Annotated in this window: 99 protein-coding genes, 1 tRNA gene and 1 pseudogene (2 of these 101 running past the window's edge); 50 read left to right on the top strand and 51 right to left on the bottom strand. The window is 60.2% G+C overall.

Features of this window, described 5'->3' with window-relative positions:
* The 3 genes in view from trpC to BMY98_RS07935 are tightly spaced (at most 18 nt apart) and all read right to left on the bottom strand, a layout consistent with a single transcriptional unit that may run on beyond the window.
* On the bottom strand, window positions 1–132 hold the 5' end (the start) of the coding sequence (gene trpC, locus BMY98_RS07945; protein WP_074887045.1) for an indole-3-glycerol phosphate synthase TrpC. It extends 705 nt beyond the left edge of the window; the window shows 132 of its 837 coding nt (coding positions 1–132); it begins with the start codon at window positions 130–132; the stop codon falls past the left edge of the window.
* Entirely contained in the window at window positions 129–1178 is a 1050-nt protein-coding gene (trpD, locus tag BMY98_RS07940) for an anthranilate phosphoribosyltransferase (RefSeq protein WP_074887101.1), read from the bottom strand. The genes trpC and trpD overlap by 4 nt, the downstream gene beginning before the upstream one ends.
* An 18-nt stretch (window positions 1179–1196) precedes the next feature.
* A complete protein-coding gene (locus tag BMY98_RS07935; RefSeq protein WP_074887043.1) occupies window positions 1197–1796 on the bottom strand; it encodes an aminodeoxychorismate/anthranilate synthase component II in 600 nt (199 codons plus the stop codon).
* A 471-nt stretch (window positions 1797–2267) separates the two neighbouring features.
* Here BMY98_RS07935 and estP point away from each other — a divergent pair, with 471 nt between their 5' ends.
* Window positions 2268–4208, top strand: a complete 1941-nt coding sequence (gene estP, locus BMY98_RS07930; RefSeq protein WP_074887041.1) for an esterase EstP — start codon at window positions 2268–2270, stop codon at window positions 4206–4208.
* Between the two features lie 180 nt (window positions 4209–4388).
* Here estP and trpE read toward each other — a convergent pair whose 3' ends face one another.
* The 4 genes from trpE to BMY98_RS07910 all read right to left on the bottom strand — a co-directional run bounded on the left by trpE (window position 4389) and on the right by BMY98_RS07910 (window position 8636).
* Window positions 4389–5870 (bottom strand): anthranilate synthase component I, encoded by a 1482-nt coding sequence (trpE, locus tag BMY98_RS07925; RefSeq protein WP_074887039.1) that lies wholly within the window; start codon window positions 5868–5870, stop codon window positions 4389–4391.
* 68 nt (window positions 5871–5938) lie between these two features.
* Window positions 5939–6721 (bottom strand): phosphoglycolate phosphatase, encoded by a 783-nt coding sequence (locus BMY98_RS07920; RefSeq protein ID WP_074887099.1) that lies wholly within the window; start codon window positions 6719–6721, stop codon window positions 5939–5941.
* 47 nt (window positions 6722–6768) lie between these two features.
* Entirely contained in the window at window positions 6769–7440 is a 672-nt protein-coding gene (gene rpe / locus BMY98_RS07915; RefSeq protein WP_074887036.1) for a ribulose-phosphate 3-epimerase, read from the bottom strand.
* Window positions 7441–7643: 203 nt separating this feature from the next.
* The gene (locus BMY98_RS07910) at window positions 7644–8636 is read right to left on the bottom strand and encodes a hypothetical protein (protein WP_074887033.1); all 993 of its coding nucleotides are present in this window, start codon (window positions 8634–8636) and stop codon (window positions 7644–7646) included.
* 314 nt (window positions 8637–8950) lie between these two features.
* On the opposite strand from BMY98_RS07910, the gene BMY98_RS07905 reads away from it, so the two are divergent.
* Both BMY98_RS07905 and BMY98_RS07900 read left to right on the top strand, forming a co-directional pair.
* A complete protein-coding gene (locus BMY98_RS07905; protein ID WP_074887026.1) occupies window positions 8951–10450 on the top strand; it encodes a helix-turn-helix transcriptional regulator in 1500 nt (499 codons plus the stop codon).
* 137 nt (window positions 10451–10587) lie between these two features.
* A complete protein-coding gene (locus tag BMY98_RS07900; RefSeq protein ID WP_074887024.1) occupies window positions 10588–10845 on the top strand; it encodes a CsbD family protein in 258 nt (85 codons plus the stop codon).
* A gap of 181 nt (window positions 10846–11026) precedes the next feature.
* Here the strand turns inward: BMY98_RS07900 and BMY98_RS07895 are convergent, their stop codons facing one another.
* The 7 genes from BMY98_RS07895 to BMY98_RS07865 all read right to left on the bottom strand — a co-directional run bounded on the left by BMY98_RS07895 (window position 11027) and on the right by BMY98_RS07865 (window position 20037).
* Window positions 11027–12175, bottom strand: coding sequence for an iron-containing alcohol dehydrogenase (locus BMY98_RS07895; RefSeq protein WP_074887017.1), 1149 nt, complete (start codon window positions 12173–12175; stop codon window positions 11027–11029).
* A 511-nt stretch (window positions 12176–12686) separates the two neighbouring features.
* A complete protein-coding gene (locus BMY98_RS07890) occupies window positions 12687–13511 on the bottom strand; it encodes an ABC transporter permease (RefSeq protein WP_065991348.1) in 825 nt (274 codons plus the stop codon).
* An 11-nt stretch (window positions 13512–13522) separates the two neighbouring features.
* Window positions 13523–14770: an ABC transporter permease gene (locus tag BMY98_RS07885; protein WP_074887014.1), complete on the bottom strand. Its 1248-nt coding sequence runs from the start codon at window positions 14768–14770 to the stop codon at window positions 13523–13525.
* Between the two features lie 111 nt (window positions 14771–14881).
* Window positions 14882–15913 (bottom strand): polyamine ABC transporter substrate-binding protein, encoded by a 1032-nt coding sequence (locus BMY98_RS07880; RefSeq protein WP_074887011.1) that lies wholly within the window; start codon window positions 15911–15913, stop codon window positions 14882–14884.
* 90 nt (window positions 15914–16003) lie between these two features.
* On the bottom strand, window positions 16004–17128 hold the full coding sequence (locus tag BMY98_RS07875; protein WP_074887008.1) for an ABC transporter ATP-binding protein: 1125 nt from the start codon (window positions 17126–17128) through the stop codon (window positions 16004–16006).
* Between the two features lie 294 nt (window positions 17129–17422).
* Window positions 17423–18052 carry a response regulator gene (locus BMY98_RS07870; protein ID WP_074887006.1) on the bottom strand — a complete coding sequence of 210 codons (630 nt, stop codon included), beginning with the start codon at window positions 18050–18052 and terminating at the stop codon, window positions 17423–17425.
* A complete protein-coding gene (locus BMY98_RS07865) occupies window positions 18049–20037 on the bottom strand; it encodes a PAS domain-containing sensor histidine kinase (RefSeq protein ID WP_425438851.1) in 1989 nt (662 codons plus the stop codon). Before BMY98_RS07865 ends, BMY98_RS07870 begins: the two co-directional genes overlap by 4 nt.
* Before the next feature lie 222 nt (window positions 20038–20259).
* Between BMY98_RS07865 and BMY98_RS07860 the strand changes: the two genes are divergently transcribed.
* Window positions 20260–21243, top strand: coding sequence for an alpha/beta hydrolase family protein (locus BMY98_RS07860; protein ID WP_074887003.1), 984 nt, complete (start codon window positions 20260–20262; stop codon window positions 21241–21243).
* A 54-nt stretch (window positions 21244–21297) separates the two neighbouring features.
* On the opposite strand, the gene BMY98_RS07855 is transcribed toward BMY98_RS07860, so the two are convergent.
* From BMY98_RS07855 to BMY98_RS07845, 3 genes are read right to left on the bottom strand one after another with little or no spacing between them, the layout of a single operon-like run.
* A complete protein-coding gene (locus BMY98_RS07855) occupies window positions 21298–22071 on the bottom strand; it encodes a DnaJ domain-containing protein (RefSeq protein WP_074886999.1) in 774 nt (257 codons plus the stop codon).
* Entirely contained in the window at window positions 22072–22740 is a 669-nt protein-coding gene (gene murU / locus BMY98_RS07850) for an N-acetylmuramate alpha-1-phosphate uridylyltransferase MurU (RefSeq protein ID WP_074886996.1), read from the bottom strand. It abuts the gene before it with no gap.
* A gap of 58 nt (window positions 22741–22798) precedes the next feature.
* The gene (locus BMY98_RS07845; RefSeq protein ID WP_074886994.1) at window positions 22799–23842 is read right to left on the bottom strand and encodes an aminoglycoside phosphotransferase family protein; all 1044 of its coding nucleotides are present in this window, start codon (window positions 23840–23842) and stop codon (window positions 22799–22801) included.
* 129 nt (window positions 23843–23971) lie between these two features.
* On the opposite strand from BMY98_RS07845, the gene BMY98_RS07840 reads away from it, so the two are divergent.
* The 11 genes from BMY98_RS07840 (at window position 23972) to BMY98_RS07790 (ending at window position 38060) form a co-directional block, all read left to right on the top strand.
* Window positions 23972–26755: an LPS-assembly protein LptD gene (locus BMY98_RS07840; protein WP_074886987.1), complete on the top strand. Its 2784-nt coding sequence runs from the start codon at window positions 23972–23974 to the stop codon at window positions 26753–26755.
* Complete coding sequence (locus tag BMY98_RS07835; protein ID WP_074887093.1) at window positions 26736–28058, top strand: peptidylprolyl isomerase; 1323 nt, start codon at window positions 26736–26738, stop codon at window positions 28056–28058. The genes BMY98_RS07840 and BMY98_RS07835 overlap by 20 nt, the downstream gene beginning before the upstream one ends.
* Window positions 28055–29044 carry a 4-hydroxythreonine-4-phosphate dehydrogenase PdxA gene (gene pdxA / locus BMY98_RS07830; protein ID WP_074886984.1) on the top strand — a complete coding sequence of 330 codons (990 nt, stop codon included), beginning with the start codon at window positions 28055–28057 and terminating at the stop codon, window positions 29042–29044. The genes BMY98_RS07835 and pdxA overlap by 4 nt, the downstream gene beginning before the upstream one ends.
* Entirely contained in the window at window positions 29041–29847 is an 807-nt protein-coding gene (gene rsmA, locus BMY98_RS07825; protein WP_074886981.1) for a 16S rRNA (adenine(1518)-N(6)/adenine(1519)-N(6))-dimethyltransferase RsmA, read from the top strand. Before pdxA ends, rsmA begins: the two co-directional genes overlap by 4 nt.
* Window positions 29848–29965: 118 nt before the next feature.
* A complete protein-coding gene (apaG, locus tag BMY98_RS07820) occupies window positions 29966–30346 on the top strand; it encodes a Co2+/Mg2+ efflux protein ApaG (RefSeq protein WP_065991335.1) in 381 nt (126 codons plus the stop codon).
* Entirely contained in the window at window positions 30346–31221 is an 876-nt protein-coding gene (locus BMY98_RS07815; protein ID WP_074886978.1) for a symmetrical bis(5'-nucleosyl)-tetraphosphatase, read from the top strand. The genes apaG and BMY98_RS07815 overlap by 1 nt, the downstream gene beginning before the upstream one ends.
* A gap of 60 nt (window positions 31222–31281) precedes the next feature.
* On the top strand, window positions 31282–31602 hold the full coding sequence (gene glpE / locus BMY98_RS07810; RefSeq protein ID WP_074886975.1) for a thiosulfate sulfurtransferase GlpE: 321 nt from the start codon (window positions 31282–31284) through the stop codon (window positions 31600–31602).
* Between the two features lie 287 nt (window positions 31603–31889).
* Complete coding sequence (locus BMY98_RS07805; RefSeq protein WP_074886971.1) at window positions 31890–33812, top strand: PrkA family serine protein kinase; 1923 nt, start codon at window positions 31890–31892, stop codon at window positions 33810–33812.
* Between the two features lie 117 nt (window positions 33813–33929).
* Entirely contained in the window at window positions 33930–35201 is a 1272-nt protein-coding gene (locus BMY98_RS07800) for a YeaH/YhbH family protein (RefSeq protein WP_074886967.1), read from the top strand.
* The gene (locus BMY98_RS07795) at window positions 35198–36760 is read left to right on the top strand and encodes a SpoVR family protein (RefSeq protein WP_074886964.1); all 1563 of its coding nucleotides are present in this window, start codon (window positions 35198–35200) and stop codon (window positions 36758–36760) included. Before BMY98_RS07800 ends, BMY98_RS07795 begins: the two co-directional genes overlap by 4 nt.
* A gap of 70 nt (window positions 36761–36830) precedes the next feature.
* A complete protein-coding gene (locus BMY98_RS07790; protein WP_074886962.1) occupies window positions 36831–38060 on the top strand; it encodes a multifunctional CCA addition/repair protein in 1230 nt (409 codons plus the stop codon).
* Window positions 38061–38106: 46 nt separating this feature from the next.
* Here the strand turns inward: BMY98_RS07790 and folK are convergent, their stop codons facing one another.
* Both folK and folB read right to left on the bottom strand, forming a co-directional pair.
* Window positions 38107–38634 carry a 2-amino-4-hydroxy-6-hydroxymethyldihydropteridine diphosphokinase gene (folK, locus tag BMY98_RS07785; protein WP_074886959.1) on the bottom strand — a complete coding sequence of 176 codons (528 nt, stop codon included), beginning with the start codon at window positions 38632–38634 and terminating at the stop codon, window positions 38107–38109.
* Window positions 38625–38978, bottom strand: a complete 354-nt coding sequence (gene folB / locus BMY98_RS07780; protein WP_074886956.1) for a dihydroneopterin aldolase — start codon at window positions 38976–38978, stop codon at window positions 38625–38627. Before folB ends, folK begins: the two co-directional genes overlap by 10 nt.
* Before the next feature lie 74 nt (window positions 38979–39052).
* Here folB and plsY point away from each other — a divergent pair, with 74 nt between their 5' ends.
* Window positions 39053–39622 (top strand): glycerol-3-phosphate 1-O-acyltransferase PlsY, encoded by a 570-nt coding sequence (gene plsY, locus BMY98_RS07775; protein ID WP_074886952.1) that lies wholly within the window; start codon window positions 39053–39055, stop codon window positions 39620–39622.
* A 48-nt stretch (window positions 39623–39670) separates the two neighbouring features.
* Here plsY and tsaD read toward each other — a convergent pair whose 3' ends face one another.
* Window positions 39671–40696 carry a tRNA (adenosine(37)-N6)-threonylcarbamoyltransferase complex transferase subunit TsaD gene (gene tsaD / locus BMY98_RS07770; RefSeq protein ID WP_074887092.1) on the bottom strand — a complete coding sequence of 342 codons (1026 nt, stop codon included), beginning with the start codon at window positions 40694–40696 and terminating at the stop codon, window positions 39671–39673.
* Between the two features lie 196 nt (window positions 40697–40892).
* Between tsaD and rpsU the strand changes: the two genes are divergently transcribed.
* The 5 genes and pseudogenes from rpsU to BMY98_RS07745 all read left to right on the top strand — a co-directional run bounded on the left by rpsU (window position 40893) and on the right by BMY98_RS07745 (window position 48725).
* Window positions 40893–41108 (top strand): 30S ribosomal protein S21, encoded by a 216-nt coding sequence (rpsU, locus tag BMY98_RS07765; RefSeq protein ID WP_002551877.1) that lies wholly within the window; start codon window positions 40893–40895, stop codon window positions 41106–41108.
* Window positions 41109–41370: 262 nt separating this feature from the next.
* Window positions 41371–43338: a DNA primase gene (gene dnaG / locus BMY98_RS07760; RefSeq protein ID WP_074886949.1), complete on the top strand. Its 1968-nt coding sequence runs from the start codon at window positions 41371–41373 to the stop codon at window positions 43336–43338.
* 67 nt (window positions 43339–43405) lie between these two features.
* Window positions 43406–45250, top strand: coding sequence for an RNA polymerase sigma factor RpoD (gene rpoD / locus BMY98_RS07755; protein ID WP_074886946.1), 1845 nt, complete (start codon window positions 43406–43408; stop codon window positions 45248–45250).
* A gap of 440 nt (window positions 45251–45690) precedes the next feature.
* Window positions 45691–48633 (top strand): annotated as a pseudogene (locus BMY98_RS07750) (sensor domain-containing protein); the annotation flags it as partial.
* Window positions 48634–48648: 15 nt separating this feature from the next.
* Window positions 48649–48725 (top strand) — tRNA-Ile (locus BMY98_RS07745).
* A gap of 166 nt (window positions 48726–48891) precedes the next feature.
* On the opposite strand, the gene BMY98_RS07740 is transcribed toward BMY98_RS07745, so the two are convergent.
* The 8 genes from BMY98_RS07740 to BMY98_RS07705 all read right to left on the bottom strand — a co-directional run bounded on the left by BMY98_RS07740 (window position 48892) and on the right by BMY98_RS07705 (window position 54709).
* Window positions 48892–49371 carry a WYL domain-containing protein gene (locus BMY98_RS07740; RefSeq protein WP_074886942.1) on the bottom strand — a complete coding sequence of 160 codons (480 nt, stop codon included), beginning with the start codon at window positions 49369–49371 and terminating at the stop codon, window positions 48892–48894.
* A 272-nt stretch (window positions 49372–49643) separates the two neighbouring features.
* Window positions 49644–50801: a glutathionylspermidine synthase family protein gene (locus tag BMY98_RS07735; RefSeq protein ID WP_074886940.1), complete on the bottom strand. Its 1158-nt coding sequence runs from the start codon at window positions 50799–50801 to the stop codon at window positions 49644–49646.
* A 14-nt stretch (window positions 50802–50815) separates the two neighbouring features.
* Window positions 50816–51541, bottom strand: a complete 726-nt coding sequence (locus tag BMY98_RS07730; protein ID WP_074886936.1) for a DUF1190 domain-containing protein — start codon at window positions 51539–51541, stop codon at window positions 50816–50818.
* A gap of 26 nt (window positions 51542–51567) precedes the next feature.
* A complete protein-coding gene (locus BMY98_RS07725) occupies window positions 51568–51993 on the bottom strand; it encodes a DUF350 domain-containing protein (RefSeq protein ID WP_074886933.1) in 426 nt (141 codons plus the stop codon).
* Window positions 51994–52006: 13 nt separating this feature from the next.
* The gene (locus tag BMY98_RS07720; protein WP_074886930.1) at window positions 52007–52675 is read right to left on the bottom strand and encodes a DUF2491 family protein; all 669 of its coding nucleotides are present in this window, start codon (window positions 52673–52675) and stop codon (window positions 52007–52009) included.
* A 49-nt stretch (window positions 52676–52724) separates the two neighbouring features.
* A complete protein-coding gene (locus tag BMY98_RS07715) occupies window positions 52725–53288 on the bottom strand; it encodes a rhomboid family intramembrane serine protease (protein WP_074886928.1) in 564 nt (187 codons plus the stop codon).
* 77 nt (window positions 53289–53365) lie between these two features.
* A complete protein-coding gene (locus tag BMY98_RS07710; RefSeq protein WP_074886925.1) occupies window positions 53366–54073 on the bottom strand; it encodes a PspA/IM30 family protein in 708 nt (235 codons plus the stop codon).
* Window positions 54074–54088: 15 nt separating this feature from the next.
* Window positions 54089–54709, bottom strand: coding sequence for a YjfI family protein (locus tag BMY98_RS07705; RefSeq protein ID WP_074886922.1), 621 nt, complete (start codon window positions 54707–54709; stop codon window positions 54089–54091).
* Between the two features lie 168 nt (window positions 54710–54877).
* Here BMY98_RS07705 and BMY98_RS07700 point away from each other — a divergent pair, with 168 nt between their 5' ends.
* Entirely contained in the window at window positions 54878–55924 is a 1047-nt protein-coding gene (locus BMY98_RS07700; protein ID WP_074886919.1) for an FUSC family protein, read from the top strand.
* A 36-nt stretch (window positions 55925–55960) separates the two neighbouring features.
* Here BMY98_RS07700 and ppk2 read toward each other — a convergent pair whose 3' ends face one another.
* Window positions 55961–56872 carry a polyphosphate kinase 2 gene (gene ppk2, locus BMY98_RS07695; protein WP_074886916.1) on the bottom strand — a complete coding sequence of 304 codons (912 nt, stop codon included), beginning with the start codon at window positions 56870–56872 and terminating at the stop codon, window positions 55961–55963.
* A 248-nt stretch (window positions 56873–57120) separates the two neighbouring features.
* Here ppk2 and BMY98_RS07690 point away from each other — a divergent pair, with 248 nt between their 5' ends.
* The 10 genes from BMY98_RS07690 (at window position 57121) to BMY98_RS07645 (ending at window position 67985) form a co-directional block, all read left to right on the top strand.
* The gene (locus BMY98_RS07690; protein WP_074886913.1) at window positions 57121–57582 is read left to right on the top strand and encodes an Lrp/AsnC family transcriptional regulator; all 462 of its coding nucleotides are present in this window, start codon (window positions 57121–57123) and stop codon (window positions 57580–57582) included.
* A gap of 143 nt (window positions 57583–57725) precedes the next feature.
* A complete protein-coding gene (locus tag BMY98_RS07685) occupies window positions 57726–59420 on the top strand; it encodes a flavin monoamine oxidase family protein (RefSeq protein ID WP_074886910.1) in 1695 nt (564 codons plus the stop codon).
* Window positions 59421–59431: 11 nt separating this feature from the next.
* Window positions 59432–60232, top strand: a complete 801-nt coding sequence (locus BMY98_RS07680; RefSeq protein ID WP_074886907.1) for a carbon-nitrogen hydrolase family protein — start codon at window positions 59432–59434, stop codon at window positions 60230–60232.
* 93 nt (window positions 60233–60325) lie between these two features.
* On the top strand, window positions 60326–62710 hold the full coding sequence (pqqF, locus tag BMY98_RS07675; RefSeq protein WP_074886904.1) for a pyrroloquinoline quinone biosynthesis protein PqqF: 2385 nt from the start codon (window positions 60326–60328) through the stop codon (window positions 62708–62710).
* A 167-nt stretch (window positions 62711–62877) separates the two neighbouring features.
* Complete coding sequence (gene pqqA, locus BMY98_RS07670) at window positions 62878–62949, top strand: pyrroloquinoline quinone precursor peptide PqqA (protein ID WP_008365141.1); 72 nt, start codon at window positions 62878–62880, stop codon at window positions 62947–62949.
* A gap of 94 nt (window positions 62950–63043) precedes the next feature.
* Window positions 63044–63955, top strand: a complete 912-nt coding sequence (gene pqqB / locus BMY98_RS07665) for a pyrroloquinoline quinone biosynthesis protein PqqB (RefSeq protein ID WP_065991311.1) — start codon at window positions 63044–63046, stop codon at window positions 63953–63955.
* A gap of 51 nt (window positions 63956–64006) precedes the next feature.
* Window positions 64007–64762 carry a pyrroloquinoline-quinone synthase PqqC gene (pqqC, locus tag BMY98_RS07660; protein ID WP_074886902.1) on the top strand — a complete coding sequence of 252 codons (756 nt, stop codon included), beginning with the start codon at window positions 64007–64009 and terminating at the stop codon, window positions 64760–64762.
* Window positions 64759–65034 (top strand): pyrroloquinoline quinone biosynthesis peptide chaperone PqqD, encoded by a 276-nt coding sequence (gene pqqD / locus BMY98_RS07655; RefSeq protein ID WP_074886899.1) that lies wholly within the window; start codon window positions 64759–64761, stop codon window positions 65032–65034. The genes pqqC and pqqD overlap by 4 nt, the downstream gene beginning before the upstream one ends.
* Window positions 64979–66193, top strand: a complete 1215-nt coding sequence (pqqE, locus tag BMY98_RS07650) for a pyrroloquinoline quinone biosynthesis protein PqqE (protein WP_175514150.1) — start codon at window positions 64979–64981, stop codon at window positions 66191–66193. Before pqqD ends, pqqE begins: the two co-directional genes overlap by 56 nt.
* A complete protein-coding gene (locus tag BMY98_RS07645; RefSeq protein ID WP_074886894.1) occupies window positions 66159–67985 on the top strand; it encodes a S9 family peptidase in 1827 nt (608 codons plus the stop codon). The genes pqqE and BMY98_RS07645 overlap by 35 nt, the downstream gene beginning before the upstream one ends.
* 492 nt (window positions 67986–68477) lie before the next feature.
* Here the strand turns inward: BMY98_RS07645 and BMY98_RS07640 are convergent, their stop codons facing one another.
* The 10 genes from BMY98_RS07640 to bioB all read right to left on the bottom strand — a co-directional run bounded on the left by BMY98_RS07640 (window position 68478) and on the right by bioB (window position 79673).
* Window positions 68478–68639, bottom strand: a complete 162-nt coding sequence (locus BMY98_RS07640) for a YqaE/Pmp3 family membrane protein (RefSeq protein ID WP_037019089.1) — start codon at window positions 68637–68639, stop codon at window positions 68478–68480.
* 372 nt (window positions 68640–69011) lie between these two features.
* Window positions 69012–70790: an acyl-CoA dehydrogenase C-terminal domain-containing protein gene (locus BMY98_RS07635; RefSeq protein ID WP_074886891.1), complete on the bottom strand. Its 1779-nt coding sequence runs from the start codon at window positions 70788–70790 to the stop codon at window positions 69012–69014.
* Between the two features lie 223 nt (window positions 70791–71013).
* On the bottom strand, window positions 71014–72309 hold the full coding sequence (locus tag BMY98_RS07630) for a GGDEF domain-containing protein (protein ID WP_074886888.1): 1296 nt from the start codon (window positions 72307–72309) through the stop codon (window positions 71014–71016).
* A gap of 178 nt (window positions 72310–72487) precedes the next feature.
* Window positions 72488–74293, bottom strand: coding sequence for a phenylacyl-CoA dehydrogenase (locus BMY98_RS07625; RefSeq protein ID WP_074886885.1), 1806 nt, complete (start codon window positions 74291–74293; stop codon window positions 72488–72490).
* 349 nt (window positions 74294–74642) lie between these two features.
* Window positions 74643–74939, bottom strand: coding sequence for a pyrroloquinoline quinone biosynthesis protein PqqE (locus BMY98_RS07620; RefSeq protein WP_074886881.1), 297 nt, complete (start codon window positions 74937–74939; stop codon window positions 74643–74645).
* Window positions 74940–75063: 124 nt separating this feature from the next.
* Window positions 75064–75744 (bottom strand): dethiobiotin synthase, encoded by a 681-nt coding sequence (gene bioD, locus BMY98_RS07615; RefSeq protein ID WP_074886878.1) that lies wholly within the window; start codon window positions 75742–75744, stop codon window positions 75064–75066.
* 87 nt (window positions 75745–75831) lie between these two features.
* The gene (gene bioC, locus BMY98_RS07610; RefSeq protein WP_083398742.1) at window positions 75832–76680 is read right to left on the bottom strand and encodes a malonyl-ACP O-methyltransferase BioC; all 849 of its coding nucleotides are present in this window, start codon (window positions 76678–76680) and stop codon (window positions 75832–75834) included.
* Entirely contained in the window at window positions 76673–77404 is a 732-nt protein-coding gene (locus BMY98_RS07605; RefSeq protein WP_074886875.1) for an alpha/beta fold hydrolase, read from the bottom strand. Before BMY98_RS07605 ends, bioC begins: the two co-directional genes overlap by 8 nt.
* A complete protein-coding gene (gene bioF, locus BMY98_RS07600) occupies window positions 77397–78587 on the bottom strand; it encodes an 8-amino-7-oxononanoate synthase (RefSeq protein ID WP_074886870.1) in 1191 nt (396 codons plus the stop codon). Before bioF ends, BMY98_RS07605 begins: the two co-directional genes overlap by 8 nt.
* Before the next feature lie 30 nt (window positions 78588–78617).
* Window positions 78618–79673, bottom strand: coding sequence for a biotin synthase BioB (gene bioB, locus BMY98_RS07595; protein WP_074886867.1), 1056 nt, complete (start codon window positions 79671–79673; stop codon window positions 78618–78620).
* A gap of 110 nt (window positions 79674–79783) precedes the next feature.
* On the opposite strand from bioB, the gene BMY98_RS07590 reads away from it, so the two are divergent.
* The 5 genes from BMY98_RS07590 (at window position 79784) to rarD (ending at window position 85798) form a co-directional block, all read left to right on the top strand.
* Window positions 79784–80518 carry a ComF family protein gene (locus tag BMY98_RS07590; RefSeq protein WP_074886864.1) on the top strand — a complete coding sequence of 245 codons (735 nt, stop codon included), beginning with the start codon at window positions 79784–79786 and terminating at the stop codon, window positions 80516–80518.
* Window positions 80519–80609: 91 nt separating this feature from the next.
* Window positions 80610–81374: a TOBE domain-containing protein gene (locus BMY98_RS07585; RefSeq protein ID WP_074886862.1), complete on the top strand. Its 765-nt coding sequence runs from the start codon at window positions 80610–80612 to the stop codon at window positions 81372–81374.
* A 103-nt stretch (window positions 81375–81477) separates the two neighbouring features.
* Window positions 81478–83391: a PhoX family protein gene (locus BMY98_RS07580; RefSeq protein WP_074886859.1), complete on the top strand. Its 1914-nt coding sequence runs from the start codon at window positions 81478–81480 to the stop codon at window positions 83389–83391.
* Window positions 83392–83692: 301 nt separating this feature from the next.
* Window positions 83693–84667 (top strand): serine/threonine protein kinase, encoded by a 975-nt coding sequence (locus BMY98_RS07575; RefSeq protein ID WP_074886856.1) that lies wholly within the window; start codon window positions 83693–83695, stop codon window positions 84665–84667.
* A gap of 237 nt (window positions 84668–84904) precedes the next feature.
* Entirely contained in the window at window positions 84905–85798 is an 894-nt protein-coding gene (rarD, locus tag BMY98_RS07570; protein ID WP_074886854.1) for an EamA family transporter RarD, read from the top strand.
* A 61-nt stretch (window positions 85799–85859) separates the two neighbouring features.
* Here the strand turns inward: rarD and BMY98_RS07565 are convergent, their stop codons facing one another.
* Complete coding sequence (locus BMY98_RS07565) at window positions 85860–86378, bottom strand: glycine cleavage system transcriptional repressor (RefSeq protein WP_074886851.1); 519 nt, start codon at window positions 86376–86378, stop codon at window positions 85860–85862.
* Between the two features lie 323 nt (window positions 86379–86701).
* On the opposite strand from BMY98_RS07565, the gene BMY98_RS07560 reads away from it, so the two are divergent.
* Window positions 86702–88879, top strand: a complete 2178-nt coding sequence (locus tag BMY98_RS07560; protein WP_074886848.1) for a malate synthase G — start codon at window positions 86702–86704, stop codon at window positions 88877–88879.
* Window positions 88880–89104: 225 nt separating this feature from the next.
* On the opposite strand, the gene BMY98_RS07555 is transcribed toward BMY98_RS07560, so the two are convergent.
* Complete coding sequence (locus BMY98_RS07555) at window positions 89105–89551, bottom strand: response regulator (protein ID WP_065991292.1); 447 nt, start codon at window positions 89549–89551, stop codon at window positions 89105–89107.
* Between the two features lie 233 nt (window positions 89552–89784).
* Here BMY98_RS07555 and BMY98_RS07550 point away from each other — a divergent pair, with 233 nt between their 5' ends.
* The 11 genes from BMY98_RS07550 (at window position 89785) to BMY98_RS07495 (ending at window position 102258) form a co-directional block, all read left to right on the top strand.
* The gene (locus BMY98_RS07550; protein ID WP_074886846.1) at window positions 89785–91719 is read left to right on the top strand and encodes a putative nucleotidyltransferase substrate binding domain-containing protein; all 1935 of its coding nucleotides are present in this window, start codon (window positions 89785–89787) and stop codon (window positions 91717–91719) included.
* A 10-nt stretch (window positions 91720–91729) separates the two neighbouring features.
* On the top strand, window positions 91730–92449 hold the full coding sequence (locus BMY98_RS07545; RefSeq protein ID WP_074886843.1) for a 3'-5' exonuclease: 720 nt from the start codon (window positions 91730–91732) through the stop codon (window positions 92447–92449).
* Window positions 92450–92621: 172 nt separating this feature from the next.
* The gene (locus BMY98_RS07540; RefSeq protein ID WP_074886840.1) at window positions 92622–93140 is read left to right on the top strand and encodes an RNA polymerase sigma factor; all 519 of its coding nucleotides are present in this window, start codon (window positions 92622–92624) and stop codon (window positions 93138–93140) included.
* Window positions 93137–94129 carry a FecR family protein gene (locus tag BMY98_RS07535; protein WP_074886837.1) on the top strand — a complete coding sequence of 331 codons (993 nt, stop codon included), beginning with the start codon at window positions 93137–93139 and terminating at the stop codon, window positions 94127–94129. Before BMY98_RS07540 ends, BMY98_RS07535 begins: the two co-directional genes overlap by 4 nt.
* A gap of 367 nt (window positions 94130–94496) precedes the next feature.
* Window positions 94497–96932, top strand: coding sequence for a TonB-dependent siderophore receptor (locus BMY98_RS07530; protein WP_074886835.1), 2436 nt, complete (start codon window positions 94497–94499; stop codon window positions 96930–96932).
* Between the two features lie 81 nt (window positions 96933–97013).
* On the top strand, window positions 97014–98153 hold the full coding sequence (locus tag BMY98_RS07525; RefSeq protein ID WP_074886832.1) for a PepSY-associated TM helix domain-containing protein: 1140 nt from the start codon (window positions 97014–97016) through the stop codon (window positions 98151–98153).
* Window positions 98150–98341: a hypothetical protein gene (locus tag BMY98_RS07520; RefSeq protein ID WP_074886829.1), complete on the top strand. Its 192-nt coding sequence runs from the start codon at window positions 98150–98152 to the stop codon at window positions 98339–98341. The genes BMY98_RS07525 and BMY98_RS07520 overlap by 4 nt, the downstream gene beginning before the upstream one ends.
* Before the next feature lie 281 nt (window positions 98342–98622).
* Entirely contained in the window at window positions 98623–99111 is a 489-nt protein-coding gene (locus BMY98_RS07515; RefSeq protein WP_074886826.1) for an Hcp family type VI secretion system effector, read from the top strand.
* Between the two features lie 14 nt (window positions 99112–99125).
* Window positions 99126–99611: a hypothetical protein gene (locus BMY98_RS07510; RefSeq protein WP_074886823.1), complete on the top strand. Its 486-nt coding sequence runs from the start codon at window positions 99126–99128 to the stop codon at window positions 99609–99611.
* A gap of 597 nt (window positions 99612–100208) precedes the next feature.
* Complete coding sequence (locus tag BMY98_RS07500) at window positions 100209–101522, top strand: MFS transporter (RefSeq protein WP_074886818.1); 1314 nt, start codon at window positions 100209–100211, stop codon at window positions 101520–101522.
* Between the two features lie 106 nt (window positions 101523–101628).
* Window positions 101629–102258 carry a glutathione S-transferase family protein gene (locus tag BMY98_RS07495; RefSeq protein WP_074886815.1) on the top strand — a complete coding sequence of 210 codons (630 nt, stop codon included), beginning with the start codon at window positions 101629–101631 and terminating at the stop codon, window positions 102256–102258.
* Window positions 102259–102440: 182 nt separating this feature from the next.
* Here BMY98_RS07495 and creD read toward each other — a convergent pair whose 3' ends face one another.
* The 4 genes from creD to rloA2 form a co-directional block, all read right to left on the bottom strand.
* The gene (gene creD / locus BMY98_RS07490) at window positions 102441–103817 is read right to left on the bottom strand and encodes a cell envelope integrity protein CreD (RefSeq protein WP_074886813.1); all 1377 of its coding nucleotides are present in this window, start codon (window positions 103815–103817) and stop codon (window positions 102441–102443) included.
* Window positions 103818–103958: 141 nt separating this feature from the next.
* A complete protein-coding gene (creC, locus tag BMY98_RS07485) occupies window positions 103959–105389 on the bottom strand; it encodes a two-component system sensor histidine kinase CreC (protein WP_074886809.1) in 1431 nt (476 codons plus the stop codon).
* Window positions 105389–106069: a two-component system response regulator CreB gene (gene creB, locus BMY98_RS07480; RefSeq protein WP_074886806.1), complete on the bottom strand. Its 681-nt coding sequence runs from the start codon at window positions 106067–106069 to the stop codon at window positions 105389–105391. Before creB ends, creC begins: the two co-directional genes overlap by 1 nt.
* Window positions 106070–106128: 59 nt before the next feature.
* Window positions 106129–106629: a retropepsin-like aspartic peptidase RloA2 gene (gene rloA2 / locus BMY98_RS07475; protein WP_065991278.1), complete on the bottom strand. Its 501-nt coding sequence runs from the start codon at window positions 106627–106629 to the stop codon at window positions 106129–106131.
* 218 nt (window positions 106630–106847) lie between these two features.
* Between rloA2 and BMY98_RS07470 the strand changes: the two genes are divergently transcribed.
* Window positions 106848–107750, top strand: coding sequence for an acyltransferase (locus tag BMY98_RS07470; protein ID WP_074886803.1), 903 nt, complete (start codon window positions 106848–106850; stop codon window positions 107748–107750).
* A 122-nt stretch (window positions 107751–107872) separates the two neighbouring features.
* Here the strand turns inward: BMY98_RS07470 and BMY98_RS07465 are convergent, their stop codons facing one another.
* From BMY98_RS07465 to BMY98_RS07440, 6 genes are all read right to left on the bottom strand, one after another.
* A complete protein-coding gene (locus tag BMY98_RS07465) occupies window positions 107873–108436 on the bottom strand; it encodes a DUF2780 domain-containing protein (protein WP_108121085.1) in 564 nt (187 codons plus the stop codon).
* Between the two features lie 86 nt (window positions 108437–108522).
* Window positions 108523–108990 (bottom strand): DUF1190 domain-containing protein, encoded by a 468-nt coding sequence (locus tag BMY98_RS07460; RefSeq protein WP_175514149.1) that lies wholly within the window; start codon window positions 108988–108990, stop codon window positions 108523–108525.
* A 309-nt stretch (window positions 108991–109299) separates the two neighbouring features.
* Window positions 109300–110499 (bottom strand): formaldehyde dehydrogenase, glutathione-independent, encoded by a 1200-nt coding sequence (gene fdhA, locus BMY98_RS07455; protein WP_074886796.1) that lies wholly within the window; start codon window positions 110497–110499, stop codon window positions 109300–109302.
* 128 nt (window positions 110500–110627) lie between these two features.
* Complete coding sequence (gene purU, locus BMY98_RS07450; RefSeq protein WP_074886793.1) at window positions 110628–111485, bottom strand: formyltetrahydrofolate deformylase; 858 nt, start codon at window positions 111483–111485, stop codon at window positions 110628–110630.
* 129 nt (window positions 111486–111614) lie between these two features.
* A complete protein-coding gene (locus tag BMY98_RS07445) occupies window positions 111615–112247 on the bottom strand; it encodes a sarcosine oxidase subunit gamma (RefSeq protein ID WP_074886791.1) in 633 nt (210 codons plus the stop codon).
* A 161-nt stretch (window positions 112248–112408) separates the two neighbouring features.
* On the bottom strand, window positions 112409–115343 hold the 3' portion of the coding sequence (locus tag BMY98_RS07440) for a sarcosine oxidase subunit alpha (RefSeq protein ID WP_074886788.1). Its footprint extends 86 nt past the window's final position; the window shows 2935 of its 3021 coding nt (coding positions 87–3021); the start codon falls outside the window, past its right edge; it ends in the stop codon at window positions 112409–112411.

Below are 115343 nucleotides of genomic sequence, written 5' to 3'. Positions count from 1 at the left end.
GGCGAACCCACGCGGCGCATCGGCTGCGGCGGCCAGCGCTTCCAATTCGGCCAAGCTGACACTGGCACGACGCGCAGCGACTTCCTCGACCTTTCGGGCCAGAATCTTTTGCAATACCGTCGGTACGCTCATGCTTCATTCTCCTGCTTGAATACCGCCGTAAAGGCACCGAGTTCTTCCAGCTTTTCGCGGGCCAGACCCGTGTGCAATGCGTCGTGGGCCAAAGCCACGCCTTCTTTCAATGATGACGCATGGTCAGCCGCGTAAAGCGCGGCGCCGGCATTGAGCACGATCATTTCAGCCGCTTTCTGCCCGTGCTCCGATTTACGCCGCCCCAGCGCGTCGCGAATCAATTCCAGCGACTGCGCCGGGCTCTCGACCACCAGACCGAACAGGCTCTGGCTTTTCATGCCGAGGTCTTCCGGCTGCACCCAGTATTCGTTTACTTCGCCGTTCTTGAGTTCCGCGACAAACGTCGGCGCGGCGATGCTGAATTCGTCCAGGCCATCCTGGGAGTGCACCACCAGCACATGTTTGCTGCCCATGCGCAGCAGCACTTCGGCCAAAGGCCGGCACAGCGCCTGACTGAACACGCCGACCACCTGATGCTTGACGCCGGCCGGGTTGGTCAGTGGACCGAGCATATTGAACAGGGTCCGCAGGCCCAGTTCCTTGCGTGGTCCGGCGGCGTGTTTCATTGCGCCGTGATGGGTTTGCGCGAACATGAAGCCGATGCCGACGCTGTCGATGCAGCGCGCCACTTGCACCGGAGTCAAGTTCAGGTAAACGCCTGCGGCCTCCAGTAAATCGGCGCTGCCGCTCTTGCCGGAGACCGCGCGATTACCGTGCTTGGCGACTGTGCAACCGGCCGCCGCGATCACGAAGGAGGCCGCGGTCGATACGTTGAAAATGTTCGCGCCATCGCCACCGGTACCGACGATGTCGACTACGCCGTCGAGGGTTTTGAGCTGAACCTGATCCGCCAACTCGCGCATCACAGACACCGCACCGACGATCTCGTCGATGCTTTCGCTCTTCATGCGCATGCCCATCAGGAATGCGCCGATCTGTGCCTGGGTGCACTGACCGGTCATGATTTCGCGCATGACGTCGCGCATTTCATCGGTGCTCAGGTCCAGTTGATTCACAACCCGGCCCAGCGCCGTTTTGATATCCATTGCCATGTCGAAGTGCCCTTAACCCTGACGGGTGCCGCCGGTCTGCTTGAGGAAGTTGGCGAACAGCTCGTGGCCCTGCTCGGAAAGAATCGATTCAGGGTGAAACTGTACGCCCTCGACGTTAAGGGTTTTGTGACGCAGGCCCATGATTTCATCAACGGAGCCGTCTTCGCGCTGGGTCCAGGCGGTCAATTCGAGACATTCAGGAAGGGTCTCGCGCTTGACCACCAGCGAGTGATAGCGGGTCACGGTCAGCGGATGCTTCAGGCCTTCGAACACGCCTTTGTCTTCGTGGATCAGCTCGCTGGTCTTGCCGTGCATGACCTGGCGCGCACGCACCACGTCGCCGCCAAACGCCTGGCCAATCGACTGATGACCCAGGCAGACGCCGAGCACAGGCAGCTTGCCGGCAAAGTGCTTGATCACGTCAATGGACACGCCCGCCTCGTTCGGCGTGCACGGGCCGGGGGAAACGACGATGCGCTCAGGGTTCAGGGCTTCGATTTCGGCGACGGTCATTTCGTCGTTGCGAATCACCTTGACGTCGGCACCCAGTTCGCCCAGGTACTGCACGACGTTGTAGGTGAAGGAGTCGTAGTTATCGATCATCAGCAGCATGGTGCTTAACCTTTTGAATTACTGACTTCTAACGTGGCCTTCTGTTTTCGGACCGCAGTTGCCCGCAGAGGTGTCGCAGGAAGGGTTCCGGCGAGGCACTGCAAAACCGAGGCATCAGAAGGCATATCAATACAGATCCGGCGGGGCCGGCGGGGGACATAGTCAGGCGCGCCAACGCCAGCGGGCGTGGCCCTTGATAACGCGCATCAAGAAGCTGCTGACAATCGACACAGGAAAGGTCTCGTTCATACGTTGCCGCACAGTAGCGTACCGCCGCAGGGCGTGCAATATCGCAGTGCCCGGATGGCGCGACCCAGAGGCCGACTGGCAGGAACTGGGCGCCTGCAAGATGCAGATCGCAGCTTGAAGGCCAGTACAGAATATTTGCCGTGAATGCCACGGCATCGTGGGCGATTTGTGTCGCTGCTGCTACCTTCTCGTACAGCACTGAAAACAATAAGGGATGCCCCCATGCTCAAAGCCACACTGCGCTGGCCGTTCGCGGCTTGCCTGCTCTCGCTCGCCTGCTCCTCGGCCCTGGCCGCCTCTTCCCCCTATTCAACGATGATCGTGTTTGGCGACAGCCTGGCCGACGCCGGGCAATTCCCCGATGCGGGCGGACCACCCGGCGCCACCTTGCGCTTCACCAACCGCACCGGCCCGACGTACCTGAACGGGAGCGGTGAGGCATTCGGTCTGAACTCATCGACGTTGCTGGGCGGAATGCTTGGCGTGGCGCCCGGAGACTTGCAGGCATCCACCTCCCCCGTTCGCGCGGCGCAAGGGTTGGCGGATGGTAATAATTGGGCCGTGGGCGGCGACCGGACGGATCAGATCCTCGCGGCGATCACCACCCAATCCCGGATTGCCAACACCGATGCCACCACTGGCGTCACGACAGTGTTCCGGACGCGACCCGGCTATCTGGTTGAAAACAGCTCGCGGGCTGACCCCAACGCCCTTTACTACCTGACCGGGGGCGGCAATGACTTCCTTCAGGGCCGGGTGCTGAGCGCGGGACAGGCCGTCAACGCGGCGAACAACCTGGCCAACGGCGCGCAAATCCTGTCCCAGGCCGGGGCGCGTTACATCATGGTCTGGCTGCTGCCTGACATCGGCCGCACGCCTGCTGTATTCGGCACGCCATTGCAGGTGCCGTCGACGTTGCTGAGCGGGGTGTTCAACCAGCAGTTGGTCAATCGGCTGGGGCAAATCGATGCCGAGATCATTCCGCTCAATGTGCCGGGGCTCATACGCGATGTACTGACCGAGCCGGCGCGCTACGGGTTGGCGGCCGATCAGAACCTGGTCGGCACCTGTTTCAACGGCAACAACTGCACCGCCAATAGCGTTTACGGGATTGGCGGCCTGACGCCTGATCCGACCAAACTGCTGTTCAATGACGGCGTGCACCCGACCGTCGCGGGTCAGCGCCTGATCGCCGACTACGGGTATTCGATTTTGTCCGCACCGTGGGAAATTACCCTGCTGCCGGAAATGGCCAACGGTACGTTGCGCGCGCAGCAGGATGAACTGCGCAGTCAGTGGCTGGCGGACTGGGGCAACTGGCAGAACGTTGGTGAATGGCGGGCCATCGTCGCCGGTGGCGGTCAGAAAATGGATTTCGACGCGCAAGGCAATTCCGCCAGCGGCGACGGTCATGGCTACAACCTCACGGTGGGCGGCAGCTATCGCTTCGCTGAAGACTGGAGAGCGGGCCTGGTTGCGGGCGCATACCGGCAAACCCTCGAAGCCGGGGCCAAGGATTCGGACTACAAACTCAATAGCTACATCGCGACCGCGTTCGTGCAGTATCAGGCACAACACTGGTGGGCAGACCTGGCGGCCTCGGGCGGAAAACTCGACTACGACAACCTCAAGCGCAAGTTCGCGCTGGGCAGCAGCGAAGGCGCGGAGAAAGGCGACACCAAAGGCGATCTGTGGGCAGTGAGTGGGCGCGTGGGCTTCGATCTGGCCGAGCAGAGCAGTCGCTGGCATTTCTCGCCGTTCATCAGCGCCGACTATTCCCATGTCGACGTCGATGGCTATTCGGAGAACAGTGCTCGCGCGACCGCACTCAACTACGACGACCAGACGCGCAAGTCGAAGCGGCTCGGCGCGGGGCTGCAAGGCAAGTTCGACGTCACGCCGCAGACTCAACTGTTTGGCGAAGTGGCCCATGAGCGTGAGTTCGAGACTGATCAGCAGGACGTGACCATCGCGCTGAATAGCGTGCCGGGCGTGGACTTTGACCTGAAAGGCTATGACCCCCAGCGCAGCTTGAATCGCGCCAGTGTGGGCCTGAGCCAGAAGCTGGCGCCCGACCTGACGCTGCGTGCGGGCTACAACTGGCGCAAGAATGATGACGTGACGCAGCAAGGGTTGAACCTGGCGGTGAGTCTGGATTTCTGACGCCATGGTCCTGTAGGAGCGCCGGGGTGGCGCTCCACCTTGCTCGCGATTACGTCCGTGTAGACGCTGCAAGTGTTGTCGGGTAAATGGTGATCGCGAGCAAGCTCACTCCTACAAGTGGTTTGTATCGGCCACAAAAAAACGGCGCCCCTGGCGCCGTTTTCATGTGCAGACCAACCATCAAGCTTCGGGCGTCTGCTGCGCCAGGGCCACGGCGCGGAACATCGCGCGGCGCTTGTTGAGGGTTTCTTCCCACTCCAGCGCTGGCACAGAATCCGCAACGATGCCGCCACCGGCCTGCACGTGCAGCTCACCGTTTTTGATCACGGCGGTGCGGATGGCAATCGCGGTATCCATGTTGCCGTTCCAGGCAAAGTAGCCCACTGCGCCGCCGTACACACCACGCTTGACCGGCTCCAGCTCGTCGATGATTTCCATCGCACGAATCTTCGGCGCGCCCGACAACGTGCCCGCCGGCAAGATAGCCCGCAGCGCATCCATCGCCGTCAGGCCGTTCTTCAGCTGACCAGTGACGTTCGACACGATGTGCATGACGTTCGAATAACGCTCGATGACCATCTTCTCGGTGAGCTTCACCGAGCCGACTTCCGAAACGCGCCCCGTGTCGTTGCGCCCCAGATCGATGAGCATCAGGTGCTCGGCGATCTCTTTGTCGTCGGACAGCAAGTCGACTTCCAGCGCGTAATCCTCTTCCTCGGTAGCGCCGCGAGGACGCGTCCCGGCAATCGGCCGTACGGTGATCAGATTGTCTTCGACCCGCACCAGCACTTCCGGGGAACTGCCGACGACGTGGAAGTCGCCGAAGTTGAAGAAGTACATGTAGGGCGTCGGATTGAAACACCGCAGCGCGCGATACAGATCGATCGGCGCGGCCTTGAAGTCGATGGACATGCGCTGCGACGGCACGACCTGCATGCAGTCGCCGGCGAGGATGTATTCCTTGATCGTGTCGACGGCTTTTTCATAATCCGACTGGGTGAAGCTGGAACGGAACACGGGGTCGGCCGCCTGCGGACGGGTCAGGTCCAGACCACGACGGGGCGTGATCGGCTGACGCAGTTTTTCCATCAGCACTTCGAGTCGGGCCAGGCCACCTTCATAGGCTTCAGACTGAGCCGGATCAACCAGCACAATCGCGTGCATCTTGCCGGCCAGGTTATCGAACACCACGACGGCATCGGACACCATCAGCAAAATATCCGGCACGCCCAGCGGATCGGGATTCGGGCATGCGCCCAGACGCGGCTCTACATAACGCACGCAGTCATAACCGAAATAGCCCACCAGACCGCCGTTGAAGCGTGGCAGACCGGCGATGGTCGGAACGTTGTAGCGGGCCTTGAAAGTCTCGACGAAGTCCAGCGGGTCTTCGGCTTCGAGGCGCTCGATCTCGACGCCGTCGTGGGTCACGCTGACGGTGTGGTCATGCACGCGCATGACCGTGCGGCACGGCAGGCCGATGATCGAATACCGCCCCCACTTCTCCCCGCCCTGCACCGACTCAAGCAGGTAAGAGTTGGGCTCGTCAGCGAGCTTCAGATAGATCGACAGCGGGGTATCGAAGTCGGCCAGGGTTTCGTAGGCAAGGGGGATGCGGTTGTAGCCTTCAGCGGCCAAACGCAGGAATTCTTCGCGGGTCATATCAGCCTCGTGGTCTGAGGGAAAACGGTCAGGGATGCAAACGCGCCGGGGCTCCGGCCAGATTCAAGTCAGGCGCGCCAACGCCAGCGGGCCAGGGCCTTGATGACTTTCATCCAGAGTTTGCGAGTGACCACCACGATGGATTCTCTAAAGGAGGGAGACTTGATGTCGGGCAACGTTATCTCAGCGCCCTGCGCTAAGCAACCGGCAGAACTGCCCGGAATCAGCATGCGCAAATCGTCGATGACCAGTGCCGGCGACTCTTCCGCGATCGGGCGGCCGTGGTTATAGCCGTAACTCAATGCCACACAGGCGACACCCGCCGCTTTCGCCGCCAGCACGTCGTTGCGCGAGTCACCCACGAACAGTGACTGCGAGCCCGGTACGCCGGCCATTTTCATGACGAAGAACAGCGCCGCCGGATCGGGCTTCTGCTGCGGCAGCGTGTCGCCACCCACGATCCAGCGAAAGAACCGGCCGAGCTTGAGGTCATCCAGCAAGGGCGCGACAAAGCGTTCCGGCTTGTTGGTGATCAGCGCCATCTCGATGCCCATCTTCTGCAGCCACTTCAGGGTTTCGCGCACGCCGGGGTAGACCTTGGTCAGGGCGTGGCTGCCGCTGTAGGCCTCCATGAAAATCGCCAGCGCAGCCTCGGTGGACTCTTCATCGACGGCGGTGTGATCCATGCCGTTCGCCAACGCGCGGCGTACCAGCACGCGCACCCCGTTGCCGATCCAGTCACGGACCCGCTCGATACCCGCCGGCGGCCGGCCGAACTGGATCAGGGTCTTGTCCACCGCTGCTGCCAGATCCGGCACCGAGTCGATCAGTGTGCCGTCGAGGTCGAACATGATCAGCCTGGGCAGACGGCCCGGAAACAGCTGCTCGAAGCCGCTGTTCAACGGGCCAACGCCAGTTCTGCGTGCATCTTCGCAATGACTTCGCGGTAATCAGGCGCATTGAAAATGGCCGAGCCTGCGACGAAGGTGTCGGCACCGGCTGCGGCGATCTCGCGGATGTTGTTGACGTTGACACCGCCGTCGATCTCCAGACGGATGTCGCGACCGGATGCGTCAATGAGTGCGCGGGCTTCACGCAGCTTGTTGATCGTACCGGGGATGAATTTCTGACCGCCGAAGCCCGGGTTGACGCTCATGAGCAGGATCATGTCGACCTTGTCCATGACGTATTCGAGCAGGTTCAGCGGAGTCGCCGGGTTGAACACCAGACCCGCCTTGCAGCCCCCTTCTCGGATCAGTTGCAGGGAACGGTCGATGTGCTGGGTCGCTTCCGGGTGGAAGGTGATGTAGGTGGCCCCGGCTTCGATGAAGTCGCCGATGATGCGATCCACCGGGCTGACCATCAGATGAACATCGATGGGCGCGGTGATGCCGTATTTGCGCAATGCCGCGCAGACCATCGGTCCGATCGTCAGATTGGGGACGTAGTGGTTGTCCATAACGTCGAAGTGGACAATGTCGGCGCCAGCGGCCAGGACGTTGTCGACTTCCTCTCCCAGACGGGCGAAATCGGCGGACAGAATCGAAGGAGCAATAGCGAAGGGCTGCATGACGCACCTTTTATGAGCGAAATCACGGTGGCGCGCATTGTACTCCAAGAGTTTGAAACGTGCGTTGGGTCGCGTGCGAGTGCGCCGAGAGGCTTGATTAAGGGGGGCAAACAGCGCAAGGCCCGGTGCGACCGCATTGCGCACCGGGCCTTGGCTTGATTCAGCGATTCAGAATCGGCAACGCCATCTGATTGCTGAAACCCTTAAACAGTCTCGGCCAGCAGGCGAGGACGCGAGCTCAGGGCATAACGGGCCAGACCGAAGCTCAACGCAGCGCCGATGATCAGCATGAAGAACGTGCCCCATGCTGCTTTGGAGACTTGCTTGGCCGCGACATCCGCCGCCTCACGGGCCTGTTGCTCGGCCTGCGCCTTCAGCTCTGCGACTTTCGCCGCTGCTTGCTGATAGGCCTGGGCATAGTTGTCGACGATCTGCTGCGCTTCCGCTTTGCTCTTGCCTGTGCGAGCGGCCACGATGTTAACCAGCGCGTCTTTGTCGGCGGCATTCAAGGCCGGTTCGCCCGCTTTCTGGACGCGATCGAACCATTGCTTCAACTGATCGCCGGCCTGGGCTGGATCGGTGGAGGCCTGCTCTGCAGTCTGCTTGGCATCGGCGCCAGCCACGTCGGCTTTCTGATCCAGCTTTGAAGGATCCAGCTCTGGCTTGCCGGACTGCTTCAAGGTGGTGTCAAGCTGCGATTTCAGGCTGTCCCAATCCAGGCTGATGCCGTTTTTATCCAGCTGCTGCTTAATGCTCTGGCCTACACCCGGTGCGGCAGCAGCCACGCCATCGGCCGCCAGAGAAAGACCCTTGCCGGCGATGTTGCCGGCAGTGCCGACCAGCGATCCGGCCAGCGACGCGAGGAGCCAGGTGGTCAGCAACGTGCTGACCGTCCAGCTCAACAGACCATGCAGACCGCCACGGTCCGGCGCGGTACGGCCCGACACCCAGGCACCGGCGGCAATGGCCACCAACGTACTGATGAACAACCAGGCGCCGGCGCCCCTGCCGAAACCGCTCAGCGGGTTGCCTTGGGCCATCGGGTCCAGGGCGCCAGCACCGATTGCCGTGCCAAGTACGCTCAGCACCAGATACGTCACCAGCGTGATTGCTGCACCGGCAAACACCGATCCCCAAGACACACGGAATGGCGAAGCGCTGCCCAGGACAGCAGATGTTGCGTAGGTCGAAGCCATGAAAATTTCCTCTGGTGCAGGGGATGCAGATCAAGCGTGCAGCCGAGGTATCAGTGCAAATGCACCACCTGCGTTGATGAGGGCGAGCCCGCGTGGGGCAGGCGCACCGCGTCTTAGGCGACGTGGAACCAGTTTGATCAGCCCGTGGAGGTCTGTGATGGCGCATTTGCACCGCTTCGTCTGGTGCATTCGCACCGACCCTCGCGGACACGGCTGCACTAAGCTGCAGCACTAAGCTTTTGCCAGCCGGTCGGATAGCGTGGAGCGCCCGGCTGACCGAAGCCCGACCGCATTAAGACGTCAGGAGAGCAAGCATGTCAGAGGCCATCCTCGCCAGAGAAACCAACCGCCGCCAGTTGCAGCAGATCATCTCGGGGCTGTCGGACGGGGTAATTCTGGTGGAGGTCGATCAGACCATCATCTGGGCCAACGAAGCGGCGCTGCTGATGCACGGGGTCGAGGAGATCAGCGAACTGGGCGCCAACGGCGAGGCCTATCGGGAGAAGTTCTCCCTGCGTTATCGCAACAACCATCCGTTGGACGTTGATCAATATCCGATCAGCCGTGTGTCGGCAGGCGAGGTGTTCAGCGATGTGCTCATCGAGGTCAGCAAGATCGGTGAAGGTGAAGAAGACGAGCGCAGCTGGGTGCATCGCGTTCGCAGCATGGTGCTCGAAGACAGCACTGGCACACCTGAATCCCTGGTGCTGATTCTGGCCGACGCCACGGAATGGGCCGGCGCCGAGCAGCGTTTCGAAAAGACCTTCAACGCCAACCCTGCTCCCGCGGTGATCTGCCGCCTGAGCGACCTGCGCTTCATCAAGGTCAATCAGGGCTTTCTGGAAATGACCGGGCACTCGAGGGAGAACGTTATCGGCCGCTCTGTGTACGAGGTGGACGTGCTTGAGAACGCCGAGCGCAAGGACCTCGCCATCGAGCGCCTGAACCAGGGCGCGACCATTCCGCAGATGCAGGCCGAGCTGAAGCTACCGGAGGGCGGCACCAAACTGGTCATCGTCGCCGGGCAGCCGCTGGACATGAACGAAGAAGATTGCATGCTGTTTTCGTTCACCGACCTTGAGCCCAGACGCAAGGCCGAGACCGCCCTGCGCCAGAGCGAAGAGCGGTTTGCCAAGGCATTCAAGCTGACACCGGTGCCGACATTGGTGTGCACGGCGGACCGGCAGCAGATCGTCGAAGCCAACGAAGCGTTCTTCAACACCTTGGGTTACACGCCCCAGGAGCTGATCGGCCGGACCGTTGCCGAGCTGGGTTTCATCGAAGATGGCGCGGTGATGGACGAGCTGTTCAACGTTCTGGAAACCACCGGGCGTGTTGAAGGGCTGGATCTGAAGGTCCGCAAGAAAGGCAGCGAGTCGATGGATTGCGTGCTGGCCGCTGACACCGTGACGATTCAGGACAATGCCTGTTATCTGTTCGTGCTGATGGACATCACCGAGCGCAAGCGATCCGAGCTTGAGCTGGTCGAGGCCATCGAGACGGTGATGCAGGACGCCTCGTGGTTCAGCCAGACGCTGATCGAAAAGCTGGCCAATGCCAAGCGGGTCAACACCCGTCATCTGCCCAGCGCCTCATTCACAGACCTGACCGCTCGCGAGCGGGATGTCCTGGGGTTGATCTGTGAAGGGCTGGCGGACAAGGAGATTGCGGCGCGGTTGAACCTGGCGCTCAACACCATTCGCAACCACGTCGCGACGGTGTATTCCAAGCTCGACGTGCACAGCCGGGCGGAAGCCATCGTCTGGGCGAGGGAGCGGAACCTGTTCGCCAATCAGGGCAAAAGCAAACGCTGAGTGATGCAAATGCGCCAGTGCGTCTGGTGCATAGTCACCTTCAGCAGGTGACGCCAGGGCTCTACGCTATGGGTGTGGCTGACCCGTTTGGATCAGCGAGATATTCATCACCGATAATCACTTCCTGGAGTCAAGACATGAAAACCGAACAAGTGAAAGGCGTACTGGAGCAGGCAGCCGGCAAGGCCCAAGACGTCTTCGGCAACCTGACTGGTGACGAGCGTACGCAAATGGAAGGCAAAGCGCGGCAAGCGGCGGGTGAATTGCAGGAACGTTACGGCGATCTGCTGGACGAAGTGGCGACCTTCACCCAGCAACGGCCGCGCACCACATTGATGGTCCTCGCCGGCCTGACGCTGACCGTCGGCTGGTTGCTGGCTCGTCGTCGCGGTTGAAGCATGTCGTTGCGAATCTGGCAGAGATGATCAGCGCTTGAGCAAACGCCATCGCGGGCAAGCGCGCTCCTACACGTGATCACGGCAGCTCACCGATGGTTGGATCACCCCGAAACTGTAGGAGCGCGCTTGCCCGCGAAGAGGCACTTACCGGCAATACATCTGCGCGCCGACTGACCGATCAATATGCCGCGCGGTAGATTCTCTCGATTTCGGCAGCGGTCAGTTTCCGTGGATTGTTGCGCATCAGCCGCTCGATCTTGCTGGCCTCCTCGGCCATCGCGGGAATGGCGTCTTCAGGCACGTTGAAGCTGCGCAGGCCGGACGGGATTTCCACCGCGGCGCACAAGTCGGCCATGGCTTTCACCGCCAGGTCGGCGGCGTCCTTGTCGCTCAAGTGCGCGACGCGTACGCCCATTGCGTCGGCGATGTCGCGCATCCGCTCGACGCAAGCCAGCTTGTTCCACTCCATCACATACGGCAGCAACAGCGCGTTGCTGACGCCGTGGGCAATGTTGAAACGCCCGCCTAACGGATACGCCAGCGCATGCACCGCGCCAACCCCGGCATTACCGAATGCCATGCCGGCCATGAGGCTGGCGGTGGCCATGTCTTCTCGCGCTTGCAGGCTGGACGGATTGGCGTAGGCCTTGGGCAGCGCCTTGACGATCAGCTTGATGGCACCCAGGGCGATGGCGTCGGTGATCGGCGAAGCATTCACTGATAGATAGGCTTCGATGGCGTGCACCAGCGCGTCGACTCCGCTAGCCGCCGTGACGCTGCGCGGACAGGTCAGGGTCATCAAGGGGCTGACCAGCGCGACGTCGGGCAACAGGTAATCGCTGACAATGCCTTTTTTCAGTTGTGCCTGATTATCTGAAAAGATCGCCACGTTGGTGACCTCCGATCCCGTGCCAGCGGTGGTCGGGATGGCAATCAGCGGAGGGCCTTTGCGCTTGACCAGATCAACCCCGAACAACTCGGTCAGCGGCCCTTCGTGATTGGCGAACGCCGCGACGCCCTTGGCGATGTCGATGGCACTGCCGCCGCCGACAGCGATCAGGCCGTCGTGACCGCCCTCACGGTAAGCCCGGGTGCAGTCCTCGACGATAGAGATTTCCGGCTCGGGTTTGACCTGATCAAACAGGCCATAACGACGACCGCCCAATTGCGCCAGCGCGAGATCGACGGTCCCGGATTTGACCAGTATCGCGTCGGTAACGATCAGCGGGTTTTGCACGTTGAGCCGGGTCAGCTCGGTGGACAACTGCTCAATCGCGGCGGGGCCAGTGATCAGTTTGTTGGCGATCTTGAAAGCAGAAACACTCATCGGGCTCGTCCTTTACATTGTTGTTGGAGCCGTGGCTCTTTTACAAGGCAGGGTCAGCATGTGTTGAGTGAAACATAGACCGGATCGCGGAATGCGTCAGTTTTGTGAAGTAGGAAGATTCGAATGTGTGCGCTATCAATTTTTCGGCGTGGCACCTGACGCCTTCCCGGCTAAAGCCGGTCCCACAAAGAGACTGCGGTGTGTCAGCAACACTCACTGGATGAACGCGCTGCTTTCAGTGGGACCGGCTTCAGCCGGGAAGAGGCCCTTGGGTGCGCTATCAATTTTGCGGCGTGGCACCTGACGCCTTCCCGGCTAAAGCCGGTCCCACTAAAAGCAGGCGGTGTGCCGAAGAGATCCGCTGGATGAACGCAGTGCATGTGTAGGACCGGCTTCAGCCGGGAAGAGGCCTGCGTGGACACCGTCCATTTTGCAGTGTGACGCAGGCCGCCTTCCCGGCTATAGCCGGTCCTACCATTCACGTTACAGCCAGTGCCCCAATGGGTGTTGATCACTCCACCGCCGTGCGCAGTTTCTCGCTGCGGCCGCGCAGCCATTCGAGCACCAGCAACAGCACCACCGAGAAGCCGATAAGCAAGGTCGCTGCGGCGGCAATCGTCGGGCTGAGGTTTTCGCGGATGCCGCTGAACATCTGCCGCGGCAAGGTCGCCTGGCCCGGGCCTGCGAGGAACAGCGTGACCACTACTTCATCGAACGAGGTCGCGAACGCAAACAGCGCTCCGGAGATCACGCCCGGCGCAATCAGCGGCAGGGTCACACGTCGAAACGCCGTCGTCGGCGAAGCGCCCAGACTCGCCGCTGCGCGCACCAGGTTGTAATTGAAACCCTGCAACGTGGCCGACACGGTGATGATCACAAACGGCACACCCAATACGGCGTGCACCAGGATCAGCGAGATGTAGCTGTTGCCCAGACCCAGTGGCGCAAAAAACAGATAGCTCGCCACCCCGACAATCACCACCGGCACCACCATCGGCGAAATCACCAGCGCCATCACCAGCGCCTTGCCGGGGAAGTTGCTGCGGGTCAGACCGATTGCCGCCAACGTCCCGAAACCCATGGCGAGCACCGTGGCAGCCGGCGCGACGATCAGGCTGTTCTTCAGCGCGCGCATCCACTCCGCCGAGCCGAAAAAGTCCTGATACCAGTGCAGCGAAAAGCCCTGCAGCGGGTAGACCAGAAAACTCCCGGAGTTGAACGACAGCGGCACGATCACCAGCACCGGCAACACCAGGAACAGCAGAATCAACCCGCACAGCGTGCGCAGGGTGTAATGCCAGACCCGCTCGATGGGCGAGGAATAAGGGCTCAACATAGTCGTTCTCCTCAGCTCAGACGCAGGCGGCTGGCGCCGACCAGCCAGTTATAGATCAGGTACAGCACGACGGTCGCCAGCAGCAACAAACCGCCCAGCGCCGTCGCCATGCCCCAGTTGATGCTGGTGTTGGTGTAGAACGCCACGAAATAGCTGACCATCTGATCGTTAGGGCTGCCGAGCAGCGCCGGGGTGATGTAGTAGCCGATGGCGAGGATGAACACCAACAGACAGCCCGCGCCCACACCGGCGTAGGTCTGCGGAAAATACACGCGCCAGAAACTAGCGAAAGGGTTGCAGCCCAGGGAGATAGCGGCGCGCATGTAGGTCGGCGAGATGCCTTTCATCACGCTGTAGATAGGCAGGATCATGAACGGCAGCATGATGTGCACCATCGAGATGTAAACGCCCACCCGGTTGAACACCAATTCCAGCGGCTTATCGATAATGCCCATGGCCATCAGCGCGCCATTGATCAGGCCGCTCGATTGCAGCAACACGATCCAGGCGGCGACTCGCACCAGGATCGATGTCCAGAACGGCAGCAGGACCAGAATCATCAACAGGTTGCTCTGCCGTGCAGGCAGGTTGGCCAACAGATACGCCAGCGGATAGGCCAGCAGCAGGCAGATCACAGTGATCACCAGGCCCATCCAGAAGGTGCGGGCAAAGATGTCGATGTAAATCGCCTGATCGGGTGTCGCGGGCGCCACTTCACCGAGGTCATCGATGCGATGGTCGACAGCGGCCAGCAAATAATAGGGAGTGAAGCTTGAGGTGTTGCGGCGGATGGCCTGCCAATACGCGGGATCGCCCCAGCGTTCATCAATGGCTTCCAGCGCTTCCTTATAAGACGCCGGCTCTTCCTTGAATGGCATGGCGCGGGCGGTTTTCGCCAACAGGCTGCGGTAGCCCGCCAACTCCTGGTTCAAGCGTTTGGACAGATCGCCCAGCGTCTGATTCTTGCGCGCTTCGGCCAAATCCTGGCTCGCGGCTTTGTACACCGCGTCCGGCGGCAGCCCCTTGCCGTCCCATTTCGCCACTTCCACCACAGTGAGCGGCATGCCACCCACCACTTCCGGGTTACTGACGCTTTTGTAGAGCAACGCCGCAATCGGCACGAGAAACACCAGCAGCAGGAAGATCACCAATGGCGCGATCAACGCCTGAGCCTTCCAGCGATTGACGCGCTCGGCACGGGCCAGGCGTTGCTTCAGGGTCGGGCTGGCGCCTTCAGTCAGGGGCACGGCGGTGGCCATAGTGAACTCCGAAATCTCTCAACAAAGAGCGCGTCCCCTGCCCTGCTTTCAGCCAGTTCAGACGACGCACCCGGATCTAACTCACAACGAAGCGCTTACAGGGCTGCGATCTTATTTAGCCGCCCAGGAGTTAAAGCGCTGTTCCAGCGACTCACCGAAGTCGGCCCAGAATTTCACGTCGATCTGCACCTGATCCTTGATGTTCTCAGGAGTGGTCGGCATGTTTTTCAGGGTGTCAGCGCTCAACAACGGGACCGCGCCCGTGTTGGCCGGGCCGTAAGCGATGTTTTCGGAGTAGGTCTTCTGCTGCTCTGGCTTGAGGGAGTAAGCGATGAACTTCTTCGCTTCTTCAGCGTTTTTCGCCCCCTTCGGAATGGCCCATGCGTCGAAGTCATACACACCGCCGGTCCAGACCACTTTCAGGTTGCTCTCTTTCTGCACGGCTGCGATGCGACCGTTGTAGGCCGAGCTCATCACGACGTCGCCCGATTGCAGATACTGCGGAGGCTGTGCGCCCGCTTCCCACCACTGAATGCTAGGCTTGAGCTTGTCGAGCATCTTGAAGGCGCGGTCCTGGCCTTCCTTGGTCCCCAGCACTTTGTAGACGTCTTTCGGGGCAACGCCGTCGGCCATCAATGCGAATTCCAAGGTGTATTTGGCGCCCTTGCGCAGGCCACGCTTGCCCGGGAATTTCTCGGTGTCCCAGAAATCAGCCCAACCGGTCGGTGCGGATTTCAGCTTGTCGGCGTTGTAGGCCAGCACGGTGGACCAGACGAAAAAGCCCACGCCGCACTCAGAAATTGCGCCCTTTACGTAGTTGTCTTTGTTGCCGAGATCGACCGACGCCAGCGACTCGAACATGTCTTCGTCACAGCCTCGGGACAGCTCCGGCGATTCCACTTCCACCAGATCCCAGGTCACGCTTTTGGTGTCGACCATGGCTTTGACCTTGGCCATTTCACCGTTGTATTCGCCCGCGATGATCTTGCCGTTGCCTGCTTTTTCCCACGGCGCATAGAAGGCTTTTTCCTGGGCCGCCTTGTTCGCGCCGCCGAAGGAAATGACCGTCAGGTCCGCTGCCATGGCTTGCGCGGCGCACATCATGCCGACCGATAAGGCGGTGAGCTTCAATGTCTTGAGCATCAGTTTTTCTCTCCACGAACAATGTTGGTTAAGCGATGGGGCGATTTGGCTCGCCTCTGGGTTCTTCGGTTGACGCGTCACGCGGGTGTATCAATGTGCATCCAGCAACGGGTCCAGCGCGCGGGCGTGCTCGACCTGCCATCCAATGGGCACTACATCGCCAACGCTCAGCGCCGGATCCAGCTCGGCGATGGGCTGCTTGACGAAGAAATCGGTTTTCCCGGCCACTTCCAGACGCACCCGCACGTGGTCGCCCAAGTAGATGAATTCGGCAACGCGACCGGAGAAGCGATTGACGCAACTCTCGCTGCGGCCGTTGAGGTTCACGCGTTCGGGACGAATCGACAGCGTGACCGGGCTGCCGGTGGCACCGATATTGATCGCCAGCGCTTCGACTTTCTCGCCGCGCGCCAGGCCGACCACGCATCGATCGCCGCTCTGGCTGAGCAAGGTGCCGCTGATGCGGTTGTTCTCGCCGATGAAGTTGGCAACGAAGGTGTTTTTCGGCTCTTCATAAAGGGTGCGCGGTGGGGCGATCTGCTGGATCTCGCCCTGATGGAACACCGCGACGCGGTCCGACATGGTCAGCGCTTCGCCCTGATCGTGGGTGACGTAGACGACGGTCACGCCCAGGCGCTGATGCAGATGCTTGATTTCCATCTGCATGTGTTCGCGCAGTTGTTTGTCGAGCGCCCCGAGGGGTTCGTCCATCAGCACCAGCTGCGGTTCGAACACCAGCGCCCGGGCCAGCGCGACACGTTGTTGCTGACCACCCGACAACTGCGCGGGGTAACGATGGGCGAAGGTGCCGAGCTGCACCATGTCGAGGGCGCGTTTGACCTTTTCGGCGACGTCGGTCTTGCTCATGCCGCGCACCGACAGCGGGAACGCGAGGTTTTCAGCGACGGTCATGTGCGGGAACAGCGCGTAGTTCTGGAACACCATGCCGATGTCGCGCTTGTGCGGCGGCACGTTGTTGATCGAACGTCCGGCCAGCAGGATCTCCCCCGCAGTGGGCGTCTCGAAGCCGGCGAGCATCATCAGGCTGGTGGTCTTGCCGGAGCCGGACGGCCCGAGCAGGGTGAGGAATTCGCCTTTGCAAATATCCAGGTTGAGGTCTTTGACGATCAGGGCTTCGCCGTCATAGCTCTTTTGCACACCGCGAAAGCTGACCAGAACATCACTCGCCCCAGCGCTTGAATCGACGTTGCTCATTGCCCACACCTTTGTTTGATCCACCGTAGGGATCAAGCCTAGATGAGCCTGAAGGCCGCGCAAATCGGGGCGTGAGAGAGAATGGCCTAGGTGGGGTGGAAAGTTTAGGGTAGGAATTGCCCTACAGGGATGGCGGGGATAGGTATGACTTATCCGAGGGATTTTGTTGCCTTCACTGACGCTTTCGCGAGCAAGCTCACTCCTACAGGGGATTGCGGTCAGTCTGCAGGAGCGCGCTTGCCCGCGAAGGCGTCAGCGAAAGCGTTGGGAGAGGTCGTTTTCAGACCTCTGATATCAAACCAACTTGTGCTCCATCGCATACTTGACCAGCTCGGCCAGCGAATTGATTTTCAGCTTCTGCATCAGGCGCGCCTTGTGGGTACTGATGGTTTTGCTGCTCAGCGCCAGCTGCTGGGCGATGTCGTTGACGTTGGCGCCCTGGGCCAGGCGCTCGAACACTGAAAACTCGCGCTCTGACAACAATGAGTGCAAAGGCCGGCTGTCCGTCAGACCGACTTCAAACACCATGCGATCGGCCAGTTCCGGGTCGATATAACGCCCGCCCGCGGCCACTCGCCGGATCGCCGTCAGCAGCAACGCGGGGTCACTGTCTTTGGTCGCGTAACCGGCGGCGCCGATCTTCAACGCCCGTGCGGCCATTTGCGCCTCGTCGTGCATCGACAGCACCAGAATCGCAGGCGGATTGTTCAGCGCGCGGATTCGCGGGATCGCCTCCAGGCCGTTGACCCCCGGCATGGAAATATCCAGCAGCACGACCTCGCACGGGATGTGGCGCAACACCTCCAGCAACTGCTCGCCATTGCTGGCCTCCCCGACCACTTGCAGATCCTTCGCCAGGCCGATCAGCTGTTTGATGCCCTCGCGGACAATCGTGTGGTCTTCGGCAACCAATACGCGAATCAATGCACGTGCTCCTCAGCGACCGGGTCCAGCGGAATGTGGATGCGCAAGGTTGTGCCTTCTCCGGGCAAGGTGTCCAGATGCAATTGCCCGCCCATTATGAGAACCCGCTCGCGCATGCCCACCAGCCCGAACGACGCCGGACGTTCGGCGCGCAGATCGAAGCCCTTGCCGTCATCGGCGATGCGCATGCACAGCACGCCGTCGCTCAGCGTCAGGCTCAGCTCGACCGTGTGCGCCTCGGCGTGGCGCATGACGTTGGTCAGTGACTCCTGAAGGATGCGGAACAGTCCGATGGCCGTGGCGTCCGGCAGGCTGGGCAGGTTCTCTGGCACCTGCACCAGGCAAGGGATGTGCGTACGCGCTTCGAAGCGCCGGGCCTGCCATTCGATGGCCGAGGCGATGCCTGCATCGAGAATCGGTGGCCGCAACGCAGTCGCCACGTCCCGCACCAACTGGAACAACTGCGCGATCAGGCGCTTCATGCTGTTCAATCGATCACGCAGGCCAGGGTCGAGATCGGCGTAGGCCAGTTCGCACATGGAGGTTTCCAGCTTGAGCACGGTCAGCATCTGACCCAGCTCGTCGTGAACTTCCCGGGCGATTCGAGCCTTTTCTTCTTCGCGCACGGTTTCCAGGTGGGCCGAGAGCTCGCGCAACTGCTCGGCCAGCACCTGCAAGCGCGCCTCGCTCTCCTGCAGCGCGGCGAGGGATCGACGCCGCTCGGTCACGTCGTTGATGAACACCACCAGATACTCGGCATCACGAAAGCGCAGGAAGCTCAGCGACACATCGGCAGGGAGGTTGCTGCCATCGGCGCGCACGCAATTGCTTTCGTAGTTCTGCGGTCCTTCCTCGCTGGAGCGCGCGGTTTTCCACAGATTGAGCCAGCGATCCATGTTCAGCCCGGGCTCGAAATCAATCAGCGGCCGGTCCACCACTCCACCGGGCGCATAACCCAGCATGTCCTCGGCGGCCTGATTGGCGTAGCGCACATGGCTGTCCCAATTGACCCAGAGAATGCCGACGGTGCTCTGATCGATGGAGAACTGCGCCAACCTCAATGCCTCTTCGCCGGCCAGGCGCCTGGCAATATCGTCTCGCGCAGCGAGCAGCTGTTTCTCCAGTTGCTGCTGTTGTTTGCGCTGCCAGTAAACAATCGCCGCGCTGGCAAGGAGCAGGACCAACAGCAGCAGCGCGATGTTCTTCCACAGCCCCGGCGACTCACTCATCTGCGGGTATTTGGGCTGCAGCCACTGCGTATGCAACTGTTCGAGATCCCGGGCCGGAATGGCGGTTAATGCCTGGCTGATAATCTCGGCGAGCTGCGGCGTGTCCCGTCGGGAAGCCACGCGCAGCAACTGCGGGAAGCCGATGTCCCCGACTACGGCGAGCCCGGCAAACTCGGCCTCGCGGGACAAACGGCTGAGCTGCGCCTCATCGATGACGGCGTATCGCGCTTGTTGACTGAGCAACAGCTGCAAAGCCTGACGTTCCAGCGGCACGCCTTGCAGATTGAGGTGAGTGTAATTGCTGCGCAGGTAGTCAGCCGTGGTGCTGGGCATGCGCACTGCAACGCGCACCTGACTGTCGAGCTTTTCCAGATCCACCGCGCCGGCGCCGTCACGTTCGCCGACGATCAGTTGCGGCACGCGCATGTACGGATCGGAATACAGCCACAAACGCAAGCCGGCGGGCGTCTGGGTCAGGCCCGGCGCGAAGTCGATCTGGCCGTCGGCAAGGGCTTTTTCGAGTTCGGCCTGATCGGCATAACTGCGCCACAGCAGCTCCACCTGAAGGGTCTTTGCCATGAGATTGATGAGGTCGACGTTCGCGCCGGACAACTGCTGCGCCCGACGATCAAGCTGGGCGTAAGGCGTTTGAAGGACGAGCCCGACGCGCAACTGCCCGCGCTGGGTCAGCCAGTCCCGCTGCTCGCGGCTCAAGGGGTCCGCCTGCGTAGGCGAGGCGGAGGCATAGTGCGACATCGGCAACACGATCAGCATCAGGCCGATCAAGACCGCGCGGCTGTCGCCGATAACCCGAAGGCACAGCGCACGGATTCTCAAACTGTCGTCTCCATTTCCCTGAATCCCATGCCGATCATGCTCTGTGCCTGTCGCTCGCTGAGGCGCGGTGATTGCCTGGCCTGACAAACAGCCGTCAACCCATTAGTCTGCCGGAATTGTTTCCGGCCTTTGGAATATTCGATGTCCTACACCCTTCGCGCACTATTTCCTGCGCTGTGCCTGACGCTGATACTACCTTGCTCGCCGCTCGTCATGGCCGCGGACCCGGCGGCGGATAAAGACGCAAAGCCGGCTGAAGCGCCGGTCGAGCGGGCCGCACTGCCGTCGCGCACTGAAGAAGACACGCTGGCGCTGGAACGTCAGGTGCCGCAAGCGGAGCAACAGCAGTTGCAGGCGGGCGACGAGACGTTTCTGGCGTTGTGGAAACCGGCGAACGTCGACGCGCCCAAAGGCGCGGTGATCATCGTTCCGGGCGCCGATGAGTCAGCAGATTGGCCGACTGCGGTAGCGCCGCTGCGTCGCAAGTTGCCGGACGTCGGGTGGTCCAGCCTCAGCCTGAGCATGCCGGACGCCCACAATGACGGTGTTTTTGCCCGCGTGGTGGAGGCCCCGGCCGCCGCGAGTGCTGGCGACAAAGCCAAGGACGTAGCGGTAAAAGCGCCTGATCCTGCGGCCACCGCTGAAGCCGAAGCTGCGGCCGCCGCCGAACAGGCCGCAGCCCAGGCCGAGATGGCCAAGGCCAGCGCCGAAAAAATCTTCGCCCGGATCGACAGCGCCGTGGCGTTCGCCCAGCAGAACAAGGCCCGCAGCATCGTCCTCCTCGGCCACGGCAGCGGCGCTTATTGGGCGGCGCGTTACATGAGCGAGCGGCCCTCGCCGGCCGTTCAACGCCTGGTAATGGTTACGGCCGTGGACACCGGCAAGGAAACGCCGTCGCTGATGGAGCTGCTGCCCACGCTGAAAGTCCCGACGGCAGACTTCGTCAACAAGGACCGTTCGGTGCCGCGTCAGCAGGCACAAGATCGCATGGACGCCAGCAAACGAAATAAAAACGCTCGATTTACCCAAGTGGCGTTGAGTGCGATTCCGGGCAATCCGGCGATGGAGCAGGATCAACTGTTTCGTCGCGTTCGGGGTTGGTTGGAGGGGGACGCAGCGAAGTAACCGTTACCGCCTTTGACGCTGCCCGCACGCCGGGCAGCCTCCAAAACCAGGGCGTCAGCGAAACCCTCGCCGATCGCGAATCACACCATAGGCGTGGTGCAGCTCGCGGGTTTTCTCGGTGGCGGCACGAACCTGTATCTGATTGGCGCCACTGCCGGCGATTTTGTCCGGGTGGTGCCGACTCAGCAATCGACGGTAGGCGCGCTTGATCTGCGCAGGTTCCGCATCCGCTTTCACGCCCAGCAAACGCAGCGCGTCCTGATACTCGCCGCCACTGCTGGCGGGAGCGCCCCGCGAACGCTGCTCGTCTTCCGTCGATGACAACCCTTCGACTTTGCCCGCAGGCCAGCCCAGCCATTTGCCCCACAGCACAATCAATTCGCGCTCGGTGCGCGACGCTCTGCCATCCGCCCACGCCATGCGCCAACACGCACGCAACAAACCTTCTGCCGCATGGGGTTGGTTTTTCAGGCGCGTAAGGTGGACGCGCAAATTATCGCGCCCGTCCTTGCCCCGATTGAACGCCTGAATCGCCCGCCGTTGCGCCGACTCGCTGAGGTCCAGTCGGCGCATTTCAACGCGCGCCTGCTGGATATGCCCGTCGACCACCCGACCCTCGCTCTTCGCCAGACGGCCCAGCAGCATGAAGATAAGCTCGTCATCGCGCGGCACGGTGCGGCCATTGGCACGCTCGCGCATCTCGGCCCAGCTGCGGAAATGCAGCCGCCGATCAAGCGCCTGTCCCAGAAGCGCGCCGAGCATGGCACCTGGAATGCTGGCAATCAGATACCCGACGCCACCGCCGACTACCGTGAATGGCCACAACATCTAAGGCTTCACCGCAAGCATCTGCTCGACTTCTGCCAGGCGCTCATGGGTACCGACATCCACCCAGCGACCGGCAAAACGTTCGCCGGTCACCAGGCCTTTCGCCATGGAGTCACGTAATAGTGGGGCCAGCTTGAACGCGCCCCCGGTGCAGCCCGCGAAGAGTTGCGGGTGCAGCACCGCGATACCGCTGTAGGTCAGGCGCGGCTGAGCCGCGTCGTCATGCACCTGCCCGTCAACCAGCGCGAAATCGCCGCCGGGGTGATGCAGCGGATTGTCGACCAGCACCAGATGGGCAAGCCCCTTGAGCGGTTTCATCAATGAGCTGAAATCGAAGTCGACCCAAATATCACCGTTGACGACCAGAAAGGGCTCGTCACCCAGCAGTGACAGGGCACGAAAGATCCCGCCGCCCGTCTCCAGCGGCTCGCCCTCAGGCGAATAGCGGATATTCAGGCCCCACGGGCGACCGTCGCCCAGATGATCCTCGATCTGCTGACCCAACCACGCATGGTTGATCACAACGTCTTCAACGCCAGCCGATTTGATCGCGCGCAGGTGATATTCAATCAGTGGAACGCCGCCGGCACACACCAGCGGTTTGGGCGTGTGCAGGGTCAGCGGGCGCAGACGCTCGCCTTTGCCCGCTGCCAGAATCATCGCTTTCATGCGGCCCTCATCAAGACAATCTTCAAGTGCAGTCCCTCTTCAAGTGCAGTCCATTCCATTACACAACAGATGCCGGTTTTGCCTGTGTCGGTTTTGTATGGCCAAGGCTGGTCAACAGATTACTCAACTCAACCAGCTCCGGGCGTCGCGCCAACACCGCTTCTATATAGGAAAAGAAGCGCGGTACGTCGGCGAGGTAGCGTGGCTTGCCGTCACGGTGGCAGATGCGGGCGAAAATACCGATCACCTTCAAATGCCGCTGCACGCCCATCAAATCACTGGCGCGACGGAATTCTTCGAACTCGTCCTGAACCGGGATGCCCGCCGCAGCGGCCTTGTTCCAATACAGCTCGAGCCAGCCCGCTACGCGCTCCTCCGGCCAGCTCAGGAACGCATCCTTGAACAGGCAAGTGATGTCGTAGGTGACCGGGCCATATACAGCGTCCTGAAAATCCAGCACGCCAGGGTTCGGTTCGCTGAGCATCAGATTGCGCGGCATGTAATCGCGGTGCACCAGCACCTTCGGCTGGGCCAGCGCGCTCTCGATCAGCAGATCGCTGACCGCCTGCCAACTGGCCTGCTGCGCCTGATCGAACTCCACGCCCAGATGACGCTTCACGTACCACTCGGGAAACAGCTCCAGCTCGCGGCGCAGCAGCGCCACGTCGTAACTGGGCAACGGTGCGTCCATCGGCAGTTGCTGGTAGGCGAGCAATGCGTCGATTGCGTCACTGAACAGCTGATCGGCGTTACGCTCGTCGATGACATCCAGATAGGTCTGACGACCCAGGTCATTCAACAAAAGGAAGCCCTGATTCAGGTCTTCGGCATAAATTTTCGGAACATTAATGCCCGACCCGCTCAATAAATGAGCAATATCCACGAAGGGTTTGCAGTTTTCCTGGGGTGGCGGCGCGTCCATGACAATAAAAGTGCGGCCCCCCCCCTCCCAGCGAAAGTAGCGCCGGAAACTGGCGTCGCTACTGGCGGCAGTCAACGTGGCCGGGGGTATCGGGCCCCAGCCCTGGGCCTTAAATAAAAGCGGGAGCTGCTCATCGAGCCAAACTTTCAGGTGTTGCAGGCGTACATCTTGATCTGGCATTGCAAGGGTCTCCGACGGCGCTAGCCGTCAAGCGGGTCATGCTTTATTATCCGACATCTTTTTCAGCCCATCGAGAGGCGTGCGGCCCCCCCGCGGGCAGATGGCGCGCAGGAAGCCCGGACTAATAAGATGGCATTGAAATCCCCCGCGTTTCGTAAAAAATTTCCGTTGCTCGTAACCGGCAGTTTGCTGGCGATGCAACCCCTGGCCGTCCCCTATGTGGTTGCCGCCGAACAGTATGACTGCTCGGTGTCTGCAACAGGTGCATGGGATTGCTCTCCGAAAACCAACGCAGCCCAGTTGCCTCCGCGCCCCGTGCACGACGCCAACAGTGTTTCGTCCAACAGCAACACGGCAGATGGCGCTCAGACGACCACCACCTCCGATGGCGAAGTCGTGCCCAAAACGATGCTGGTCACCGAGGCCAAGGGCCGTGGCCTGAAGTCGCGAAGTGCCGATTACAGTCACCTGGACTGGGTTCCGCGCGAGAAGCTGACCGCAGCCCAACTGGCTGAGACCGGTCCGTACTGCTCGGGCGCCTACATCGAACCGATCCGTCCGGGCATGGACGACAAGACGCCGAAGAGCGACGCACCGACTTTCATCGGCGCCAAGGCTTCGCGTTATCAGCAGGAAGAACAGGTTGCGACCCTGGCCGGTGACGTCGTCCTGCGCCAGGGCAGCATGCAGGTCGAGGCTGACGAAGCCAGCCTGCATCAGGCCGAGAACCGTGGCGAGCTGAACGGCGATGTCCGTTTGCGCGACAACGGCGCCCTGATCGTCGGCGACCACGCTGAAGTCCAGCTCGATACCGGCGAAGCCAAAGTCGACAACGCCGAGTACGTGCTGCACAAAAACAACGTTCGCGGTAACGCGCTGTATGCGCGTCGCGCGGAGAACGCGATCATCCGTTTGAAGGACGGCACGTACACCACGTGCGAACCGAACAGCAACGCGTGGACCGTGAAGGGCAACAACATCACCCTGAACCCGGCCACCGGTTTCGGTACTGCCACCAACGCCACGCTGCGCGTTCATGACATTCCGATCCTGTACACGCCGTACATCTACTTCCCGATCGACGACCGTCGCCAGTCCGGTTTCCTGCCACCGACCATCGGCACGAACACCGACACGGGCTTCTCGTTGCTCACCCCGTACTACTTCAACCTGGCGCCAAACTACGACGCCACGTTGTACCCGACCTACATGGCCAAGCGTGGCATGTTGCTGGAAGGCGAGTTCCGTTACCTGACCAAGACCAGCGAAGGTCAGTTCGGTGCGGCTTACCTGAACGACGACAACGACGATCGCAAGCTGCAGTCGGACTACAAAGACACCCGCTGGTTGATCAACTGGCAAGATCGCAGCGGTCTGGATTCGCGTCTGACCAGCAAGATCGACTACACCAAGGTCAGTGATCCTTACTACTTTAAGGATCTGAAAAGCGGTCAGGAAGGCGTTACGAATCACGACTTCCTGAATCAGCAAGGTGCGCTCTACTACCGTGGCGACAGCTACACCGCCACGCTGAATGCCCAGCAGTATCAGCTGACCACCATTACACAAATCACGCCTTATGCCCGCCTGCCTCAGCTAACGCTGAACGGTACGCTGCCGTATCGTCCCGAAGGCTTCAAGTTCGATTACGAGACCGAGCTGGTTCGCTTTGATCGTGATCTGCGTAATGGCCAGTACAGCGACGAAGACGGCATCCTCAGCAATCGCCTCGACACAAACGTTTCCGGGCTGGCGCGTGCAAACGGCGATCGTCTGAACCTGGCGCCTTCGATCAGCCTGCCGCTGACCGCGAGCTACGGTTTTGTAACGCCTAAGCTTAAATACGTTTACACCCAGTACGATCTGGACCTGGACGCGCAGGGCAAACGTACGTTGCTGGCCGATGAGACATACCGCAGTAGCGAGAATCGCAGCGTTCCGATCTTCAGCGTCGACAGCGGCTTGTACTTTGATCGCAACACCAACTGGTTCGGTAAAAACTACCGTCAGACGCTGGAACCTCGTGCGTACTACCTCTACGTTCCAGAGAAAGATCAGACCGACATTCCGGTTTTCGACTCGGGTGAAACCACGTTCAACTACGCCTCGCTGTTCCGCGACAACCGTTTCGTCGGCTCCGACCGTATCGGTGACGAAAACAAACTGTCGCTGGGCGTGACCAACCGCTGGATCGAAGACAACGGTTTCGAACGTCAGCGCGTGAGCATTGGTCAGGCGGTGTACTTTGCGGATCGCAAGGTGCAACTCCCAGGTATTTCCTTCGAAGACCGCAAAGATGCTCAGTCCGACGTGTCACCTTATGCACTTGAGTACGAATACCGCTTCAACCGCGACTGGCGCCTGAACTCCGATTTCAATTGGGATCCAGACAGCCGCAGCACTCGTTCGGGCAGCGCGATGTTCCATTACCAGCCTGAAGACGAACCGGGCAAGATCATCAACGCCGGCTATCGCTATCGTAACGATCAGGTCCGTTACGACCAGACAACTGGTCGCTGGACAGTCGGCGGCGGCGACGCGGTACTTCCGGACGGCTCAGTCATCAAGGATTACTACAAAATCCAGCAGCATGACTTCTCTGTTATCTGGCCGGTTGCGCCGCAATGGAGTGCAATCGCGCGCTGGCAGTTCGATTACAACCGCGACCGTACCCTCGAAGCCTTTGGTGGTTTTGAATATGACAACTGCTGCTGGAAGTTGCGTCTGATCAACCGTTACTGGGTCGATTACGACGAAACGACCCAAGAGGTTGCGCAAAACGAAAAAGGCGACCGCGGCGTCTTCCTACAAATCGTGTTGAAGGGACTTGGCGGCGTTGTTGGCCAAAAAGTTGAAAGCTTCCTCGACAAAGGCATCCAAGGTTATCGTGAACGTGAAGACCAAGCTTTCTGATTGTCTGCGCCCGCTGATGCTGGGCGCGCTGCTTATCGGTACTGTTGCGCACGCTGAAGTGCGCACCATCGACAAGGTAGTTGCCATCGTCGACAACGACGTGGTCATGCAAAGCCAGCTCGACCAGCGCACCCGTGAGGTTCAGCAAACCATCGCCAAGCGCGGGCAAGGCGTTCCGCCGGCCAGCGCACTGGAGCCTCAGGTTCTGGATCGTCTGATCCTGGAAAACCTGCAGATTCAGATCGGCGAACGCTCCGGCATTCGCATCAGCGATGAAGAACTGAACCAGGCGGTTGCCACCATCGCTCAGCGCAACAACATGAGTGTTGATCAGTTCAAGGCTGCATTGACCCACGACGGGCTGTCCTACACCAGCGCACGTGAGCAGATCCGCCGGGAAATGATCATCAGCCGTGTGCGTCAGCGCCGGGTTGCCGAGCGCATTCAGGTCTCGGAGCAGGAAGTGAAAAACTTCCTCGCTTCCGACATGGGCAAAGCTCAGTTTTCCGAAGAATTCCACCTGGCCAACATTTTGATCCCGACGCCGGACAGTGCATCGTCGGATCAGATCCAGGCCGCTGCAGCCAAAGCCAAGGACCTTTATGGCAAGCTGCAACAGGGTGCGAACTTCGAGCAGATGGCGATTGCGTCGTCCGCCAGCGAAAGCGCACTGGACGGTGGCGACATGGGCTGGCGTAAAGCCGCTCAACTGCCGCCTCCGTTCGGCGACATGCTGTCGTCGATGCGTCCAGGTGAGGTCACCCCTCCTGCACGCACACCGGGCGGCTTCATCATCCTGAAACTGCTGGAGAAACGCGGCGGCGAGACTCAGACCCAGATGCGCGACGAGGTTCACGTCCGTCATATCCTGATCAAGCCAAGCGAAATCCGCAGTCCAGCCGAGACCAAGCTGCTGGCGCAACGTATATACGACCGCATCCAGAATGGCGAAGACTTTAGCGAACTGGCGAAGAGCTTCTCGGAAGACCCGGGATCGGCGCTCAACGGTGGCGACATGAACTGGGTTGACCCGCGCTCGCTGGTTCCAGAGTTCCGCGACGTCATGAACGAGACGCCTCAGGGTGTCGTGTCCAAGCCGTTCGAGACCCAATTCGGCTGGCACGTTCTGGAAGTCCTCGGCCGTCGCTCGACTGACAGCACCAGTCAGGCCCGTGAGCAACAGGCGATGACCGTGCTGCGTAACCGCAAGTACGACGAAGAACTGCAAACCTGGCTGCGTCAGATCCGTGATGAAGCCTACGTCGAGATCAAGCTCCCCGGAGCTGATCAGGCGGCCAAGTGAAACCCCAGCGTTTCGCCCTGACACCCGGCGAGCCGGCCGGCATTGGTCCTGACCTTTGCCTGCTGCTCGCCGCGCAGTCCCAGCCCCATCCCCTGATTGCCATTACCAGCTGCGACCTGCTCACCGAGCGGGCCGTCCAGTTGGGCGTGGCTGTCAGTCTGATTCCCGTCACCCCCGCCGCCTGGCCCGATTCGCCCGCCCCCGCTGGCAGTCTGTATGTGTGGGACACCCCGGTTCAGGCGCCAGTGATTGCCGGCCAGCTCGACAAAGCCAACGGCAGTTTCGTGCTCGACACCCTGACCCGCGCCGGCCAGGGCTGCCTGGACGGGCACTTCGCGGGCATGATCACGGCACCCGTGCACAAGGGCGTGATCAACGACAGCGGCATCGCGTTCTCCGGACACACTGAATTCCTTGCCGAGCTGACCCACACCGAACAAGTGGTGATGATGCTGGCAACCGGTGATCTGCGCGTGGCGCTGGTGACCACTCACCTGCCCCTGCGTGACGTTGCCGACGCAATAACCGTTGAACGGCTGGAGCGCGTGACGCGCATCCTGCACGCGGATCTGGTCAACAAGTTCGGCATCGCCCGCCCGCGAATTCTGGTCTGCGGACTGAACCCGCACGCTGGTGAGAGCGGCCACCTGGGCCGCGAAGAAATCGACATCATCGAACCTACTCTGGCGCGTCTGCGCAGCGAGGGCCTGGATTTACATGGCCCGCTGCCTGCCGACACGCTCTTCACCCCCAAATATCTGGAGCACTGCGACGCAGTGCTGGCGATGTACCACGACCAGGGCCTGCCCGTGCTGAAGTACAAAGGCTTCGGCGCCGCGGTCAACATCACGCTGGGCCTGCCGATCATTCGCACCTCCGTGGATCACGGCACGGCGCTGGATCTGGCGGGCACCGGCAAGATCGACACCGGCAGCCTCAGGGTCGCTCTGGAAACCGCCTATCAGATGGCCGAGACCCATTCATGAACGAGCAATACCAACACAAGGCGCGCAAGCGTTTTGGCCAGAACTTCCTGCATGACGGTGGCGTGATCGACAAGATCCTGCGCTCCATTCGTGCCAAGGCCGAAGACCGCATGCTGGAAATCGGCCCGGGGCAAGGTGCACTGACCGCAGGCCTGCTGAGCAGCGGCGCGCAACTGGACGTCGTCGAGCTCGACAAAGACCTCGTGCCGATCCTCATGCATCAGTTCGGCAGCAAACCGAACTTCAGCCTGCATCAGGGTGACGCGCTGAAGTTCGACTTCACCAGCCTGAATGCTGCACCGAACAGCCTGCGTGTCGTCGGTAACCTGCCGTACAACATCTCGACGCCGCTGATTTTCCATCTGCTGCAGAACGCCCACCTGATCCGCGACATGCACTTCATGCTGCAGAAAGAAGTGGTGGAGCGTCTCGCGGCAGGTCCGGGCGGCGGTGATTGGGGTCGCCTGTCGATCATGGTTCAGTATCACTGCCGCGTAGAACATCTGTTCAACGTCGGCCCCGGTGCATTCAATCCGCCGCCAAAAGTGGATTCCGCCATCGTTCGTCTGGTGCCCCACGAAACCTTGCCGCACCCGGCCAAGGATCACCGCGTGCTTGAGCGCGTCGTCCGTGAAGCGTTCAACCAGCGCCGCAAGACACTGCGCAATACATTGAAAGCCCTGCTGACCAGCGAAGAGATCACCGAAGCCGGTGTCGATGGCAGCCTGCGTCCGGAGCAGCTGGACCTCGCGGCGTTTGTGCGCCTGGCCGACAAGCTCACCGAAAAGCCTGCCGTCGCCTGACCTTCTCGGGACATGTCCGGTCAAAGCCTCAGTGCTTGCTTATCCGTGACATGTCCTAGACTGACTTTCAACCTGGCCACTTCCGGCTTTCCCCGCTTTCGCTTTTAAGGCCTCTTGCATGTCTGATTCTCGTTACCAGGTCGACGTCAGCGTCGAGACCCGTTTCCTAGCAGAACAATCGCAGCCTGAGCACAATCGCTTCGCCTTCGCCTACACCATCACCGTACACAACAACGGCGAACTGCCCGCAAAGTTGCTGTCACGCCATTGGGTGATCACCGACGGCGACGGTCAGGTTGAAGAGGTTCGCGGCGACGGCGTCGTAGGCCAGCAGCCGCTGATACAGCCTGGACAAAGCCACACCTACACCAGCGGTACCGTGATGACCACCAAGGTGGGCAACATGCAGGGTACTTATCAAATGCTCGGAGAAGACGGCAAGCGCTTCGACGCTGTCATCGCCCCGTTCCGTCTGGCCGTCCCGGGGGCGCTTCACTGATGGCGGTCTACGCAGTCGGTGACCTGCAAGGCTGCCTTGAACCGCTGAAGTGCCTGCTCGAGCGCGTTGCATTCGAGCCCGGCAAAGACACGCTCTGGCTGGTCGGCGACCTCGTCAACCGAGGACCGCAATCACTGGAAACCCTGCGTTACCTCTACGCCATGCGCGACTCGATCGTCTGCGTGCTGGGCAATCATGACCTGCACCTGCTGGCGGCCGGCCGCAATATCGAGCGCCTGAAGAAAGGCGACACGCTGCGGGAGATTCTGGAAGCCCCGGACGCCGTCGAGCTGCTCGACTGGCTGCGCCAGCAGAAGCTGATGCATTACGATGCCGAGCGCGACGTCGCACTGGTGCATGCCGGGATCCCGCCGCAATGGACACTGAAAAAGGCGCTGCGCTGCGCCGAGGAAGTGGAACAGGCGTTGCGCGATGACAATCGGTTCGAACCCTTTCTCGACGGCATGTACGGCAACGAGCCTGCGAAGTGGGACAAGGATCTGCAGGGCGTCACCCGACTGCGCGTCATCACCAATTACTTCACGCGCATGCGTTTTTGCACCAGCGACGGCAAGCTCGACCTCAAGAGCAAGGAAGGCCTCGATAGCGCGCCGGCCGGTTACGCGCCATGGTTCAAGCACAAAGAGCGCAAGACCAAAGGTGTAAGTATCATTTTCGGGCACTGGGCCGCGCTTGAAGGCCGATGTGACGAACCCGGTGTGTATGCGCTGGACACGGGCTGTGTCTGGGGCGGCGCGATGACGCTGCTTAATGTCGACACTCGCGCGCTGATTCGCTGCGAATGCGACGAGCATGGCAACGCGAAGGCACCCGCCCCTGCGGCATTCCCCGTCAGCGAGCCCGTTCCACTGTAGCAGTAAGATCTCACTACGTTCTCGACCGTTCGAGGACCCGACGGCCCAGGAGCCCGAGCCATGACTGACTTCAAACGCATTTCACCCGAACAAGTCCATGCCCTGCGCGAACAAGGCGCCGTGCTGGTGGACGTGCGTGACGCGCAGACCTACGCGACCCAGCACATCCCGGATTCCCATCACCTCGACAACCATTCCATCGCCGACTTCATTCGCCAGGCCGATCTGGATAAACCCCTGGTCGTCCTCTGCTATCACGGCAACTCCAGCCAGAGTGCAGCAGCCTATCTTGTAGGTCAGGGCTTCTCCGAGGTCTACAGCATGGATGGCGGTTTCGAGTTGTGGAAAAGCAAATTTCCTGAAGAAACCGCGCAAGGCTGATCGAAAAATATTTTTGCTGACCGCTATCCCGCGTCCTACGCGGGCTCGCGCCCTCATCTGACGAACGGGTATGCCCTCTTCATCCCCATTGCTTCTTTCTGTGCCCGAATCCGAACTACTCTTAGCCTCAGGCCATCCGAATCAGGGGAGAGCCGGTACACCGGCGCGTGGGTCATCGGTAGCTACTTTTATGGTGTTTGGGGGGTAATGGCAGCCGCGTGATCGGCTTCCATCCAGCATCGACTGACGATCCGTCGCCGGCTCCACGTATCGAGCGAGGTGACGTCATGAGTATTTTTAGCCACTTCCAACAACGCTTTGAATCGACACGGCAGGAAGAGCTCTCGCTACAGGAGTATCTGGAGCTCTGCAAAACCGACCGCAGCGCATACGCTTCCGCCGCAGAACGTTTGCTGATGGCCATCGGTGAGCCTGAGTTGTTCGACACTTCGACCAATTCCAGGCTGTCCAGAATCTTCTCCAACAAGGTCATTCGGCGCTATCCGGCGTTCGAGGATTTCCACGGCATGGAGGACTGCATCGAGCAAATCGTCTCGTACTTCCGCCACGCCGCGCAGGGCCTGGAAGAGAAGAAACAGATCCTTTACCTGCTCGGCCCGGTAGGTGGCGGCAAGTCGTCCCTGGCTGAAAAACTCAAAACGCTGGTCGAAAAAGTACCGTTCTACGCCATCAAAGGGTCGCCGGTTTTCGAATCTCCTTTGGGCCTCTTCAAACCCACCGAAGACGGGACGATCCTCGAAGAGGACTACGGCATCCCGCGCCGGTACCTGAACACCATCATGTCGCCCTGGGCGACCAAACGACTGGCCGAGTTCGGCGGCGACATCAGTCAATTCAAGGTGGTGAAGCTCTACCCCTCCATTCTTAACCAGATCGCCGTCGCCAAAACCGAGCCCGGGGACGAGAACAACCAGGACATTTCGGCGCTGGTGGGCAAGGTCGATATCCGCAAGCTCGAGGAATACCCACAGAACGACGCCGACGCTTACAGCTATTCGGGCGCGCTGTGCCGGGCCAACCAGGGCCTGATGGAATTCGTGGAAATGTTCAAGGCGCCAATCAAGGTGCTCCACCCGCTGCTGACCGCCACCCAAGAAGGTAACTACAACAGTACCGAAGGCCTGGGCGCGATTCCGTTCACCGGTATTCTGCTGGCCCACTCCAACGAGTCGGAATGGCACAGCTTCCGCAACAACAAGAACAACGAAGCCTTCATCGACCGGATCTACATCGTCAAGGTGCCGTACTGCCTGCGGACCAGTGACGAGATCAAGATTTACGACAAGTTGCTTTTCAACAGCTCACTGGCCAAAGCCCATTGCGCGCCCGACACCCTGAAAATGCTCGCGCAGTTCACCGTCCTGTCGCGGCTTAAAGAGCCGGACAACTCCAACATCTATTCGAAGATGAGGGTCTACGACGGCGAGAACCTCAAGGACACCGACCCCAAAGCCAAGTCGATTCAGGAGTACCGCGACAGCGCCGGTGTCGACGAAGGCATGAACGGCCTCTCAACACGGTTTGCGTTCAAGATCCTGTCGAAGGTCTTCAACTTCGATCCTCACGAAATCGCCGCCAACCCGGTTCACTTGCTTTACGTGCTGGAGCAGCAGATTGAGCAGGAGCAGTTCCAGGCTGAAACCCGCGAGCGGTATCTGCGCTTCATCAAGGAATATCTGGCGCCGCGCTACATCGAGTTCATTGGCAAGGAAATCCAGACCGCGTACCTAGAGTCTTACAGCGAGTACGGTCAGAACATTTTTGACCGCTACGTGCTGTATGCGGACTTCTGGATTCAGGACCAGGAATATCGCGACCCGGAAACCGGCGAGATCCTCAATCGCGTTGCGCTGAACGAAGAACTGGAGAAGATCGAAAAACCGGCGGGGATCAGCAACCCGAAAGACTTCCGCAACGAGATCGTCAACTTCGTGCTGCGTGCCCGCGCCAACAACAACGGCAAGAACCCGACATGGCTGAGCTACGAGAAGCTGCGGGTCGTGATCGAGAAGAAAATGTTCTCGAATACCGAAGATCTGCTGCCAGTCATCAGCTTCAACGCCAAGGCCAGTAAAGAGGATCAGCAGAAGCACAACGACTTCGTCACACGAATGGTCGAGCGGGGCTACACCGATAAACAGGTAAGGCTTCTTTCCGAATGGTACCTACGGGTCCGGAAATCGCAGTAAGGCAGCTGCAAGCGTCAAGCTACGAGCTGCAAGGACAAGCACATCAAATCTGATTTCCGGATGACTGCTTCGACTTGCAGCTTGGGGCTCACAACTTGAAGCTCCCCGGAGGGGCCTATGAGCTATGTGATCGACCGACGTCTCAATGGCAAGAACAAGAGCACGGTAAATCGGCAGCGCTTTCTTCGCCGGTACCGTGACCACATCAAGAAGGCAGTTGAAGAAGCCGTCAGTCGGCGCTCTATCACCGACATGGAGCACGGCGAACAGATCAGCATTCCGGGGCGGGATATCGACGAGCCGGTGTTGCACCATGGTCGCGGCGGCAAACAAACGGTTGTTCATCCGGGCAACAAAGAGTTCACCACCGGTGAGCACATCGCACGTCCTCAGGGTGGTGGCGGTGGCAAAGGGCCTGGCAAGGCGGGCAATTCCGGCGAAGGCATGGATGAGTTCGTGTTCCAGATCACTCAGGAAGAATTTCTCGAATTCATGTTCGAGGACCTGGAGCTGCCCAATCTGGTCAAGCGCAACCTGAGCGGCACTGACACCTTCAAGACCGTTCGCGCGGGCATCAGTAACGAAGGCAACCCTTCACGGATCAACATCATCCGCACATTGCGCTCGGCACATGCGCGGCGTATCGCGCTGTCTGGCAGCAGCCGGGCCAAACTCCGCCAGGTTCAGGCTGAACTTGAACGGCTGAGGATCGAGGAGCCCGACAACTTCGGTGACATTCAGGAACTGGAAATCGAAGCGGCGAAGCTTCAAGCGCGCATTCGTCGCGTCCCGTATCTGGACACCTTTGACCTCAAATACAACCTGCTTGTCAAACAGCCGAACCCCAGCTCCAAAGCCGTGATGTTCTGTCTGATGGATGTTTCCGGCTCGATGACCCAGGCGACCAAGGACATTGCAAAGCGCTTCTTCATCCTGCTGTACCTGTTCCTCAAGCGTAACTACGACAAGATCGAGGTCGTCTTCATCCGCCACCACACCAGTGCGCGGGAAGTCGACGAAGAGGAGTTTTTCTATTCACGGGAAACCGGCGGCACCATCGTCTCCAGCGCATTGAAGCTGATGCAGGAAATCATGGCCGAGCGATACCCAACCAACGAATGGAATATCTACGCAGCCCAAGCCTCGGATGGCGACAACTGGAACGATGACTCACCCATTTGCCGCGACATCCTGATCAAACAGATCATGCCGTTCGTGCAGTACTACACCTACGTCGAAATCACCCCGCGCGAACATCAGGCGCTGTGGTTCGAATACGAGCGCATCGGCGAAGCCTTCGCCGACACGTTCGCCCAGCAGCAGCTGGTCTCTGCCGGTGATATCTATCCGGTGTTCCGTGAACTCTTCCAGCGCAGGTTAGTGACATGACCGCTAGAGAGCAGAAGCGCCAACCCCTCTCCACGGGTTCAGAGTGGACGTTCGAACTGATCCAGGCGTACGACCGGGAGATCAGCCGCATCGCCGAACGTTATGCGCTGGACACTTACCCCAACCAAATCGAAGTGATCACCGCCGAGCAGATGATGGACGCCTATGCGTCCGTCGGCATGCCGTTGGGTTATCACCACTGGTCCTACGGCAAGCACTTCCTTAGTACCGAAAAATCCTACTCGCGCGGGCAGATGGGGCTGGCCTACGAGATCGTCATCAACTCCGACCCGTGCATCGCCTATCTGATGGAAGAGAACACTATCTGCATGCAGGCGCTGGTTGTGGCCCATGCCTGCTACGGGCACAACAGCTTCTTCAAGGGCAACTACCTGTTCCGTACCTGGACCGACGCCAGTTCGATCATCGATTACCTCGTGTTCGCCAAGCAGTACATCATGCAGTGCGAAGAGCGTCACGGGATCGATGCGGTCGAGGATCTGCTGGATTCCTGCCACGCGCTGATGAATTACGGCGTCGATCGCTACAAGCGGCCCTACCCGATTTCGGCGGAGGAAGAACGCCGCCGCATGAAGGACCGGGAGGAGCATCTGCAGAAGCAGATCAACGACCTGTGGCGCACGATTCCGAAAAGCGCGAGCAAGAACGACAAAGAGGATTTCTCACGCTTCCCCGCCGAGCCTCAGGAAAACATCCTCTACTTCATCGAAAAACACGCACCGTTGCTGGAGCCCTGGCAGCGTGAAGTCGTGCGCATCGTGCGCAAGATCGCCCAGTATTTTTACCCGCAGCGTCAGACTCAGGTGATGAACGAGGGCTGGGCCACGTTCTGGCATTACACGCTTATGAATGATCTGTACGACGAGGGGCTGGTGACTGACGGCTTCATGCTGGAATTCCTGACCTCTCACACCAGCGTTGTCTACCAGCCTGGGTTCGACAGTCCCTACTACAGCGGTATCAATCCCTACACGCTGGGGTTTGCGATGTATCAGGACATCCGGCGGATGTGCGAGCACCCGACTGAGGAAGACCGTCAATGGTTTCCTGATCTGGCCGGCACCGACTGGCTGACGGCGGTGAAGTTTGCCATGAGCAGTTTCAAGGACGAGAGCTTCATCCTGCAGTACCTGTCGCCCAAGGTGATTCGTGACCTGAAGTTGTTCAGCATCCTCGACGATGATCAGAAAGACGATCTCCTCGTGCCTGCCATTCACGATGAAACCGGCTACAAGGTGATTCGTGAAACCCTCGCCGCGCAATACAACCTCGGCAACCGCGAACCTAACGTGCAGATCTACAGCATTGACCGCCGCGGCGACCGCTCGCTGACCCTGCGTCATCAGCAGCACGACCGCAAACCCCTCGGTGACTCCACGGACGAAGTGCTCAAGCACCTGCATCGGCTGTGGGGTTTTGATATCCATCTGGAAACGCTGCAAGGCGACCAGGTGATGAAAGTCCACCATGTGCCGCCGAGAAGCGAACACGCTGACAGTGAATATCCCCGGCTGGACCTGGCGGTCGTCCACTTATAAACCCTGAGTGTTTCCAGCCTCCGCGATCGCGACTTAAGGTTTATCCTGTCGCCCTCACGGAGGCTTTTTTATGCAGATTTATAAAGTTGGCGGCGCAGTACGCGATCGCCTGCTTGGCAAACCGGTCACTGATATCGACTGGGTAGTAGTGGGTGCGTCGACCGAAGAGATGCTGGTCAAGGGCTACCGCCCGGTGGGAACGGATTTCCCGGTCTTCCTGCATCCGCTGACCGGTGAGGAATACGCGCTGGCCCGCACCGAACGCAAGACCGGCAAAGGCTACGGCGGCTTTGTTTTTCACGCCCATCCGGACGTCACGCTGGAGCAGGATCTGATCCGCCGCGACCTGACCATCAATGCTATTGCCGAAGACAAAAACGGCCAACTGACTGATCCTTATCACGGCCAGCAGGACTTGGAAGCCCGAGTATTGCGTCACGTTTCCCCCGCGTTCGCCGAAGATCCACTGCGTGTCCTGCGCGTGGCTCGCTTCGCTGCGCGCTATGCCCCTGATGGTTTTACTATCGCCCCGGAAACCCTCGATCTCATGCGTCAGCTGAGCAGCTCAGGTGAACTGGAAGCACTGACACCGGAACGCAGCTGGAAGGAAATTTCCCGCGCGCTGATGGAAAAAGAGCCCCAGGTGTTCATTGAGGTCCTGCGTGAATGCGGCGCCCTGAAAGTGCTGATGCCAGAAGTCGACGCGCTGTTTGGCGTGCCTCAGCCGGAAGCCCATCACCCTGAAATCGACACCGGTGTGCACGTCCTCAGCGTACTGCATCAGTCTGCCGTGCACCGGCAGCCGCTAAGCGTGCGTTGGGCATGCCTGCTGCATGACTTGGGCAAGGGACTCACGCCGCAAGAGGAATGGCCCCGCCACATCGCCCATGAGCACAAAGGGCTCAAAGCGATCAAGGCAATGAACCAGCGTTTTAAGGTGCCAAGGGACTGTCAGGAACTGGCGCTGCTGGTGGGCGAATACCACACCCACGGCCATCGCGCGCTGGAATTGAAGCCGTCGACATTGCTGGATTTGCTGCAGAGCTTTGACGTGTATCGCCGACCGCAGCGTTTCGAGGAATTCATCGCCGCCTGCGAAATGGACGCCCGAGGCCGCAAGGGGTTCGAGGAGCGCACGTACCCGCAAGCCGAATATCTGCGCGGTGCTGCCGAGGCGGCCCGGCAAGTGGCGGTTCAGCCGCTATTGGAGAAAGGTTTTCAGGGCCAACAACTGGGCGAAGCGCTCAAGCGGGAGCGGCTGGATACGCTGAAGGTGTACAAGGCGTCGTATCAGCTCTAAGCGCCGAGTTGGCTGCGGCTTAGTGGAGCCCCCTGTAGGAGGCCTGTTATACCGCAGCCAGCAGGAGGGCCGGGGTGAGTTGCTCACCGCGCCATTCGAAGGCGACCGGCCAAAGTTTCTGATCGATGTTCGCGTCGGCCCAAAGCCGGGCGAACGACACGCCGGCCTCAGGGTGCAGACGCTGCGGCGCTATCAGCGACAACGGCCACAGCACGAACGCGTTTTTGAGGATTTCGGCGCGGGGCAGAATCAGGCCGTCGAAATTGCCGACCTGCTCGTCATACAGAAGGACGTCGATATCCAGCGGTAGACCCTTGCGATCAGGGGCATAGCGGCCGTTATCGGCTTCGATGAATTTGAGGCGGCGGTCCAATTCAGTCAGCGGCAGATCCGTCAGCGCGCTAACCACAAGATTGAAAAATGGCCCGCTTTTGATCCCCACCGGATGACTTTCGAACACCGGCGAGCAGGTCATGTCGGTGAGGAAGCCGGCAAGGGCGTCGAGGCCGGCGCACAGATGGCGCTCCCGCTCGATATTGCTGCCCAGTCCCAGAAAAATCCGCGTCAGCGACATCCGCGCTCGATCTCCACCCCAACGCCCTTCGCCGCTGGCACGGCTCCCGGCTTGGTCAATTTGAGGTGCAGCCAGGGAATGTTGAACTCGCTCATCAGCACTTCGGCCAGTCGCTCGGCAAAGGTCTCGACCAGCTGGAATTGAGAAGCTTCGGCGAATGCCTGAATCCGCGCGGACACACTGGCGTAATCGAGCGCTTTGCTCAGGTCATCGCCTGCGGCTGCAGGCCGATTGTCCCAGGCAAAACTCAGGTCCAGACGCAGGCACTGGCGAATGCCACGCTCCCAGTCGTAGGCGCCGATGACGGTATCGACCTCCAGACCTTCAATGAAAACTCTGTCCAAGCCTATCTCTCCGCTGCACGACAAGGGCGCGATGCGCCGTTAGAATCAAGGCACCCTCGCCCGGAATGGTTACCATGTTTTGGTTACTGGCGGTCCTCGCCTACCTGCTCGGCTCACTGTCCTTCGCCATCCTGATCAGCCGCATAACCGGTCGCCCGGACCCGCGCGCCAGTGGCTCGGGCAACGCCGGCGCCACCAACATGCTGCGCCTGGCCGGCAAGAAACTCGCCGTGCTGACCCTGATTGGCGACGTCTGCAAAGGCATGATTCCGGTGCTGATTGCCAGAGGGTTGGACTTGGACCCGCGGCTGCAAGCCTGGATCGGACTGTGCGCCGTACTGGGGCATCTGTTCCCGTTGTACTTCCGTTTTCGTGGCGGCAAGGGCGTGGCCACTGCCGCCGGCATGTTGCTGGCGTTATATCCGCCAGCCGCCCTGCTCGCCATCGGCGCCTGGCTGCTGACGTTCTACCTGACCCGCACCAGTTCACTGGCCTCGTTGATCGCCACGCCGCTGACGTTGCCGCTGCTTGCATGGCAGGAACCCCACGCCTTGCTGCCGATGAGTGTGTTAACGCTGCTCATCGTCTGGCGCCATCGGGGCAATCTACGCGACCTGTTTGCCGGGCGCGAACGGCATTTCTGAAGCGACACACTGTCACGACCCTATCCAGCCGCTTGCACCGCCTTGCCATCAGAGACCTGGCAACTGCTCCATCGGCCAGCGCGCTTGAACCGTAATGCTCAGACTTTCCCTCTGCCCTGCCTGCAAACGCTGGCAGCCGGCAAAGGCGATCATCGCGCCGTTGTCGGTGCAGAACTCAGGCCTGGCGTAATAGACATTCCCACCCAGGCCATCGAGCATCTGCTCCAGCGACAGGCGCAACGCCTTGTTCGCGCTCACGCCGCCGGCGATGACCAGACGCTTGAGTCCGGTCTGCTTCAGCGCGCGTTTGCACTTGATAGTCAAAGTGTCCACCACCGCCTGCTGGAAGGCCAGCGAGATGTCGCAACGGGTTTGCTCGCTGTCGTCCCCGGCGCTCTGGCACTGCTGCCAGGTGTTCAGGGAGAAGGTTTTCAAGCCGCTGAAGCTGAAATCCAGCCCGGGGCGGTCCGTCATCGGACGCGGGAAAACAAAACGCCCGGCCACACCGGATTGCGCCAGACGTGAAATCTCCGGACCGCCGGGGTAATTCAGGCCCATCATCTTCGCGGTTTTGTCGAAGGCTTCGCCGGCGGCGTCGTCCAGGGTTTCGCCAAGCAGCTCGTAAAGACCAATGCCATCGACGCGAACCAGCTGCGTATGGCCGCCTGAAACCAACAAAGCGACGAACGGAAACTCAGGGGGATTTTCCTCCAGCATCGGTGCCAGCAAATGCCCTTCCATGTGGTGGACACCCAGTGCCGGGATGTCCCACGCAAACGCCAGAGCCTGTGCGCATGAGGCCCCCACCAGCAGAGCCCCTACCAGCCCCGGGCCTGCGGTATAAGCGATGGCATCGATCTGGGTCACGGCGCAGTCGGCCTCGGCCAACACCTGACGAATCAAGGGCAGCATGCGTTTTACGTGGTCACGGGAGGCGAGCTCCGGGACCACGCCGCCATAGACGCGGTGCAGGTCGATCTGGCTGAATAATGCATCGGCAAGCAGCCCGCGTTCGCTGTCGTACAGCGCGACACCGGTCTCATCGCAGGAAGTTTCCATTCCCAGTACTAGCATGGGGTACGCCTTGTTGGGGCTGAATTCGAAGGCGCGCATAATAGTCGCCGCTCATGCCTGCGACCAGTGCTTTTCGATCAGAGGCTTTGCATTCCGCGAAGCAAGGGGTTAACATCCGCAACCCTTAAAAACCGACGTACTTAGTGCAAGCGTTGCAGTAAGCGTTGACCCCGGTAATGAATGAAGGTAGCTCTGGATGCCAGCCGTCAAAGTTAAAGAGAACGAACCCTTCGACGTAGCTCTGCGTCGTTTCAAGCGCTCCTGCGAAAAAGCCGGTGTTCTGGCTGAAGTTCGTAGCCGCGAATTTTACGAGAAGCCGACTTCTGAGCGTAAGCGTAAAGCAGCAGCTGCTGTTAAGCGTCACGCCAAGAAAGTACAGCGCGAACAGCGCCGCGCCGTTCGTCTGTATTAATACAGGCGTCTGACGCAAGCTTCTGCCTTGCCCGGCCTTCAAAGCCGGGCTGTCGGCAGTTGCAGTTTTAGCCTCAAGCATCACCGATCAAGCAACACAAGACAGAGGCTGTTGACGCCGCAGATGCGACCGAGACACACCCCGTCGATTTCCTCCAGCCTGATTCAGGCCGCGTTGGCCCGTCTACACTGACCAAGCAACCGTCGTTACGGTTTGGATTCGCCACGATATTCCTGGCGGGGCGCCTGATGATGAGAACGCCATGGCCGGACTGATTCCCCAAGGTTTTATTGACGACCTCCTGAACCGCACCGACATCGTCGATGTTGTCAGCTCACGCGTTCAATTAAAAAAGACCGGCAAGAACTTCAGCGCCTGTTGTCCTTTCCATAAAGAGAAGACACCGTCGTTCAGCGTCAGCCCGGACAAACAGTTCTATTACTGCTTCGGCTGCGGTGCGGGTGGCAATGCCCTCGGCTTCATCATGGACCACGACAACCTGGATTTCCCTCAGGCTGTCGAAGACCTGGCCAAAGCGGCCGGGATGGAAGTCCCTCGCGAACAAGGTGTAAAAGGGCAAAAGCCCCGGCAGCCTACCGATTCGCCGCTCTACCCTCTATTAACAGCCGCCGCCGATTTTTACCGGGCTGCGCTGAAGAGCCATCCAACGCGAAGATCTGCGGTGGAATACCTGAAAGGCCGCGGCCTGTCAGGCGAGATTGCCCGCGACTTCGGACTGGGCTTCGCCCCTCCTGGCTGGGACAACCTCTACAAACACCTTAGCAGCGATACCCTTCAACAGAAGGCGATGATCGATGCCGGCCTGCTGATCGAAAACGCCGAAACCGGCAAACGCTACGACCGTTTTCGCGACCGGGTGATGTTCCCCATTCGCGACAGTCGCGGCCGCGTGATCGCATTTGGCGGGCGGGTACTGGGCGACGACAAGCCCAAATACCTGAACTCTCCTGAAACCCCGGTGTTTCATAAGGGTCAGGAGTTGTACGGTTTATTCGAAGCTCGGAAATTTAACCGTAACCTGGACGAGATTATCGTCGTCGAAGGCTACATGGACGTTATTGCACTGGCCCAACAAGGTCTGCGCAACGCCGTTGCGACGCTGGGTACGGCGACCAGTGAAGAGCATTTGAAGCGGCTTTTTCGTGTGGTACCGAACGTGCTGTTCTGCTTCGACGGTGATCAGGCTGGCCGAAACGCCGCCTGGCGCGCACTGGAAGCGACGATTCCCGGTCTACAGGACGGCCGGCGCGCGAGGTTTCTGTTTCTCCCCGAGGGGGAGGATCCCGACACCCTTGTGCGCGCCGAAGGCACTGACGCGTTCAAGGCGAGAATCAACCAGCACGCTCAACCGCTGGCTGACTATTTTTTCGAGCAGCTGACCAAGGAGGCCGATCCGCGCTCCCTGGAAGGCAAGGCGCACTTGGTGACACTGGCCGCGCCGCTGATCGAAAAAGTGCCGGGCGCCAATTTGCGCGAGCTGATGCGTCGACGCCTCAAAGAAATCACCGGGCTGGACACCGCTGCGGTCAACCAGTTGATGCAGTCCGCCCCGGCGGAAGCTCAGCCCAGCTACGATCCCGGCTTCGATTACGAAGCCGTGCCGGATTACGGCGATTACCAGCAGCATGATTACCAGGCGCAGCAGGAATGGACACCGAACGCGCCGGGCGGTCAGCAGAAGAAATGGGACAAGAAGCCGTGGGACAAAGGCAAGAAATGGGACAAGAACGGCAAGCGTCCTGATTTCGAACCTCGCGGACCACGCACACCGGCGACGGTTGAGCCGCCGGCGCTGACAGCACTCAGAACGTTGCTGCATCACCCTGAACTGTCAGCACAGGTAGCTAACGCTAGTACGTTCGCCGATGAAGAGAACGTGTATTCGCAGCTGCTGGTGGCGCTGATTGACGCTACACAGAAAAACCCGAAGCTGCGAACGATGCAATTGATTGCCCGCTGGCATGGCACCGATCAAGGACGATTATTGCGTCAACTGGCAGAAAAGGAATGGCTGATCTCGGCCGATAACCTTGAACAACAGTTTTTCGACACTATAACTAGCTTGTCTGCCCGCCAACGCGAGCGACATCTGGAGCAATTGATCAGGAAGGAACGGCAGTCAGGCCTGAGCGCAGAAGAAAAAGTTCAGCTGCTCAACCTGTTAAATCGCAAAGTTCCTGCACAAACCCCGACCTCAACTGGCGTGTGAGGTCATAGCTCGGGTATAATCCCCGGCTTGTTTTTTGCCCGCCAAGACCTTCAGTGGATAGGGTGTTATGTCCGGAAAAGCGCAACAGCAGTCTCGTATCAAAGAGTTGATTACCTTGGGTCGTGAGCAGAAGTATCTGACTTACGCAGAGGTCAACGACCACCTGCCTGAGGATATTTCAGATCCAGAGCAGGTGGAAGACATCATCCGCATGATCAACGACATGGGGATCCCCGTACACGAGAGTGCTCCGGATGCGGACGCCCTTATGTTGGCCGACGCCGACACCGACGAGGCAGCCGCTGAAGAAGCCGCTGCTGCGTTGGCTGCGGTTGAGACCGACATCGGTCGCACGACTGACCCAGTGCGCATGTATATGCGTGAAATGGGTACCGTCGAGCTTCTGACACGTGAAGGCGAAATCGAAATCGCCAAGCGTATCGAAGAAGGCATCCGTGAAGTGATGGGCGCAATTGCGCACTTCCCTGGCACTGTCGATCACATTCTCTCCGAGTACACCCGCGTCACCACCGAAGGCGGTCGCCTGTCCGACGTCCTCAGCGGCTATATCGACCCGGACGACGGCATCGCGCCGCCAGCCGAAGTCCCGCCGCCAGTCGATCCGAAGGCCGAGAAGGTCGAAGGTGCTGACGACGAAGAGGAAGACGCGTCCGACGATGAAGAGGACGAGGTCGAGAGCGGCCCGGACCCAGTCATCGCCGCCCAGCGCTTCGGTGCGGTTTCAGACCAGATGGCCATTGCCGTCAAGGCGCTGAAAAAGCACGGCCGCGGCAGCAAGCAGGCCAACGCTGAACTGCTGGCTCTGGCCGAGCTGTTCATGCCGATCAAGCTGGTTCCAAAACAGTTTGAAGGCCTGGTTGAGCGAGTTCGCGGTGCCCTCGAGCGTCTGCGTGCACAAGAGCGCGCCATCATGCAGCTGTGTGTTCGTGATGCACGCATGCCGCGCGCCGACTTCCTGCGCCAGTTCCCGGGCAATGAAGTTGACCAGAGCTGGACCGATGGGCTGGCCAAAGGCAAAAGCAAATACGCTGAAGCCATTGGTCGTCTTCAAGCCGACATCCAGCGTTGCCAGCAGAAGCTGACCGCGCTGGAAGAAGAAACCGGCCTGACCATCCTGGAAATCAAGGACATCAACCGTCGGATGTCGATCGGTGAGGCCAAGGCCCGCCGCGCGAAGAAAGAAATGGTTGAAGCCAACCTGCGTCTGGTGATCTCGATCGCCAAGAAGTACACCAACCGTGGCCTGCAATTCCTCGATCTGATCCAGGAAGGCAACATCGGTCTGATGAAGGCGGTCGACAAGTTCGAATACCGTCGTGGTTACAAGTTCTCGACGTACGCCACCTGGTGGATTCGTCAAGCGATCACGCGCTCGATCGCTGACCAGGCACGCACCATTCGTATCCCGGTGCACATGATCGAGACGATCAACAAGCTCAACCGTATTTCCCGCCAGATGTTGCAGGAAATGGGTCGCGAACCGACGCCGGAAGAGCTGGGCGAACGCATGGAAATGCCTGAGGACAAGATCCGCAAGGTATTGAAGATCGCTAAAGAGCCGATCTCCATGGAAACCCCGATCGGCGATGACGAAGACTCGCACCTGGGTGACTTCATCGAAGACTCGACCATGCAGTCGCCAATCGATGTCGCCACGGTAGAGAGCTTGAAAGAAGCGACGCGCGAAGTGCTGTCGGGTCTCACCGCCCGTGAAGCCAAGGTTCTGCGTATGCGTTTCGGTATCGACATGAACACCGACCACACCCTTGAGGAAGTCGGCAAGCAGTTCGATGTTACCCGTGAACGTATCCGTCAGATCGAAGCCAAGGCGTTGCGCAAGCTGCGTCACCCGACGCGTAGCGAACACCTGCGTTCGTTCCTCGACGAGTAAGCGAAGCGTCATACCAAAACCCCCGGCATTGCTGGGGGTTTTGCGTTTTAAGGAATAAATTTCCGGCAGAGTGCCACTGTTGTCCAGCCCGACTACACTCGGTTGATTCTCATCCATGAATCACCGAGGCTGCCATGATCTGGATGCCGGCCATTGCTCTCTTATGCGTGCTCGCCCCCGCTGCTGTCACTGCCCAGGCATCGCTTTACGACGGGGAAAACGGGCAAACGATTCAGCAAGAGTGGCTACCCGGCGAGGATATAGAGTCCGGAGAGGCAGCCGGGATAAGCCGCCATCTTCCCACGGAGTTGAGCAGCGACCGATTCGTCGGTGTCGATCAAAGTCGCCAACCCGAACAGTTCAGCGGACTGGATGATCTTCCCTCCGCATCACAGGCGGACACCCACTCCAGTGAGCGCAGCAAGCTCTGGCACGAATTTCTGCTCATCGGACTTCCAGGATTATTGTTCCTGACGACGGTGCTGGCCATCGTAGTGCGCATCAACCGCCGTCTCAGTTCGGAAATCTCACGCCGAATTTCCCTGGAACAGGAGCTGCGCAGCAGCGAATACCATTATCGCGGGATGATCGAGAGCCTTTCGGCAATCGCATGGGAAGCCAATACCCAAGACTATTCCTACAACTACGTCTCGCCCCACGCGCAGGAATTGTTGGGGTATCCGCTGCACCAGTGGCGAAGACCCGGATTCTGGCGAAGCATCGTCCACCCGGAGGACGTCGACGACGCACAGGCCTACTGCGACCGGGAGGTAGCGAAAGGCAATGATCACAGCCTCGATTATCGAGTCCTGAGCGCCGACGGCAGGGTGGTCTGGATTCGAGACATCGTGAGCATGATCGGCTATGGCCGAGAGCCCGTGATGCGCGGACTGATGATCGACATCAGCGAAGCCAAGCAAACCGAAGAGGCGCTGCGTCTTTCAGAAGGGAAGTTCGCCTCGGTGTTCGCGCAGTGCCCCGACATGCTGGTGATTGCACGCCTTTCCGACGGCTGCTTTTTGGAGGCCAATCCGGCATTCGCGGAGCAGATCGGCGTCAGTCCGGCCGACGTTGTCGGACGCGTGCCTTCCGAGCTGGATATATGGGGCATTCCCGACATCGGGCACAGCCTGCTGCAACGCCTTCAAAGGGGCAGCATTCGCAATCTGGAAATGCCATTTCGACGCAGTGATGGCCGCCTGTTCACCGGGCTTCTGTCAGCCGAACCCTTTGATCTGGATTCCACTGCCGCAGTGGTTCTAGTGGTGAGGGACATCACGCCGCTCAAGGAGGCCCAGCAACAACTGCAAATGTCCGAAGAGAAATTTGCCAAAGCGTTCCACTCCTCTCCCGACGGCCTGCTGATTACGCGGCAGAACGACGGCCTGCTGGTGGAGGTGAATGACGGTTTCAGCCGCATTACCGGTTATCACAGCTCGCTGTCGCTGGACCGCACAACCCTTGACCTGAACATCTGGGTAGACCTGAACGAGCGACAGCAACTGCTTGAGCAATTGAGGCGTGATGGGTTCGTGAAGGACTTCACCAGCCACATTCGTCGCAGAGATGGTCAGATCCGCCTGTGCGAGATTTCCGCGCGACCACTGCCGATTGCCGGTGAGGACTGCATGCTCACCATCGCGCGCGACATCACCGACCGCCACCAGATGCAGGAAAAGCTGCAACTGGCCGCGACGGTGTTCGAGAGCACTGCGGAAGGCGTGTTGATTACTGACACCCGGCAGCGGATCAACGCAGTCAACCGGGCCTTCAGCGAGATCACCGGCTACAGCGAACAGGAAGCGCTCGGCGACACGCCACGATTGCTGGCGTCCGGACTCCACGACAGCGCGTTCTACGCCGCCATGTGGTACCAACTGACTGCAGAGGGCCATTGGCAGGGCGAAATCAGCAACCGGCGCAAAAATGGTGAGATCTATCCGAGCTGGCTGACCATCAGCGCTGTGCGCAATCGCGATAAGTTCATCACTCACTTCGTCGCGGTGTTCGCTGATATCTCCAGCCTGAAGCAGGCTCAGGCCCGGCTGGATTATCAGGCGCACCACGATCCCTTGACCGGCCTGCCGAACCGGACGCTGTTCGAAAGCCGGCTGCACGCCGCGCTGGCTCACTCAAGAGCGGCTCACAGCCTTGGCGCGGTGTTGTTTCTGGATCTGGACCGCTTCAAGCACATCAACGACAGCCTCGGCCACCCGGTCGGCGATCTGTTGCTGAAAAGCATTGCGGTGCGCCTGAAGGAGAATCTGCGCGACATCGACACCGTCGCGCGACTCGGCGGCGATGAATTCATCATCCTGCTGCCCGGCCTGCAGAACCCCGGTGACGCCGAAGCCGTCGCAACCAAGCTGCTCAACAGCTTTTCGGCGCCGTTCCAGGCGGGCGAACACGAATTCTTCATGAGCACCAGCATCGGCAGCGCATTGTTTCCCTCCGACGGCGCCGATGTGGCCACGCTGATCAAGAATGCTGACGCAGCGATGTATCGCTCGAAGGCCAAGGGCCGCAACCGCGTCGAGCACTACACGCGCGATCTGACCGCTCAGGCCAGCGAGCGGATTGCCCTGGAGCACGAACTGCGGCGCGCCATCGAGCGTAACGAGTTCACCCTGTCCTACCAGCCCAAGATCAGTTTGCTAACGCAACGGCTGGTTGGCGCCGAAGCGCTGATACGCTGGTTCCACCCCACTTTCGGCGACGTCCCACCCGAGCGATTCATTCCGCTGGCAGAAGAAAACGGCATGATCCTGCAGATCGGCGAATGGGTGCTCGATACGGCCTGCCAGCAATTGCACGAGTGGAACCAGCGCTACGACGTGTTTGGCCCCCTGTCAGTGAACCTTGCCGGCGCGCAGCTGCGTCAGCCCAACCTGGTCAACAGGATCGAGCGTCTGCTGCTCCAGCACCGGTTACAGCCAGGCTGTTTGCAGCTGGAGATCACTGAGAGCTTCATCATGTCGCAGACCGAAGAAGCGCTTTCAGTGCTGCATCGCTTGAAAAAACTCGGCGTGCAGCTGGCGATCGACGACTTCGGCACCGGCTACTCATCGCTCAGTTACCTCAAGCGACTGCCGCTGGACATCCTCAAGATCGACCAATCGTTCGTGCGCGGATTGCCTGACGACCCCCACGATGCGGCCATCGTCCGTGCCATCATCGCGTTGGGCCGCAGCATGCAACTGACCGTCATTGCAGAAGGCGTCGAAACCCTTGAACAGCAGCAATTCCTGGCAGACGAAGGCTGTGAACAAATCCAGGGCTACCTCGTCAGCCTGCCGTTGCGCGCAGAGGAATTCTGCGCGACGTTTCTTCGCACAACCGTTTCGGACTTTTCGGATAGCACAGCGCGTAAACCGTCGTTATAATCCGCGGCCTACTGAGGGCCTATAGCTCAGTTGGTTAGAGCAGGGGACTCATAATCCCTTGGTCCACGGTTCGAGTCCGTGTGGGCCCACCAAATAAAAAGCCGCGCATTGCGCGGCTTTTGTGTTTTCGAAAGTCTGGAATCGCAGAACGTCATTCTTCGCGCGAAACTTCCTCCGAATTCTCGGCCCGTTACGGCCTTCCGGCCGGCAGTCACCTTCATACCAACCGTCGCCTAGCTGCTTAATCGAAATGCCGAGCTACTGCGAACTTAAGTCAAAAAGCTGCGGGAAAGTGGCCATTTCCCCCGTGGCCGAATCAACCACCAGTCCCTTGATACGGTCAACACGAAAGGTTCGTGGCTCGCCCCGAACGTGGCAGTAACCGTTGAAGTAAATGCGCCTCGAGTCTCCCTTGGAAACCACCTTCCGCACCGTAACTTCACGATCCGATTCGCCTGTATCGAAGCTGCGGTAAGCAAATCTGATACGCCGCTGCCCTTGCCAGAGCACCAGCCCCCCTTCCACGAAGCCATCAGCCGACTTCGAAGATCTTTGGCGCGAGGGCCGGGAAGCGCGGATGTCCGACTTGGTTTCTCGGACTGCTCGATGGTAGGCAATCGTCTCGATGCACCATCCAGATAAGGCAAATGTCGCAAGCACAAGCGCTGCAACCAAGGCTCCTCCGGACCAATCGAAATACCACAAAATCAGCAGATCAATAACTGCTACGCCACCCATGAGGGTCTTGAGTATTCAGGTTTTTTGCTCATGAACGTTCCTTGTAAAGGTGCCCACTAGGGCTGATTTCCCCGCACTCCATTGCAGGACTATTGTGATGATTGGTAGAGCCAAGTTGCTAAGGCGCTACCTCTGCTCGTTTTAGTTGCCTAGACCTGCGCCCAAGTCGCTAGCTGAGGCTCCTGTCTGGACGACTTTTCCCCAGTATCGTCAGAGGTACAGTACCGGCTTTTTCGTACTAAGGCGGCACACCGACCGTAAACCCAATCCCCTCAATCAATCACCACATGCGGCAAAAACCGGCTGCTGTCCTTGGTGATCAAACTGTCGTCTTCACGAATCCCGATCCCTGAAGCAGTATCCCCCACCACCCACGATCCGATCAGCGTGTAGCTATCTCCGAAGCGAGGCAACGGCGCGAAGGCTTGCAGGATGTAGGGTGCATCGTTGTACGGGCCATCTTCGAAGATGACCTGATCGCTCGGGGTGCGGATTTCGATGTTGGCGCCTTCGCGGGAAAAGTACGGCTTGCGCACCCAGCCCTTTGGCACCGCAGATTGCGGGTGCTTATCCACAAAGGACGGCAGCAGATTGGGGTGCCCTTCGTTGAATTCCCACAGCAACGGCAGGATGCCTTTGTTCGAAATGATCGCCTTCCAGGCCGGTTCGATGAACTGCGTGTCGCACTGGGGGATGGCCTGGCCGTGGGGCTCATGGAAGACATGCTCCCAGGCATGCAGCTTGAAGATGCGCTCGATCCAGCGGCCTTCGAGGTCGACGAATCTGCCGTGGGCGTTCAGGCCGATGTCTTCGATGTCGATGTGGCGGGTTTCGATGCCGACATGCTCAGCCATTTTGCGCAGGAATTCAGTCGTTCCTCGGTCTTCTATCGAACCTGACATGCACGAGAAGTAGAAGGTCCCGCCCTCTCTGATCGCCGCAAACGCCCGAACCAGGTCCTCCGCCATCGAATTGAACTGCGAAGCATGGGCCGGCAATACGCCGCGCTGGATCTGCTCCTCAAGCCAGATGAGCTGAAACGCGCCCGCTTCATACGCCGACGTAGGCGTGTCCATGTTGGCTTCCAGCAGCTTGGCCGGGTTTATGCCGTCATAGCTGAAGTCAAAGCGGCCATACAGATGCGGGTGCCCTTCCTTCCACGAGGTGCGGACCAGATCGAAGAACGCCGGCGGAATGGCCAGCCGGGTCAGCAGTTCTTCACTCTCGACGACCTTTTCCACGACGTCCAGGCACATGGCATGAAGCTCCTGGGTTGGCGCTTCGATGTCGCGTGTGATCTGCGCTTCGGTGAACTGGTAGTAGGCCCGTTCGTCCCAGTAGCGCTCGCCGTCGATGGTGTGAAAGTTGAAACCCTCACGCTCGGCCGTCTGGCGCCAGTCAGGACGTTCCTGAATGCTGATCCTTTTCATGGGAAACGTCCCTGTTATCCGCCGAAGCTTGAACCGCTGCTTTTGCCACCCCAACCGCTGCGAGCGGTGGCCTGGCTGCCGAAACCGCCACGGGAAACAGACGACGAGACGGAGGAGTTACGGCCAAGGGTGCTTTTGCTGTAAGTGCCGGTCGAGCTGCTTCGAGCTTGGGTAGAGTTGCCGAAGGTTTTGCCCCGCTCGATCTGGCGCGACAGCGTGGAATACCCATATCCACCCCGCGAGTCCCGCTCCTGGTAGATGGGTTGAGCATAGTAACGACCGCCACCGCCGGTGAATCCGTTGACCATGTTGCTGACGAGCATGCCCATCAGGAAGCCGTTCACCCCGGAACCGAAGCCACCACCACCGCCACCGGACTGGTTAGCCTGTGCCTTCGCTGCGTCGACCTGGGACTTGGGAAGCTCACCGGAAACTTCCAGCTGGAAACCGCCGAGCTTGGGCGTGAACTTGCCATCGGCGTTCTGCTGGCAGTAGTCAGGGACAAAATCCGCTTCGCAAGCCGTCTTGTCGTCGTAGGTCGGGGCAATGCGGCGGTGTTCCGCCAGCGCGCTCATATAAGCGTCCGAGCAGATGTCGACCGGGACTTTCTGGTCAACGCAGGACTGAACCGACGGGTAGGTCTGCTGCGCGGAAACTTCAACGGTATCGGATTTGCTGCACGCGCTGATCGCCAGCGGCAGGGTGCTGGCCAGGACCAGCTTGAGGGAACTACGTCTCATCGATAACTCCTTTCGATAACGGGCGATCAGGTCGACGGCGTCATGCAGGCCGAGTTGAGAAAACCGACACTGATCGAGACGCTGGCGGCGTAGATGGCCGCGGCAAGCTCGCCTCGGGTGATGCGTGCTGAAAGATCCTTGAGCACCATGCTGGTGGCGGTGAAGGCCAGCAGCTGTACGACTGCCGCAATCACTGCCCAGATCACCACATCAAGTACGCTGATGCTGTAGGTGATCACGTTGCTGGCAGGCAGGGCGAAACCGATCAGCGCACCGCCAAGAGCGACGGCGGCGGCGACATTGCCCTCACGGATCTGGGCGAATTCCTTGTGCGGCGTCAGACGCGTGTAGGCCATCTGAAACAACGAGAACAATCCGCCGGCCACAATGATGTAGACCACAAAACTCAGCAACGACTGGAAGCTGACAGACATACGAAGCGCTTCAAGCATTTTTTACTTCCTTTTAAATGACGGTGAAATCAGTGGACTGCAGGGTCACGCCGACCGACGTGGTAAAGGAAACAACGCCCTCCTCGTCTTCCTCGACAGACAGCAGCAGAAACTCGCGGCGGTCTACCAATCCGGTGTCCCGCGCGTACAACATACTCAAGTGCTTGATGCGGTAGGCACCGTCGGGGCTGACGACGTGCTCGTCCATGGGCGTGAGTTCGGTCTGGCCTTGTTCCGTGCCCCACTGACGACCGTATTCCCAGCCGTCATGTTCGAACACCGGCAGACCGACTTTGGACGAAGGCCCCACCAGACGCTTGAGCTCCGCCTCGCTGTTTATCGTGACGGCGCTGCTGTAGCCGAACAGGATGATGTCCTGGACGTCTTCAGCGGCAGGCCCGTTCATCATCACCTGCAGCCAGTAATCTTCGTCCTCGAAGTAGAAGCGCACCAGACGTACCGATTGCCCCAAGTCGACCTGCCCCACTGACCAGACCACTTCTTCGTTGGGGACCACCAGCTCCGAATGGCCGTCGAGCATCAGCTTGAGGGAGTCGTCGAGGTCGAGCATACGACCGGTCGCCAGCCCGAACGGATTAGCCAGGGCCGCATTGGCAACGGAGTTAGAGCCGGCCGGCGGAATGGGCGACTCCAGGCCTAAAGCGCGTTTGATCCAGCTCATGTTTCATCTCCTTGAATTCGCGCCGAGGCGATCTGAAAAGTTCTGCCACTCACTGCGCCGGACCTCGCTCGACAAGCCGCCGCGAGTGCATCAGCCAGGCCGTCACAATACCGGCAAGCGCGCCGCATAGGTGTGACTCAATCGATACGCCGGGCACCGGAATGAAGCCGAATATTAATCCGCTGTAGCCCAGCAGGGTCACCAGCGCAATCGCGAAACTCGCCAGGCTGCGCTGATACCAGGCGCGCGCCAGCAAATACGCCCATAAGCCAAAGATCAGCCCGCTGGCGCCCACATGGATAACCGGCCGGCCAATCACCCAGACCATCAGCCCGCCCAGCACAACGATGAGCAGCACCACGCGGACGTAACGTTGAAGCCCCTCGGTCGCCACCAGCCAGCTCAGCACCACAAAAGGCAGCAGATTGCTCAGCAGGTGACGGACCGAACCATGCAGAAACGGGGAGAAAACGATGCCTTGAAGTCCGGACAACGTTCTAGGCACCAGGCCGTGGTACAGCAGGCTGTTGGCGGTCAGGGAGTTAACCACCTGCACAGCGATCATCAAAGCGGCAAGGCAGAGTATCGTCCGTAGTCCGTTTCCGATATTCATCTGCGCACCGGTAAGCCGAAAAAATGAAACCGAAAAAAAGGCAGACGGGAAATCCGGCTGCCTCTTTTTAATGGTGCTTACTGCCCAGCGTTACCGCTCTGGTTTTGCGCTTTCAATCGGGCCAGAACGTCAGCCGCACCGCCGGTTTTTGCGCCGATCCCGGCATCCTGAAGACGACGCTCCAGATCACCGCCATTGGCAGCCTCGGTCAGTTCATCGGCCGCTTCAAGCCTGGCGTCCTGTTCATCCTGACGCTGCTTGATACGTGCCAGCGAACCTACTGCGGTTTCGAGTCGGCCGTTGGCACCGCCCGTTGCAGCCGCCGCGTTGATCTGCGCCTTTTGCACGCTGTCGCGGGCCTTCGCCATATCGGTCTGCTGACGCAGGCCTTTGATCTGGCTCTCGGCCTTAATGACCTGTGCGGTCAGTTTCGCCACATGGACGCCAAACTGATCGGCCGCCAACTTCTCCTGGTCGCGCAGAGCCGTCAGCTCGGCCACTTTCTCGGCACACTCGAGGGCAAGGGCTTCTTCGCCTTTATTCATCGCCGCGAGCGCTTTCTGCTCCCAGTTGGCGATGTTTTTGTCGTGCTCTTCGACGCGTTGCAGCGAGAGCTTGTGCTTGGCTTTGATTTGAATCAGTTGGTTGCGCGCCGCGAGCATGGAGGCGTCGGCGTCACGGATTTCCTGGTCGAGGATTCGCAGTGCCTGGGCATCGACGATGGCTTCACCCACTTCGGAAGCCCCACCACGCAGCGCTGTGACCATTTTTTTCCAAAGGCTCATTGATGTGTCTCCCGATTACTGTGGATCAACTTTAAGAAAATCTTCGTAGGCGTCGGCCGCATGAATCACGTTTTCTGCCAGCGTGAGCACCTCGTGGACGATGACCGTCAACGAAGAGGCGCCGCTCAGTGCGCCAAACATGTTGTAGAAGGTTTCGCCGTTTGGCAGGGTCTCGATGCCGATCGATGACAACGGGAAGAGCTCCCGGCTGCGCAGCACGGCGTCGTTGAAAGCGTCCCGGTCTTTGACCTCGGAGGCGTACACCAGCACGGAATCAACCAGGATCTGGTCGCCTGCGATGGCGATGATGATTGGCAAGCCGCCGAACTGGTTCATCACCAGGCTCAGACTTGGCTCGGCGCCTTGAATGAGGGTCAGCTCGATATCTTTATCTTTAACCACGTCCAGTTCGGCGAATGCCGAGTGAAGTGTGTTGATCGTCCAATTGGTGTTCTCAGTCATGAATCCCTCCAGTTTGATCCGGTTACCCAAATAGGGCTGGCGCAGCACTTTCTCGATGTCTCTCAACACTTCCGCGTTTTCGGGAAGCACGTAGAGCTCTCTTTTCACGTAGCCGGCAGCCGTCAGCCGAGCGCGCATTTCGCGCATATAGTCGGTTGAAGTTTTCCGAGCCATTGAAGTTTTTCCTGAACATCACATGTGATAGCAACGCACCCTACGCGCAACCATCCTGATACGCAACATCTCACATGTGATGATTTTGTGAATGAGGCGACGCCGATGGTGACGCGCCGCATTTGAGAGGCTTCGGATATATTCATCTTCCCCATGGTCTGTAACCCCATGAACTCAGCCTCCCTCCCCTCCTGGCTTCGCCGCGTTCTGCGTCCACTGCTGGACCCATACCGCCGCTATCGCCATGCCCGCTACATTCACGCCGGCCGAATCGTGGTCGGACTGCTGGTGTCGATTCTTCTGACGACAGGGTTTCATCTGCCCCACGGAGAGTGGGCGTCGGTGACAATGCTGATCGTGATCGGCGGGTTGCAGCACCACGGCAACATCGGCAAAAAGTCGGTGGAGCGGGCTTATGGAACGCTGATTGGTGCGGCGCTGGGCCTGGCGGTGGTTGCGCAGGAAAGCTATCTGGGTATGCCGTTGCTGACGTACGTGGTGATGTCGCTGATCTGCGGCTTCTTTGCGTATCACGCCATCGGCAAGGGGGGTTACACGGCGCTGTTGTCGGCGATCACCCTGTTCATCGTGGCGGGCCACGGTGATAACCCGATCACGGACGGGTTGTGGCGGACGGTGGATATCCTGATCGGCATCGCCCTCGCCCTGGCGTTTTCGTTCGCGCTGCCGCTGTACGCCGTGTATTCGTGGCGCTACAACCTGGCGAATGGCCTGCGGGACTGTGCCCTGGCCTACGACCGAATCGCCAGCGGGCAGTCCATGACCGCAGATGAGCATGTGAAGCTGACCGCGCGAATGGGCGCAACGCTGTTGCAGCTGCGCTCGCTGATGCCGTCGGTGTCCAAGGAAGTGAAGATATCCATCGTTGAGCTGGACGCCATTCAGAGCCATTTCCGCATGTGCCTGAGCATCCTCGAGATTCTGTCGAACCTGCGTCCGGCAGATGCTGGCAGTACAGGGGTGACGGCGGAGCAGCGGCGGATTCGGCGCATGTTGATCGGTATGGCCCGTGCGCTGCAGACCGGTGCGACCGAGCGTTTGGAGCGGTCGACCGAGAGCTTGACCGTCGGGCCCGACGCTCCAACCGCGTCGACCGAGGTGCTGGGTTACCAGTTGATGACCCGTCAATTCACCCAGAACCTGGAAAGCCTGCAACAGCGTCTGGCGAAAACAGCGCCGGCGTGGAAAATCTGAACCACGCCAGCACGGTGATCAAAAACCGGCAGAGGATCAATAAACCGGCGGAACGACCATCTCGCGAGGTACCGGTGCGCGCAGGTAATTGGCGTTGTACTCGCGCTCCGGCAGCACCACTTGCGGTGTCTCGGTATCGCCACGCGGGATCTGCTCCAGCAGGTGATGAATGCAGTTCAGGCGCGCTCGCTTCTTGTCGTCAGCTTCGACGATCCACCAGGGCGCGACGTCCGTGTGGGAACGGGTGAGCATTTCCTCTTTTGCGTTTGTGTAGTCCTCCCAGCGACGGCGGGACTCAAGGTCCATCGGCGAGAGCTTCCACTGTTTCAGCGGGTCATGAATGCGCATCAGAAAGCGCCGGTATTGCTCGTCGTCGGTGATGGAGAACCAGTACTTGATCAGGATAATGCCCGAGCGCACCAGCATCTTTTCGAACTCGGGGACGGTGCGGAAAAACTCTTCGTACTCTTCGTCATTGCAGAAGCCCATGACCCGCTCGACCCCGGCCCGGTTGTACCAACTGCGGTCGAACAGCACCATTTCGCCAGCGGCAGGCAGGTGCGCGACGTAGCGCTGGAAGTACCACTGCGTGCGCTCGCGTTCACTTGGCGCGGTCAGTGCAGCCACGCGACAAACCCGCGGGTTGAGACGCTGGGTGATGCGCTTGATCGCACCGCCCTTGCCTGCCGCATCCCGGCCTTCGAACAGCACGACGACCTTGAGCTTCTGGCTCACCACCCAGTCCTGCAGTTTCACCAGCTCGCCTTGCAGGCGCAGCAGCTCACGGAAATACAGGCGGCGATCAATCCCTTTGGGCACCTCCTCACCCAAGTCAGCCAATAAGCCATCCAGGCGCGCGTCGTCGTACTCCATTTCCAGTTCTTCGTCGAAGCTGTCGAGGATATCGGCCTGGATGTAGCGGGCGGTTTCAGAGAAATCCAGAGTCATGACGAGGCTCCCGGCGTGGATTCAAAGGGATGGGGAGAGAATTTAGGCATGCCGGGGGTGACAGAAGAATGACAAAACCCTTACAGCGCAGAAAAGTCCTACATAACCGGCGCAAACTCCCGTACGCCCATCCCTGCTGGGCAAACAGCGACAATGACCTCGGCTGCCACCGTGCCGCCCGGTTCGAATATCACCCAAACCCCTACGGAATCTCCTAACATGCCCCGCTTGCCGAAGGAGATCCGCCCTTGCCTGACACCCGCCCACCAGCGCTCGACGACATCGATCGCAAACTGATCGCAGCGCTGCAAATCAATGCCCGGGAACCGGTCGCCAATCTGGCTCGGCAATTGGGTATCGCGCGCACGACCGTGACCTCGCGACTGGCGCGCCTGGAAAAAGCCAAAGTCATCACCGGCTATGGCGTGCGTCTGGGTCAGCGTCTGGTGGATGGCGGGTTGCAGGCTTATGTCGGGATCACCGTGCAGCCTCGCTCGGGCAAGGAAGTGTTGCGGCGACTGAGTGCGATGGCGCAGGTGCAACAACTTTGCGCTGTAAGCGGTGAGTTCGATTACGTCGCGTGGCTGCGTACCGACTCGCCGGAGCAACTGGATCAGATGCTTGATCTGATCGGCAGTGTCGATGGCGTCGAGAAGACCACCACATCGATCATCCTCAGCAGCAAGATCGACCGCGGGCAGCCGTCCTGAATGGGCCAATTCTGACAATATGACGAACCACCCCGTCACTTTGCCTGCCTTCTCGACACAACGACGGCACTCTGCGTCTTATTAACGTCTCAACTGTTATCTAGACTTGTGCCCTTTCGCGCCCCAGTCGAACAAGGTCAGTCATGAAGAACAATCGCCACCCCGCCGACGGAAAAAAACCGATCACGATTTTCGGCCCGGACTTCCCGTTCGCCTTCGATGACTGGATTGAACACCCGGCGGGCCTGGGCAGCATTCCGACGGAAAACCTTGGCAAAGAGGTGGCGATCGTCGGCGCAGGCATCGCGGGCCTGGTTGCGGCTTATGAGCTGATGAAGCTGGGCCTCAAACCTGTCGTTTATGAAGCCTCCAAAATGGGCGGCCGTCTGCGGTCGCAGCAGTTTGAAGGTGCTGAAGGCATCATTGCCGAGCTGGGCGGCATGCGCTTCCCGGTGTCCTCCACCGCTTTTTATCACTACGTCGACAAGCTCGGCCTGGAGTCCAAACCTTTCCCCAACCCGCTGACGGCGGCGTCCGGCAGCACGGTAATCGACCTGGAAGGGAGCACTCACTACGCACAAAAACTGTCGGACTTGCCCGCGCTGTTTCAGGAAGTAGCCGACGCCTGGGCCGATGCGCTGGAGGACGGCTCGCAGTTCGCCGACATCCAGCAAGCCATCCGCGACCGCGATGTGCCTCGGCTCAAGGAGCTGTGGGACAAGCTGGTGCCGTTGTGGGACGACCGCACGTTCTATGATTTCGTCGCCACGTCCAAAGCCTTCGCCAAACTGTCGTTTTATCACCGCGAAGTGTTTGGTCAGGTCGGTTTCGGCACCGGTGGCTGGGACTCGGACTTCCCGAACTCGATGCTGGAGATCTTCCGCGTGGTCATGACCAACTGCGACGATCACCAGCACCTGATCGTTGGCGGCGTCGCTCAAGTGCCTATCGGCATCTGGCGCCACGCCCCCGAACGTTGCGCCCATTGGCCAGAAGGCACCAGTCTGTCGACGCTGCACCGGGGCGCCCCGCGCACCGGGGTCAAGGGTATCAGCCGGGCCGCCAACGGCCAGTTCGCAGTCACCGACAATCTGGGTGACGTTCGCCATTACGATGCGGTTCTGGCCACGTGCCAGACTTGGTTGCTGACCACCCAGATCGAGTGCGAAGAATCGCTGTTCTCGCAGAAGATGTGGATGGCGCTGGACCGCACGCGCTACATGCAGGCGTCGAAAACCTTCGTGATGGTTGACCGGCCGTTCTGGAAGGACAAAGACCCGGAGACCGGCCGCGACCTGATGAGCATGACCCTGACGGATCGCCTGACCCGTGGCACTTACCTGTTCGACAACGGCACCTATTCCAACGGCGTGGAGAAGCCGGGGGTGATTTGCCTGTCGTACTCGTGGATGAGCGACGCGCTCAAAATGCTGCCGCATCCCGTGGAAAAGCGTGTCAGCCTGGCACTCGGGGCGCTGAAAAAGATCTACCCGAAGGTCGATATCGCCGCGCGCGTCATCGGAGACCCGATCACCGTGTCGTGGGAATCGGACCCGCACTTCCTCGGCGCTTTCAAAGGCGCGCTGCCGGGCCACTACCGCTATAACCAGCGGATGTACGCACACTTCATGCAGAAGGAAATGCCTGACGAGCAACGGGGCATTTTCATCGCAGGTGACGATGTGTCCTGGACACCCGCGTGGGTCGAAGGCGCAGTGCAGACCTCGCTGAATGCGGTGTGGGGCATCATGACCCACTTCGGCGGCAAGACTCACGCCGAGAACCCGGGCCCGGGTGACGTGTTCCACGAGATCGGCCCGATCGCTTTGCCGGAATAAGGAAGCTTCAAATGCGCGTCGCTCTCTACCAATGCCCGCCGCTGCCCCTGGATGTCAGCGCCAATCTTATGCGCCTGGAAGTTCAGGCAATCGAGGCATCGGCGCAGGGCGCGGCGCTGCTGGTCTTTCCGGAGATGTTTCTCAGCGGCTACAACATCGGTGCCAAGGCCGCGCGGGAGTTGGCGCAAGCGAGCGACGGCCCGGCTGCGCTGAAGATTGCCGAGGTCGCTCAGGCCACGGGCGTCGCGATTTTGTACGGTTACCCGGAGTTGAGCGACGACGATCAGGTTTACAACGCTGTGCAGTTGATCGACGCGCAAGGTGTTCGGGTCTGCAATTACCGTAAGACCCATCTGTATGGCGACCTGGACAACGCGATGTTCAGCGCAGGCGATGAGCACTTTCCGGTAGTGGAATTCGGCGGCTGGAAGCTTGGCTTTTTGATCTGCTACGACGTCGAGTTTCCCGAGAACACGCGGCGTCTGGCCTTGGCCGGCGCAGACCTGATTCTCGTACCGACTGCCAACATGGCGCCCTACGATTTCGTCGCGGAAGTCACCGTGCGGGCCCGCGCCTTCGAGAACCAGTGCTACCTGGTTTATGCCAATTACTGCGGCAGTGAGGGCGAGATCCATTACTGCGGTTTGAGCAGCATCTGCGCGCCAGACGGTCGCCAAATCGGCCTTGCCGGTCAGGATGAGGCGCTGGTGATGGCGGACCTGGACCGTGAATCGATGAGCGAGTCGCAGGCGATCAACACGTATTTCAAGGATCGTCGGCCGGGGTTTTATTCCGGCCTGGGTAAGCCGTAGGTCAAACGCCCAGCGTCGCCACTGCGCACGCCCCACCCTGCACGCGCGTTATCCGCTAGCATGGCCGCTCAGTCATCAAACATCACAAGCGCCATGCCCAACCCCATCAGCCGACGATCCCTGACCCTGCCCAACGGCTTGAACGTGGTGCTTGTTTCGGCCCCACGATTGAAGCGTTGCGCGGCGGCATTGCGGGTGGCGGCAGGCAGTCATGATGTCTCGGCCCGCTGGCCGGGGCTCGCGCATTTTCTCGAGCACCTGTTCTTTCTCGGCACCGAGCGCTTTGCAGCCGACGAAAAGCTGATGGCATTCGTGCAGCGCCACGGCGGGCAAGTAAACGCCAGCACCCGCGCGCGCACCACTGACTTTTTCTTCGAACTGCCGCGCGCCTTGTTCCCGGACGGTCTTGAGCGACTGTGCGAAATGCTCGCCCATCCGCGCATGACGATTCCCGATCAGTTGCGGGAGCGGGAGGTGTTGCACGCGGAATTCATCGCCTGGTCGCGGGACGACGCCTCTCGTGATGGGCTGAAACGTCTGCAGCCCTTGTCGGCCTTGCATCCCCTGCGCGGGTTTCATGCAGGGAATCGCTTCAGCCTCCCGGTTCCGCGCCAGGCATTTCAGCATGCGCTGCAGGATTTCTATCGACGGTTCTATCAGGCCGGGCAGATGACGTTGAGCCTCGCGGGGCCTCTGCCGCTGGATGAACTGGAGGGGTTGGCAGCGCACTCTGGCGCGTTTTTCGCTAAAGGCAGCCGTGTCGAACAGCAGCGACCGCCTGCGCTGCTCACTGATGCACCGAAGCCAGTCGGGGTACCTGATCAACGACGGATGCATCTGACTTTCGCATGCGAAGGTTTACCGCCAGGGCAGGAACAGGCCGCAGCCTTTCTCTGCACCTGGATGAATGACGCGCAAGGGGGCGGGCTGGTGGCGGAGCTGCGTGACCGAGGCTTGATTGACTCGCTGAAGGCCGAGGTCATGTATGAGTTTGCCGGCCAGGCAGTCATCGACATTGAGATCGCATTGGCCGCGAAGACACCTGTCGCGTCATCTCATGTGTCAGCAATGGTGTTCAGTTGGCTTGCCTTCTTCAAATCCCAGTACAGCCCGTTGTTCGACGAATACGCGCGGCTGGAACAGCGGCGTCTTGCCGTCAGCGGTGCACTGTCGTTGGCGCGGTATTTCAGCGCTGAACCTGATATGGCGGGGCTTGCAACAGGGGCGGTCGATGCGCTGCTGAACCAACTAACGCCGTTGACACTGTTGCAGGCAGAAGCCCGGTCCCCGCGGTACGACACCTCAAGCGTCGATTGGCGGCTGCCCGAACCCAATCCTTTTCTAAAGCAGGCAACGCCGGCCACCGCGCCGACCTCGCACCTGCCTGCGCTGACATTCAGCGAGGCGCTGCCAGCAAACGGCGAGGCCGCCTTGTACCTTCGGTGGACGCTCGTCGCTGCGCCACCAATGCTTGCACGGATGCTGGAAGCCAGCCTGAAACCGCTGATGGCCCAGGCCAGTCAAGCGGGAGTCTCGTTGGCATTCAGTTCCTACGGCAGGTTCTGGCAGTTGAAAGTCTCCGGTTTGTCGGAGCCGCTGCCCTCCGTGGTGGAACAGGCGCTGATTCTGATCGTGCAGCCGGGTGCGCAAACCCTGGCGCGCTACGGTGCGCCAGCTCATGAACCGGCCGTCATCCCGATACGTCAGTTGCTGAAGACCTTAGGTGATCATTATTTGAACAACTTAGTCACCCAGCAGACTGACGATCTGCCGCGCGTCTGGGCTGAGGCGCTCTGGACAGGGCTTGCCACGGGTTTCACACCCTCAGCGCGAAATGCGTTGAACCACGCCACGCGGCTCATCCCCGGTTTGCCGGAAGGTTCGCCACGCACAACACCTCGAGCAACAAGCACACGGTGGGAAATCGAAGCGTCGGAGTCTTCCGAAGTTGCGCTGCTGATGTTCTACCCGACACCCTCCGATTCTCTCCACGACGAAGCGACGTGGCGACTCTTCGCACAGCTGATGCAGGCGCCGTTCTACCAGCGCCTGCGGGTCGAGCTGCAGTTGGGTTACGCCGTTTTCAGTGGTTTCCGACAGATCGCTGGCCAGGGCGGTCTGTTGTTCGGCGTGCAATCGCCCAGCGCGAGCGCGGAGCAACTGGTTGCGCATATCGAGACCTTCATCGAGGGTCTGCCGACATTGATCAACGCCGCAGACTTACCCTCCCAAGTACAAACCCTGCAGGATCAGCTCGAAACGGCTGACATGGAGCACCCGCAAGCGGCCGATCTGCTCTGGCAAGCGCACCTGGCCGGCCACGGCAATGATTACAGCGCCGGCCTGCAACATTCCCTTGCACATCTTCAACGCGCCGAATTGCTCGAAGCCGCTCATCGGCTGGCGCATCCGGACAGCGCCCGGCTCTGCCTGTCCAACCGCTCTAGCCCGTTCCCGCCCGTACCCGCCGTGGGCTGAAAACAGCTGATCGTTGCCCGTTGTGCAAGGATCTTTATCGGATATTTCATCGTTGACCCTCCGATAATTTTAGTAACATAGCCCCCTAAGCATTTGAACGTCTCCGCTCGCAGGAGCACTAACGAATGTACTCACCCACCGCTGCACTAACCCAGAAGGAGTCAACTATGTGGACTAAACCTGCTTACACTGATCTGCGTATCGGCTTTGAAGTCACCATGTACTTCGCAAGCCGTTGATTGTTGCGCGGTGAGAAGCCTCGGTTCGCCGGGGCTTTTTTATTAACGCGATTCTGATTTCAGGGCCGGCCTGGCCCGTCGCTACGGGGTTTACATGCACATCCAGATTCTCGGTTCCGCCGCCGGCGGTGGTTTCCCTCAGTGGAACTGCAACTGCGCCAATTGCGCAGGCTTTCGCGACGGCAGCTTGCGGGCCCACGCGCGCACCCAGTCGTCCATCGCGCTGTCGGACGACGGGGTGAACTGGATCTTGTGCAACGCCTCTCCCGACATTCGCGCCCAGCTCCAGGGGTTCGCCCCGATGCAGCCCAATCGCGGCCTGCGCGACACCGGGATCAGCGCGATCATTCTGATGGACAGCCAGATCGACCACACCACCGGGCTGCTGAGCCTGCGTGAAGGCTGCCCGCATCAAGTCTGGTGCACGGACATGGTCCACGAGGACTTGAGCACGGGTTTCCCGCTGTTCAACATGCTCAAACACTGGAACGGCGGCCTGGCCTGGAATCGCATCGAGCTGGAAGGCAGTTTTGTGATTCCGGCCTGCCCGAATCTGCGCTTCACACCATTTCCACTGCGCAGCGCGGCACCGCCCTACTCGCCACACCGATTCGACCCACACCCGGGCGATAACATCGGCTTGATGGTCGAGGACCTGAGCACGGGCGGCAAACTGTTCTACGCGCCGGGCCTGGGCAAAGTCGACGATGCCCTCATGGAAAAAATGAGCGGCGCCGACTGCCTGTTGGTCGATGGCACGATGTGGGATGACGATGAAATGCAGCGTCGTGGCGTCGGAACCCGTACCGGAACGGAGATGGGTCATCTGGCGCAAAACGGTCCCGGCGGCATGCTCGAAGTACTGGAAAAGCTGCCGCAACAGCGCAAGGTGCTTATCCACATCAACAACACCAATCCGATCCTCGACGAAGACTCGCCCGAGCGCGCTGAACTGGCGCGGCGAAACGTCGAAGTGGCGTTCGACGGGATGAGCATCGAGCTGTAGGAAAGCGCTTTCAGTAAACCGCGCCCCACATTCGTTAGGAAGAGTGCCGACATGAGCGATGCAACGCCGCTGTCCCCCGCTGAATTCGAACAGGCCCTGCGCGCCAAGGGTGCGTATTACCACATCTATCATCCCTTCCATGTGGCGATGTACGAAGGGCGCGCGACCCGCGAGCAGATTCAGGGCTGGGTCGCCAATCGGTTTTACTATCAGGTGAATATCCCGCTGAAGGACGCTGCGATTCTGGCCAACTGCCCGGACCGGGAGATTCGCCGTGAGTGGATTCAGCGCTTGCTGGATCATGACGGCGCACCCGGTGAAGACGGCGGCATCGAAGCCTGGCTGCGTCTGGGTCAAGCGGTGGGTCTGGATCCTGACCAGTTGCGCTCGCAGGAACTCGTCCTGCCCGGCGTACGATTTGCCGTCGATGCCTACGTCAATTTCGCCCGTCGCGCCAATTGGCAGGAAGCGGCGAGCAGTTCGCTGACCGAGCTGTTCGCGCCGCAGATTCACCAGTCGCGTCTGGACAGCTGGCCGCAGCACTATCCATGGATCGACCCGACCGGCTACGAATACTTCCGCACCCGCCTGGGTCAGGCGCGCCGCGACGTCGAGCATGGTCTGGCGATCACGCTGCAGCACTACACCACGCGGGAAGGCCAGGAGCGCATGCTGGAAATTCTGCAGTTCAAACTCGATATTTTGTGGAGCATGCTTGATGCCATGAGCATGGCATACGAGCTGAACCGCCCGCCCTATCACAGCGTGACCGACCAACGCGTCTGGCACAAAGGAATCGCCCTATGAGCTTCAATCGTGAGCAGGTGCCCAACTGGCGCCGCGGTTATCGTTTCCAGTTCGAGCCCGCGCAAAACGGTCACGTGCTGCTCTACCCCGAGGGCATGATCAAGCTCAACGAGAGCGCGAGCGCGATTGGCGGCCTGATCGATGGTCAGCGCAGCGTCGGCGCGATCATTGCGCTGCTTGACGAAAAATTCCCCGGCGTTTCCGAGCTCGGCACTGATGTCGAGCAATTCATGGAGGTCGCCCGTGCAGAACTCTGGATCGAATTTGTCTGACTCAGTGAACACCCCGTCCGACATCTACATTCCGCCCACGCCCCCGGTCGGGCTGCCGCTGTGGCTACTTGCCGAACTGACGTATCGCTGCCCGCTGCAATGCCCGTATTGCTCAAACCCACTGGATTTCGCCAAGCAGGGCCAAGAGCTGACCACTGAGCAGTGGTTCAAAGTCATGGCTGAAGCCCGGCAAATGGGCGCGGCGCAGATCGGCTTTTCGGGTGGCGAGCCACTGGTGCGTCAGGATCTGGCCGAGCTGATCGCCGAAGCGCGGCGGCTGGGCTTTTACACCAACCTGATCACCTCCGGCATCGGCCTGACCGAGCAGAAGATCATCGACTTCAAGGAAGCCGGGCTGGACCACATCCAGATCAGTTTCCAGGCCAGCGACGAGCAAGTGAACAACATGCTCGCCGGCTCGAAAAAAGCCTTCGCGCAGAAACTGGAAATGGCCCGCGCCGTGAAAAAGCATGGCTATCCGATGGTCCTCAACTTCGTGACCCACCGGCATAACATCGACAGGATCGACAAGATCATCGAGCTGTGCGTGGCGCTGGAAGCGGACTTCGTGGAGCTGGCGACTTGTCAGTTCTATGGCTGGGCGCACCTGAATCGTGTGGGCTTGCTGCCAACCAAAGACCAGCTCGTGCGTGCCGAGCGCATCACTAACGAATATCGGGTCAAGCTCGCCGCTGAAAACCACCCGGTGAAGCTGATCTTCGTCACCCCCGATTACTACGAAGAGCGCCCAAAAGCGTGCATGAATGGCTGGGGCAATCTGTTCCTGACCGTGACGCCGGATGGTACTGCGCTGCCCTGCCATGGCGCGCGGCAGATGCCGATCCAGTTTCCCAACGTGCGCGATCACACGATGCAGCACATCTGGTATGAGTCGTTCGGCTTCAATCGTTTTCGCGGTTACGAGTGGATGCCAGAGCCTTGCCGCTCCTGCGACGAGAAGGAAAAGGACTTCGGTGGCTGCCGGTGTCAGGCGTTCATGCTCACCGGCGACGCGAGCAACACCGACCCAGTATGCAGCAAGTCACCGCAGCATCACTTGATCACCCAAGCCCGTGATGAAGCCGAGTATGCTAGCCAGACCATCGAGCAACTGGCCTTCCGCAATGAACGAAACTCACTCCTCATCGCCAAGTCCTGACCTCCTTTCTGCCGCCCAGGCTGTGGCGGCAGGCACCGATTTCGCCGAACTCGCTGTCAGCCCTGCGGGGCTTTTCTGGAGTGAATTCCGCCCGCAGGATGCCGCCACACGCATCTGGCGCTGGCAACACGGCGCAACTGCTTGCCTGACCCCCGAAGGTTTCAGCGTGCGCAGCCGGGTGTATGAATACGGCGGCGGGTCGTTCTGCCTGACTGACGAGGCCGTGGTGTTCGTCAACGAAGCGGACCAGCAGATTTACCTCCAGCCCTTCGACGCTCAAACCCCTCACCCCCTGACCCAGGGCGACAAACTCTTTGGAGACGTCCGCTATGCGCGTGGGCAGATTCTGGCGGTCGAGGAGGATAAGGACACCCATCGGCTGGTCGCGATCGACGTCGCCGACGGCCGCCGCCATGTGCTGGCCGAAGGCGCCGATTTCTATGCATCTCCCACCGTCAGCCCGGATGGCAATCGCCTGGTCTGGATAGAGTGGTGGCGGCCCCACCAGCCGTGGACGTCCACCCGACTGATGAGCGTCGAACGCCAGGCCGATCTCGCGTGGGGCCGGCCGCACTGTCTCGCGGGCGGGCTGGGGCTGGAGTCGCTGCAGCAACCCCGCTTTGATGAGGCGGGCCGCTTGTATTCCCTGACCGACCGCGCCGGATTCTGGCAGCCGTGGGTAGAGACGCTGGATGGCTTTGAAGCACTGCCCACCGCCACTGCCGATCATGCCTCAGCGCCGTGGCAGCTGGGTGCGTCGACCTGGGCGCCGCTGAAAGACGGCGCGTACCTCGCCGCCTGGTTCGAGGACGGTAAAGGCCTCCTCGGCGTTCGCTCGGCGCAGGGTTCAGTTGACGATTTCAGCGGCGATTACAGCCGTTTCAGAAGCCTGGCGGTTGACGCGAACTATATCTATTGCATCGCGGCCTCGTCCGTCAGCCCCTCTGCGGTGATTGCCATCAGCCGCACTGACAAGCGCGTTCAGGTATTGGCCGGTGGCGTCAGCCCGCTTCCCGTCGAGCGCATCAGCCAGCCGCAAACCTTGCGCTACCCGAGCGGTTCCAGCGAAGCCCACGGGTATTTCTATCCAGCCATGAATGGCGATGAAAAGCCGCCGCTGGTGGTGTTTATCCATGGTGGGCCCACTTCCGCCTGTTACCCCGCGCTGGACCCGCGCATTCAGTTCTGGACGCAGCGGGGCTTCGCCGTCGCTGACCTCAACTATCGCGGCAGCACCGGTTATGGCCGCGCCTATCGCCAGGCACTGTTTCTGGAATGGGGCGTCGTCGATGTCGAAGACGCCTGTGCAGTGGTTGAATACCTGGGCAATCAGGGCCTGATCAATCCGGCAAATGCGTTCATCCGAGGCGGCAGTGCAGGTGGCTACACGACGCTGTGCGCACTGGCATTCAAGGATGTGTTCCGCGCAGGGGCAAGCCTTTACGGAGTGAGCGACCCGCTGGCGCTGGCGGAAGCCACGCACAAGTTCGAGGCGGATTATCTGGACTGGCTGATCGGTGACCCCGACGTCGACATGGCGCGCTACCGTGAGCGCACGCCGCTGCTGCATGCCGACCAGATCAAAGTCCCGGTGATCTTCTTTCAGGGCGAACTCGACGCCGTGGTCGTCCCCGCCCAGACCCGCGACATGCTCAATGCGTTAGTGGAAAACGGCATCCCGGCGGAAGGGCATTTCTACCCTGACGAACGCCACGGCTTCCGCAAAGCCGCCAACCTGGCCCATGCACTGGAAACCGAATGGGCGTTTTACCGGAAGGTGATTGATGGGTGATTTGAGGTTATCCAGGTCGCGCGGATTCCGGTAGGACGGGCTTTAGCCGGGAATTGGCCAGATGGGCTGTCAAGGGGACAGATTAATTTACGGTGAAGCGTTGTAAATAAATCAGTCCCCTTCAAAAAGTCCTGGCCCCTTCGCGAGCAAGCTCGCTCCCACGGGGTATTGCGATACACGCCACATTTCTGTGGGGCATCGCCAGTTTCACAGGTGTACGCAGTCGCCTGGTAGGACCGGCTTCAGCCGGGAAGAGGTCGGTGGATGCAACGATCAATTTGCGGTGTGGCGATTGAAGCCTTCCCGGCTAAAGCCGGTCCTACAAGTCGGAGGAGGGCGTTGAGCCCTACCAGAAAATCTGTGCCGCCCCAGAACAGAGCGGCGAGTAATCCCAAAACAACGTCCATCCCTGATCTTCCCGATCATAAAGTCCGACGTCGGACTCTATGTCAGGTGACCTGAGACAGGAAGCGCGGTGTTTAACGGATCAGGTTACTTGCGACTGACAATGATGTAGATCGCATGGATGATCCCCGGGATGTAGCCCAGCAGGGTCAGCAGGATGTTCAGCCAAAAGGCACCGGCGAAGCCGACTTGCAGGAACACGCCCAGGGGTGGCAGCAGGATGGCGATGATGATGCGAATGATGTCCATGGGTGGAGCTCCTGATCAATGGCCCAATGGGGGCCGCACAGCTAATCGACCCTAGGCCGTTACAGGGGTTCCGCAGCGCCTGTCATCACGCCATTGCCTTCCCGCATCTGCATAAAGCGAAACGGCCGACGGCGTTGCACTTTTCCGGAATGCAGAAAAAAGAAAACCCCGCCTAAGCGAGGTTTTCCAGACTGTTTCCCATGACTTCCATTTCTTCCCGCCATCCTGGCAGGCAATCCCTTACGTGTCCCTGTTATCTGTTGCGCGTCCTGCGCTACGTCCATGTGAGTAGATTAAACTTGGATCCACTGAAGCGATAGAGCCGATTGCCATCACGTCATGTAAGCAAATGCTTACATGCATTTCCCAGTGTCAGAACTGTGACGCCTCCAACAGGTACAGCGACTCGCTGCCCGCCTTGACCGAGGCCGAAAGTGACTGAATGCGCGGTAGCAAACGGGCGAAGTAGAAACGCGCAGTGCCGAGCTTGCTGGCGTAGAAATCTTCCTGAGCCTCTTTGCCCGATGCGGCTTTTGCCATCATCGCCCACATGTAGGCATACGCCGTGTACCCGAATGCATGCAGATACTCGACGGACGCAGCACCGATTTCATTCGGGTTGCTGCGAGCCCGATCCAGTACCCAGTCGGTCAATTCGTCCAGTGTGGTCAGGGCTGCAACCAACGGCTTGGTGAATTCTGCCTGCGAGCTGTCAGACGAAGCGATGAATTGATGGATTTCGTCGGAGAACAGCTTGTAGTAAGCCCCACCACTGGCGACGACCTTCCGGCCCATCAGGTCCAGTGCCTGAATGCCGTTGGTCCCTTCGTAGATCTGAGTGATGCGCACATCACGCACCAGTTGCTCCTGACCCCACTCGCGAATGTAGCCGTGACCGCCGAACACCTGCTGACCGTGCACGGTGGTATCCAGGCCCATGTCGGTGAGGAAGGCCTTGGCAACGGGCGTCAGCAGCGCCACCAACGCATCGGCGCGCTGACGTACGTTGGCGTCTTCGCTGTACTTGGCGGTGTCCAGTTGCATCGCCACGTACGTGGAGAACGCACGACCGCCTTCGTTCAGCGCCTTCATGGTCAGCAGCATGCGACGCACATCGGGGTGAACGATGATCGGGTCAGCGATGGTGTCTTTGGACTGCGCGCCCGTCGGAGCCCGGCTTTGCAGTCGGTCTCGGGCGTACTCGATCGCGTTCTGATACGAACGCTCGCCGGACGCCAGGCCCTGAATGCCGACGCCCAGACGCTCGTAATTCATCATGGTGAACATCGCCGCGAGGCCTTTATTAGGCTCGCCGATCAGATAGCCTGCGGCCTGATCGAAATTCATCACGCAGGTGGCCGAGGCCTGAATGCCCATCTTGTGTTCGATGGACCCGCAGAACACCGTGTTGCGCTCACCGAGACTGCCATCGTCATTGACCATGATCTTCGGCACGAGGAACAGCGAAATGCCCTTCGGGCCTGCCGGTGCGTCAGGCAGCTTGGCCAATACGAGATGGATGATGTTCTCGGTGAGGTCGTGTTCGCCGCCGGTGATGAAGATTTTCGTGCCGCTGATCTTGTAGGACCCGTCGGTCTGGAGCTCCGCTTTCGTGCGGATAATCCCCAGGTCGGTGCCTGCGTGGGCTTCGGTCAGGCACATCGAACCGGCCCATACCCCGGCGTACATGTTCGGCAGGTATTTGGTCTTCAACGCTTCACTGGCGTGGTTGTTGATCGAAACGCAGGCGCCGGACGTCAGCATCGGGTACAGCCCGAATGCCAGACTTGCGGAATTGACCATCTCTTCGACCTGAGCAGACACCGCCTTGGGCATGCCCATGCCGCCGAATTCCGGGTTACCGCCGACGCCAACCCAACCACCTTCAGCGTACGTTTTGTAGGCCTGAACGAAGCCTGCCGGGGTGGTAACAACGGTGTCTTTCCAGTGGCAGCCTTCTTCATCTGCCGCGCGGCTCAGGGGTGCAACGGATCTGCCAGTGACTTTGCCCGCCTCTTCGAGAATCGCCTCGACGGTCTCGGCGTCCACGGTTTCGGACAATTCGGGCAGCGTGGCCCAAAGTCGGGAGACTTCGAACACTTCATTGAGGACGAAGCGCATATCGCGCAGGGGCGCTTTGTAGTCAGCCATGGCAAACCTCGTTTCAGCGGCAGAGAACTCAAGGGAAGAGCAACGCTGCAGTGACAATGCGGCGCTGGGATATCAGTGAAACGAGTGTACAGCAACACCATTTGCGACACATAGGGTCAACACGTGACTATGAATAGTTATCTGGTCACAACCGAGCAACAGTCAGACCAATGCCCTCCCACGACTCCGAGTGCGCTTGCTTACAGAATGAAAAGAGTACGTTTTAGCCGGCAGCGGCCATCCGCACAGCGCCACGCTTGCTGGTCTGCAAGTGACTGATGACGCAGTTACGCCCGGCGCCTTTGGCGGCATACAGCGCCTGATCGGCGGATTTAAGGACTTCTTCCGGATTGCGGTGCTCCGGCAGACGCTCGGCCACGCCGATGCTCACGGTCACCGACACCGTTGATGCCTGAGAGCCCGCCCGGCGCTGGCGCCCCTGCAAGTCATCGTTTGGACGATTATCCTGATTGCGCAGGTGAATCTGATAACTGGCGATGGTTTCGCGAATGACCTCAAGATGCGGCATGCACTCTTCGAGGGTCTTGCCGGCAAACACGATGGCGAACTCTTCACCGCCATAGCGATAGGCGCGCCCGCCGCCATTGGTGATCTTCGACAGCTTGCTCGCCACCAGACGCAGCACCTGGTCGCCAACATCGTGGCCATGGGTGTCGTTGAATTTCTTGAAATGATCGACGTCGCTCATCGCCAGCACATAATTGCGGCCCAGTCGCTGCATCCGCTCATTCAGCGCACGTCGACCTGGCAGCCCGGTCAGTTCGTCACGGAAGGCCATTTGATAGGCCTCGTGGGCGACTGCCGCCGCAATCATCAACATCACCTGGCTGCACATGATGTTCAGGGTGAACGGCAGGATGAAGGTTTTCGGTAAGGCCCAGAACATTCCGAGCAGCCCCACCAATTGCGCCGCATGCAGCGGCCGCGGCTTATAGAGGTACTGGGTGATCAACGCGGCAAAAGCGATGAAAAACGTCACGTAGGACAGCTGGATCAGGCTCATCCATTCCCCGTGCAACGCCGGCCAGCGGATGTCGGCGAGCCAGGCCAGCAGCCCGGCGGGAAAGCTCTGTTCGAGACCCAGCGCGACGCTGCCGACTGCCACCAGAACGGCCAACCGTGCAACCAGGTCCTGAAACAGATGGGTCCGCTCTTCCCACGCCGCGTACAGCCCGAACAGGACTGGCAGCAAGAGGCAACACAGGTGGAACACCACGGCGGCATCCTCTCGGACTTTTCCGTTATCGCGGTAGTAGTCGGTCTGTGTGTCGAGCAGGAAATAGGCGATGTACACAGTGATCATCAGGAACAGCTCACGCTGTCGCTTGTACACACCGCAATACGCACCGCCCAGCAACAGCACCAGAGTGGGCAGTACGTTGAAGAGTGAGGTAAAGAAGACGTTGAGGTCTTTCACGTACGCAGCCGCCAGTCCGGCAATCAGCAAGGCCAGAGAGGGTAAAAAATGACTGAGCCGTGCGGCAGAAGGGCGCAGCAAAAGGGCTATCTCCTCACCGGATGAAGTGAGTGCTGATTAAATGGCATTGTGCCTGTATCGGCCGCGTCCTGCATAGGATGAGGAAGAATGTGCCTGGCCTTGAGGCAAAATCGGTCAGGCACAAAAAAGCCGCTTGTCCCGGAGGACAAGCGGCTTTGAGGAAAACCCTTCGGGTGGCTCAGTAAGCGAGGCCGAAGTGCTCTTCGTTCATGTCCATCAGGTTGCTCGCGCCCGACAGCATGGTTGCCACGTGAGTACGGGTGCGCGGCAGGATGCGCTGGAAGTAGAAGCGCGCCGTCTGCAGCTTGGCGGTGTAGAAGGCTTCTTCGCTGGTGCCGGCTGCCAGTTTCTCGGCCGCAACACGGGCCATGTCAGCCCAGAAGTACGCAAGGCACGCATAACCGGAATACATCAGGTAATCCACCGAGGCGGCACCTACTTCTTCACGGTCTTTCATGGCCGCCATGCCGACCTTCATGGTCAGTTCGCCCCATTCTTTGTTCAGCGCAGCGAGCGGCGTCACGAATTCGCTGATCGCTTCGTTGCCTTCCTGGGACTGGCAGAACTTGTGGACGATCTTGGTAAAGCCTTTGAGCGCCTCGCCTTGAGTCATCAGCACTTTACGACCCAGCAGGTCGAGTGCCTGAATACCCGTGGTGCCTTCGTACAGCATGGCAATACGGGCGTCGCGAACGTTCTGCTCCATGCCCCACTCGGCGATGAAGCCGTGGCCGCCATAGACCTGAACGCCGTGGTTGGCGGATTCGAAACCGACTTCGGTCATGAACGCCTTGGCGATCGGCGTCATGAACGCCAGCAGTGCATCGGCTTGCTTCTTGGCTTCGGCGTCGTCGCTGTACTTGGCGATGTCGACCTGCTTGGCGGTGAAGTACACCATCGCACGGGTGCCCTCGGCGAAGGCCTTCATGGTCAGCAGCATGCGACGTACGTCCGGGTGAACGATGATCGGGTCAGCGGCTTTCTCTGGCGCTTTGGGTCCAGTCAGCGAACGCATCTGCAGACGCTCACGGGCGTATTTCAGGCCGCCCTGGAAACCGATCTCGGCGTGGGCCAGACCTTGCAGCGCCGTTCCCAGACGCGCGGTGTTCATGAACGTGAACATGCAGTTCAGGCCCTTGTTCGCCGGGCCGATCAGGAAACCGGTGGCGCCGTCGAAGTTCATCACGCAGGTGGCGTTGCCATGAATGCCCATCTTGTGTTCCAGCGAACCGCAATTCACAGCGTTGCGCTCGCCGACGCTGCCATCAGCGGCCGGCACGAATTTCGGCACGATGAACAGCGAAATGCCTTTGGTGCCGGCAGGCGCGTCGGGCAGGCGGGCCAGCACGATGTGGACGATGTTATCGGCCATGTCGTGTTCGCCAGCGGAAATGAAAATCTTGGTGCCGGACACTTTGTACGATCCGTCAGCCTGAGGCTCGGCCTTGGTGCGCAGCATGCCCAGGTCGGTGCCGCAGTGAGGTTCGGTCAGGCACATGGTGCCGGTCCACTCACCCGAAACCAGTTTGGTCAGGTAGGCGTCCTGCTGTTCAGGGGTGCCGTGCTCGGAGATGGTGTTCATCGCGCCATGGGACAGGCCCGGGTACATGCCCCACGACCAGTTGGCTTCGCCGACCATTTCACTGACCGCCAGACCCAGCGACTCGGGCAGACCCTGGCCGCCATGGGCGACGTCGTGGGCCAGGCTCGGCCAGCCGCCTTCAACGAACTGTTTGTAGGCTTCCTTGAAACCGGTCGGCGTTTTTACGCCGGACTCGCTCCAGGTGCAGCCTTCGGTGTCACCCACACGGTTCAGCGGGGCCAGGACCTGCTCACAAAACTTGGCGCCTTCCTCGAGAATGGCGTCAACCATGTCAGGCGTGGCGTCCTGGCATGCTGGCAGACTCTGATAGTGCGCTTCGTAGCCGAGCAGCTCGTCACGGACGAAGCGAATATCACGCAAGGGGGCCTTGTAGTCAGGCATAGCGATAAACCTCTGCTGGTGAATCCTGGAATTGGATGACCGTGTGGTCACTGTGGGGCGTTGCCCCCGCGCCGACGTTTGGGATCACGCGACGATCAAACAGGTGTTTGAAACATACGTTTACGCCTATACCTTGTCAAGCGACCCCCTGCACCTTTCATCACCTGATGAGGGCAACGTGCGGACGTGGGTATACGACGCCAGGCAGTTCAGAACAGTGCGTTGAGTCTAGAGAGCGTTGGGAAAAAGCAGGTCGCAGCGCCCTGAGGACGAGCACGTGAATGAGGGGTTATTCAGGAGAGGGGCAGCATCCAGCGACGTGCGCCGCAGCGCACGAAGCGAAGGAGGATCAGGCGAAGGTGTCGATCAGCGTGCCGAGCATTTCATCGCTGGCTTTTTCGACTTTGACGCCAGCCTGGACTTGAATCCGGCCTTGGGTCAGTTCCACCACATTGGTGGCCAGGTCGGAACGTTGCGGACGATCCACAGAGCGAAGGCGCTCAAGCTGGAAATCCGAAGACTGACTGCGTCCAGACACCTCAGTGGCGGGACTGGCCAGTTGCGTCGCAGCCTGATCGACACGGTTCTGCCCGACCTGCATGGCGCTGAGGCCCGGGTACAGCGTGTTATTCAGCGAGATTTGCATGAGCACGATCCTCTGTTCATAGCGAACAGCGTGATTAAAGCAGCAAAGCGCGCGGATTACTCTGCCATGCGACTAGTGGCATTGCGCCTTGTGACGTGCCTCACACTCGGCGACGCCCTAACGGTTAATCCAGCAACTCAAGATGCAGATGCTCGGCAATCATTTCCGCCGTCGCCTTCTTCATGAACGGCACTCGACCCAGGCACGGCGCCGGCAGACGCTCTGCAAGCGTGGCAAGGTTTTCTTCAAGCCGTGACGTTTTGGGATCGATGATATTCGCTACCCAGCCCGCCAGTTGCAGACCGTCGTTAGCGATCGCTTCGGCTGACAGCAACGCATGGCTGATACAGCCCAGGCGCACGCCCACCACCAGAATCACCGGCAACTTCAGCGCGATAGCCAGATCGGACAGATTGGCCTGATCGGCCAAGGGAACGCGCCAGCCGCCGGCACCTTCGATCAGCGTGAAGTCAGCCTGCTTGTCGAGGATGTGCTGCATCGGCCCGAGCAGGGACTGCACGGTCAGGGCGACTCCCGCTTCCCGCGCGGCCAGATGGGGTGCGATCGCCGGCTCGAAGGCCACCGGATTGACCTCGTTGTAAGTCAGCTGAATCGAACATTCGGCGCGCAAGGCGACGGCATCCGAGTTACGCAGCCCCTTGGGTTTTACATCGCAACCGGAAGCCACCGGCTTACCCGCCGCCGTGCTCAACCCCGACTGCCGCGCCGCGTACAGAAGCCCCGTGGCTATAGTGGTCTTGCCGACGTCGGTATCGGTTCCCGTGATGAAATACGCAGCGCTCATCGTGGCGACCATCCATTGAGAAATTTCAAACTATTGCCTGCTTACTATAGCGTCCGTGTGACGGGCGCTGACTAAATAGATCATTCTTTAATCAATGTCAGGCTTCACGAGGATGGCGTACACCACCTGATACGTGGCCGGCAGGCCTTCGTCCTGACGAAACCTTTCGTATGCCTCTATCAAGGCCTGAATCCTGGCACGCCCGGTCAGACCGCCGGGTCGACCCGGATTGATATTGTGCGCGCCGAGCGCCTTGAGTTCATGGGTCAGGCTGCGCACGTCGGGATAGTGCAGCACATGAGGCAGCACTTTGAGGCTAAGCATATTTAAACCGCTGACAGCGCAGAGGCGTTGATACGCCTCGAACTCGCGGAAGCGGTTGACGTGGACCATCCCATCCACTGCCTGCCAGCTGTCGCGCAATTCAAACAGAGTTCCGACGCAGAGGCTGGCAAACGCAAACACGCCGCCCGGTTTCAGCACACGACGCGCTTCGCTCAGCACCGCGGAAAAATCCGGGCACCATTGCACCGCCAGGCTGGAGAACATTAGATCGACGCTCGCGTCGCGCAGCGGAAGATGCTCCGCGTCGCCTGACACGTAATGAGTGGCGCCCCCTAACGGGCGTGCATAACGCAGCATGCCTTCGGCGATGTCGAGCGCAATGCCTTCGCTCTCAGGAAACGTCTGCGTCAGCGCGCGACTGAAGCAACCGGTGCCGCTGCCCAGGTCCAACCAGCGGGAAGGTGCCAAGGCTGGCAGTCGCGTCATCAGCTCGGTGCCGACGGCGCGCTGCAAGTCGGCCACGCTGTCGTAACTCGCCGCGGCCTTCGAGAAGGACGCCGCCACCTGACGCTTGTCAGGCAGGGTGTGTTGCCCGGATGCCTGTTGCTGTTTCACGGCCTTCAGCACCGCGCAGTGGGAAAGATCAGTCATCACCGGACTCGTGTAAAAACGCATGAACTGCAGCGGCGACGCCGTGCGGGTTTTCCAGAATAAAGGCGTGACTGGCCTGCTCAATCACGCCCACTTCGATATCAGGCTGGAGCGTAAGCAGGTCCGCCGACGCCTCTGCCGGTACCAACGCATCAAGACCGCCAAACAGATGCAGTTGCGGGCCGCGAAACGCTTGCAGCGCTTTGCGCGTGTCCATTTGCTCAAGTAGCTTCAGGCCTTCGATCAAGCCGGCGCTGGTGCCGTGGGGTGCGCAGGCTTTGAGCTGTCTCGACAGCGCCCGCGGCTCCTCGGCACCTTGTACGCACAACAGACTGAAGCGCTTGAGCGTGGCGTCCGGATCGGCTTTGCAACCGGCAATGAACGCGTCGAAATCCGTCTGTGGCATCGCGTTGGGCCACTCGCTGCGGGCCACGAAGCAGACGTTGCTGGCGAACGTCGCCAGTCCGCAGCAGCGCTCGCCCCTGCGCGCAGCCAGTTCGGCAGCCAGCATGCCGCCCAGCGACCAGCCGCCCAGCCAGACGTTGTCGGGCAATGTCGAATCCAGCTCATCGAGCCAGTCGTCGAGGTTGTCGGTGTCCATGTCCGGCAACGGCTCGATCACGACCCGCAAATGTTCGTCGAGCCCTCGCAGCGCTGCGGCCAGCGGTTCAAGAGGAGAAACACCAAGGCCCCAGCCCGGCAAAAGGATCAACTGATCACGCATGGTCCAGCTCCGAAGATTCGTCTACGCCCAGCAGCGGATAACACTGCTCCAGTGCCTGCAACAATAGCTGCACCTGCGCCTCGCTGTGGGCGGCGGACAATGTCACGCGTAAACGCGCGCTGCCCGCAGGCACCGTCGGCGGCCGAATGGCGGTGACCATCACGCCGCGTTCTCGCAGCAATTGCGAGAGCCGCAACGCGCGCCCGCTGTCGCCGATCAGGATCGGCTGGATAGGCGTGAAACTGTCCATCAGTTCCAGGCCGAGGGCTTGAGCGCCGGCGCGGAACTGTTTGATGAGTGCCGTCAGGTGCTCCCGTCGCCAGTGTTCGGTGCGCAGCAGTTCGAGGCTTTTCAGCGTCGCGCAGGCCAGCGCCGGCGGCTGGCTGGTGGTGTAGATGTAGGGGCGGGCGAACTGGATCAGCGTTTCGATCAGCTCATCGCTGCCCGCAACAAATGCGCCCGCTGTACCGAAGGACTTACCCAGGGTGCCGATCAGCACCGGGACGTCATCGATGCCGAGGCCGAAGTGCTCGACGATGCCTGCACCATTCGCCCCCAGCGGGCCGAAACCGTGGGCATCGTCGACCATCAGCCATGCGTTTTTGGCTTTCGCCGCCTTGGCCAGCGCGGGTAGATCAGCGACATCGCCGTCCATGCTGAACACGCCGTCGGTCACCACCAGGGTGTCACCGACCGCTTTGTCCAACCGGCTGGCGAGGCTGTCGCAATCGTTGTGCAGGTACCGGGAAAAACGCGCGCCGCTGAGCAGGCCGGCGTCGAGCAACGAAGCATGATTGAGGCGATCTTCCAGCACCGTGTCGCCCTGCCCCACCAACGCTGTGACCGTGCCGAGGTTGGCCATGTAGCCGTTGGAAAACAACAGCGCGCGGGGCCGCCCGGTGAACTCGGCGAGTGCTTCTTCGAGGGCGTGATGGGGCGTGCTGTGGCCAATCACCAAATGCGAGGCACCACCGCCGACGCCCCAACGTTCGGCGCCGGCTTGCCACGCCGCGATGACCTCGGGATGACTCGCGAGCCCCATGTAATCGTTGTTGCAGAACGCCAGCAGCGGCTTGCCGTCGACAATCACTTCAGGGCCCTGCGGGCTTTCCAGCAGGGGCCGCTGACGATAAAGGTGCTCGGCACGACGGGCAGCGAGACGTGCGTTCAGATCAAAGGACATGCAGGCCTCGGGTCAAGCCACTATGGGGGCTCAAACAGCCGCGTCGTAAAACAGCTCGCTGCTTTTCTGCTCGATCAAGGCTTGTTCGATGGCTGCCTGATGCACCTCGTCCGAGTGCTCTTCGCGCGCTTCTGGCTGAATGCCCAGACGCGAGAACAGCTGCATGTCTTTGTCGGACTGCGGGTTGGCGGTGGTCAGCAGCTTGTCGCCGTAGAAGATGGAGTTGGCGCCGGCGAAAAACGCCAGGGCCTGCATCTGGTCGTTCATGGCTTCGCGACCGGCGGACAGGCGGACGTGGGATTGCGGCATCAGGATGCGCGCGACGGCCAGCATCCGGATGAAATCGAACGGATCGATATCCTCGGCGTTTTCCAGCGGCGTGCCGGCGACTTTCACCAGCATGTTGATTGGCACGGATTCCGGATGCTCCGGCAGGTTGGCGAGCTGGATCAGCAGATTGGCGCGGTCGTCGAGGGATTCACCCATGCCCAGGATGCCGCCGGAGCAGATCTTCATGCCTGAATCACGCACGTACGCCAACGTCTGCAGGCGATCGCTGTAGGTGCGGGTGGTGATGATGCTGGTGTAGAAGTCCGGCGACGTGTCGAGGTTGTGGTTGTAGTAATCGAGGCCAGCGTCGGCCAGCGCCTGGGTCTGGTCCTGATCCAGCTTGCCGAGGGTCATGCAGGTTTCCAGGCCCATGGCCTTGACGCCTTTGACCATCTCCAGCACGTAGGGCATGTCTTTGGCCGACGGGTGCTTCCACGCCGCGCCCATGCAGAAACGGGTCGAACCAATGGCCTTGGCGCGTGCGGCTTCTTCCAGCACTTGCTGGACCTGCATCAGCTTTTCTTTTTCCAGACCGGTGTTGTAGTGGCCCGATTGCGGGCAGTACTTGCAGTCTTCCGGGCAGGCGCCTGTTTTGATCGACAGCAGGGTCGAGACTTGCACGCGGTTGGCATCGAAATGAGCGCGGTGCACGGTTTGCGCCTGAAACAGCAGGTCATTGAATGGCTGTGTGAACAGCGCCTTGACCTCGGCTAGATTCCAGTCGTGACGCAGGTTGGCATTGATGCTGGCGCTCATGGGCGGCTCCTTGATGTTTTCTGGACGATGACCCGGGCGGCTTCGCCCAGCGGCAAAACCGGAAAGCCCACAGGCGCAACACGGATGTTCGGCATATTTAAGGAAGCGACATGCGCTGTCAACCATATAACGGGCATGAGGTTTACATCTGGTTAGAAAACGTACAGACGTGTTTGTTGTGCGATGAATCAACGGATTCAAGCACCCCGATCTGCATGCCCTGTGAACGCGAACTCCCCTGGCTGATTGACCAGTGCGAGCGTTGCGCACTGCCCATGCCGATGTCCGGCCTCACCTGCGGCGCCTGCAATCGCCACCCTCCCGCCTTCAATGACGTTATCGCTCCGTGGCTTTACGACTTCCCGATCGACGCGCTGGTCACACGCTTCAAGCATCAGGGAAAATGGCCGTTCGGCCGGCTGCTGGCGGAGCTGTTGAGCGAGACGCTGCATCATCGCTTCAATGACGGCCTGCGCCGGCCCGACTTTCTCATTCCGGTGCCCCTTGCCAAAAAGCGGTTGCGCCAGCGGGGCTTCAATCAGGCAGCGATGTTGGCGAACTGGCTCGGCGCTCGACTGGGACTGCCTGTCGATGAACGCGTGATTCGCCGCGTGAAAGAAACTCCCTCGCAACAGGGCCTGGATGCGAAAGCCAGAAAGCGCAATCTGGCGTCCGCCTTTGCACTGAAGGACGCCACGCTGATTTTCGGCAAGCACCTCGCACTGATTGATGACGTACTGACCACCGGATCGACGGCCAACGCACTGGCAGAACTGTTGCTCAAGGCCGGCGCTCAATCGGTGGACGTGTACTGCCTGGCAAGAACGCCGAAGCCTGGGGACTAAGCGGCCGAGAGATTAAGAAGTCCACAGCATTTGGGTGTCAGGCGTTTTGGCTTACACTCCGGCGTCATCACTTCCAGTGCATCCGACGCCTATGTCCCTACCGCCCTCCCTCACTCAGCATATGGTTCGTCGCCCTCACCGCATCGCGCTGTTGCAGCACATTGCCGAGCAGGGTTCGATCACCCGTGCAGCGAAGAGCGCCGGGCTGAGTTACAAGGCGACATGGGACGCCATCGATGAGCTGAACAATCTGGCACAGCAACCGCTGGTCGAGCGCAGTGTCGGCGGTCGAGGGGGCGGCGGCGCCAAATTGTCCGCCGAAGGCGAGCGCGTACTGCGGCTTTATCAGCGCTTGCAAGCGTTGCAGACCCAGTTGCTGGAAACCTCGGAGGAGTCCGATGATCTCGCCCTGCTCAGCCGCTTGATGCTGCGCACCAGCGCGCGTAATCAGCTGCATGGTCAGGTCAGCGGCGTCCGCTCCCAAGGCCGCAACGACATGATCACGTTGCAGCTCGCGGGCGGTTTGTCGATCGAGGCGCAGATCACCCACGACAGCACCTTGCGACTGGGGCTCGAAATCGGCAAGGATGTGTTCGCCTTGATTAAGGCCGGCTGGCTGGAGCTACTGACGCCCGACCAATCTGAAACAATCGGACACAATTGCCTCACCGGCAAAATAGAGGAAATCCTCGACGCCGAGGATGGCCCGAGCGAGGTCAGAATCGTTCTACCCAGTCACCAGATCCTCTGCGCGGTGGTCGACGCGGACCGGCTGCACGCCTTGCAACTCAAGGCCGGCGGCGCTGTGAAGGTTCAGTTTGCACCCTCCAACATTCTGCTCGGCACGCCGCTGTAAGCGCTGTTTGCACGAAAGACCAAAGCCCGACTCGTCATCTGACCGACACAATAACGTCATCCGAACTGCATAGGGTTTTGCCCTAAACCGCAGGGAGCCCGTGATGACACTATTAAAAGATAACCAATCCACCGACCTCGAAAACATGGTTGGCCTGACCCGACGCGGGTTCATCAGCGCGGGCGCCCTGTGCGGCGCGGCGATGTTCCTGGGCGGCAACCTGCTCAGCCGCAGCGTCATGGCCGCCAGTGTCAGCGCCGCCAATGGCACGCTGCTCGGCTTCGACAGCATCCCCTCCTCCACCACCGACAGCATCAGTCTGCCGCCCGGTTATCGCTCCTCGGTCCTGATCAGTTGGGGCCAGCCGCTGCACACCAACGGCCCGGCTTTTGACCCCAGCGGCAAAGGCACCGCGAAGATGCAGGAGCTGCAATTCGGCGACAACAATGACGGCATGAGCCTGTTCACCTTCCCAGGCGACAAGCCGGAGACCGCCAGCCGCGCACTGATGGCGATCAACAACGAATACACCAATTACCGTTACCTGTTCGATCACGGCAAAGACCCGCAGTCCGCCGAAGACGTACACAAGGCCCAGGCCAGCGAAGGTGTGTCGGTGATTGAGGTCAAGCGCGTCGGTCAGCAATGGGCGTTCGTGCAAGGCTCCAAATACAACCGGCGCATCCACGGCAACACGCCGATTCACCTGAGTGGCCCGGCCGCCGGGCACGAATGGTTGAAAACCGCGGCCGACAAGACCGGCAAAAACGTACTCGGGACGTTCCAGAACTGCGCCAACGGCAAGACGCCGTGGGGCACCTATCTGACCTGCGAAGAAAATTTCACCGACTGCTTCGGCAGCAGCGATCCGGCACAGACCTTCGACGCCGCGACCAAACGCTATGGTGTGACGGCTGCCAGCAAGGAAGTGAACTGGCACCTGCACGACCCGCGTTTCGACGTCGCAAAAAACCCTAACGAACCCAATCGCCATGGCTGGGTGGTGGAGATCGATCCGTTCGATCCGAAATCCACACCGGTCAAACGCACCGCGCTGGGCCGCTTCAAGCATGAAAACGCTGCACTGACCGAAACCAAAGACGGCCGCGTCGTGGTGTACATGGGCGACGATGAGCGCGGCGAGTTCATCTACAAATTCATCAGCCGGGACAAGGTCGATCACAAAAACCCCAAGGCCAACCGCGACATTCTCGACCATGGCACGCTGTACGTGGCGCAGTTCGATGCTGGCGACAGCAACCCCGATCACCCGAAAGGCCAGGGCAAATGGATTGAGCTGAGCCACGGCAAGAACGGCATCGACGCGGCCAGCGGGTTCGCCAATCAGGCCGAAGTGCTGATTCATGCGCGCCTGGCGGCCAGTCAGGTCAAGGCGACGCGCATGGATCGGCCCGAGTGGATCGTTGTCAGCCCCAAGGACGGCCAGGTCTATTGCACATTGACCAACAACATCAAGCGCGGTGATGAAGGACAGCCGGTGGGCGGGCCGAATCCCCGCGCGAAAAACCAGTACGGGCAGATTCTGCGCTGGCAGGAAACAGGCTCAGATGCAGCCGCCATGGATTTTGCGTGGGACTTGTTTGTTGTCGCCGGCAACCCGGGTGTGCATGCAGGAACGCCTCAGGGGGGATCAAGCAACATCAATCCGCAGAACATGTTCAACAGCCCGGATGGCCTGGGTTTCGACACAGCCGGGCGGCTATGGATTCTGACGGATGGCGACGCCACCGATGCCGGTGACTTCGCCGGCATGGGCAATAACCAGATGCTGTGCGCTGACCCGGCCAGCGGCGAGATCCGCCGGTTTATGGTCGGGCCGGTGGGCTGTGAAGTCACCGGCATCAGCTTCGCGCCCGACCAGAAAGCCCTGTTCGTCGGCATTCAGCACCCCGGCGAAAACGGCGGCTCGACTTTCCCCGAGCATTTGCCGAACGGCAAGCCGAGGTCATCGGTGATGGTCATCACGCGGGAGGATGGCGGGGTGATCGGCGCGTAACCTGCGTTGTAATGCGCTCGACCTTATGCGCCGGCTGACAGACGCTGCTTAACGTGTAGGAGTGAGCTTGCTCGCGAAGGGGCCAGTATGTCCGCCGAGTTTTCTACGGATTGAACACCGCTTTCGCGAGCAAGGTGGGGCGCCACACCGGTCACACCCACAAAGGGAGCGGTCGTCTGTTGATGCAGCTTTCCAATCCGCATCGCACGCGCGGAAGTGAGCATCCCGCTGTGTCAGGTGCAACACGCCTGAGTTACCATGACTGGCCCGACGCGGCAGCCTGCTGCGCGCAGGAGTTAGCATGGCCCACCCGTTCGAAACACTTACACCTGACCTGGTGCTGGACGCCGTCGAGAGCATCGGCTTTGTCACCGACGCCCGTATTCTCGCGCTCAACAGCTATGAGAACCGTGTCTATCAGGTCGGCATCGATGAACAGCAGCCGCTGATTGCCAAGTTCTACCGGCCCGGTCGCTGGACCAACGAAGCCATTCTCGAAGAACACAGTTTCACGGCAGAACTGGCCGACGTCGAAATCCCGGTCGTCGCGCCCCTTGTGCACAACGGCCAGACCCTGTTCGAGCACGCCGGCTTTCGCTTTACCCTGTTCCCCCGTCGTGGCGGCCGCGCGCCAGAGCCTGGCAATCTCGAACAGCTCTACCGTCTCGGCCAGTTGCTGGGGCGCATCCATGCGGTCGGCGCCACGCGCCCGTTCCAGCACCGCGAAGCCCTTGGCGTGCAGAACTTCGGCCACAACTCGCTGAACTACCTGCTGGATAACAACGTGATTCCGCGCAGCTTGCTGCCGGCCTATGAGTCCGTTGCCAAAGACCTGCTCAAGCGCGTGGAAGACGTCTACGCCGCCACGCCCCATCAGAACATCCGCATGCACGGCGATTGCCACCCCGGCAACATGATGACCCGCGACGACATCTTCCACATCGTCGATCTCGACGACTGCCGCATGGGCCCGGCGGTGCAGGACGTCTGGATGATGCTCGCGGGTGATCGTCAGGACTGTCTGAGTCAGCTGTCGGAATTGATGGACGGCTACAACGAGTTTCACGACTTCGACCCCCGTGAGCTGGCGCTCATCGAACCGCTGCGGGCCTTACGCCTGTTGCACTACAGCGCCTGGCTGGCGCGTCGCTGGGACGATCCGGCGTTCCACCACAGCTTTTCCTGGTTCGGCACCGAGCGCTATTGGGGTGACCAGGTGCTGGCGCTGCGCGAGCAGTTGTCCGCGCTGAACGAGGAACCGCTGAAGCTGTTCTGAAAACGCGCAAACACTCTGTTGGAGCGTGGCTTGTCCCGCGAACTGGCGCGAAGCGGCAGCAATCCGAACACTCGATGTACCAGACGAGGCTAAATCGTCCGGTTTACGACTGCTGCGCAGCCGATCGCGGGACAAGCCACGCTCCTATACGTCAGCCACACGTCCCACGCCTGCGCGACGTTCGGTTACCGAAACAGATAGAACCATCACAACAAAAAACTTGCCGAAGGACCACTCATGCAAGCTGCCAACCCGCGTCGCGGGTACATTCTGGGCCTGAGCGCCTACATCATCTGGGGGCTGTTTCCGATCTACTTCAAGGTGCTGGCCAGCGTTCCTTCACTGGAAATCATCGTCAATCGGGCGATCTGGTCAGCCATTTCCGGCTCGCTTCTGCTGCTGGTCTGGAAGCATCCGGGCTGGTGGCAAGAGCTGCGGGATAACCCCAAACGCCTCGCTATTCTCGCCTGCAGCGGCACGTTGATCGCCGCCAACTGGCTGATTTACGTGTGGGCCGTGAACAACAACCACATGGTCGAAGCCAGCCTGGGTTACTTCATCAACCCGCTGATCAACGTGATGCTCGGCATGGTGCTGCTGCGTGAAAGACTGCGGCCGTTGCAATGGGTCGCGGTGATGCTGGCGTTGATCGGTGTGCTTCAGCAGGTCTGGCAAGTGGGGAGCCTGCCGTGGGTGTCGCTCGCGCTGGCGTTCACTTTCGGCTTCTACGGCCTGATTCGCAAAAAAGCACCGGTGGCCGCACTGCCCGGGCTGGTCGTGGAGACCTGGATTCTGGTGCCGCTGGCCGTGGGCTGGTTGATTTTCAACCCGCTGGCCCACAGCGCACAGCCGGAATTCTGGACAACATCCGAGGCGCTCTGGCTGGCGGCGGCCGGTCCGGTGACCCTCGTGCCGCTGGTGTGTTTCAACGCCGCAGCAAGGCATTTGCCCTACGCGACCCTGGGCTTCCTGCAGTACATCGCGCCGACGCTCGTGCTGGCCCTGGCGGTTGTGCTGTACGACGAACACATGCCCTCGGCCACCTTAGTGACCTTCGCCTTCATCTGGTCCGGATTGGTCATCTACAGCTTCGACGCATGGCGCTCACTGCGCAAACGCGCCCAGGCCTGATCAGGAAAAAGGAATCGCTGCAGGCGCGCCGAAAAAGCAGGGCCTGCAGCGTTTACATCGATTACTCGTCCGTCGGCAGGTGGAGTTCCACCATCAGGTCATCCGCCAGGGTTTCCAGCCGCTGCTGCAGCACATCCAGCGAAAGGTCCATCGGCAACCCCAACTCGGCATGGGCGCGAAACAGCGTTTCGCTGCTCATGGGCGCGGGCTCGACACTGGTCACCAGATGCTCCAGGTTGACGCCTTGCTCGGCCAGCACGCGAGTGAGGTCGCGCACGATCCCGGCTCGATCATTGCCCACCAGTTCCATGGTGATGGGCCTCCACTCAGGCAAGGCTTCGGGGACGACTTCGGCGAACAATACGCGGATGCCTTTTGCCGAGAGCCCTTCCAGCGCGCTGCGAAGGGGCTGATGCGCGTCGACCGGCGCGCTGACCCGCAGAATCCCGGCGAACTGCCCGGCCATGTGTGACATACGGCTTTCCAGCCAATTGCCACCGTGATCGGCAATGCATGCGGCGAGCTGCTCGACCACGCCTGGCTTGTCCGGCGCGGACACCGTGACGATAAGATGATCCACAAACGACTCCTTTTTTATGTGCAGCGACTGAGGCCTGTTTAATACCACGCCTCATGGGTTGCGGGGTGGTTTTGGGGAGTATAGGCAGGTCTGCACTGCCCGCAGCGGCGTGAACGCATGAGGAATTTCTGTGTACGATTCGAATACTTTTCTGGAACAATCTGATCGCTCTTTGAGAACATCCCATACCGATGCGTGGCCGAATGCCTGAATTCGGTCGATCGCTGCAAATCAAGTCTGATTTTCACGCCGCAAACCGTCATGTAGTATCCCCTCGCGTGCACTACATAGATGTCAAATAGCTGAGCAGAGTGAGGCAAGCAATGACTGAACACGTTCAAGTCGGTGGCCTGAGGGTCGCCAACGTCCTGCTGGATTTTGTGAACAACGAAGCCATTCCCGGAACCGGCCTCGACGCCGCTGCATTCTGGGCCGGTGCCGATGCGCTCATCCACGAGCTCGCGCCGAAGAACAAAGCTCTGCTCGCCAAACGAGACGAATTCCAGGCGCGTATCGACGCCTGGCATCAGTCCAATGCCGGCAACGCCCACGACGCGGCCGCCTACAAGGCATTCCTGCTGGAAATCGGCTATTTGCTGCCAGAAGCGGCGGACTTCCAGATCACCACACAAAACGTCGACGAAGAAATCGCGCGCATGGCCGGCCCGCAATTGGTGGTGCCAGTGATGAACGCACGTTTCGCGCTCAATGCATCGAATGCCCGCTGGGGCTCGCTGTATGACGCGCTGTACGGCACCGACGCCATCAGCGAAGCGGGCGGCGCGGAAAAGGGCACAGGCTATAACCGGGTCCGCGGCGACAAAGTCATCGCCTTCGCTCGCGCCTTTCTGGACGAAGCCGCTCCTCTGGCGGCGGGCTCCCACGTTGACTCCACCGGCTACAAGCTGGTCGATGGCATGTTGATCGTCGGTCTCAAGGGCGGCAGCAACACCGGCCTGCGCGATGATGCCCAACTGATCGGTTTCCAGGGCGACGCCTTGGCGCCGACCGCGCTGCTGTTCAAGCACAACGGTCTGCACTTCGAACTCCAGATCGACGCCACGAGCCCGGTCGGCCAGACCGATCCGGCGGGCGTCAAAGACGTGCTGATGGAAGCGGCGCTGACCACCATCATGGATTGCGAAGACTCCATCGCTGCTGTCGACGCCGACGACAAGGTCGTGGTGTACCGCAACTGGCTGGGGCTGATGAAGGGCGATCTGTCCGAAGAAGTCTCCAAGGGCGGCAACAGCTTTACCCGTACGATGAATCCCGACCGCGTCTACACCTCGCCCACCGGCGAACCCGTCACGCTGCATGGCCGCTCGCTGTTGTTCGTGCGCAACGTCGGTCACCTGATGACCATCGATGCGATTCTCGACAATCAGGGCAACGAAGTGCCGGAAGGTATTCTTGATGGTCTGCTGACCAGCCTCGCGGCGATCCACAATCTCAAGGGCAATACCTCCCGCGCCAACAGCCGCACGGGCTCGATGTACATCGTCAAACCGAAGATGCACGGCCCGGAGGAAGTGGCGTTCACCAACGAGTTGTTCAGGCGTATCGAGGCGGTGCTGAACCTGCCGCGCAACACGCTGAAAGTCGGGATCATGGACGAAGAGCGCCGCACCACGATCAACCTCAAGGCCTGCATTCAGGCGGCGAGCGAGCGTGTGGTGTTCATCAACACGGGCTTCCTGGACCGCACCGGCGACGAGATTCACACGTCGATGGAAGCGGGACCTGTCGTACGCAAGGCGCAGATGAAGGCGGAAAAGTGGATCGGCGCGTATGAAAACTCAAACGTCGATATCGGCTTGAAATGCGGCCTGCAAGGGCGCGCACAGATCGGCAAAGGGATGTGGGCGATGCCTGACTTGATGGCCGCGATGCTCGAACAGAAAATCGCCCATCCACTGGCCGGCGCCAACACCGCCTGGGTGCCTTCACCTACCGCCGCTGCGCTGCACGCACTGCATTACCACAAGGTGGACGTGTTCGCGCGTCAGGCCGAGCTTGCCCAGCGCACGCCGGCCTCGGTCGATGACATTCTGACCATCCCATTGGCGCCGAACACAGACTGGACGGCCGAGGAGATCCAGAACGAGCTGGACAACAACGCCCAGGGCATCCTCGGTTATGTGGTGCGCTGGATCGATCAGGGCGTGGGCTGCTCGAAGGTGCCGGACATCAACGACATCGGCCTGATGGAGGACCGCGCAACGCTGCGGATTTCCAGCCAGCACATTGCCAACTGGCTACGCCATGGCGTAGTCAGCGAGCAGCAGGTGATGGAAAGCCTCAAACGCATGGCGCCGGTGGTGGACCGTCAAAACGCAGGTGATGCGCTGTATCGGCCGCTTGCGCCGGACTTCGACAGCAACATCGCGTTTCAGGCAGCGGTTGAGCTGGTGATCGAGGGGACACGGCAGCCGAATGGTTACACCGAGCCGGTGCTGCACCGCCGCCGTCGGGAGTTCAAGGCGAAACACGGGGCTTAATCAGCGCCCAAACAAAAAGGCGGTGTCCGGGTAAATGGACACCGCCTTTTCTGTTTCACCACTCGGTCATTGTAGGAGCGCGCTTGCCCGCGATTGCGGTATGACTTTGATGGAGATATCGCCTGCCAGATTGCATTCGCGGGCAAGCGCGCTCCTACAGTGCATACGGTCATACAGTCAGAACGTACTCACCCCATCGGCGCCCCTATCAAAAGGGCGGCGCTCTTACGCCATTTCCAGTTCCCGCTTCACCAGTCGCAACAGCTGCTTGGTGTTGATCGGCTTGAGCAGAAAATCCACCACGCTCAAGTGCATCGCATCAATGGCGTCGCGGACGTTGGCGTCACCAGACACGATAATGATCGGCAGCTCCGCGCGGTCCGATTCGCGCACCCGACGGATCAGGTCCAGCCCGTCGCACGGCGCCATGCGCAGATCGGTGATCAGCAGCGCAATGGACGGCCGGGTCTGCAGCAAGTGCATGGCACTGGTGCCGCCGGCGGCGGTGATGCAGCTGATGTCATTGAGACTGAGAATTTCGGCCAGAACTTCCCGAGCATCCTTGTCGTCGTCGACGATCAACACCCGATGTGGCGATTGGGACGCAGGCGCGAGCATCACCTCATTGAGGGCTTCGCGCTCTTCATCACTCAAAATACTGTGATCGAACATACCCGTCTCATCTTCCTGTCGACTTCAATTCTGACAGCGCAAACGATTGATACGCTGCACATCCTGTCGGCTTCATGCCGGGGCCTGAGGCCTGACGCTAACTGCATCGCTGCGGTTTTACACCTTGGTTCGATGCGATCCAACGCCTTTGCAGTCACGTAAGACTTACGTCCAATGGGCACTGCCCGATAAGCGGTCGACCATGGGGTCAATAAAAACAAGCGGTATCGGTCATGAGCAAAGCGGACGCTTTTACCCAGGCAGGCAAAACAGCCGTTCTGCAGAACATCCACGGCACGATGCAGTTCCTGCAAAAATTCCCGCCGTTCAACCAGATGGAAAACGCCCATCTGGCCTACCTTGTCGAACAGTGTCACCTGCGTTTCTACGCTATAGACGAAAGCATCATCAAGCCTAGCGATGGGCCAGTAGAACATTTTTACATCGTCAAACAAGGCCGGGTGGTGGGCGAGCGCCCCCATTCGGCAAAAGGCGGCACCGAAACCACGTTTGAAATCACCACGGGCGAGTGTTTTCCCCTGGCGGCGCTGCTCGGCGAACGCGCCACGCGAACCGAGCATCTGGCGGCCGAAGACACCTTCTGCCTACAACTGAATAAACAAGCCTTTATCAAGCTGTTCGCGCTCTCCAATGAGTTCCGCGACTTCGCCCTGCGCGGCGTCAGCAGCCTGCTCGATCAGGTGAATCAGCAAGTAAAGCAGAAGGCGGTGGAAACACTCGGCACGCAATACTCACTGAATACGCGACTGGGTGAGCTGGCGATGCGTCATCCGGTGACCTGCTCCCCCGACACGCCGCTGCGTGAAGCCGTGCGGCAGATGGACGAGCAGCAAGTGGGCAGTATCGTGATCGTGGACGAGGCCAAGGCGCCGCTGGGTATTTTTACGCTGCGCGATCTGCGTCAGGTCGTCGCCAACATCGACGCTGATTTCGGCGAGCCCATCGAACGCAGCATGATTCAGGCGCCGTTCTACCTGAGCCCGGACGCCAGCGCCTTCGATGCGGCCATTGCCATGACCCAGCGGCATATCGCCCATGTCTGCCTGGTGAAGGATCAGCGTTTGTGTGGCGTGGTCTCCGAGCGCGACCTGTTCTCCCTGCAGCGCGTGGATCTGGTGCATCTGGCACGCACCATCCGCAGCGCGCCGCGCATCGATTCGCTGGCCAACCTGCGCGGCGACATCGTTCAACTGGTGGACCGGATGCTCGCCCACGGCGCCTCGTCCACCCAGATCACCCAGATCATCACGCTGCTCAACGATCACATGGTCTGTCGCGTCATCGAACTCACGCTGGAAGAGAAAGGCGATCCCGGCATCGCTTTCAGTTGGCTGTGCTTTGGCAGCGAAGGCCGGCGCGAGCAAACGCTGTACACCGATCAGGACAACGGCATTCTGTTCGAAGCCGGGGACGCCGCCGAGGCCGCCGCAATACGCGGCCGGTTGTTGCCCATTGCCGAGCGGATCAATCAAAGCCTGGCGGTGTGCGGATTCGCGCTGTGCAAGGGCGGGATCATGGCGAGCAATCCACAGCTGTGCCTGTCGCGCATCGAGTGGGCACGGCGATTCGGCTCGTTCATTCGCGAAGCCACGCCGGAGAACCTGCTGTCGTCTTCTATCTATTTCGATCTGCGCGTGGTCTGGGGCGATGAAAGCGGCGGTGATCAGTTGCGTCAGAGCATTCTTGCGCAGGTCGCAGACAACGCCTTGTTCCAGCGCATGATGGCCGACAACGCCCTGCGTCAGCGCCCACCGGTGGGCCGCTTCAAGGACTTCGTGGTCGCCCGCAAAGGCAGTGAAAAAGACACGCTGGATCTGAAGACCCAGGGCCTGACGCCATTCGTCGACGGGGCGAGATTGCTGGCCTTGGCCAACGGCGTCGAGGCGAGCAACACGCTGGACAGGCTGCGTCAGCTGGTGGCCAAAGAGGTGATCGACCCGCTGGACGGTGCGGCATATGAAGAGGCTTATCACTTCATCCAGCAAACCCGTATGCAACAACATCAGCAGCAGAACCGGCAAAACCTGCCGTACTCCAATCGCATCGACCCGGATGTGCTCAATCATCTGGACCGGCGCATTCTGCGTGAGTCGTTCCGTCAGGCGCAGCGGCTGCAGACCAGCCTCACTGTGCGCTACCAACTGTAAGCGACTGATCATGAATTTGTTCCGCTGGCTCAAACCATCCAAACGCGCCCTCGTTCCTGAACTCACGCCGGAACAGCAACAGCGCCTGCACGCCCTGCCCGGGCCCTGCGCGCGGGATCAGAAGACACTGCGCCAGCAACGGTGGGTGGTGGTCGATCTTGAAACCAGCGGACTGAATCTGCAGCGGGACGAGGTGCTGTCGATCGGCGCCGTGGTCATCGAAGATGGCGCGATCGATCTGGGGCAACAGTTCGAGCGCACGCTGATGCGCACCGATCACAAACTCGGCCCGAGCGTATTGATTCACGGGCTGGGGCCCACCGCAATTGCGGCAGGCAGCGAGCCGGTGGAAGCGCTGCTGGATTTCATGGCATTCGTGGGTGACAGCCCGCTGCTGGCATTTCACGCGGCGTTCGACGAGCACATGCTGGGGCGTGCATTAAAGGAAAGCCTGGGCTATCGCCTGCTGCACCCCTTCATCGATGTCGCTCACATCGCGCCCTTCATTTGCCCGAACGCGAATTTGCGTCAGGCAGGCCTGGACGACTGGACGCGATTCTTCGGGCTCCACGCCGAAGAGCGTCATCACGCCAGCGCCGATGCGCTGGTGACCGCCGAACTCGCGATGATCCTGTTCAGCCACGCCAGGCGACAGGGGATCGATACCCCCGCACAGCTTGAGCAAGGTGTGGCGAAATGGCGACGGCAGCAGCAATCCCATTCGTTTTAGCTTCTGCCCTGCCCCGTCTTGGTCTGGATCACGACTGACCTTACAAACCGAATGGTCGATTCTTACGTCAACCGTTCGGCTTCTTCCTACAAGGACCAATTGCCAGCATTGGGCGGCTCTGACACAATCGCGAACAATTCTCGTTAGCCCCTTTGTTCTCCTCGGTGCGCTCGTGTCGTCACTTCAAAGTCCCCAGCAGCAGCTTGTCGGAACGCTCTATCGGGACCATCGCGGCTGGCTGCTGGGCTGGCTCAGACGTAATGTCGCCTGCCCCCACCGCGCCGAAGACTTGAGTCAGGACACATTCATTCGACTGCTGGGCCGTGAGCAATTGCTTGAACCCCGAGAGCCCCGGGCCTTTCTGGTTTCAATCGCGAAAGGCTTGTTGTTCGACCATTTCCGGCGAGCCGCGCTGGAACAGGCGTATCTGGACGAACTGATGCTGATTCCCGAGGGCGAACAACCTTCGCTGGAAGAGCAGCAACTGATTCTCGAAGACCTCAAAGCCATCGACCGTCTGCTGGGCAAGCTGTCCAGCAAGGCGCGCGCCGCCTTTCTGTATAACCGCCTGGACGGCATGCCCCACGCTGAGATCGCCTCAAAGCTCGGCGTCTCGGTACCCCGTGTGCGTCAGTACCTGGCGCAGGGCTTACGCCAGTGCTACATCGCGCTGTATGGCGAGCCAACATGAGCCGTATTTCCACCCGACCTGTTTCATCCCACGTGCTGGACGCCGCCATCGCCTGGCAACTGTGCCTGGACTGCGGCCGGGGCAGCGAAGCCGAGCGTGAAGAATTCGCCAAGTGGTACGCCGCCAGCGACGAGCATGCCCGGGCCTGGATGCAGCTGGGCATGGTCGATCAGCGTTTCGCCGGGACCACGGGCCCGGCACGTTCGGCGCTTTTGCGGTCCCGTGACGGGATAGGCTTGCGTCTGCGCAAGCTGGGCCGCGGGTTTGCAGGGGTCGCGCTGGCGATGGGATTGACGCTGTTCCTGGGTGATCGCCTGCTGCCGGTGGATTACTGGCTCGCAGACCTGCGCACCGCCACCGGCGAGCAACGCACCATTCGGCTGTCGGATAACACGCTGATCCGCCTCAATACCCACAGCGCGCTAGACGTACGATTCGACGAAAAACAGCGGCGGGTCGTGCTTCAGGAAGGCGAGATCTTCGTGGAAACCGGGAGCCACAACGACGCGCGTCCGTTTATCGTCGAAACCCCTGAAGGGCAGATGCGCGCGCTGGGCACTCAGTTTCTGGTCAAGCGGCAGGCCGACGGCACGCTGCTGAGCGTGCTGCAATCAGCCGTTGCCGTGCACCCGCAAGCATCGAATCATGAAAAGGTGCTGAACGAGGGGCAGCAGATGTTGATTCATCGCAACAGCCTCGGCCCCATGCTTGCCGTTGCACCCGGCACCGGCGCCTGGATGCGCGGCATGCTGGTGGTCGATAACGCCCGTCTGGCAGACGTGGTCGCGGAGCTTGCCCGTTATCGTCAGGGCCATCTCGGCGTAGCGAACGACGTCGCGGACCTGCGCATTACCGGCAGCTTTCCGTTGACTAACACGGATCTGGCGCTCAAGGCGCTGACACCCACGCTACCCGTGCAGATCGAAGCGCGCACGCCGTGGTGGGTGACGGTGGTCGGCAGCGAGAAAAAGCCCGCGACTGCGCTGTAATTCGGGGTTCGCCAGCAAGCCGGCTCAGGTAATGGACTGTCGTAGCCTACGGATTCAACGCAGCTCACTTGTAGGAGCGCGCTTGCCCGCGAACGGGGACTATAAGCCACTGGATAAGTTGGCTGGCCCACCGCAATCGCGGGCAAGCGCGCTCCTACAGTGTTTTGCGCCTGGCGCCGGAGATCTCAAGCTGTAGCCGGTTTGCTGGCGAATGCGTCGGGTCGCTCAGCGTATGTATTTCTGGTCTGTGATCAGCCAAGAGGATCCTTGCGCTCGCCAATCAAAATTATTTTCGCCCGGCCCTATCACTTTCCATATCTCGTTCGGCACATAGGCATTGAGAACCATTTCCATCGAGGTGCCGTTCATGTCCCGCACGCTTCACACCCTTCTGCGACCGAGCCTGCTGGCTATCGCCGTCGCCATTGCCGCGCCGCTGCTCAGTGCGCCGCTGATGGCCGCTTCCCAGGCTTCCAGCGTCCGCATCTACGATCTGCCGGCCGCGCCGTTGTCGATGACGCTGACGCAGATTGCCAGTCAAGCGGGCCTGGCCCTGTCGCTGGATCCGGCACTGGCAGCAGGCCGCACGTCGGCGCCGGTTCAGGGGCAGTTCGACGCGTCTGGGGCGATGGGCCAGGCGCTGCGCGGCACCGGCTTGCAATTGAACCTGACGACGGCAGGGACCTACACGCTGGTGGCTGCGCCTGAAGGCGCGATGGCATTGCCGGCCACCAGCATTCAAGGCAGTCAGGAAAGCTTCGAAAGCGCGTGGGGCCCGGCGCAGGGATACGCCGCGAGTCGCACCGCAGCCGGCACCAAAACCGATACCGCGCTGGTTGAAGCACCGCGCTCGATCTCGGTCGCGACCCGGCAGCAGATGCAGGATCGGGCGGTACAGAACATCGACGACGCCGTTCGCTATATGCCAGGCGTGGTTGCCAGCAGTTACGGTAGCGACAGCCGGTCCGAATGGCTGAAGGTCCGCGGCTTCGAACCCACCCAATTCCTCGACGGCCTGCCGCTGCCCAAAGGCGCTTACGTGATGCCGAAAATGGAGACGTGGGATCTGGAGCGCATCGCCCTCCTGCGTGGCCCGGCGTCTTCGGTTTACGGCCAGACTCCTCCTGGCGGCATGCTCGACATGGTCAGTCGTCGCCCAGAAGCAGAAGCCAGTCACGAAGTGCAGGTTCAGGTTGGCACCTATAACCGCAAGCAGATCAGCTTCGACAGCACCGGCAAGATCGACGACGCGGACAATTTCGAGTACCGCGTCAGCGGCGTCGTGCGTGACAGCGGCACCTCGGTGGACCACATCGATGACAAGCGTTACAACATCGCGCCGAGCCTTACCTGGAACATCGACCCGGACACCAAGCTGACCTTCCTCAGCCAGTTCAATCGAGACGATACCGGCATCACCAGCCAGTTCCTGCCGATTCAGGGCACCAAATACCCATCGGCCGTGGGGCGCGTGAAGTACCACGAAAACCTGGGCGATCCAGACTGGGAGTTCTACGACAAGACCTATTACGCGCTGGGTTATGCATTTGAGCATCGTCTGAACGACGTCTGGCAGTTCAAGCAGAACGTTCGCTATACCAAAAGCGATCTGTCGTTTCAGGGGATAACGGCGGGTGGCTTCTTCGGTTCGGTCAGCCAGGATGGTACCGTCCAACGCGGTGCCAATATCGTCAACGAGGACATTTCCCAGTTCGCGCTGGACAACAACCTGCAAGCCGACTTCGACACCGGCTCACTCAAGCACACCGTGTTGCTCGGGCTCGACTATCAGCGCCTGAATCACAATTACAAATGGCAGTACGGCAACGCGCCGACCAGCAACATCGCCAACCCGATCTACGGCCAGGACTTCAGCAACGTCGCCTACAGCGCGTTTCAGGACTACAACCAGAAAACCCAGGACGTCGGCGTCTACATTCAGGACCAACTGGCTCTGGATAACTGGCGCCTGACCCTGGGAGGGCGCCAGGATCTGCTCAAGACCGAATCGAAGTTTTACAACAGTGACCAGTCCGACGACCGTACCGACAGCGCGTTCACCGGCAACGCTGCGCTCAGCTACGTCTTCGATTCCGGCTTCACGCCATACATTTCCTACGCCGAGTCCTTCCAGGCCGAGCAAGGCGGCGCCAATGGCGTGGCGTTTCAGCCGGGGACAGGCAAGCAGTACGAAGTGGGCCTCAAATACCAGCCTCCGGGCAGCAACATCATCTTCACTGCGGCGGCGTACGACCTGACCCGTCGCGACATCGTGCTCAGCGACACCTTTGGCGTACAACGTCCTCTGGGCGAGGCGAAGGTGCGCGGCTTCGAGCTGGAAGCGGTGGGCGATGTCACCGACAACTTGAAAGTGACGGCGTCTTACACCTACGCCAACAGCAAGATGACCAAAGTTACCGACCCGCTGGACAAGAATCGTCCGCTGCCACTCACGCCTGAAAACCAGGCGGCGATCTGGGGTGATTACACGTGGCACAACGGCGTGCTCGATGGTTTTGGCCTGGGCTTTGGCGCGCGCTACATAGGCGAGACCGACAACATTGCAATCGGCAGTTACGGTTTTGTCGCCGATTCCAACTACGGTCACAGCAATGCCTATACCGTCTATGACGCCGCCGTGCATTACGACCTCGGCCGCATGAACAAGGCGTTCAAGGGCGTGAGCGTGTCGGTCAACGCCAACAACGTCTTCGACAAGGAATACATTTCCACCTGCGACGGCTTCTATTGCTACTACGGCGACCGTCGAACTGTGCTCGCGAGCGTAGACTACAAATGGTAATGTTTTAAACTCTCATTACCCGAAACAAGGGCCGCTCCTCCACAGCGGCCTTTTTTGCTTTCGCTTAATCCGGATTTCCACATGAAGAGCCAAACCATCCGCCGCTGGTCGTTCATCCACACGTGGACCAGCCTGATCTGCACGGCATTCCTGCTGATGTTGGCGATCACTGGCTTGCCGCTGATCTTCAGTCATGAAATCGCCCATCTGACAGGCGATGCACCGGAATTCAAGGAAATGCCCGCCGGCACCCCGCATCTGGACCTCGAGCAACTGGTCCGCTCAGCCGAAGCCCACCGCCCCGGCGATGTGATGCAGTATTTCGGCTGGGACGACGATGACCCCAACGGCGTCTACGCCATCATGGGCAAGACCGCCGGCGGCGACCCGAACGAATCCCACAGCTTCATGCTCGACGCGCGCACCGGAGAAGCGATGGAAACGCCGAACGCCAACGGCGGTTTCATGATGATCATGCTGCGCCTGCACGTGGACATGTACGCGGGGCTGCCGGGCAAGCTGTTGCTGGCGTTCATGGGTCTGCTGTTTGTCATGGCGATCGTGTCCGGTGTCGTGTTGTACGCGCCCTTCATGCGCCGACTGGATTTCGCCACGGTGCGGCCGAATAAATCCAAGCGGGTGCGTTGGCTGGACCTGCACAACCTGATCGGCGTCGTCACGCTGACCTGGGCCATGGTCGTCGGCCTGACTGGCGTGCTCAACGCCTGCGCCGATCTGGTCATCGCGCAATGGCGCACCGACGCGCTGATGACCATGATCGCGCCATACAAGGACGCCCCGCCTCTGGCCGAACGTGCTCCGGCGACCCGGCTGATCGACATCTCCAAAGCCACCGTCCCCGGTGCCGAACCGAGCTTCATTGCCTTTCCCGGCTCGCGCTTTTCCAGCGAGCATCACTACGCCGTGTTCATGAAAGGCGACACGCACCTGACGTCTCACCTGCTCACTCCCGTATTGATTGACGCCCAGGACCTGCACGTGACCGCAACACTGGGACGCCCGTGGTACATGGACGCTCTGCTGCTTTCGCAACCGCTGCACTTCGGTGACTACGGCGGCATGCCCATGAAAATCCTCTGGGCCGCGCTGGACATACTGACCATCATCGTCCTCGGCAGTGGCTTGTACCTGTGGTGGGTCCGTCGACGCGCTACAGTCGCTGCGGCCAAGACCGTCGCAGTCGAGGCAGAAGTGGCATGACCAGGCACAAGAAGCATTCGGCGTTCTGGAAGACCTTCGGCACGCCCGGCTGGATCGCCCTGCTGACCGCAGTCGGCCTGTTCGCGGCACTGCTGGGCGATGGCGCGTGGGATGTACTCGCCTGGGTGGGCATGGCCATTCCGACCTGGTACAGCTGCAAAGGATTGATGGCACGCAAGCGGGTTTGATTCACCGAACCCCGCTTCTACATGATTGACATCGAATCGTACCCAATGAACCGGTTTGCCTTGACGATGGCAGGCGCGCGCGCATCCGCAGTAAAGCATCGCTTCCTGCCTGGCATCCCTTAGTTATAAGCCGAACAAGTCTGTAAGAAGCTTCCCTCAAAACAACAGTAAGCGTCCTGCACGCTCCGACACCCACGCTGGCCTCCCCTGTGAGTCACCCTCCCGATAATCGATATTCCGCCCTGGCAGGGCATCCACAATATCCATCGGGAAGACCCATCATGGCGCTCGACGCATTTTTGAAGATTGAAGGCTTTCCTGGCGAAGCACTGGATGAGCAGTGCAAAGACTGGATTGAAATCACTGGGTATTCGTTCGGCACCTACCAGTCCGCGTCCGTTACAGCCAGCACGGCAGGCGGCGCAACTTCCGGGCGTACCACGCTCAGCAACCTGACGCTGACCAAGATGCTCGACAAGTCGAGCTGCAAACTGATGGCAGCCAACTGCGCCGGAGAGCACTTCAAGGAAGTGAAGCTTTTCGTCCACCGTGCAGGGGGCGACAAAATGAAGTTCTACGAAATCATTCTCGAAGAAGTGATCATTGCCGAATACAACCAACTGGCCAACGACGGCATCCCCACCGAACTCATCCAGCTCAACTACGGCCGTATCCGCTCGACCTACACCCTGCAAAAAAGAAACGACGGGAGCGCGGCCGGCAGCGTAACGGGCGGATGGGACAGGATCGGCAATAAGCAATATTGCTGAGCGAGGGACATGTCATGGACTTCGAACGTACCCAACATGTCGGCCATTACGGTGTCGTGTTTACGCTTATTCACTTCACCGTGCAGCCGGACGATGCCGCATCGTTGAGAACGATCAACCTGCCGGAAATAACCAAGGGCCATTTTGAGGTTATCCGGTTGATTGAGGAAACCTACGAGCGAATGCTTGCAAAAGGGCGGCCTTGCCGGATGGTGCTTGCGGTGTCACAACCAGTGAGCCGGAACTCAGCAGACATGCTTAATGATCAGAGGGCTACGATAGGAACCCTGGTTGGCTCCATCGGAGGAAAACTTGCGTCACCGTTAGGGAGCATCGCGGAAAAGATCGCTGGAACAACATCCGCCTCGGCGACCAAAAACAGATTGCCGACCTTTCATTCAGGAGACGTCATCATCAGTATTGATGCCCAAGTGTCAGGTGGCATCGGTCCTCAACGCTCGTCAGCATCGTTAATCCTGAAAGTGAACGGCGCCCGCTGATGGGAACAGGTCTGTCCCTGGCAATTATGGTTTTTGTATTCTGGGGTATACGTCGAATCACCGTACCAAGGCTCTATCAATTCTTGACTGGCTTGGCGCTGATAGTCTTCTACTTCAAGTACGTCATCTCATGGATTGTTGCAATGGAGGAAGTACGAGATGCGTACTTCCTGGATTACGAAACACTGTTATTTGGCATTTTCTATCTCGGAGTAGACCTAGTGATCTACAGCTGGTGGCGTGACGAAGAGCCAAAGTAGCGAACCGCATTGCCTCACCAGCCAACTGGCTTGTCCCACGCTCCTCCTCGCGCGGGGCAAGGACTTTCCGCCGTTCTTGTCATCATACGACTTGTTGGTATTCTTCCCCTCAGCGCCACATACCGCCCACAAGCCTAATCCTCCCAAAATCGCCCCAAAATCGCTCACTCTGCGGCCCCGAGCCAATCCCTACCGTGACAAGGCCGTTACATTAAGAAATATAATGAGCCCTTAGCGGTATTTCAATTGACAAGAAATCGTGCTTTTGACTAAATCCAGTCGTACGACGACGTATAACGATCGCCGCCAAATAAAAACAATACTCAGAGTGGACTCGATGAAAATCAAAGGCATCCGTTGGTGGATGGTCGCGCTGATAACCGGCGGCCTGATCGTCAACTATCTCGCGCGCAACACCCTCTCCGTCGCCGCTCCCACCATGATGAGCGAGCTGAACATTTCCACCGAACAGTACTCGCACGTCGTCATCGCGTGGCAGATGGGCTATGCCTTCATGCAGCCGGTTGCCGGCTATGTGATCGACGCCATCGGCACCAAGATCGGCTTTGCAGTGTTTGCCATCGCCTGGTCTGTGGCGTGCGCATCGGCGGCCATGGCCACCGGTTGGCAGAGTCTGGCGTTCCTGCGCAGCTTGCTGGGCATCACTGAAGCGGCGGGGTTTCCTGCAGCGATCAAAGCGACCACTGAATGGTTTCCGGCCAAAGAGCGCTCCGTCGCTATCGGCTGGTTCAACATCGGTTCTTCGATCGGTGCGTTGCTGGCCCCTCCCCTCGTGGTCTGGGCGATCCTGCACAGCGGCTGGCAGATCGCGTTCATCATCGTCGGCGGCTTGGGCCTGCTGTGGAGCGCGGGCTGGATGTTCTTGTACAAGCACCCGCGCAATCAGCGTTTGCTGGGTGACGAGGAGCGCGATTACATTCTTGCCGGTCAGGAATCCCACCTGAAGGACGCGCCGACCAAGCACGCCAGCTGGAAGAAGATCGTCGGCACCCGTAATTTCTATGCGATCGCTTCGGCACGCATGCTGTCGGAGCCGGCCTGGCAGACGTTCAACGCCTGGATTCCGCTTTACCTGATGACCGAACGCCACATGAACATCAAGGAAATCGCGATGTTTGCCTGGCTGCCGTTTCTTGCCGCCGACATCGGCTGCGTGTTGGGCGGTTACCTGAGCCCGTTTTTCTACAAGCACTTCAACGTGTCGCTGCTGACGTCGCGCAAGATGGTGATGGTGTTGGGCTCGCTGTGCATGATCGGCCCTGGCTGCATCGGTCTGGTGGACAGCCCTTATGTCGCGATCGCGCTACTGTGCGCCGGCGGCTTTGCGCACCAGACGCTGTCGGGCGCCTTATACGCAATCACATCGGACTCCTTCGGCAAGAACGAAGTGGGCACCGCAACGGGCCTCGGTGGCATGTTCGGGTTTCTGGGCGCGGCGCTGTTCACGCTGGTGCTCGGGATCATGGTCACCAAAGTAGGCTACAGCCCACTGTTCGTGGCGCTGGCGGCTTTCGATCTCATCGCCGCCACCATCATCTGGTTTGTTGCCAAGCCGCTGTTGACCGGCACACCTTCGGCGCAATCCGGAAGTGCATCGGCTGACTCGGCAGATGGGGTCCCGACGGTCTGACATTCAGGTCCGGGCTGTCGTAAATCGGCCCGGCAACCCATGGGGATATTGCGCAGCGTCCTTGCCCTCACTAGTCTGGAGGGCCAGGCCGATCAGAGGAATGTCCATGTCTGCGCCCAGCATGACGCTGTATTACAACGCCGCTTCGCCCTTCGCGCGCAAGGTGATGATCTTGCTTCATGAAACCGGACAGTCAAACCGGGTGAGTCTGAAAGCAGTAGCGCTTACCCCTGTCAGCCCCGACGTTGAAGTCTGTCGCGACAATCCGTGCGGGAAGATTCCGGCGCTGCGTCTGGCCGACGACAACGTGATCCATGACAGCCGGGTGATTCTCGAATACCTGGATCAACAGCATGTCGGCAACCCCCTCATTCCCAAAGAAGGCTCGGCGCGCTGGCGGCGGTTGACGCTTGCGTCGCTGGCCGATGCCCTTATGGACGCTGCGCTGCTCATCCGTTACGAGACCTTCCTGCGGCCCGAGGAAAAACACTGGTCGGAATGGCTCGACGCCCAGCAGGAAAAAATCGCTCGCACGCTGGCCTACTTCGAAGCCGAAGCCGTCACTGAATTGAGTACGCACTTCGACGTCGCGTCGATCAGCGTGGCCTGTGCGCTGGGCTATCTGGATTTTCGCCAACCGAATCTGGGCTGGCGCAGCAGCTACCCGCGACTGGCGAACTGGTATTACGAAGTCAGTCAGCGGCCGTCGATGCTGGAGACACAGCCGCCCGCCTGATTGCTTTCAAATCACAGATATCAACGAAGTCGGATTCATTCGCGCGCCGCGGATCGATCCGCCTCGGTGAGGGCCGCGCTGTCGGACCGCGAGGGAATCGGCCTTCGTCAGTCCGCAGCCAGTTCGCTATCTCCACTGCAAGCCCGTGCCCGATCTGCTGGTCTTCACGCAGTCCCACCCAACTACTCATGACTCACCTCGACCACCAACGCGGCAGGTTTTGCGGGACGTTGCGCGAGGGCATACCAGTCCAGTTTGCGCGTCAGCACCATGAACACGCCGAGGACACCGAACAGCAGCAACGCCCCCATCAGCAAGGCGTAGTCTTCGGCACCGAGCAGGCCGTAAAGCAATGCATACAGGATTCCCAGCGCCACGCCGAAAGCCATTCCGTGACGAACGCTGCCAAGCACATGGCAGACGTAGAACCCGATCAGCGCCACACAAGCACTGGCCGACACCAGGTACGCGAGCGTGAAGCCCAGGTGTTCGGACAGCGACAACAACAGCAGATAGAACAACGCCAGCGACGCACCGACCAGAGCGTATTGCACTGGGTGGACCGCCAGCCCTTTGAGTACTTCGAACAGCAGGAAGCCCGCGAACGTGAGCGTGATGAAGAGCAGCGCATATTTGATCGAGCGATCGCTCTTGAGGTACTGGTCGACTGGCGATATGAAGCTCACGCCGAAACTGCGACCGGCGAACTCGGTACACACTTCGCTGGATGAACAGCGGTTGAGAATTTCCTGCAGATTGGTGGAGAAGAAAGAAGTCTGCCAATTGGCGGTGAAGCCTTGCTCGGAAACGTCGCGACTGGCGGGCAGGTAGTTGCCGATGAAGCTGGGATGCGGCCAGTCAGCCGACACCCGTACAACACTCGATTTGCCCACCGGGGTGATCTGCAACTTTCCAGTGCCCTGCAGACGAAGATCGAACGCGAAATTCAGGCGCTTCTGCTCGACGCCGGTTTCCAGCGGCAGCACGACGCTGACGCCCTCCCCCAACAGCGCGACGTCGGTACCTGGAACGAAGTCCAGTTGCTCGCCATCGAGATCGAGCTTCAGCGCACTTTCGATGCCACGAACATCTGTAATGCCGACAGCCAGAAACGGTGCGTCGAACCGGTAGTCGTCGAAATCATTGCCCAGGCCAAAGTGCTCGGGCAGCACAAACTGGCCGCTTAGCGTGTTATCAGCGTGATAAAGACGAGCCTCGTAAATGCCGCGCGAACGCACTTCGGTCTGGACCTTGCCGTCCAGTTCAAAGCGCTCGGGAAGGAAATACAAGCGGCCCTTTTCCTCAACCGTTTCCTGATATCGCTCACGAGACTCCGCATTGAGCTTCCAGATCCGGGTCAACTTGCGATACGGCACGATCAATAGCGGCCCGCTGATGTGCTGGCTGTAGCTGGAGCTGCGCGCGATGTCTTCGACCACTTCGTCGCGCCTGCTCTGTCGATCCTGGATGAGGCCATTGATCATCATCAACGGGATCATCAGCGCCAGTATCAACAGACCGATCATTCCCACCTTGTAAAACGACATGCCCTTGTTCATCGAATTCTCCCGGTTTTAATGGGGAGATTCTGAAAAGTCTGTGTGGAGCCATCGTGGGGGAAGTGTGGAGATTGTGTGGAGTGTTTCGGGCGATGAAACCCTTGCCCCTCCAGATCTACAACGTTAACGGGCCGGCTTGTTTTATCGCAGCGATACGCGCAGCTGCAACACCACCATCACCCCGCCTGCAACATTCCGTATCTGCATTTCCCCACCATGCAACTGCATCACTTCTTCAACGAAGTTGAGCCCAAGACCAGTGCTCTTGCGGCCACTGTCGGGCCGGGGCAGGGAATAGAAGCGCTCACTCAGGCGAGGCAGCGCGTACTCGGGAATGGGGTCGGCGCTGTTGAAAAACAGCACCTTCACGCGCTCGCTGTCCCGCTCGGCGCTGAAGCGCAACGTGCCTCCGTCTGGCGTGAAGTCCAGCGCGTTGTCGAGCAAATTGGAGAACGCCTGGCGCAACAGAAAGCGCTCCCCGGTCACAAACAGCTCAGCCGTAATCAGCCGTTCGACGATCAAACCCTTGCGCTCGATGCGCGCGGCCTGCGCCGCCAGCGTGTCCTCGATGAGCCCGGCAAGTGGCGCCAGGACGCGCTCTTCCAGTCCTTGGCGCTGTTCGACCATGGCCAGATTCAGCAGCCGTTCGATCAACTGCTGGACGCGCGCGCTTTCGTTATCGATGTTGCTGACGAAGCGCTGCCGCTGATCGGCGGGCATGTCGCCCTGCAACAGCTCGGCAGCACCGCGAATCGCGGCGAGCGGGCTCTTCAATTCATGGGTCAGGGTGTGCACATAGCGCTCGACGTAGTCCTTGCCTTCCAGCTGTGTGCGCATGTGCTCGACGGCTGCAGACAACTGCGCCAGCTCACCGCCTCGATAACGGGGCAGCTCGACGCGGCGCCCTTCGCTCACGGCCTGGGCGTATTCGGTCAATCGACGCAGCGCACTGCTCACCCACCACGACAGCAACGCAGCGAACATCAATCCCAGGACGATCAGCCCCGCGCCGTAATACAGCAGACGCCGCTCTGTCCGGTCCACGTAAGGCTGCAGCGAGCTATTGGGTTTGGCCACGGTCACGACACCAATGATGCGGTCACCGTCGCGAATCGGCGCGCCAACGTGCATGACCGATGAGTTAGGGTCCTGAGGATCGCTGCGGGTTGAGCGCGCGCCATATTGGCCACGCAAGGTAAGAAAAACATCATTCCAGCGTGAATAATCCTGCCCCACGGCCTCGCCACTGGAGTCGAGCAAAACAATGCCGTGGGCGTCGGTCACATACACGCGGTTATTGACCTGATTCTTTGGCATGCCCCAGATCTTCGCGTCCGGCTGTCGCAACCCATAGGCCGTGAGCACTTGCGGAAAGCGGCTCTGGCTCAAGGTGCCCGCTCTAACGTCGGCCTGCAGCACCTCGGCAAGAAGGTTCGCGGTGTCCACCAACGTTTCTTCAGTGGATTGCCGAACGCCAGGGCGCACCTCTTTCATCACCGTGTTGAGGACGAAATACCCCGTCAGGCCAATGAACAGCGCATAGACCAGAAAAATCCGCAGGCCCAGCCGCATCAGCTGTGATCCGGGCTGTAGCTGTAGCCGAGACCGCGATGGGTCTGAATCGGCTCGGCCTCGGCCACGATCGCCCGCAACTTGGCGCGGACGCTTTTGATATGGCTGTCGATGCTGCGCTCGTAGCCGGCATCGCTGGCAACGCCGACCGCATCGAGTAACTGCTCTCGGCTAAACACCCGTCGGGGTTGCTCCAGCAGGCAGTGCAGAAGGCGAAACTCGTGTCGCGTCAGGCTCATGGGCTGGCCGCGATAGCTGATCAGCACGCGCTCGGGATCAACTGAAAAATGACCGCTGGAGGAGGTTGCGTCGACTCGAGGCGCGATTCGTTTGAGGATCGCCTTGACCCGTGCAGTGACTTCACGCGGGCTGAACGGCTTGACGACGTAGTCATCCGCGCCTATTTCCAGTCCCACCACGCGATCGATCTCACCATCACGGGCGCTCAGAAACATCACCGGCACTTCGGTAAACCGACGCAGTTGTTTGCAGGCTTCGAAGCCGCTGATATCGGGCAGGCCGATGTCGAGGATGATCAGGTCGGCGGGCGTCTCGCGTTGCAGGGCGACCGCCGCCTGTCCCAGCGTTAGCCATGCGGTGGTGAAACCCTCGCCCTGCAGGGCATAGATGAGGGTATCGGCAATGGCGGCTTCGTCTTCGACAATGAGAATGTGGGGCATGGCATCCGAGCACGTGGCGTAAAGCCGGAACGGTGCCGGATATCAGTCCCGCGCGTCAATCAGCACTCAGGCTTGTCCGCCGTATAACGACGGGCCGGGTTAACCGCCGCGCCGAATTCGCGCAGGGCCTTCGCGCCGATCAGCAACGGATAGTTGAAGTGACTGCGGTCGACGAGGTTGACCTCAACGGTGCGTTTCACGTTGCCCAGGCACAGCTCAAGATCGACAACCGGGCGCTTGGTGGGATCGGCCGGCTCTTCGTCATCGTCGCCTTCGGAACGGCCTTTGATCCGGCTGATGCGCGACACCTTGTGCTCGTAGACTTTGCTGTCGGCGTCCTTGGTCGCCAGACGGAAACGCACCCAGTCATCGCCATCGCGCTTGAACAGTTCGATGTCCTTGGCCGACAGCGATGCGGTCAACGCGCCGGTGTCCATCTTGGCTTTGAATGTCTCGCCGATCTCCGAGACCTGAATGTATTCGTAACGACCGTACAACGTCGGTTCGGCAGCCATGACAGGCAACGCCAGCAAAGACATAAGCGCCAGAAGGGATTTCACGGATCTGATTCCTCGTGATGAATGGGCGGGGCGTGTGCCCGGTTTAGACCGTCACTCTGCCGATGGTTCGCGGCAGGCTTCGCGCTCAGGGCCAAGCGAGCCAAGCATAGGGAGCCTACTGACAAAGGCGTGAAACATTCGTCGGTATCGCCAGGATTTTGCGCCAACCGCCCGGCCTGCTTATCATTGCGCGCCACCCTGTCGACCGCGAGTGCCTTATGCGTCACCTGCTCACCGGAATTGCCGTCACGCTGCTGCTTCTGCTCAATACGCTGGTGCTGATCGGCCCACTGATGGTCTTTGCGCTGCTCAAGTTGGTGTTCCAGAGCGAGATGCGCGACAACTGCTCGGCGGCAGTGATGTGGATCGCCGAGACCTGGTGTGAAATCAACAAGCTGATTTTCAAAATTTGCCTGCCGACCCGATGGGAAATCCGCGGCGACGAAGGCCTGCGTGGCGATACGTCCTATCTGGTCATCGGTAACCATCAGTCGTGGGTAGACATCCCGGCGCTGGTGCAGGCGTTGAATCGACGGACGCCCTTCTTCAAATTCTTCCTCAAGAAAGAGCTGATCTGGGTGCCGTTCCTGGGGCTGGCGTGGTGGGCACTCGATTACCCGTTCATGAAGCGCTACACCAAGGCGTTTCTGGCCAGACATCCCGAGCTCAAAGGCAAGGATCTGGAGATCACCCGCGAGGCATGCGAGCTATTCAAACGTCAGCCTGTGACCGTGGTGAATTATCTGGAAGGCACACGCTTCACCCCGGCCAAAAAAGCCGAGCAGGCTTCACCCTACCGTTACTTGCTCAAGCCCAAGGCAGGCGGCGTCGCCTTCGTGCTGGCGGCGATGGGTGAGCAACTGGACGCGGTGCTCGATGTGACGGTCGTGTATCCGAGCGAGCGCATCCCGGGATTTTGGGACTTGCTATCAGGACGAGTGCCGCGGGTGATCGTTGACATCAGGACCCGCGAACTCGACCCCGCGCTGTGGCAGGGCGATTACGAAAATGACCCGGCGTTTCGCGTGTACGTGCAGGACTGGGTCAACCGGCTGTGGGAAGAGAAGGATGCACGGATTGCCGAGTTGCGGGATAACCCGGCAGACGCGTGCCCCTTGTAGGAGCGCGCTTGCCCGCGAAAGGTATTTCTGACGACAGAGCTTCATCGGATGTACCTATTTTCGCGGGCAAGCGCGCTCCTACAGGGTGGGTGTCGCTCAAAAGCCGTGTTCATTAAGTGAAATCACTTGGCGCCCCAGACGCCACTCAACGCCTGCAACGCCGAACCACCGGCGCCTTGCTGACCGAGGTATTGCAGAATCACCGGCACGAACTGGCTGACCATGCTGCTGTTCATGCCCAGTGCGCTGAAGGCCTTGTTCACGTCGCCCATGCTCTGCACGTTACCCAGCGCACTATCCAAGGCAGAGTTGCTGCTTCCGGAGTTGCCCAGCAGACCGCCCAGACCACTCAGGCTGCCAAGGGCCGATGTGCCGGCCAGTTGATCGAGGCCTGGCACCGATTTGCTCAGTTGCGAATAGTCATTGCCGGCGAGCTTGTTCTTGGCCAGACCCAACAAGGCGCCGGTCCCGCCCACGGCTTGCTCCGGCGTGACGTTCAATTGTGTGCCCAGCGTGTTCAACAGCCCGGCGGCCTCAGGCGCGGCGGTTGCCTTTTGCTGGCCGCCAGTGGCGTTGGAAACAGCATTGGCCGCGTCATTCAGATTGAAAGCGAAGACCGGCGTGGCAGCCAGCGCCATCAGGCTCGCCAGCGCAGCACCACGTACATTTCTCAGTGAAACTTTCATCGCAACAACCTCGTTTGCCAGGAGACCGGCATGGCCGGGTAAACACGCGTTGGACCGCCCCTCGAAGGGAAGTTCCACGCAGTGCCTCAGGGTTTGCTGACATAAAACAACCGCTGCGGCTCGAAGGTCCGCGCCAGCCGTTGATCCGCCGCCGTCGAGCCCGCCTGCAGGAGCCGGTGGCGAATGAACGCCTTATCGAAATGCTCACCGTTGTGAAGCTTCTCGCGCAGGCTGATCAAGCGCGTACCGCCCTGATGATCGGCACCGCGATATAGCGGTTCACTGAAGAGGCGCACCTGAGGGTCGGGGCTACCTCCGGTGGATTTCACCTGAACCTGGGTAATGATCGCGAAACCGGACAGCCAGGGCGACCAGAGCCGGGAAACATCGGCGGCGAAACACTCACCCGGGGTGAAGTCGGCCTCGCAGTCCGCCAGCTCGCGGTAGGTCGGTGCGACGCGCACATGTTGGCGATACGCAGCGCGGTATCCGGCCTCGCACAGCGGCGGCGCAACCCCGCCCCAGATACACGCGTTCGGATTTTCAAAGAACATTTCTGACGATACCCAGCCCGATGTGACAGGCACCAGGTGAGCGCTGGTCAGCGTGGCAGGCAAGACAATGAGCGGCATTGCGACGAGGAAATGAATCGAGGTTCTGACGCACCAGACAAACATGCATGACTCACCAGCTGAAAAACGGGCCGGACAAATAGCACGGAGAAAAGGCCGCTGAAACAAGCGGGAATGGAATTCAAGCGCACCGCTATCATTTTCAGAAACGCCCTACAAATGCCGGGCTAGAGCCCTACGTCAAGCATAAAAAAAGCGACCCGAAGGTCGCCTTTTGTGAGGGTCAGAGGATCATGCGGCGCTGAACAGTTTGTGTGGGTCGATGACGAATTTCTTCGGCACCCCGGCATCGAATTCGCCGTAACCGCGCGGGGCGTCGTCGAGGCTGATCACTTCCACACCCACCACGTCGGCAATGTTGATGCGGTCCCACATGATGGCCTGCATCAGTTGGCGGTTGTACTTCATGACCGGTGTCTGCCCGGTGTGGAAGCTGTGGGATTTTGCCCAGCCCAGACCGAAACGAATGCTCAGCGCGCCGACCTTGGCGGCAGCGTCCACGGCGCCCGGGTCTTCCGTCACGTAAAGACCTGGAATACCAATCTTGCCGGCGACGCGAACCACCCCCATCAGCGAGTTGAGTACAGTGGCCGGTGCCTCGGCCTTGGCGCCCGCATGTCCATGGCCGCGCGCTTCGAAACCCACGGCATCGACGGCGCAGTCCACTTCAGGCTCGCCCAGCAGATCGGCGATCTGCTCGTGCAGCGGGGTGTCTTTGGACAGGTCGGCGATTTCGAAACCCTGTGCTTTGGCATGCGCCAGACGCACCGGGTTGACGTCACCGACGATAACGACTGCCGCGCCGAGCAAGCGGGCAGACGCCGCAGCGGCAAGCCCCACGGGACCGGCACCGGCGATGTACACCGAGCTGCCCGGACCCACACCGGCAGTGACCGCTCCGTGATAACCGGTTGGCAGGATGTCGGAAAGGCAGGTCAGGTCGCGGATCTTCGACATGGCTTTGTCGCGATCAGGAAGTTTGAGCAGGTTGAAGTCAGCGTAGGGCACGAGCACGTATTCGGCCTGGCCGCCGGTCCAGTCGCCCATGTCGACATAACCGTAGGCACCGCCGGCGCGGGCCGGGTTAACGGTCAGGCAAACGCCGGTGTGTTGCTCTTTGCAGGAGCGGCAACGGCCGCAGGCGACGTTGAACGGCACGGACACCAGATCGCCGATCTTGAGGTTTTCGACGTCGCTGCCCTTCTCGATCACTTCACCGGTGATTTCGTGCCCCAGTACGAGGCCGACCTGGGCGGTCGTTCGGCCACGCACCATGTGTTGATCGGAGCCACAAATGTTGGTGGATACCACGCGCAAGATCACCCCGTGCTCGATCTTCTTGCCGCGCGGGTCCTGCATTTTGGGATAGTCGATTTTCCGTACTTCGACCTTGCCTGCGCCGAGATACACCACACCACGATTACCAGACATACATGTCACCTCTTTATTTGTTGTTGTAGAAGAGAGTGGATCGGGTTTCGAGCGGCAAGCTACAAGCCGCAAGAAGTGCGCACGCCGCCTTCTCTTGCGGCTTGAAGCTTAAAGCTTGCAACTACCCCCTACAGCACCACCGTCCTGTTGGCATTGAGAAACACACGTCGCTCGATGTGGTAACCCACTGCACGCGCCAGGGTCAGGCCTTCGATGTCGCGGCCCTTGGCGATCAGGTCTTCAGGGTAGTGACTGTGGTCTACCACTTCCACGCCCTGGGCGATGATCGGCCCTTCATCCAGGTCGTTGTTGATGTAATGCGCTGTCGCGCCGACCAGTTTCACGCCCTTGTTGTAGGCCTGGTGATACGGCTTGGCGCCTTTGAAACCCGGCAGCAGCGAGTGATGAATGTTGATCGCCTTGCCGTCGAGCTTGCGACACAGCTCCGGCGACAGCACCTGCATGTAGCGGGCAAGCACCACCAGTTCGGCGCCGGTGTCTTCGATCACCTTCATCACCCTGGCTTCCTGGGCCGGTTTGTCGTTGGGGTCGAGGGGGAAATGGTAGTAGGGAATGTCGTGCCAGCGCGCCAGCGGTTCGAGGTCCGGGTGATTGGAAACGACGGCGACCACGTCCATGGACAGCTGATTGATGCGCTGGCGGTAGAGCAGATCGTTAAGGCAGTGGTCGGCCTTGGACACCATGATCACCACTTTCGGGCGGTAGTTCGGGGCGGTGAGCTCGAAGATCATGCCGAACGATTCGCCGCGCTCGGCCAGGCCTGCCCGGAAAGACGCGACGTCAAATCCCTCAGGCTGGCGGAACTCGACGCGGATGAAAAAGCGGCTGGACAGCCGGTCATCGAACGAATGGTGTTCGGTGACGTAACAGCCCTGCTCGAAGAGATAACGCGTCACCGCGTCCACCGTGCCCAGCACGCTGGGGCAGTCGGCGGTCAGAATCCAGGTATCGGGGGCGCGGCTCATAGGTATTCCTTGATCGTTCCCACGCTCTGCGTGGGAATGCAGTTCAGGACGCTCCGCGTCCAATGTCGAGTGACGCGGAGCGTCGCGGGAGGCGTTACCACGCGGAGCGTGGGAACGATCAATCCGGTATCAGGCTGCGACGCTCAACCCATATTCCGCGCTCGCATCCTGCAACCACAGCCACCAGTAATCGGCGAAGCTGCGGCGGATGACCAGTTCCCAGGTTTCTTCGCCGGTACGGCGGATCACCAACTGCGATTTGGCGAACACGGTGCCGATGGCCTTGCCTACCGGGAAGTTGTTCGGGTGTACGTCGTAGCTGGTGGATTTCATCAGCACTTCCCGGACTTTCGGGCCGGTCAGCTCCAGCAGCGATTGCCCGCCGCTGACGTTGACGACAGCGATGTGCAAACCGGCGAGCGCTTCACGCAGCTTCTGCTCGACGGCGAATTCTTCACCGGTCGGCACGATCAGCAGCCACTCATCCGGGCCAAGCCACTGGATCGAACTGTCACCGCTGGACACCAGCGCCAGCGCACCCGGCAACTCCATGCCCAATGCCTTATGCACGCCCGCCGCGAACGCCGGATCGTGGCCATTGCCACGGATGGTCAGGTGACCAAGCAGTTTTTTCTCCCGCAGCACGACGCCCGGATTGCTGCGGCCCTTGCCGATCAGGCTTTTAAGGTCAGCATGAAACAGCGGCGACTCGGCTTTGGCCTCGGTCGTTGGCCGCTGTTGGTAAACGTTGGCTGTGGTCATAGAGCACCTGTGTTGAATTCTGTTGTTTCAGTGAACGCGAACCTTGTAGGAGCGTGGCTTGTCCCGCGATAGCAGTCTGCGAGTCACCGCGATAGCGACGTGTTAATCGCATCGCGGGACAAGCCACGCTCCTACACAGGAAGCCGTGCACTGCAGGGAAATCACTCCACGTTCTGCTGATCACCCTTCGGATCGAAGAACACCGAGGACACAATCTCCGCCTCGATCACCGACCCATCCGCCAGCGGCGCAAACACCCGCTCGCCCATGCGCTTCAGCCCGCCCTTCACAACGCCCATGGCGAACGAATAGCCCAGCGAGTTGGCCGCATAACTCGACGTCACGTGGCCCACCATCTTCATCGGGATCGACTGCTTCGGATCGAACACCAGTTGCGCGCCTTCCGGCAGCCACTGGTTCGGATCAACCGGTTTCAGGCCTACAAGCTGCTTGCGATCTTCCCGCACGCAGTCCTCACGGTTCATGCCGCGCTGGCCGATCCACGAGAAAGGCTTGGTGCGGCCCACACACCAACCCATGTTCAGATCGTCCGGGGTCATAGAGCCGTCGGTGTCCTGGCCGACGATGATGAAGCCCTTCTCGGCCCGCAGGACGTGCATGGTTTCAGTGCCGTACGGGGTCAGGTTGTACTGCTTGCCGGCTTCGGCGATTTTTTCCAGAACGCCCATGGCGTAGTCGGCCTGGATGTTCACTTCGTAGGAAAGCTCACCGGTAAACGAAATCCGGAACACCCGCGCCGGCACACCGCCGACCAGACCTTCTTTCCAGGTCATGAACGGAAACGCTTCACGGCCCAGGTCGATGTCGGTCACTTCGCTGAGCAGCTTGCGGCTGTTCGGACCCGACAACGTCAGGGTCGCGTAGTGGTCGGTGACAGACGTGAAGTACACCTTCAGGTCCGGCCATTCCGTCTGTTGATAGATTTCCAGCCACTGCAGCACGCGTGCAGCGCCACCGGTCGTGGTGGTCATGATGAAGTGGTTGTCGGCGATGCAGGCGGTCACGCCGTCGTCGAAGACCATGCCGTCTTCCTTGCACATCAGGCCGTAACGCGCTTTGCCCACATCGAGCTTGGTCCAGGCGTTGGTGTAGATGCGGTTCAGAAACTCCCGGGCATCCGGGCCTTGAATGTCGATCTTGCCCAGCGTCGATGCGTCCAGCAGACCGACGCTGTCGCGCACGGCCTTGCATTCCCGGCGCACGGCGGCGTGGATATCTTCACCGGCTTTGGGGAAATACCACGGACGCTTCCACTGCCCGACATCCTCGAATTCGGCGCCGTTCTTCACGTGCCACGCATGGAGCGCGGTGAAGCGCACAGGCTCGAAGACGTGACCGCAGTGACGGCCGGCAATGGCGCCGAAGGTCACCGGCGTGTAGTTCGGGCGGAACATGGTGGTGCCCATTTCCGGGATCGATACGTTCAGCGAGCGGGCCGCGATGGCCAGGCCGTTGACGTTGCCGAGCTTGCCCTGATCGGTACCGAAACCCAGCGCGGTGTAGCGTTTGACGTGCTCGACGGACTCAAAGCCCTCGCGGGTCGCCAGTTCGATGGCCGCTGCGGTGACATCGTTCTGCAGGTCGACGAATTGCTTCGGCGCGCGGGCTGTGCCCTTTTCGTGCGGGACTTGAAACAGCGCCAGTGTTGGTTCTTCCACACGACTCAGCGCTTTCGGCAGTACGCCTTCGACCGGTTGGAAACCGGCTTCGCTGGCTGCACGAACACCCCCTTCAAAACCGTCGGCCAGCGAGTCGCCGAGGGCGTAAACGCCATTCACACCGCCGACGCAGACACGTTTCTGCGGCGCTTCACCCGGCACGAAACCGAGAATGTCTTCGCGCCAGACCGGCTTGCCGCCCAAGTGCGAGGCCAAGTGAACGATCGGGCTGTAGCCACCGGAGCTGGCGACCAGATCGCAGTCGAGCCATTCGCCCGGGCTGGCGACCTTGTGGGCTTTGACGTCGATGGCGGCCACGCGGGCAGCACTTACGCGCTTGCTGCCACGGGCTTCCACCACGGCGCTGCCGGTCAGGATACGAATGCCTTTGGCGCGGGCCTCTTCCACCAACGCACCGCGCGGGTTGTGACGCGCATCGGCGACGGCGACCACCTGCAGGCCAGCGTCGAGCCAGTCCAGCGCCACGCGATAGGCGTAATCGTTGTTGGTCGACAGCACCAGTTTCTTGCCCGGCGCCACACCATAACGGCGCACGTAAGTGGAAACCGCGCCGGCCAGCATGTTGCCCGGCACATCATTGTTGCCGTAAACCAGCGGACGCTCGTGGGTGCCGCTCGCCAGCACCACGCGCTTGGCGCGAACCCGGTGCATGCGCTGACGTACCTGGCCGATCGGTGCGCGGTCGCCCAGATGATCGGTCAGCCGCTCGTGAATGGTCAGGAAGTTGTGGTCGTGGTAGCCGTTCACCGTGGCGCGCGGCAGCAGGGTGACGTTGGGCAGGCCTTTGAGTTCGGCCACCACCGTCGCCACCCATTCCGCCGCCGGTTTGCCGTCCAGACTTTCGCGGCTGTCCAGCAGGCTGCCGCCGAATTCTTCCTGCTCGTCTGCCAGGATGACCCGAGCACCGCTGCGCGCAGCGGCCAGTGCAGCGGCCAGACCTGCAGGCCCGGCGCCGACCACCAGCACGTCGCAGTGCTGGTTCATGTTGTCGTAGGTGTCCGGATCCAGCTCGGTCGGCGAACGCCCGAGACCTGCTGCTTTACGGATGTACTTCTCGTAAGTCATCCAGAACGACTGCGGGTACATGAAGGTTTTGTAGTAGAAGCCCGGCGGCATCAGCTTGCCGCCGACCTTGCCGAGAATGCCCATCATGTCGGTGTTCACGCTCGGCCAGCCATTGGTGCTGGTCGCAACGAGTCCCGAATAAAGCGCCTGTTGCGTGGCGCGCACGTTGGGGATCTGCGTGGCTTCGGTGGCGCCGATCTGCAGCACGGCATTTGGCTCTTCGGAACCTGCCGCAAAGATGCCGCGAGGACGCGAATACTTAAAGCTGCGGCCGATAATGTCGACGCCGTTGGCGAGCAAGGCGGCGGCCAGGGTGTCGCCTTCAAAGCCC

The organism is Pseudomonas graminis (assembly GCF_900111735.1).
Classification (GTDB): domain Bacteria; phylum Pseudomonadota; class Gammaproteobacteria; order Pseudomonadales; family Pseudomonadaceae; genus Aquipseudomonas; species Aquipseudomonas graminis.
Note: the sequence above shows the minus strand (reverse complement) of the source record. Positions and strands in the feature narration are given on the sequence as shown.

What these genes read in the sequence shown, in the direction of transcription:
- apaG (WP_065991335.1), top strand. Translation starts at nt 29,966, where the DNA reads ATGTCTGATTCTCGTTACCAGGTCGACGTCAGCGTCGAGACCCGTTTC.
- dnaG (WP_074886949.1), top strand. Translation starts at nt 41,371, where the DNA reads ATGGCCGGACTGATTCCCCAAGGTTTTATTGACGACCTCCTGAACCGC.
- pqqD (WP_074886899.1), top strand. Translation starts at nt 64,759, where the DNA reads ATGAGCTTCAATCGTGAGCAGGTGCCCAACTGGCGCCGCGGTTATCGT.
- BMY98_RS07700 (WP_074886919.1), top strand. Translation starts at nt 54,878, where the DNA reads ATGAACTCAGCCTCCCTCCCCTCCTGGCTTCGCCGCGTTCTGCGTCCA.
- BMY98_RS07645 (WP_074886894.1), top strand. Translation starts at nt 66,159, where the DNA reads ATGAACGAAACTCACTCCTCATCGCCAAGTCCTGACCTCCTTTCTGCC.
- BMY98_RS07585 (WP_074886862.1), top strand. Translation starts at nt 80,610, where the DNA reads ATGTCCCTACCGCCCTCCCTCACTCAGCATATGGTTCGTCGCCCTCAC.
- BMY98_RS07815 (WP_074886978.1), top strand. Translation starts at nt 30,346, where the DNA reads ATGGCGGTCTACGCAGTCGGTGACCTGCAAGGCTGCCTTGAACCGCTG.
- BMY98_RS07470 (WP_074886803.1), top strand. Translation starts at nt 106,848, where the DNA reads ATGCGTCACCTGCTCACCGGAATTGCCGTCACGCTGCTGCTTCTGCTC.
- BMY98_RS07545 (WP_074886843.1), top strand. Translation starts at nt 91,730, where the DNA reads ATGAATTTGTTCCGCTGGCTCAAACCATCCAAACGCGCCCTCGTTCCT.
- BMY98_RS07535 (WP_074886837.1), top strand. Translation starts at nt 93,137, where the DNA reads ATGAGCCGTATTTCCACCCGACCTGTTTCATCCCACGTGCTGGACGCC.
- bioB (WP_074886867.1), bottom strand. Translation starts at nt 79,673, where the DNA reads ATGAGCGCCAGCATCAATGCCAACCTGCGTCACGACTGGAATCTAGCC.
- fdhA (WP_074886796.1), bottom strand. Translation starts at nt 110,499, where the DNA reads ATGTCTGGTAATCGTGGTGTGGTGTATCTCGGCGCAGGCAAGGTCGAA.
- BMY98_RS07920 (WP_074887099.1), bottom strand. Translation starts at nt 6,721, where the DNA reads ATGTTCGACCTCGACGGCACACTGATCGACTCGGTGCCGGATCTGGCA.
- creC (WP_074886809.1), bottom strand. Translation starts at nt 105,389, where the DNA reads ATGCGGCTGGGCCTGCGGATTTTTCTGGTCTATGCGCTGTTCATTGGC.
- BMY98_RS07685 (WP_074886910.1), top strand. Translation starts at nt 57,726, where the DNA reads ATGAAGAACAATCGCCACCCCGCCGACGGAAAAAAACCGATCACGATT.
- BMY98_RS07560 (WP_074886848.1), top strand. Translation starts at nt 86,702, where the DNA reads ATGACTGAACACGTTCAAGTCGGTGGCCTGAGGGTCGCCAACGTCCTG.
- BMY98_RS07885 (WP_074887014.1), bottom strand. Translation starts at nt 14,770, where the DNA reads ATGGCCACCGCCGTGCCCCTGACTGAAGGCGCCAGCCCGACCCTGAAG.
- pqqC (WP_074886902.1), top strand. Translation starts at nt 64,007, where the DNA reads ATGAGCGATGCAACGCCGCTGTCCCCCGCTGAATTCGAACAGGCCCTG.
- BMY98_RS07510 (WP_074886823.1), top strand. Translation starts at nt 99,126, where the DNA reads ATGGACTTCGAACGTACCCAACATGTCGGCCATTACGGTGTCGTGTTT.
- BMY98_RS07525 (WP_074886832.1), top strand. Translation starts at nt 97,014, where the DNA reads ATGAAGAGCCAAACCATCCGCCGCTGGTCGTTCATCCACACGTGGACC.
- BMY98_RS07840 (WP_074886987.1), top strand. Translation starts at nt 23,972, where the DNA reads ATGGCATTGAAATCCCCCGCGTTTCGTAAAAAATTTCCGTTGCTCGTA.
- BMY98_RS07795 (WP_074886964.1), top strand. Translation starts at nt 35,198, where the DNA reads ATGACCGCTAGAGAGCAGAAGCGCCAACCCCTCTCCACGGGTTCAGAG.
- BMY98_RS07550 (WP_074886846.1), top strand. Translation starts at nt 89,785, where the DNA reads ATGAGCAAAGCGGACGCTTTTACCCAGGCAGGCAAAACAGCCGTTCTG.
- ppk2 (WP_074886916.1), bottom strand. Translation starts at nt 56,872, where the DNA reads ATGACTCTGGATTTCTCTGAAACCGCCCGCTACATCCAGGCCGATATC.
- BMY98_RS07555 (WP_065991292.1), bottom strand. Translation starts at nt 89,551, where the DNA reads ATGTTCGATCACAGTATTTTGAGTGATGAAGAGCGCGAAGCCCTCAAT.
- BMY98_RS07720 (WP_074886930.1), bottom strand. Translation starts at nt 52,675, where the DNA reads ATGAGCTGGATCAAACGCGCTTTAGGCCTGGAGTCGCCCATTCCGCCG.
- rsmA (WP_074886981.1), top strand. Translation starts at nt 29,041, where the DNA reads ATGAACGAGCAATACCAACACAAGGCGCGCAAGCGTTTTGGCCAGAAC.
- BMY98_RS07790 (WP_074886962.1), top strand. Translation starts at nt 36,831, where the DNA reads ATGCAGATTTATAAAGTTGGCGGCGCAGTACGCGATCGCCTGCTTGGC.
- BMY98_RS07730 (WP_074886936.1), bottom strand. Translation starts at nt 51,541, where the DNA reads ATGAGACGTAGTTCCCTCAAGCTGGTCCTGGCCAGCACCCTGCCGCTG.
- rpsU (WP_002551877.1), top strand. Translation starts at nt 40,893, where the DNA reads ATGCCAGCCGTCAAAGTTAAAGAGAACGAACCCTTCGACGTAGCTCTG.
- glpE (WP_074886975.1), top strand. Translation starts at nt 31,282, where the DNA reads ATGACTGACTTCAAACGCATTTCACCCGAACAAGTCCATGCCCTGCGC.
- BMY98_RS07895 (WP_074887017.1), bottom strand. Translation starts at nt 12,175, where the DNA reads ATGAGTGTTTCTGCTTTCAAGATCGCCAACAAACTGATCACTGGCCCC.
- purU (WP_074886793.1), bottom strand. Translation starts at nt 111,485, where the DNA reads ATGAGCCGCGCCCCCGATACCTGGATTCTGACCGCCGACTGCCCCAGC.
- BMY98_RS07800 (WP_074886967.1), top strand. Translation starts at nt 33,930, where the DNA reads ATGAGCTATGTGATCGACCGACGTCTCAATGGCAAGAACAAGAGCACG.
- rarD (WP_074886854.1), top strand. Translation starts at nt 84,905, where the DNA reads ATGCAAGCTGCCAACCCGCGTCGCGGGTACATTCTGGGCCTGAGCGCC.
- rpe (WP_074887036.1), bottom strand. Translation starts at nt 7,440, where the DNA reads ATGCAGCCCTTCGCTATTGCTCCTTCGATTCTGTCCGCCGATTTCGCC.
- bioF (WP_074886870.1), bottom strand. Translation starts at nt 78,587, where the DNA reads ATGTCCTTTGATCTGAACGCACGTCTCGCTGCCCGTCGTGCCGAGCAC.
- BMY98_RS07640 (WP_037019089.1), bottom strand. Translation starts at nt 68,639, where the DNA reads ATGGACATCATTCGCATCATCATCGCCATCCTGCTGCCACCCCTGGGC.
- BMY98_RS07620 (WP_074886881.1), bottom strand. Translation starts at nt 74,939, where the DNA reads ATGCAAATCTCGCTGAATAACACGCTGTACCCGGGCCTCAGCGCCATG.
- murU (WP_074886996.1), bottom strand. Translation starts at nt 22,740, where the DNA reads ATGAAAGCGATGATTCTGGCAGCGGGCAAAGGCGAGCGTCTGCGCCCG.
- rpoD (WP_074886946.1), top strand. Translation starts at nt 43,406, where the DNA reads ATGTCCGGAAAAGCGCAACAGCAGTCTCGTATCAAAGAGTTGATTACC.
- BMY98_RS07460 (WP_175514149.1), bottom strand. Translation starts at nt 108,990, where the DNA reads ATGTTCTTTGAAAATCCGAACGCGTGTATCTGGGGCGGGGTTGCGCCG.
- BMY98_RS07715 (WP_074886928.1), bottom strand. Translation starts at nt 53,288, where the DNA reads ATGAATATCGGAAACGGACTACGGACGATACTCTGCCTTGCCGCTTTG.
- BMY98_RS07515 (WP_074886826.1), top strand. Translation starts at nt 98,623, where the DNA reads ATGGCGCTCGACGCATTTTTGAAGATTGAAGGCTTTCCTGGCGAAGCA.
- BMY98_RS07580 (WP_074886859.1), top strand. Translation starts at nt 81,478, where the DNA reads ATGACACTATTAAAAGATAACCAATCCACCGACCTCGAAAACATGGTT.
- BMY98_RS07735 (WP_074886940.1), bottom strand. Translation starts at nt 50,801, where the DNA reads ATGAAAAGGATCAGCATTCAGGAACGTCCTGACTGGCGCCAGACGGCC.
- BMY98_RS07575 (WP_074886856.1), top strand. Translation starts at nt 83,693, where the DNA reads ATGGCCCACCCGTTCGAAACACTTACACCTGACCTGGTGCTGGACGCC.
- bioD (WP_074886878.1), bottom strand. Translation starts at nt 75,744, where the DNA reads ATGAGCGCTGCGTATTTCATCACGGGAACCGATACCGACGTCGGCAAG.
- BMY98_RS07635 (WP_074886891.1), bottom strand. Translation starts at nt 70,790, where the DNA reads ATGGCTGACTACAAAGCGCCCCTGCGCGATATGCGCTTCGTCCTCAAT.
- BMY98_RS07530 (WP_074886835.1), top strand. Translation starts at nt 94,497, where the DNA reads ATGTCCCGCACGCTTCACACCCTTCTGCGACCGAGCCTGCTGGCTATC.
- BMY98_RS07710 (WP_074886925.1), bottom strand. Translation starts at nt 54,073, where the DNA reads ATGAGCCTTTGGAAAAAAATGGTCACAGCGCTGCGTGGTGGGGCTTCC.
- trpD (WP_074887101.1), bottom strand. Translation starts at nt 1,178, where the DNA reads ATGGATATCAAAACGGCGCTGGGCCGGGTTGTGAATCAACTGGACCTG.
- pqqE (WP_175514150.1), top strand. Translation starts at nt 64,979, where the DNA reads ATGTCGAGCAATTCATGGAGGTCGCCCGTGCAGAACTCTGGATCGAAT.
- BMY98_RS07605 (WP_074886875.1), bottom strand. Translation starts at nt 77,404, where the DNA reads ATGCGTGATCAGTTGATCCTTTTGCCGGGCTGGGGCCTTGGTGTTTCT.
- plsY (WP_074886952.1), top strand. Translation starts at nt 39,053, where the DNA reads ATGTTTTGGTTACTGGCGGTCCTCGCCTACCTGCTCGGCTCACTGTCC.
- BMY98_RS07905 (WP_074887026.1), top strand. Translation starts at nt 8,951, where the DNA reads ATGTCAGAGGCCATCCTCGCCAGAGAAACCAACCGCCGCCAGTTGCAG.
- tsaD (WP_074887092.1), bottom strand. Translation starts at nt 40,696, where the DNA reads ATGCTAGTACTGGGAATGGAAACTTCCTGCGATGAGACCGGTGTCGCG.
- BMY98_RS07725 (WP_074886933.1), bottom strand. Translation starts at nt 51,993, where the DNA reads ATGCTTGAAGCGCTTCGTATGTCTGTCAGCTTCCAGTCGTTGCTGAGT.
- BMY98_RS07875 (WP_074887008.1), bottom strand. Translation starts at nt 17,128, where the DNA reads ATGAGCAACGTCGATTCAAGCGCTGGGGCGAGTGATGTTCTGGTCAGC.
- creD (WP_074886813.1), bottom strand. Translation starts at nt 103,817, where the DNA reads ATGAACAAGGGCATGTCGTTTTACAAGGTGGGAATGATCGGTCTGTTG.
- trpE (WP_074887039.1), bottom strand. Translation starts at nt 5,870, where the DNA reads ATGACCCGCGAAGAATTCCTGCGTTTGGCCGCTGAAGGCTACAACCGC.
- BMY98_RS07865 (WP_425438851.1), bottom strand. Translation starts at nt 20,037, where the DNA reads ATGTCGCACTATGCCTCCGCCTCGCCTACGCAGGCGGACCCCTTGAGC.
- BMY98_RS07680 (WP_074886907.1), top strand. Translation starts at nt 59,432, where the DNA reads ATGCGCGTCGCTCTCTACCAATGCCCGCCGCTGCCCCTGGATGTCAGC.
- BMY98_RS07500 (WP_074886818.1), top strand. Translation starts at nt 100,209, where the DNA reads ATGAAAATCAAAGGCATCCGTTGGTGGATGGTCGCGCTGATAACCGGC.
- BMY98_RS07805 (WP_074886971.1), top strand. Translation starts at nt 31,890, where the DNA reads ATGAGTATTTTTAGCCACTTCCAACAACGCTTTGAATCGACACGGCAG.
- BMY98_RS07445 (WP_074886791.1), bottom strand. Translation starts at nt 112,247, where the DNA reads ATGACCACAGCCAACGTTTACCAACAGCGGCCAACGACCGAGGCCAAA.
- BMY98_RS07705 (WP_074886922.1), bottom strand. Translation starts at nt 54,709, where the DNA reads ATGGCTCGGAAAACTTCAACCGACTATATGCGCGAAATGCGCGCTCGG.
- BMY98_RS07860 (WP_074887003.1), top strand. Translation starts at nt 20,260, where the DNA reads ATGTCCTACACCCTTCGCGCACTATTTCCTGCGCTGTGCCTGACGCTG.
- BMY98_RS07890 (WP_065991348.1), bottom strand. Translation starts at nt 13,511, where the DNA reads ATGTTGAGCCCTTATTCCTCGCCCATCGAGCGGGTCTGGCATTACACC.
- BMY98_RS07855 (WP_074886999.1), bottom strand. Translation starts at nt 22,071, where the DNA reads ATGTTGTGGCCATTCACGGTAGTCGGCGGTGGCGTCGGGTATCTGATT.
- folK (WP_074886959.1), bottom strand. Translation starts at nt 38,634, where the DNA reads ATGTCGCTGACGCGGATTTTTCTGGGACTGGGCAGCAATATCGAGCGG.
- BMY98_RS07900 (WP_074887024.1), top strand. Translation starts at nt 10,588, where the DNA reads ATGAAAACCGAACAAGTGAAAGGCGTACTGGAGCAGGCAGCCGGCAAG.
- BMY98_RS07880 (WP_074887011.1), bottom strand. Translation starts at nt 15,913, where the DNA reads ATGCTCAAGACATTGAAGCTCACCGCCTTATCGGTCGGCATGATGTGC.
- BMY98_RS07845 (WP_074886994.1), bottom strand. Translation starts at nt 23,842, where the DNA reads ATGCCAGATCAAGATGTACGCCTGCAACACCTGAAAGTTTGGCTCGAT.
- BMY98_RS07625 (WP_074886885.1), bottom strand. Translation starts at nt 74,293, where the DNA reads ATGCCTGACTACAAGGCCCCCTTGCGTGATATTCGCTTCGTCCGTGAC.
- BMY98_RS07935 (WP_074887043.1), bottom strand. Translation starts at nt 1,796, where the DNA reads ATGCTGCTGATGATCGATAACTACGACTCCTTCACCTACAACGTCGTG.
- bioC (WP_083398742.1), bottom strand. Translation starts at nt 76,680, where the DNA reads ATGACTGATCTTTCCCACTGCGCGGTGCTGAAGGCCGTGAAACAGCAA.
- BMY98_RS07495 (WP_074886815.1), top strand. Translation starts at nt 101,629, where the DNA reads ATGTCTGCGCCCAGCATGACGCTGTATTACAACGCCGCTTCGCCCTTC.
- BMY98_RS07465 (WP_108121085.1), bottom strand. Translation starts at nt 108,436, where the DNA reads ATGAAAGTTTCACTGAGAAATGTACGTGGTGCTGCGCTGGCGAGCCTG.
- BMY98_RS07590 (WP_074886864.1), top strand. Translation starts at nt 79,784, where the DNA reads ATGCGCTGTCAACCATATAACGGGCATGAGGTTTACATCTGGTTAGAA.
- creB (WP_074886806.1), bottom strand. Translation starts at nt 106,069, where the DNA reads ATGCCCCACATTCTCATTGTCGAAGACGAAGCCGCCATTGCCGATACC.
- BMY98_RS07910 (WP_074887033.1), bottom strand. Translation starts at nt 8,636, where the DNA reads ATGGCTTCGACCTACGCAACATCTGCTGTCCTGGGCAGCGCTTCGCCA.
- BMY98_RS07520 (WP_074886829.1), top strand. Translation starts at nt 98,150, where the DNA reads ATGACCAGGCACAAGAAGCATTCGGCGTTCTGGAAGACCTTCGGCACG.
- pqqF (WP_074886904.1), top strand. Translation starts at nt 60,326, where the DNA reads ATGCCCAACCCCATCAGCCGACGATCCCTGACCCTGCCCAACGGCTTG.
- pqqB (WP_065991311.1), top strand. Translation starts at nt 63,044, where the DNA reads ATGCACATCCAGATTCTCGGTTCCGCCGCCGGCGGTGGTTTCCCTCAG.
- BMY98_RS07740 (WP_074886942.1), bottom strand. Translation starts at nt 49,371, where the DNA reads ATGGGTGGCGTAGCAGTTATTGATCTGCTGATTTTGTGGTATTTCGAT.
- estP (WP_074887041.1), top strand. Translation starts at nt 2,268, where the DNA reads ATGCTCAAAGCCACACTGCGCTGGCCGTTCGCGGCTTGCCTGCTCTCG.